Source organism: Sphingobacterium lactis (genome assembly GCF_051951495.1).
Lineage (GTDB): Bacteria > Bacteroidota > Bacteroidia > Sphingobacteriales > Sphingobacteriaceae > Sphingobacterium > Sphingobacterium lactis_A.
In genome coordinates this window covers 230,686-346,028 of the sequence record NZ_JBNHAS010000001.1, presented here as the reverse complement: position 1 = coordinate 346,028, position 115,343 = coordinate 230,686, and the positions used below count along the sequence as shown (strand labels likewise).

General features: G+C 36.5%; 113 protein-coding genes, 1 tRNA gene, 1 other RNA gene and 1 pseudogene (1 of these 116 running past the window's edge). 42 read left to right on the top strand and 74 right to left on the bottom strand.

The window, feature by feature from the left end; translation table 11 throughout:
- On the bottom strand, nt 1–176 hold the 5' end (the start) of the coding sequence (locus ACP6L2_RS01470) for a phosphatidylglycerol lysyltransferase domain-containing protein (protein WP_440507539.1). The gene continues 2,428 nt to the left of window position 1, outside the view; only the first 176 of its 2,604 coding nucleotides appear in the window; it begins with the start codon at nt 174–176; its stop codon lies off the left edge, out of view.
- A gap of 317 nt (nt 177–493) precedes the next feature.
- Between ACP6L2_RS01470 and ACP6L2_RS01465 the strand changes: the two genes are divergently transcribed.
- Complete coding sequence (locus ACP6L2_RS01465) at nt 494–1,873, top strand: DUF3472 domain-containing protein (protein WP_440507538.1); 1,380 nt, start codon at nt 494–496, stop codon at nt 1,871–1,873.
- A 165-nt stretch (nt 1,874–2,038) separates the two neighbouring features.
- Nucleotides 2,039–2,425: a (deoxy)nucleoside triphosphate pyrophosphohydrolase gene (locus tag ACP6L2_RS01460; protein ID WP_440507537.1), complete on the top strand. Its 387-nt coding sequence runs from the start codon at nt 2,039–2,041 to the stop codon at nt 2,423–2,425.
- A 44-nt stretch (nt 2,426–2,469) separates the two neighbouring features.
- Here the strand turns inward: ACP6L2_RS01460 and ACP6L2_RS01455 are convergent, their stop codons facing one another.
- The 3 genes from ACP6L2_RS01455 to ACP6L2_RS01445 are packed head-to-tail and all read right to left on the bottom strand — an operon-like array spanning nt 2,470 to nt 6,032.
- Nucleotides 2,470–3,714 (bottom strand): Glu/Leu/Phe/Val dehydrogenase dimerization domain-containing protein, encoded by a 1,245-nt coding sequence (locus tag ACP6L2_RS01455; RefSeq protein ID WP_440507536.1) that lies wholly within the window; start codon nt 3,712–3,714, stop codon nt 2,470–2,472.
- Between the two features lie 12 nt (nt 3,715–3,726).
- Complete coding sequence (gene hppD, locus ACP6L2_RS01450) at nt 3,727–4,854, bottom strand: 4-hydroxyphenylpyruvate dioxygenase (protein WP_344674345.1); 1,128 nt, start codon at nt 4,852–4,854, stop codon at nt 3,727–3,729.
- Between the two features lie 17 nt (nt 4,855–4,871).
- On the bottom strand, nt 4,872–6,032 hold the full coding sequence (locus tag ACP6L2_RS01445) for a homogentisate 1,2-dioxygenase (protein ID WP_440507535.1): 1,161 nt from the start codon (nt 6,030–6,032) through the stop codon (nt 4,872–4,874).
- Between the two features lie 326 nt (nt 6,033–6,358).
- Between ACP6L2_RS01445 and ACP6L2_RS01440 the strand changes: the two genes are divergently transcribed.
- Together ACP6L2_RS01440 and ACP6L2_RS01435 are read left to right on the top strand one after the other, a co-directional pair.
- On the top strand, nt 6,359–7,330 hold the full coding sequence (locus tag ACP6L2_RS01440) for a fumarylacetoacetate hydrolase family protein (RefSeq protein ID WP_440507534.1): 972 nt from the start codon (nt 6,359–6,361) through the stop codon (nt 7,328–7,330).
- 40 nt (nt 7,331–7,370) lie between these two features.
- Complete coding sequence (locus ACP6L2_RS01435; protein WP_440507533.1) at nt 7,371–8,267, top strand: flavin reductase family protein; 897 nt, start codon at nt 7,371–7,373, stop codon at nt 8,265–8,267.
- Here ACP6L2_RS01435 and ACP6L2_RS01430 read toward each other — a convergent pair.
- Entirely contained in the window at nt 8,259–10,022 is a 1,764-nt protein-coding gene (locus tag ACP6L2_RS01430) for an aromatic amino acid hydroxylase (RefSeq protein WP_440507532.1), read from the bottom strand. The genes ACP6L2_RS01435 and ACP6L2_RS01430 overlap by 9 nt on opposite strands.
- Nucleotides 10,023–10,470: 448 nt before the next feature.
- Between ACP6L2_RS01430 and ACP6L2_RS01425 the strand changes: the two genes are divergently transcribed.
- The 5 genes from ACP6L2_RS01425 (at nt 10,471) to ACP6L2_RS01405 (ending at nt 14,061) form a co-directional block, all read left to right on the top strand.
- Nucleotides 10,471–12,174: an AMP-dependent synthetase/ligase gene (locus tag ACP6L2_RS01425; protein WP_440507531.1), complete on the top strand. Its 1,704-nt coding sequence runs from the start codon at nt 10,471–10,473 to the stop codon at nt 12,172–12,174.
- 161 nt (nt 12,175–12,335) lie between these two features.
- Nucleotides 12,336–12,671, top strand: coding sequence for a GNAT family N-acetyltransferase (locus ACP6L2_RS01420; RefSeq protein WP_440507530.1), 336 nt, complete (start codon nt 12,336–12,338; stop codon nt 12,669–12,671).
- A 91-nt stretch (nt 12,672–12,762) separates the two neighbouring features.
- The gene (locus tag ACP6L2_RS01415; RefSeq protein ID WP_344674352.1) at nt 12,763–13,197 is read left to right on the top strand and encodes an RrF2 family transcriptional regulator; all 435 of its coding nucleotides are present in this window, start codon (nt 12,763–12,765) and stop codon (nt 13,195–13,197) included.
- A 60-nt stretch (nt 13,198–13,257) separates the two neighbouring features.
- The gene (locus ACP6L2_RS01410; RefSeq protein ID WP_440507529.1) at nt 13,258–13,653 is read left to right on the top strand and encodes a group III truncated hemoglobin; all 396 of its coding nucleotides are present in this window, start codon (nt 13,258–13,260) and stop codon (nt 13,651–13,653) included.
- Nucleotides 13,654–13,701: 48 nt separating this feature from the next.
- On the top strand, nt 13,702–14,061 hold the full coding sequence (locus ACP6L2_RS01405) for a DUF488 domain-containing protein (protein WP_440507528.1): 360 nt from the start codon (nt 13,702–13,704) through the stop codon (nt 14,059–14,061).
- Between the two features lie 18 nt (nt 14,062–14,079).
- Here ACP6L2_RS01405 and ACP6L2_RS01400 read toward each other — a convergent pair whose 3' ends face one another.
- The 4 genes from ACP6L2_RS01400 to ACP6L2_RS01385 form a co-directional block, all read right to left on the bottom strand.
- On the bottom strand, nt 14,080–14,586 hold the full coding sequence (locus tag ACP6L2_RS01400; protein ID WP_440507527.1) for a thioredoxin family protein: 507 nt from the start codon (nt 14,584–14,586) through the stop codon (nt 14,080–14,082).
- 699 nt (nt 14,587–15,285) lie between these two features.
- A complete protein-coding gene (locus tag ACP6L2_RS01395; protein WP_440507526.1) occupies nt 15,286–16,752 on the bottom strand; it encodes an efflux transporter outer membrane subunit in 1,467 nt (488 codons plus the stop codon).
- Between the two features lie 8 nt (nt 16,753–16,760).
- Nucleotides 16,761–19,916 (bottom strand): efflux RND transporter permease subunit, encoded by a 3,156-nt coding sequence (locus tag ACP6L2_RS01390; RefSeq protein ID WP_440507525.1) that lies wholly within the window; start codon nt 19,914–19,916, stop codon nt 16,761–16,763.
- Between the two features lie 85 nt (nt 19,917–20,001).
- Nucleotides 20,002–21,168 carry an efflux RND transporter periplasmic adaptor subunit gene (locus ACP6L2_RS01385; RefSeq protein WP_440507524.1) on the bottom strand — a complete coding sequence of 389 codons (1,167 nt, stop codon included), beginning with the start codon at nt 21,166–21,168 and terminating at the stop codon, nt 20,002–20,004.
- Nucleotides 21,169–21,499: 331 nt separating this feature from the next.
- Here ACP6L2_RS01385 and ACP6L2_RS01380 point away from each other — a divergent pair, with 331 nt between their 5' ends.
- Nucleotides 21,500–21,628, top strand: coding sequence for a hypothetical protein (locus tag ACP6L2_RS01380; RefSeq protein WP_440507523.1), 129 nt, complete (start codon nt 21,500–21,502; stop codon nt 21,626–21,628).
- 10 nt (nt 21,629–21,638) lie between these two features.
- On the opposite strand, the gene ACP6L2_RS01375 is transcribed toward ACP6L2_RS01380, so the two are convergent.
- On the bottom strand, nt 21,639–23,429 hold the full coding sequence (locus tag ACP6L2_RS01375; protein ID WP_440507522.1) for a chloride channel protein: 1,791 nt from the start codon (nt 23,427–23,429) through the stop codon (nt 21,639–21,641).
- Between the two features lie 375 nt (nt 23,430–23,804).
- On the opposite strand from ACP6L2_RS01375, the gene ACP6L2_RS01370 reads away from it, so the two are divergent.
- Nucleotides 23,805–25,964 carry a S46 family peptidase gene (locus ACP6L2_RS01370; RefSeq protein ID WP_440507521.1) on the top strand — a complete coding sequence of 720 codons (2,160 nt, stop codon included), beginning with the start codon at nt 23,805–23,807 and terminating at the stop codon, nt 25,962–25,964.
- Nucleotides 25,965–26,894: 930 nt separating this feature from the next.
- On the opposite strand, the gene ACP6L2_RS01365 is transcribed toward ACP6L2_RS01370, so the two are convergent.
- From ACP6L2_RS01365 to pckA, 3 genes are all read right to left on the bottom strand, one after another.
- Nucleotides 26,895–27,749 (bottom strand): DUF6265 family protein, encoded by an 855-nt coding sequence (locus ACP6L2_RS01365; RefSeq protein WP_440507520.1) that lies wholly within the window; start codon nt 27,747–27,749, stop codon nt 26,895–26,897.
- A gap of 67 nt (nt 27,750–27,816) precedes the next feature.
- Nucleotides 27,817–28,842: a class 1 fructose-bisphosphatase gene (gene fbp / locus ACP6L2_RS01360; RefSeq protein WP_440507519.1), complete on the bottom strand. Its 1,026-nt coding sequence runs from the start codon at nt 28,840–28,842 to the stop codon at nt 27,817–27,819.
- Between the two features lie 16 nt (nt 28,843–28,858).
- Nucleotides 28,859–30,424, bottom strand: coding sequence for a phosphoenolpyruvate carboxykinase (ATP) (gene pckA / locus ACP6L2_RS01355; protein WP_440507518.1), 1,566 nt, complete (start codon nt 30,422–30,424; stop codon nt 28,859–28,861).
- A 581-nt stretch (nt 30,425–31,005) separates the two neighbouring features.
- Between pckA and ACP6L2_RS01350 the strand changes: the two genes are divergently transcribed.
- The 3 genes from ACP6L2_RS01350 to hisD all read left to right on the top strand — a co-directional run bounded on the left by ACP6L2_RS01350 (nt 31,006) and on the right by hisD (nt 36,568).
- Complete coding sequence (locus tag ACP6L2_RS01350) at nt 31,006–33,570, top strand: DUF5686 family protein (protein ID WP_440507517.1); 2,565 nt, start codon at nt 31,006–31,008, stop codon at nt 33,568–33,570.
- Between the two features lie 849 nt (nt 33,571–34,419).
- The gene (hisG, locus tag ACP6L2_RS01345; RefSeq protein WP_344674366.1) at nt 34,420–35,271 is read left to right on the top strand and encodes an ATP phosphoribosyltransferase; all 852 of its coding nucleotides are present in this window, start codon (nt 34,420–34,422) and stop codon (nt 35,269–35,271) included.
- A 1-nt stretch (nt 35,272) separates the two neighbouring features.
- Nucleotides 35,273–36,568 carry a histidinol dehydrogenase gene (gene hisD / locus ACP6L2_RS01340; RefSeq protein ID WP_440507516.1) on the top strand — a complete coding sequence of 432 codons (1,296 nt, stop codon included), beginning with the start codon at nt 35,273–35,275 and terminating at the stop codon, nt 36,566–36,568.
- Nucleotides 36,569–36,618: 50 nt separating this feature from the next.
- Here the strand turns inward: hisD and ACP6L2_RS01335 are convergent, their stop codons facing one another.
- Nucleotides 36,619–37,542 carry a hypothetical protein gene (locus tag ACP6L2_RS01335; RefSeq protein WP_440507515.1) on the bottom strand — a complete coding sequence of 308 codons (924 nt, stop codon included), beginning with the start codon at nt 37,540–37,542 and terminating at the stop codon, nt 36,619–36,621.
- 211 nt (nt 37,543–37,753) lie between these two features.
- On the opposite strand from ACP6L2_RS01335, the gene ssrA reads away from it, so the two are divergent.
- From ssrA to ACP6L2_RS01315, 4 genes are all read left to right on the top strand, one after another.
- Nucleotides 37,754–38,121, top strand: a transfer-messenger RNA (tmRNA) gene (gene ssrA / locus ACP6L2_RS01330).
- Between the two features lie 55 nt (nt 38,122–38,176).
- On the top strand, nt 38,177–39,352 hold the full coding sequence (locus ACP6L2_RS01325; protein ID WP_440507514.1) for a tyrosine-type recombinase/integrase: 1,176 nt from the start codon (nt 38,177–38,179) through the stop codon (nt 39,350–39,352).
- Between the two features lie 502 nt (nt 39,353–39,854).
- A complete protein-coding gene (locus ACP6L2_RS01320) occupies nt 39,855–40,553 on the top strand; it encodes a hypothetical protein (RefSeq protein ID WP_440507513.1) in 699 nt (232 codons plus the stop codon).
- Nucleotides 40,554–40,566: 13 nt separating this feature from the next.
- Nucleotides 40,567–41,283, top strand: a complete 717-nt coding sequence (locus ACP6L2_RS01315; RefSeq protein ID WP_440507512.1) for a hypothetical protein — start codon at nt 40,567–40,569, stop codon at nt 41,281–41,283.
- A gap of 264 nt (nt 41,284–41,547) precedes the next feature.
- Here ACP6L2_RS01315 and ACP6L2_RS01310 read toward each other — a convergent pair whose 3' ends face one another.
- Entirely contained in the window at nt 41,548–42,090 is a 543-nt protein-coding gene (locus ACP6L2_RS01310) for a YciE/YciF ferroxidase family protein (RefSeq protein ID WP_440507511.1), read from the bottom strand.
- A gap of 139 nt (nt 42,091–42,229) precedes the next feature.
- On the opposite strand from ACP6L2_RS01310, the gene ACP6L2_RS01305 reads away from it, so the two are divergent.
- Nucleotides 42,230–42,424 (top strand): CsbD family protein, encoded by a 195-nt coding sequence (locus tag ACP6L2_RS01305; protein ID WP_440507510.1) that lies wholly within the window; start codon nt 42,230–42,232, stop codon nt 42,422–42,424.
- An 873-nt stretch (nt 42,425–43,297) separates the two neighbouring features.
- Here the strand turns inward: ACP6L2_RS01305 and ACP6L2_RS01300 are convergent.
- The 16 genes from ACP6L2_RS01300 to ACP6L2_RS01225 all read right to left on the bottom strand — a co-directional run bounded on the left by ACP6L2_RS01300 (nt 43,298) and on the right by ACP6L2_RS01225 (nt 59,760).
- Nucleotides 43,298–44,056, bottom strand: a complete 759-nt coding sequence (locus ACP6L2_RS01300) for a hypothetical protein (protein ID WP_440507509.1) — start codon at nt 44,054–44,056, stop codon at nt 43,298–43,300.
- Entirely contained in the window at nt 44,053–44,358 is a 306-nt protein-coding gene (locus ACP6L2_RS01295) for a hypothetical protein (protein WP_440507508.1), read from the bottom strand. The genes ACP6L2_RS01300 and ACP6L2_RS01295 overlap by 4 nt, the downstream gene beginning before the upstream one ends.
- 1 nt (nt 44,359) lies before the next feature.
- Nucleotides 44,360–45,001 carry a hypothetical protein gene (locus ACP6L2_RS01290; RefSeq protein WP_440507507.1) on the bottom strand — a complete coding sequence of 214 codons (642 nt, stop codon included), beginning with the start codon at nt 44,999–45,001 and terminating at the stop codon, nt 44,360–44,362.
- A 43-nt stretch (nt 45,002–45,044) separates the two neighbouring features.
- Nucleotides 45,045–47,372, bottom strand: a complete 2,328-nt coding sequence (locus tag ACP6L2_RS01285; RefSeq protein ID WP_440507506.1) for an SGNH/GDSL hydrolase family protein — start codon at nt 47,370–47,372, stop codon at nt 45,045–45,047.
- A 14-nt stretch (nt 47,373–47,386) separates the two neighbouring features.
- Nucleotides 47,387–49,900, bottom strand: a complete 2,514-nt coding sequence (locus ACP6L2_RS01280; protein ID WP_440507505.1) for a hypothetical protein — start codon at nt 49,898–49,900, stop codon at nt 47,387–47,389.
- Entirely contained in the window at nt 49,900–50,409 is a 510-nt protein-coding gene (locus tag ACP6L2_RS01275; protein WP_440507504.1) for a hypothetical protein, read from the bottom strand. The genes ACP6L2_RS01280 and ACP6L2_RS01275 overlap by 1 nt, the downstream gene beginning before the upstream one ends.
- Nucleotides 50,410–54,552: a tape measure protein gene (locus tag ACP6L2_RS01270; protein WP_440507503.1), complete on the bottom strand. Its 4,143-nt coding sequence runs from the start codon at nt 54,550–54,552 to the stop codon at nt 50,410–50,412. It lies immediately after the preceding gene.
- 219 nt (nt 54,553–54,771) lie between these two features.
- Nucleotides 54,772–55,257: a hypothetical protein gene (locus tag ACP6L2_RS01265; RefSeq protein ID WP_440507502.1), complete on the bottom strand. Its 486-nt coding sequence runs from the start codon at nt 55,255–55,257 to the stop codon at nt 54,772–54,774.
- Nucleotides 55,258–55,315: 58 nt separating this feature from the next.
- Entirely contained in the window at nt 55,316–55,840 is a 525-nt protein-coding gene (locus tag ACP6L2_RS01260) for a hypothetical protein (protein WP_440507501.1), read from the bottom strand.
- A 7-nt stretch (nt 55,841–55,847) separates the two neighbouring features.
- Entirely contained in the window at nt 55,848–56,288 is a 441-nt protein-coding gene (locus ACP6L2_RS01255) for a hypothetical protein (RefSeq protein ID WP_440507500.1), read from the bottom strand.
- Nucleotides 56,285–56,746 carry a hypothetical protein gene (locus tag ACP6L2_RS01250; protein ID WP_440507499.1) on the bottom strand — a complete coding sequence of 154 codons (462 nt, stop codon included), beginning with the start codon at nt 56,744–56,746 and terminating at the stop codon, nt 56,285–56,287. Before ACP6L2_RS01250 ends, ACP6L2_RS01255 begins: the two co-directional genes overlap by 4 nt.
- Nucleotides 56,737–57,066: a hypothetical protein gene (locus ACP6L2_RS01245; protein ID WP_440507498.1), complete on the bottom strand. Its 330-nt coding sequence runs from the start codon at nt 57,064–57,066 to the stop codon at nt 56,737–56,739. Before ACP6L2_RS01245 ends, ACP6L2_RS01250 begins: the two co-directional genes overlap by 10 nt.
- Nucleotides 57,063–57,386 (bottom strand): DUF6706 family protein, encoded by a 324-nt coding sequence (locus tag ACP6L2_RS01240; RefSeq protein ID WP_440507497.1) that lies wholly within the window; start codon nt 57,384–57,386, stop codon nt 57,063–57,065. Before ACP6L2_RS01240 ends, ACP6L2_RS01245 begins: the two co-directional genes overlap by 4 nt.
- Nucleotides 57,387–57,388: 2 nt before the next feature.
- On the bottom strand, nt 57,389–58,465 hold the full coding sequence (locus ACP6L2_RS01235) for a hypothetical protein (RefSeq protein ID WP_440507496.1): 1,077 nt from the start codon (nt 58,463–58,465) through the stop codon (nt 57,389–57,391).
- Between the two features lie 18 nt (nt 58,466–58,483).
- Entirely contained in the window at nt 58,484–59,092 is a 609-nt protein-coding gene (locus tag ACP6L2_RS01230; protein WP_440507495.1) for a hypothetical protein, read from the bottom strand.
- A 2-nt stretch (nt 59,093–59,094) separates the two neighbouring features.
- A complete protein-coding gene (locus tag ACP6L2_RS01225) occupies nt 59,095–59,760 on the bottom strand; it encodes a hypothetical protein (RefSeq protein WP_440507494.1) in 666 nt (221 codons plus the stop codon).
- A gap of 203 nt (nt 59,761–59,963) precedes the next feature.
- Here ACP6L2_RS01225 and ACP6L2_RS01220 point away from each other — a divergent pair, with 203 nt between their 5' ends.
- Nucleotides 59,964–60,164, top strand: coding sequence for a hypothetical protein (locus ACP6L2_RS01220; protein WP_440507493.1), 201 nt, complete (start codon nt 59,964–59,966; stop codon nt 60,162–60,164).
- A gap of 413 nt (nt 60,165–60,577) precedes the next feature.
- Nucleotides 60,578–61,330: a hypothetical protein gene (locus ACP6L2_RS01215; protein WP_440507492.1), complete on the top strand. Its 753-nt coding sequence runs from the start codon at nt 60,578–60,580 to the stop codon at nt 61,328–61,330.
- On the opposite strand, the gene ACP6L2_RS01210 is transcribed toward ACP6L2_RS01215, so the two are convergent.
- Nucleotides 61,325–62,365, bottom strand: coding sequence for a hypothetical protein (locus ACP6L2_RS01210; protein WP_440507491.1), 1,041 nt, complete (start codon nt 62,363–62,365; stop codon nt 61,325–61,327). The genes ACP6L2_RS01215 and ACP6L2_RS01210 overlap by 6 nt on opposite strands.
- A 412-nt stretch (nt 62,366–62,777) precedes the next feature.
- Here ACP6L2_RS01210 and ACP6L2_RS01205 point away from each other — a divergent pair, with 412 nt between their 5' ends.
- Complete coding sequence (locus ACP6L2_RS01205) at nt 62,778–63,221, top strand: hypothetical protein (RefSeq protein WP_440507490.1); 444 nt, start codon at nt 62,778–62,780, stop codon at nt 63,219–63,221.
- Nucleotides 63,222–63,991: 770 nt separating this feature from the next.
- On the opposite strand, the gene ACP6L2_RS01200 is transcribed toward ACP6L2_RS01205, so the two are convergent.
- On the bottom strand, nt 63,992–64,246 hold the full coding sequence (locus ACP6L2_RS01200; protein WP_440507489.1) for a hypothetical protein: 255 nt from the start codon (nt 64,244–64,246) through the stop codon (nt 63,992–63,994).
- Nucleotides 64,247–64,682: 436 nt separating this feature from the next.
- Between ACP6L2_RS01200 and ACP6L2_RS01195 the strand changes: the two genes are divergently transcribed.
- Both ACP6L2_RS01195 and ACP6L2_RS01190 read left to right on the top strand, forming a co-directional pair.
- Nucleotides 64,683–65,531 (top strand): DUF4747 family protein, encoded by an 849-nt coding sequence (locus ACP6L2_RS01195; RefSeq protein WP_440507488.1) that lies wholly within the window; start codon nt 64,683–64,685, stop codon nt 65,529–65,531.
- 6 nt (nt 65,532–65,537) lie between these two features.
- Nucleotides 65,538–66,149 (top strand): hypothetical protein, encoded by a 612-nt coding sequence (locus ACP6L2_RS01190; protein WP_440507487.1) that lies wholly within the window; start codon nt 65,538–65,540, stop codon nt 66,147–66,149.
- Between the two features lie 50 nt (nt 66,150–66,199).
- Here the strand turns inward: ACP6L2_RS01190 and ACP6L2_RS01185 are convergent, their stop codons facing one another.
- The 7 genes and pseudogenes from ACP6L2_RS01185 to ACP6L2_RS01155 form a co-directional block, all read right to left on the bottom strand.
- The gene (locus tag ACP6L2_RS01185; protein WP_440507486.1) at nt 66,200–66,442 is read right to left on the bottom strand and encodes a hypothetical protein; all 243 of its coding nucleotides are present in this window, start codon (nt 66,440–66,442) and stop codon (nt 66,200–66,202) included.
- Between the two features lie 569 nt (nt 66,443–67,011).
- A tRNA-Trp gene (locus ACP6L2_RS01180) sits at nt 67,012–67,083 on the bottom strand.
- A 50-nt stretch (nt 67,084–67,133) separates the two neighbouring features.
- Nucleotides 67,134–67,409, bottom strand: a complete 276-nt coding sequence (locus tag ACP6L2_RS01175; protein WP_440507485.1) for a hypothetical protein — start codon at nt 67,407–67,409, stop codon at nt 67,134–67,136.
- A gap of 56 nt (nt 67,410–67,465) precedes the next feature.
- Nucleotides 67,466–67,549 (bottom strand): annotated as a pseudogene (locus ACP6L2_RS01170).
- Nucleotides 67,550–67,814: 265 nt separating this feature from the next.
- Entirely contained in the window at nt 67,815–69,161 is a 1,347-nt protein-coding gene (locus ACP6L2_RS01165) for a phage portal protein (protein ID WP_440507484.1), read from the bottom strand.
- A gap of 7 nt (nt 69,162–69,168) precedes the next feature.
- Nucleotides 69,169–70,794, bottom strand: a complete 1,626-nt coding sequence (locus ACP6L2_RS01160) for a hypothetical protein (protein WP_440507483.1) — start codon at nt 70,792–70,794, stop codon at nt 69,169–69,171.
- Nucleotides 70,787–71,170, bottom strand: coding sequence for a hypothetical protein (locus tag ACP6L2_RS01155; protein ID WP_440507482.1), 384 nt, complete (start codon nt 71,168–71,170; stop codon nt 70,787–70,789). The genes ACP6L2_RS01160 and ACP6L2_RS01155 overlap by 8 nt, the downstream gene beginning before the upstream one ends.
- Before the next feature lie 161 nt (nt 71,171–71,331).
- Between ACP6L2_RS01155 and ACP6L2_RS01150 the strand changes: the two genes are divergently transcribed.
- The gene (locus ACP6L2_RS01150) at nt 71,332–71,559 is read left to right on the top strand and encodes a hypothetical protein (protein ID WP_440507481.1); all 228 of its coding nucleotides are present in this window, start codon (nt 71,332–71,334) and stop codon (nt 71,557–71,559) included.
- A gap of 147 nt (nt 71,560–71,706) precedes the next feature.
- Here the strand turns inward: ACP6L2_RS01150 and ACP6L2_RS01145 are convergent, their stop codons facing one another.
- Entirely contained in the window at nt 71,707–72,195 is a 489-nt protein-coding gene (locus ACP6L2_RS01145) for a hypothetical protein (protein WP_440507480.1), read from the bottom strand.
- A gap of 110 nt (nt 72,196–72,305) precedes the next feature.
- Between ACP6L2_RS01145 and ACP6L2_RS01140 the strand changes: the two genes are divergently transcribed.
- Nucleotides 72,306–73,073 (top strand): hypothetical protein, encoded by a 768-nt coding sequence (locus ACP6L2_RS01140; RefSeq protein ID WP_440507479.1) that lies wholly within the window; start codon nt 72,306–72,308, stop codon nt 73,071–73,073.
- Here ACP6L2_RS01140 and ACP6L2_RS01135 read toward each other — a convergent pair.
- The 22 genes from ACP6L2_RS01135 to ACP6L2_RS01030 all read right to left on the bottom strand — a co-directional run bounded on the left by ACP6L2_RS01135 (nt 73,003) and on the right by ACP6L2_RS01030 (nt 90,251).
- Entirely contained in the window at nt 73,003–73,539 is a 537-nt protein-coding gene (locus ACP6L2_RS01135) for a hypothetical protein (RefSeq protein WP_440507478.1), read from the bottom strand. The genes ACP6L2_RS01140 and ACP6L2_RS01135 overlap by 71 nt on opposite strands.
- Nucleotides 73,539–74,057, bottom strand: coding sequence for a hypothetical protein (locus ACP6L2_RS01130; RefSeq protein ID WP_440507477.1), 519 nt, complete (start codon nt 74,055–74,057; stop codon nt 73,539–73,541). Before ACP6L2_RS01130 ends, ACP6L2_RS01135 begins: the two co-directional genes overlap by 1 nt.
- Nucleotides 74,058–74,083: 26 nt before the next feature.
- Nucleotides 74,084–74,902: a hypothetical protein gene (locus tag ACP6L2_RS01125; RefSeq protein ID WP_440507476.1), complete on the bottom strand. Its 819-nt coding sequence runs from the start codon at nt 74,900–74,902 to the stop codon at nt 74,084–74,086.
- Entirely contained in the window at nt 74,832–75,647 is an 816-nt protein-coding gene (locus ACP6L2_RS01120) for a DUF7833 domain-containing protein (RefSeq protein ID WP_440507475.1), read from the bottom strand. The genes ACP6L2_RS01125 and ACP6L2_RS01120 overlap by 71 nt, the downstream gene beginning before the upstream one ends.
- Nucleotides 75,644–75,853: a hypothetical protein gene (locus ACP6L2_RS01115; RefSeq protein WP_440507474.1), complete on the bottom strand. Its 210-nt coding sequence runs from the start codon at nt 75,851–75,853 to the stop codon at nt 75,644–75,646. The genes ACP6L2_RS01120 and ACP6L2_RS01115 overlap by 4 nt, the downstream gene beginning before the upstream one ends.
- Nucleotides 75,854–75,889: 36 nt before the next feature.
- Nucleotides 75,890–78,487 (bottom strand): DNA methyltransferase, encoded by a 2,598-nt coding sequence (locus ACP6L2_RS01110; RefSeq protein WP_440507473.1) that lies wholly within the window; start codon nt 78,485–78,487, stop codon nt 75,890–75,892.
- Nucleotides 78,484–79,005, bottom strand: a complete 522-nt coding sequence (locus ACP6L2_RS01105) for a DUF1643 domain-containing protein (RefSeq protein ID WP_440507472.1) — start codon at nt 79,003–79,005, stop codon at nt 78,484–78,486. Before ACP6L2_RS01105 ends, ACP6L2_RS01110 begins: the two co-directional genes overlap by 4 nt.
- A gap of 10 nt (nt 79,006–79,015) precedes the next feature.
- Nucleotides 79,016–79,444, bottom strand: a complete 429-nt coding sequence (locus tag ACP6L2_RS01100; RefSeq protein ID WP_440507471.1) for a hypothetical protein — start codon at nt 79,442–79,444, stop codon at nt 79,016–79,018.
- Between the two features lie 110 nt (nt 79,445–79,554).
- Complete coding sequence (locus tag ACP6L2_RS01095) at nt 79,555–80,418, bottom strand: hypothetical protein (protein ID WP_440507470.1); 864 nt, start codon at nt 80,416–80,418, stop codon at nt 79,555–79,557.
- 58 nt (nt 80,419–80,476) lie between these two features.
- Nucleotides 80,477–81,058, bottom strand: a complete 582-nt coding sequence (locus ACP6L2_RS01090) for a hypothetical protein (protein ID WP_440507469.1) — start codon at nt 81,056–81,058, stop codon at nt 80,477–80,479.
- Nucleotides 81,059–81,088: 30 nt separating this feature from the next.
- Entirely contained in the window at nt 81,089–83,824 is a 2,736-nt protein-coding gene (locus ACP6L2_RS01085; protein WP_440507468.1) for an SNF2-related protein, read from the bottom strand.
- Nucleotides 83,815–84,033, bottom strand: a complete 219-nt coding sequence (locus ACP6L2_RS01080; protein ID WP_440507467.1) for a hypothetical protein — start codon at nt 84,031–84,033, stop codon at nt 83,815–83,817. Before ACP6L2_RS01080 ends, ACP6L2_RS01085 begins: the two co-directional genes overlap by 10 nt.
- 5 nt (nt 84,034–84,038) lie before the next feature.
- Complete coding sequence (locus ACP6L2_RS01075; RefSeq protein WP_440507466.1) at nt 84,039–84,371, bottom strand: KTSC domain-containing protein; 333 nt, start codon at nt 84,369–84,371, stop codon at nt 84,039–84,041.
- A gap of 646 nt (nt 84,372–85,017) precedes the next feature.
- The gene (locus ACP6L2_RS01070; protein WP_440507465.1) at nt 85,018–85,626 is read right to left on the bottom strand and encodes a hypothetical protein; all 609 of its coding nucleotides are present in this window, start codon (nt 85,624–85,626) and stop codon (nt 85,018–85,020) included.
- 209 nt (nt 85,627–85,835) lie between these two features.
- The gene (locus tag ACP6L2_RS01065) at nt 85,836–86,495 is read right to left on the bottom strand and encodes a hypothetical protein (protein ID WP_440507464.1); all 660 of its coding nucleotides are present in this window, start codon (nt 86,493–86,495) and stop codon (nt 85,836–85,838) included.
- A gap of 3 nt (nt 86,496–86,498) precedes the next feature.
- On the bottom strand, nt 86,499–86,711 hold the full coding sequence (locus ACP6L2_RS01060) for a hypothetical protein (RefSeq protein WP_440507463.1): 213 nt from the start codon (nt 86,709–86,711) through the stop codon (nt 86,499–86,501).
- A 34-nt stretch (nt 86,712–86,745) separates the two neighbouring features.
- Nucleotides 86,746–86,976, bottom strand: coding sequence for a hypothetical protein (locus ACP6L2_RS01055; RefSeq protein ID WP_440507462.1), 231 nt, complete (start codon nt 86,974–86,976; stop codon nt 86,746–86,748).
- Nucleotides 86,977–87,023: 47 nt separating this feature from the next.
- Nucleotides 87,024–88,235: a hypothetical protein gene (locus tag ACP6L2_RS01050; RefSeq protein WP_440507461.1), complete on the bottom strand. Its 1,212-nt coding sequence runs from the start codon at nt 88,233–88,235 to the stop codon at nt 87,024–87,026.
- Nucleotides 88,235–88,519: a hypothetical protein gene (locus tag ACP6L2_RS01045; RefSeq protein ID WP_440507460.1), complete on the bottom strand. Its 285-nt coding sequence runs from the start codon at nt 88,517–88,519 to the stop codon at nt 88,235–88,237. The genes ACP6L2_RS01050 and ACP6L2_RS01045 overlap by 1 nt, the downstream gene beginning before the upstream one ends.
- A gap of 61 nt (nt 88,520–88,580) precedes the next feature.
- Nucleotides 88,581–89,555, bottom strand: a complete 975-nt coding sequence (locus ACP6L2_RS01040) for a recombinase RecT (RefSeq protein ID WP_440507459.1) — start codon at nt 89,553–89,555, stop codon at nt 88,581–88,583.
- An 11-nt stretch (nt 89,556–89,566) separates the two neighbouring features.
- Complete coding sequence (locus ACP6L2_RS01035; RefSeq protein WP_440507458.1) at nt 89,567–89,728, bottom strand: hypothetical protein; 162 nt, start codon at nt 89,726–89,728, stop codon at nt 89,567–89,569.
- 208 nt (nt 89,729–89,936) lie between these two features.
- Nucleotides 89,937–90,251, bottom strand: a complete 315-nt coding sequence (locus tag ACP6L2_RS01030; RefSeq protein ID WP_440507457.1) for a hypothetical protein — start codon at nt 90,249–90,251, stop codon at nt 89,937–89,939.
- A 376-nt stretch (nt 90,252–90,627) separates the two neighbouring features.
- On the opposite strand from ACP6L2_RS01030, the gene ACP6L2_RS01025 reads away from it, so the two are divergent.
- From ACP6L2_RS01025 to ACP6L2_RS01015, 3 genes are read left to right on the top strand one after another with little or no spacing between them, the layout of a single operon-like run.
- A complete protein-coding gene (locus tag ACP6L2_RS01025; RefSeq protein ID WP_440507456.1) occupies nt 90,628–91,401 on the top strand; it encodes an XRE family transcriptional regulator in 774 nt (257 codons plus the stop codon).
- Nucleotides 91,402–91,404: 3 nt separating this feature from the next.
- On the top strand, nt 91,405–91,569 hold the full coding sequence (locus ACP6L2_RS01020) for a hypothetical protein (RefSeq protein ID WP_440507455.1): 165 nt from the start codon (nt 91,405–91,407) through the stop codon (nt 91,567–91,569).
- Complete coding sequence (locus ACP6L2_RS01015) at nt 91,550–91,912, top strand: helix-turn-helix domain-containing protein (RefSeq protein WP_440507454.1); 363 nt, start codon at nt 91,550–91,552, stop codon at nt 91,910–91,912. The genes ACP6L2_RS01020 and ACP6L2_RS01015 overlap by 20 nt, the downstream gene beginning before the upstream one ends.
- A gap of 504 nt (nt 91,913–92,416) precedes the next feature.
- Here ACP6L2_RS01015 and ACP6L2_RS01010 read toward each other — a convergent pair.
- Nucleotides 92,417–93,019, bottom strand: coding sequence for a tyrosine-type recombinase/integrase (locus ACP6L2_RS01010; protein ID WP_440507453.1), 603 nt, complete (start codon nt 93,017–93,019; stop codon nt 92,417–92,419).
- A 567-nt stretch (nt 93,020–93,586) separates the two neighbouring features.
- Between ACP6L2_RS01010 and ACP6L2_RS01005 the strand changes: the two genes are divergently transcribed.
- From ACP6L2_RS01005 to ACP6L2_RS00980, 6 genes are all read left to right on the top strand, one after another.
- Complete coding sequence (locus ACP6L2_RS01005; RefSeq protein ID WP_440507452.1) at nt 93,587–95,800, top strand: phosphoribosyltransferase-like protein; 2,214 nt, start codon at nt 93,587–93,589, stop codon at nt 95,798–95,800.
- A gap of 2 nt (nt 95,801–95,802) precedes the next feature.
- On the top strand, nt 95,803–96,639 hold the full coding sequence (locus ACP6L2_RS01000; RefSeq protein WP_440507451.1) for an NADAR family protein: 837 nt from the start codon (nt 95,803–95,805) through the stop codon (nt 96,637–96,639).
- Between the two features lie 167 nt (nt 96,640–96,806).
- Nucleotides 96,807–97,019: a hypothetical protein gene (locus ACP6L2_RS00995; protein ID WP_440507450.1), complete on the top strand. Its 213-nt coding sequence runs from the start codon at nt 96,807–96,809 to the stop codon at nt 97,017–97,019.
- A complete protein-coding gene (locus tag ACP6L2_RS00990) occupies nt 97,019–97,852 on the top strand; it encodes a toll/interleukin-1 receptor domain-containing protein (protein WP_440507449.1) in 834 nt (277 codons plus the stop codon). The genes ACP6L2_RS00995 and ACP6L2_RS00990 overlap by 1 nt, the downstream gene beginning before the upstream one ends.
- On the top strand, nt 97,842–98,036 hold the full coding sequence (locus ACP6L2_RS00985; protein WP_440507448.1) for a hypothetical protein: 195 nt from the start codon (nt 97,842–97,844) through the stop codon (nt 98,034–98,036). Before ACP6L2_RS00990 ends, ACP6L2_RS00985 begins: the two co-directional genes overlap by 11 nt.
- Before the next feature lie 232 nt (nt 98,037–98,268).
- Nucleotides 98,269–98,811, top strand: coding sequence for a hypothetical protein (locus ACP6L2_RS00980; protein ID WP_440507447.1), 543 nt, complete (start codon nt 98,269–98,271; stop codon nt 98,809–98,811).
- A gap of 595 nt (nt 98,812–99,406) precedes the next feature.
- On the opposite strand, the gene ACP6L2_RS00975 is transcribed toward ACP6L2_RS00980, so the two are convergent.
- Complete coding sequence (locus ACP6L2_RS00975) at nt 99,407–101,377, bottom strand: DUF1963 domain-containing protein (RefSeq protein ID WP_440507446.1); 1,971 nt, start codon at nt 101,375–101,377, stop codon at nt 99,407–99,409.
- Nucleotides 101,378–101,993: 616 nt separating this feature from the next.
- Here ACP6L2_RS00975 and ACP6L2_RS00970 point away from each other — a divergent pair.
- Nucleotides 101,994–102,716: a hypothetical protein gene (locus tag ACP6L2_RS00970; protein ID WP_440507445.1), complete on the top strand. Its 723-nt coding sequence runs from the start codon at nt 101,994–101,996 to the stop codon at nt 102,714–102,716.
- A gap of 159 nt (nt 102,717–102,875) precedes the next feature.
- On the opposite strand, the gene ACP6L2_RS00965 is transcribed toward ACP6L2_RS00970, so the two are convergent.
- Nucleotides 102,876–103,103, bottom strand: coding sequence for a hypothetical protein (locus ACP6L2_RS00965; protein WP_440507444.1), 228 nt, complete (start codon nt 103,101–103,103; stop codon nt 102,876–102,878).
- A 203-nt stretch (nt 103,104–103,306) separates the two neighbouring features.
- On the opposite strand from ACP6L2_RS00965, the gene ACP6L2_RS00960 reads away from it, so the two are divergent.
- Genes ACP6L2_RS00960 through ACP6L2_RS00950 form a run of 3 tightly spaced genes read left to right on the top strand, consistent with a single transcriptional unit; the run spans nt 103,307 to nt 105,131 of the window.
- Nucleotides 103,307–103,879, top strand: coding sequence for a hypothetical protein (locus tag ACP6L2_RS00960; protein ID WP_440507443.1), 573 nt, complete (start codon nt 103,307–103,309; stop codon nt 103,877–103,879).
- A 24-nt stretch (nt 103,880–103,903) separates the two neighbouring features.
- Nucleotides 103,904–104,662, top strand: a complete 759-nt coding sequence (locus ACP6L2_RS00955; RefSeq protein ID WP_440507442.1) for an SDR family oxidoreductase — start codon at nt 103,904–103,906, stop codon at nt 104,660–104,662.
- Entirely contained in the window at nt 104,655–105,131 is a 477-nt protein-coding gene (locus tag ACP6L2_RS00950) for a GNAT family N-acetyltransferase (RefSeq protein WP_440507441.1), read from the top strand. The genes ACP6L2_RS00955 and ACP6L2_RS00950 overlap by 8 nt, the downstream gene beginning before the upstream one ends.
- Before the next feature lie 420 nt (nt 105,132–105,551).
- Here ACP6L2_RS00950 and ACP6L2_RS00945 read toward each other — a convergent pair whose 3' ends face one another.
- Nucleotides 105,552–106,007: a 5' nucleotidase, NT5C type gene (locus ACP6L2_RS00945; RefSeq protein ID WP_440507440.1), complete on the bottom strand. Its 456-nt coding sequence runs from the start codon at nt 106,005–106,007 to the stop codon at nt 105,552–105,554.
- A gap of 167 nt (nt 106,008–106,174) precedes the next feature.
- Here ACP6L2_RS00945 and ACP6L2_RS00940 point away from each other — a divergent pair, with 167 nt between their 5' ends.
- Complete coding sequence (locus ACP6L2_RS00940) at nt 106,175–106,708, top strand: hypothetical protein (RefSeq protein WP_440507439.1); 534 nt, start codon at nt 106,175–106,177, stop codon at nt 106,706–106,708.
- A 105-nt stretch (nt 106,709–106,813) separates the two neighbouring features.
- Here ACP6L2_RS00940 and ACP6L2_RS00935 read toward each other — a convergent pair whose 3' ends face one another.
- Nucleotides 106,814–107,110, bottom strand: a complete 297-nt coding sequence (locus ACP6L2_RS00935) for a hypothetical protein (protein ID WP_440507438.1) — start codon at nt 107,108–107,110, stop codon at nt 106,814–106,816.
- A complete protein-coding gene (locus ACP6L2_RS00930) occupies nt 107,107–107,997 on the bottom strand; it encodes a helix-turn-helix transcriptional regulator (RefSeq protein WP_440507437.1) in 891 nt (296 codons plus the stop codon). Before ACP6L2_RS00930 ends, ACP6L2_RS00935 begins: the two co-directional genes overlap by 4 nt.
- 108 nt (nt 107,998–108,105) lie before the next feature.
- Between ACP6L2_RS00930 and ACP6L2_RS00925 the strand changes: the two genes are divergently transcribed.
- Nucleotides 108,106–109,353: an 8-oxoguanine DNA glycosylase OGG fold protein gene (locus ACP6L2_RS00925; protein ID WP_440507436.1), complete on the top strand. Its 1,248-nt coding sequence runs from the start codon at nt 108,106–108,108 to the stop codon at nt 109,351–109,353.
- A gap of 415 nt (nt 109,354–109,768) precedes the next feature.
- Nucleotides 109,769–109,981 carry a hypothetical protein gene (locus tag ACP6L2_RS00920; RefSeq protein ID WP_440507435.1) on the top strand — a complete coding sequence of 71 codons (213 nt, stop codon included), beginning with the start codon at nt 109,769–109,771 and terminating at the stop codon, nt 109,979–109,981.
- Nucleotides 109,982–110,033: 52 nt separating this feature from the next.
- On the opposite strand, the gene ACP6L2_RS00915 is transcribed toward ACP6L2_RS00920, so the two are convergent.
- The 5 genes from ACP6L2_RS00915 to ACP6L2_RS00895 all read right to left on the bottom strand — a co-directional run bounded on the left by ACP6L2_RS00915 (nt 110,034) and on the right by ACP6L2_RS00895 (nt 115,208).
- Nucleotides 110,034–111,107 (bottom strand): S41 family peptidase, encoded by a 1,074-nt coding sequence (locus tag ACP6L2_RS00915; protein ID WP_440507434.1) that lies wholly within the window; start codon nt 111,105–111,107, stop codon nt 110,034–110,036.
- Between the two features lie 149 nt (nt 111,108–111,256).
- A complete protein-coding gene (locus ACP6L2_RS00910) occupies nt 111,257–112,018 on the bottom strand; it encodes an NYN domain-containing protein (RefSeq protein ID WP_440507433.1) in 762 nt (253 codons plus the stop codon).
- Nucleotides 112,019–112,094: 76 nt separating this feature from the next.
- Nucleotides 112,095–113,153, bottom strand: a complete 1,059-nt coding sequence (locus ACP6L2_RS00905; RefSeq protein WP_440507432.1) for a 3-oxoacyl-ACP synthase III family protein — start codon at nt 113,151–113,153, stop codon at nt 112,095–112,097.
- Between the two features lie 312 nt (nt 113,154–113,465).
- Nucleotides 113,466–114,044 (bottom strand): DUF1003 domain-containing protein, encoded by a 579-nt coding sequence (locus ACP6L2_RS00900; RefSeq protein WP_440507431.1) that lies wholly within the window; start codon nt 114,042–114,044, stop codon nt 113,466–113,468.
- A gap of 27 nt (nt 114,045–114,071) precedes the next feature.
- Entirely contained in the window at nt 114,072–115,208 is a 1,137-nt protein-coding gene (locus ACP6L2_RS00895; protein ID WP_440507430.1) for an AI-2E family transporter, read from the bottom strand.
- Nucleotides 115,209–115,343: the final 135 nt, after the last annotated feature.

The window sequence follows — 115,343 nt, the reverse complement described above, 5'->3', positions numbered from 1 at the left end:
CCCGCCAAAAGCCAAAATGGATTTGCACGGTTCAACATAGGGCCAATTTCCATAAGCTCTTTGCGTTGCTCCCGGAAAAAGATAAAAGCAAGTAAAATGATTAAAACAGCTAAAATTTCCTTCCAATAAGATTTTGGAGAAAACTTTCGAATGTGATGAAGAAGTTTTTTCACCATAGAAAATGCGTAAAAAATAAGGTTAGTTATTAAACAGGGTTAAATTTAAAGAATGCATATTTTTAATTAGTTAAATTAATGTTATCATTAAGATAATTGATGGAAAATCACCATCTATTAGTAGAATTCTTCCTATCTAAAAATGATTTGACTTCCAGTGTTAGGCTATTAAAAATTAAAATATTCAACAAACTGATTAATTGAATTTTACATAATGCCCTAAAAGTTGTTTCTTAAAAATTAAACAAACGATTGAGTAGCTTTCAGATTTTAAAATAAGATCAGTCTTGTTTATAATTGAGTATCAATTTTTAATTATGATGAGAAAATCCATTTTACAAATCACACAAATCCTCTGTATATTACTCGTATTGGGTATATCCAGTTGTTCAAAGACAGCTACAGGTACAGAGGTAACTCCGACTCCAAAGCCTGAACCAAAACCGCCGGCTCAGGATCAAACAGGACATCAGGGTTCACAATTCAACATTCCTTTGGCCGGGAATGCCTTTGTTACCAGTCCTAGCTCCGGCTTTACAGAAACTATTGCAGATCCAGCAGGACTAAAAAATTGGACAAGTAGTAATACCGTTATAAGCACGTATGTCAAGTTTCCTAAAGCTGGCAAAATACGTATCTCCGTGTTAGCTAAGGCAGTAGCAGAAGGTGAAAATAACAGCGTGGAGCTCCGTATCGGAGATCAAAAGAAATCGTTCAATATTAATTCAGCAACACAGAAAGAGTACATGATTGGAGATTTCAATGTAACTGCAGGTTATGTTAAAATTGACCTTCAAGGTATACGTGCAAGCAATTTATATTATGGAGAGCTGAGCGATATGGTCATTTCTGGTGAAGCTACTTTAGGAGGACTTACCTTTGCAAACAAAACTGATTTCTATTATTGGGCTAGACGTGGTCCTTCTTGCCATTTGAGTTATACTGTTCCAACATCCGAAAATGTATCCTATTATTATTCGGAAATCAATGTCCCAGTCGGTCAAGACCCTGTAGGTTCCTATTTTATGGCCAATGGCTTTGGAGAAGGCTATTTTGGTTTTCAGGTAAATTCTACTTCTGAACGTCGAATTTTGTTTTCTGTATGGAGTCCGTTCAATACGGATAATCCGAATAACATTCCGGAAGATCAAAAAATCAAATTAAATCGTAAGGGACCTGATGTTTTCACAGGAGAATTCGGAAATGAAGGATCTGGTGGTCAGAGTTACTTAAAGTATACGTGGAAAGCAGGAACAACCTATCGTTTTTTGTTGAAAGGAGAACCTGATGGTACTGGTAAAACAGATTATACCGCCTGGTTTTATAAAACAGAAACTAGTGAATGGGTATTAATTGCTAGTTTCAAGCGTCCAGCGACCTCTACTTACCTTAAAGGTTTCCACGGTTTCTTAGAGAATTTCAGTCCTAACATGGGACATTTCGGTCGTACGGCTAATTACATGAATCAATGGGTTCGGACTACTGCCGGAACTTGGATGAAAGTTAGTGAAGCAAAATTTACGGTTGATAATACCTATAACCAAAAACAACGAATAGATGCTTTTGGCGGATCCAATGCCACTGGTTTCTTTTTAAAGAATGGTGGTTTCTTTAATGATTATGTGGCTCCAAATACAAAATTCACTTTTAACAATAGTCAATCTGCACCTAGTATCGATTTGACTAAACTCCCTTAAAAGAAATCATAAAATAAGGCTTGCAACCACTGCAAGCCTTATTTATTAGAAAAATAACGAAGCTAATATCAAATAATTTAAAGATTCATCTACAAATTACTGGAAGATTAAAAACTTTCCATAAGTACTAATAAAAGCTCTTTGCTTTTCAGTATATTTACCAATATGATACATGTAGCGTGTGCTTTAATTGAAAAGGACCATCAGGTTCTAATTTGCCAACGTTCTGCCAACATGAAACTACCTTTGAAATGGGAATTCCCAGGAGGTAAACGAGAAGAGGGCGAATCGTTGGAAGAATGTCTTTTGCGTGAAGTAAAGGAAGAAATAAATCTTGACATTGAAATCATTGAACCACTAAGTAAAGTGGAATACCATTATCCGGATTTTTCATTGACGCTCTATCCCTATTTATGTAAAGAAATTGGAGGCAAGTTAAAAGCATTGGAACATGATCAAGTTATTTGGGTTGATCAAACCGAACTTTTCCGGTATGATTGGGCGAATGCCGATCTGCCGGTTATTGAAGAATATATAAGAACAAGGAGGTAATTGCTTACCTCCTTGTTTTTTTCACTGGTTTTAAGACCTTATATTTAAATCAATTCCCTTAGGGCAATCTCATAAGCTCGAGAAGACAAATTCGTCTTTGTATCCCCTGCATGAACTTTTATTTGATTAATAGCCTGACCAATCACATCGGAAACATCCGTAAAGATAGACTCATCACTAATTTCAACATTAGGTTGCATTAGAAAAGCAAAGACCCTCGCCATTCCACAATTAGCAATAAAATCTGGAATTACTGCCACATGATTATCCGCATATTCCATCACAGGGCCATAAAAGATTTCACGATCAGCAAAAGGTACATTTGCTCCTGAGGCAATCACTTCTAAGCCATGCTCCACCATCTCAGAGATTTGTTCTTTGGATACTAATCTAGAGGCTGCAGCAGGAATGAAAATTTCTGCTCCACATGACCATACTTGCTGATTGATATCCTCAAAAGGAATAAGATAATCTGCTTTTAATGCATTTCCCTCACGTTCCAAGAACAACTTGGTAATCTCTTCTTCTGTAAATCCTTCTTGATTCAACAATCCACCCACGCGGTCAATTATTCCAACAACTTTAACCCCAAGCTTACTGAGATAAAAGGCCGCTGATGCAGCTACATTACCCCATCCTTGGATGATAGCGCGCTTACCACCGATATTGCCATCAAATAATTGATAGTAATGTTTTACAGATTCAGAAACTCCATAACCCGTAATCATATCGGCAATCTTGTATTTTCTTTTCAGATCAGGGCTGAAATGAGGATCTTCCAATACTTTGGATACACCATAACGTAGTTGACCGATCTGGTGAATACGTCCATGCTCACGAACATCGAAGTGACCATTTAAGACTCCTTCTTGTGGATGCCAAAGACCGTATTGTTCAGTGATTGGAATCACATCATGGATTTCATCAATATTTAAATCTCCACCTGTACCATAATAGTTTTTCAACAATGGTGTAACCACTTTAAACCATCTTTCTAGAACCCCTTGTTTTCTAGGGTCGGAAGGGTCAAAGTTAATTCCAGATTTAGCACCGCCAATGGCAGGACCTGAAACCGTAAATTTTACTTCCATGGTCTTAGCCAAGGACATTACTTCATTTCGATCGAGTCCTTTACGCATACGCGTACCACCACCTGCAGCACCTCCTCTTAAAGAATTGATGACTACCCAACCTTCAGCGTCGGTTTCGGTATCTTTCCATTCAAATACAATCTCAGGTTGTTTATCCTCAAAGGTCTTCAATAAGGCCTTCATATTACTTTGGTTCATGCTTCTTGATACTTATAAATTACCTCTACGTTCTTGTTCTCTTTCAATGGCTTCAAAGAGTGCTTTAAAATTACCAGCACCAAAACTCTGTGCTCCTTTCCGCTGAATAATCTCAAAGAATAGCGTAGGACGATCTTGAACAGGCTTGGTAAAAATCTGCAATAAATAACCTTCCTCATCTCTGTCTACCAAAATACCAAGCTCTTGGATGGTTTTGATCTCTTCATCGATTTCACCTACTCTTTCTGGCAACATATCGTAATACGCCTCAGGAGGGGCTCCTAGAAATTCTACACCACGAGCTTTTAATGCACGTACAGTTTTAACAATATCCTTGGTACATAAAGCGGCATGCTGTACACCCTCTCCTTCATAGAATTCCAAGTATTCTTCAATTTGCGATTTCTTCTTTCCTTCAGCAGGCTCGTTGATAGGGAATTTCACATAACCATTACCATTACTCATCACCTTACTCATTAAAGCCGAGTATTCGGTATTGATTTGCTTATCATCAAAGGATAGGATATTCACAAACCCCATCACGTTTTGATACCATTCCACTGTTTCATTCATACGGTCCCAACCAACATTACCCACACAATGGTCAACATATAATAAACCTGTTTCCTCAGGATTATAGTCACTTTCCCATTTCGAATATCCTGGCATAAAGGTTCCATTGTAGTTCTTGCGTTCTACAAAAAGGTGTACTGTTTCGCCGTAGGTGTAAATTCCTGCTGTACGAAGTTCACCAAAATCATCATTCATGATTTTTAATTCCTGATAGGATTTTGCTCCACGCTTGATGGTCTCTTGATAGGATTTCTCGGCATCATCTACCCATAATGCTAATATCTTTACACCATCGCCATGTTTCTTCACATGTTCTGCAATCGGGTGGTCAGATTTTAAAGCACTGGTAAGGACGATTCTAATTTTATCTTGTTTCAGCACATAACTAGCGCGATCACGGACACCAGTCTCCGGACCTGCATAGGCTTCAGATTGAAACCCAAATGCTGTTTTATAATAATGTGCTGCTTGTTTAGCATTTCCTACATAAAACTCGATGTAGTCTGTGCCATTGATCGGAAGAAAATCTTGCGCTTTAGCAATCTTTTCTGCAAATGTCTGTGTCATATTTAATTTTAATTGGGTTACGCGTTAATCCATGAAATATAATAATCTGGGTCTTCCAGTTCTAAAGCTTGCTCTGTAAGCATCAAAGGTCTAAAAGGATCGATCATGACAGCTAATTCTTCTGTCTTTGTCTGTCCAATACTTTTTTCTACTGTACCTGGATGCGGGCCATGTGGAATACCTCCTGGATGTAAAGTTATTTGACCTCGTTCTACCGACTTACGGCTCATAAAATCGCCATCTACATAGTACAAGACCTCATCGGAATCCACATTACTGTGGTTATATGGCGCAGGGATTGAATCTGGATGGTAATCATATAAACGAGGGCAGAAACTACATAGCACAAAAGAATTGGTTTCAAATGTTTGGTGTACTGGAGGTGGTTGATGTAATTTACCTGTGATAGGCATAAAATCATGAATGGAAAATGCCCAAGGATAATGATATCCGTCCCAACCAATAAAATCAAATGGGTGGGTGGCATATAAGTAAGGATAGATTAATCCTTGTTTTTTGATCTTAATTTCATACTCACCTTTCTCATCATAAGTCTTCAAATTAGAAGGTCTTTTGATATCTCGCTCACAGAAAGGTGCATGCTCCATTAATTGACCAAACTCATTTCGATAGCGTTTTGGCGTTTTAATAGGCTCGAATGACTCTACGATAAACAATCGGTTATCGGAGCTATCAAATTCCAATTGATAAATTACCCCACGTGGGATTACTAAATAATCACCATACTTAAATGGGATTTCGCCATAACCGGTTAACAGTTTACCCGATCCTTCATGGATAAAGATCACTTCATCTGCTTGGCTGTTTTTATAAAAGTAATCCTTCATGGACTCCATAGGAGCCGCTAATGAAATGTGTAGATCCTGGTTTACAAGCACAGGAACTCGGCTTTCCAAGTAATCAGCTTTAGGTTTTACTTGAAAACCTTTCAAGCTGGTATGTTTGAGATGTTTCTCACGAGCGATTTTTGGGGAAACATCATAAGGATCGCGGATAGCTTTAACTAATGTAGGCGGGTAGCAATGGTATACCAAAGAATACACGCTGGAGAAGCCGTGTGTAGAGACCAGCTCCTCTGCATAAAGCTCACCATCCGGTTTCCGGAATACGGTGTGTCTTTTTTCAGGGATTTCTCCCAAATGATGATAGATTGGCATAATTCGAAAATTTATAGTAAATGGATAGCAGACTAACCAACAGGATTAATCTATGAATACAAGAAACTAAAGGAGGAATTAGTATTGTGCGAAGACAACTTCGGCCAATAATGCCTTTACAAAAGGCATCAAACCCATGGATAGGTTTCTATGTTTATTTCCAAAGTTGTTCATAATTGGGTATCAACTAAATCAAATATAAGTTTTATAATCTTATATTTACAGCGATGTTGAAAATATATCTGATCAGATGAAATATATTTTCCGAATTATAGACTTACACAGGTAGTAGAAGCGTAAATTTATTTGTCGCTGCAAAAACTTTTATGAGAATTGTAACCTATTTAGAGCACGATATCGAAAGGATTGGTCTTTTCCTAGATGGATTAGTCTATCCTTGCCACTTGATATCCAAAGAATTACCCAAAGATTTATTAAGCATATTGCAACAAGGAGATGCCGGTCTAGCACAACTCCAAAGTCTTAACCAAAAGATAATATCAGACAGCAATCTCCAGAATTTAGGTATTCCAATTGATCAACTTCAAGTCCATGCCCCATTACCTAATCCCCCATCTTTTAGGGATGCTTATGCTTTCAGGCAACATGTTGAAACCTCAAGAGCTAATCGTGGTTTAGAGATGATTCCTGAGTTCGATCAGTTTCCAGTATTCTATTTTTCAAACCATCAAGCTATTCAAGGAGGTGGTGAAGTAAAATGTATGCCAAGGCATTTTGAACACTTGGACTTCGAATTAGAAGTCGCCATCATCATCCATAAAAAGGGCCGAAATATCAAAGCAGCCGAGGCTGATAGCTATATTGCAGGGTTGATGATATTAAATGATATCAGCGCCAGAACCTTGCAAATGGAAGAAATGAAACTGAATCTAGGTCCTGCAAAAGGAAAAGATTTTGCAAGTGCCTTTGGTCCGTATTTAGTGACTATGGACGAATTAGCATCTTACAAAACATCGCCTAAGGAAGGACATATTGGCGCGGTATACGACTTAAAAATGAGCTGCACTGTCAATGGTATCCAAGTATCTTCTGGATCATTGGCAGACATGCATTGGACTTTTGCTGAAATCATAGAACGAGTATCCTATGGTGTGACGCTATACCCTGGCGACATCATTGGTTCAGGAACAGTGGGCACAGGTTGTTTTCTAGAACTTAACGGAACAGGAAAACGAAAAGATCCAAACTACCAAGAACAGTGGTTGCAAAAAGGTGACGTAGTAGAAATGGAAGTTACCGGATTAGGTAAACTTTCCAATACTTTTATCGAGGAATAGAAATCCAATTGAATCATAAATCCATATAAAACAAACAAAGATGACGTTTAACGAAATGAAGACCTTTGATCAGCAAAATCATTCTGCTGTCTTTGATAACCTCATTAAATATGCTGTAGCACCAAGGCCAATCTGTTTAGCCAGTACAATTGATCAAGATGGCAAGCCAAACTTAAGTCCATTTAGTTACTTTAATTTCATGTCCCAATCTCCTGCTATCTGTGTCTTTTCACCTCTGACACGTATGCGTGATGGATCGGACAAACATACTTTGCATAACATTAAAGCAACTGGTGAAGTGGTTATCAACATTGTCAACTACGATATGGTGCAGCAACAATCTTTGGCAAGTACAGAATATGCTGAAGGTGTTGATGAATTTGAGAAGAGTGGCTTAACACCATTGGCATCCACACTAATCAAGCCTGCACGTGTTGCTGAATCGCCAGTTCAATTAGAATGTAAGGTGAAAGAAGTTATTGATCTTGGACCTGGTGGTGGTTCAGGAAACTTGGTCATTGCCGAAGTATTGTGCATGCATATTCAATCGAATTTACTTAATGAAGAAAATGAGATGGATCAAGCGGCATTGGATCTTGTTGCTCGATTAGGTGGTAATTGGTATTGTCGAGTTACTGCTGACAACTTATTTGAAGTCCCTAAGCCTCTTCGTAAATTAGGAATTGGAGTAGATCAATTGCCAGAGCATATTCGACTATCAAGCATTCTAACAGGAAATCATTTGGGTCTATTAGCCAATGTAGAAGCTATTCCAGAGAAAACAGAGGAGTTAGCAGATGATCAGCATATCAATGGTTTGCTGGAAATGTGGAAAGACGATCAAACTCAACTTCGCAATGAGTTACAACGCTATGCTGCAACATCTTTGGATGAAGGTGAATTAGATCGTGCTTGGCAGATATTATTATTAGCTTAATTCTAAATTGATGGGTTGTGTTTTCGCTAAATGCATCCCATCGTTTATCAGCTTTTCTAGTTCTGGATGCGTCTCTATTTTCTTATTCAGCACATCTTCCACAAAACTACTTAGCTCAGTAAAGTCGTAATGAATACTCAATTCATAGATTTCTATCATAGCTAACCAATCGCTGGCATAACAGTTTTTCAATTTTTCATACAGATCGTAAAGGGTTTCCTTAGCTGGTTTATCTTCACGAATGCTACGTAGACTGGAATATATCTCTTGCAGAACGGATGTCTCCGAACTTATGGAAGCTTTTTCTGTTTTTAAGTCTGTAATTTTGACCTCAGGTTCAAAAGCAAATTTATCAGCAGCACCCGCATAAACTGATACGATCTCCTCGCCTATTGCCATATCATAATTACCCCACTCTGGTTGGAATAACACTTGATTACTTGGTTCATGAATTACCGTACAATCTTCAAAAGTGATGATGAGCAGTTTATTATCTTTAAACAAAAAGTTCTTTACCTGTCCACGAACCAAGATTCCTGATTTAAAATATAAGCTAGCAGGCTGATTAAGGCTAATTCCCAATTGTTCTAACTCTTCCAGATTACAATCTTCCAAAGCATTCTTTTGTCCTAATAAACGACCTACAGGTGAACTGAATCCATCCTTATGGTAGCTTTTTCCATGGCCTTCTAATTGTTTTCCTTGATAAGCTAAAGCTGTAGGACCTTGTGTTTTAACGCCGATTAATTCCTCTTCGGATACAAAAGGAACAAAAGTTCCTGATACTTCTAAACCAGAACTGTACACAGCAGTGCAAACATTAGCACTATCAATGGCACGGTCTACTCCAAGCTTACCTCCTTTTTTGAATGCCATACCACTAGCAAATTCATCCAACACCCGATAAGCTTCATGGAAGTCTTTAGCAACAAAGAGTTGCGGTTGTGGTTTGGTAATATCATATGCATAATTGATGGCATCCATGCTATATGGAAGTTTCTTCACATCATCTTTTAAACAGGTAGCACTTTCACCGATGGAGGATAATAGTCCTGCACCATATATTTTATAATTATCGACAGTTCCAATAAGTCCATATTCCACAGTCCACCAATGTAAACGACTTAACAGAGACATTTCAGATGGCTCACCTACGGAAGCTACTACATCGTCAAGATGTTGACTAGCGGCTTTGATTTCATCTTCTGTAGCCTCTTCGCTTTCTTTTAAGATTGATAAATTGCGGATGGCCTCATAAACTTCAAAATCCTTTGCTGAGCTCATAGCCTTAGAGCCTATTTCACCAAAATATTGCAGGTAATCAGCATACTCCGGTTCTCCAATGATTGGGGCATGCCCTGAAGATTCATGAATAATATCAGGAGCAGGTGTATAGGTAATATGATCTATTTGGCGGATATCAGCCGCAATCACCAATACACAATTGGCTTGGAATTCCATAAATGCAGCAGGAGGAATAAACCCATCAACCGTTACAGCTCCCCAGCCAATCTTTTTCAAGCTATCGTTCATCAATTGAAGATCCGGAATACGTTCAATGGAAAGACCAGCAATCTTTAATCCTGGGATATATGGATAGTAGGCTACATCTTTCAAATAGGCGTAATTCTGACGCATAACATAGCGCCATATCGCTTGATCAATGGCTGAGTATCGCGCATAGTTCTGTTCAACGACATATCGATTAAGGTGTCTTGGAAGTCGCTCTAAAACTGGATTATTATAGGTATTCATTCCTGTGTAGTTTAAACAAACTTAAAAATTTTAACCTCCCCAAGCAAATAATAATTATAAAATCAAAATGTTGCAATTAGTTATATTTTTAGCTAATAACCAACCAAATTCATTATTCACAGAGGTCTTTCAATTCACTAAACTCTAATCACAATAGGGACAAAAAAATATTATTAGCCCATTGTGAGGTGATAATTGCTATATCATGCCAATTATTTTCTAATCAACATATAAAATTGGGTAAAATAAGATAAAAGACAAAGAAATGAATACAATATCTAACAATTTCCTACTTTTGCAAAACTTCTTACATTAAGCAATTGTTTAGCTAATTAAGAAAACTTCCTCTATTTAAAGGAAGAAGTATGTTATGAATATTATGGAGGAAAATCTGCGTTTATTTGATTTGGCTTTTCGACAGTCAAATTTATATCCAAACCTTTCTATTATGTCGCATAAAGTTGCAGGCGAATGGAAAAATGTATCTACTGAAACTTTTTTAGAACAAGTCAATAGCTTATCTAGAGGATTGGTGGAATTAGGTGTCAAACCTAATGAGAAAGTTGGCCTAATAGCTGATTCTAGTTTAGAATGGCATATTATTGACTTTGCAATTCAGCAGATTGGTGCTGTAGTGGTTGCTATCTACCCAAACATTACAGATACTGACTATCAATTTATTTTTAATGATGCTGAGATTAAACTGTGTATCGTTAGTAATAAGAACCTATTTCAACGTTTAGAAGCCATTCGCGAATCTATTTATAGTCTGAAATATATCTTCTGTATTGAAGAACATGCGCAAGTACGTAATTGGAAAGAGGTTTTTGATGTTGGACAAAATGTGCCATTAACACAAATTGAAGAATTAAGACAAGCCGTTAAACCGACAGATTTAGCAACTTTAATATATACTTCCGGTACCACTGGGAAGCCAAAGGGTGTGATGTTAACTCATCATAACATCATTTCCAATGTAGAGGCTGCACGCGAGATTACCCCTTGTCAAGCTTATGATCGATCATTAACCTTTCTCCCTCCTTGCCACGCTTATGAGCGTATGGTGATTTACACCTACATGTATATCGGTATTACAATACATTTTGCAGAATCCTTAGATAAGATCGGGCAGAATATTAATGAGGTGAAACCACATATCATGACCGCAGTACCACGTATCTTGGAAAAGGTATATGAGAAAATCATGAAGGCTGGTTTAGACCTTACAGGTTTCAAAAGACAGGTATTTGATTGGGCAGTATCCATTGCCGAACAATATGATCCCAATCCAGAGAATAGGTCCTTTCTGTATAATATCAAATTAAAACTTGCTAAGAAACTCGTACTAGACAAATGGTATGAAGCTTTAGGTGGTCAATTAAAAACAGTAGCTTCTGGGAGTGCTTCCCTTCAAGCGAAATTAGCCAGAGTATTCTTGGCTGCAGGCATTCCATTGTATGAAGGATATGGAATGACAGAAGCCTCTCCTTTGATTTCTGTCAATCATTACATTAAGGGTATTCGTATTGGAACTGTAGGACCAGCAGTTAAATATGTGGAAATTAAACTTGCCGATGATGGTGAAATCTTGGTAAAAGGACCTAATGTGATGCAAGGGTACTATAAGAATCCTGAAGAGACAAATAAAACCATTATTAATGGTTGGTTGCATACTGGTGATATTGGTGTATGGGAAGATGAAATCTTCTTAAAGATCATTGATCGAAAAAAGGAAATGTTTAAAATTTCCGGAGGTAAGTATGTCATCCCGCAACCTATCGAAAAGAAATTATTAGAATCCAATTTTATTGAACAAGCAATGGTCATTGGTGATGGTCAAAAGTTTGCCTCAGCTTATATTGTGCCTAATTATGCGCACCTACAAGATTGGAGTAAATCGGAAGCACCCGAATTAAAAGATCTGCCAAAGATTGAATTCTTAAAACAACAAAAAGTAGTTCGTAAAATCAATAAAGAAGTTCAAGTGGCTAATCAGCATTTTGGAAATTGGGAGCAAATCAAGAAACCCATCATATTATCCAATGAGTTTACCATTGAAGATGGCGAGTTGACTCCTACCCTGAAGATGAAAAGGAAAGTCATTCTTGAAAAATATAAAAAAGAATTTGAAGAACTTTACCATAACGAGTAAAGGTCTTTAACCAAACAATACGAAAAGCTGTATCCCCTATTCATAGAGATACAGCTTTTTTCATTTCTTGACTTAGGTCAATTTATTTGCACGGAAGAATAACTAATTTTGGGTATTATAATTAATTAAAAACAAGCATAATTATTGATTGTTATAAAAATATGAAAGCTCAATTTATCGAAATCCCACTAACGAAGAACGAAGACAAACAACGATTTGAACTTGCTTACGAAGGTCATATAGCCTTTATCGATTATAAGGAAACATCCAGTACCATTGCTTTGATTCACACAGAAGCTCCGGCTGCTTTATCAGGCACTGGTGCAGCAGCTGCACTTGTTGAAAAAACCTTGAACTTCATCAAAGAAGCAGGTAAAACAGTATCACCTTATTGTCCATATGTATATGCCTTCATTCTAAAGAATCCAGAATGGAAAACTTTGGTTTCCCCTCGTTTTCCAAAATATGATGAACTCATGAACGATGCGAAAGCATAATTAGAAATTTCATTTTATTGCCACATTGCCGACAACTTACTCTTAAATAAGATTATGTTTTTGTACCTTTGAGCTATTCAAAGGAGTGATTATGTTTTCGAAAGCATGTGAGTATGGATTAAAGGCGATGATTTACATTGCAAGCAAGTCTTTAGACGGGCAGCGTGTAAAGATCGGTGATGTGGCAGATCATACAGGTACCCCTGAGGCTTTTACCGCAAAGGTATTAAGCACCCTCTCTCGGCATCAACTCCTACAATCAATAAAAGGTCCTTATGGTGGTTTTGAATTGGATTCGCATCAATTGAAAACCGTACGAATTGCAGATATAGTCTCTGCTATTGATGGCAATCAATTATTTGAAGGCTGTGCCTTAGGTTTAGAAACCTGTAATGCTGAAAAGCCATGCCCCATGCACCATAATTTCGTACAAATACGTAATGACCTAAAACATATGATGGAATCTACTACAATTCATGATTTAGCTACCGGATTAGTCGCTGGTGAAAGTATCCTTATTCGGTAGCTTTTTATTTGAATATATTTAAGACAAAATTATCTTAATAAGCTTTACAGTACCATAACAATGAAAGAATTAACAGATATAAAGACCATAGAAGATATTCAATTGTTGGTGAATACCTTTTATGATCGAATCAGAAAAAACGAATTATTAGGTCCAATATTCGATGGCATCATACAAAACAAATGGCCAGAACATTTGGAGAAGATGTATAGGTTCTGGCAAACCGTCTTATTGGAGGAACACACCTATTTTGGAAGTCCTTTCCCTCCGCATGCTAAGATGCCAGTAAACAAAACACATTTTGAACAGTGGGTGGGATTATTTAGTATGACTGTCGATGAGTTATTTGTAGGTGAAACAGCTAACCGGGCAAAATGGCAAGGCGAGCGAATGGCCACCATGTTTCAATATAAGATCGCTTATTATCAGGACCAAAATGGACAGCCTCTAGCTTAAGGAAAGAAACTTTTTCAAAGCTTGCTGGTTATATAGCAAAAATGGAAAATGAAAAATTCAATTCAAATAAAACGCATTTATGATGAATTAGCCGAAACAGATGGCTATCGAATCCTTGTAGATCGTTTATGGCCTAGGGGAGTGAAAAAGGAAGATGCTTATCTGGATGAGTGGGATAAAGATGTCGCACCATCCACGGAAATACGCAAAGAATTCAATCATCAAGAGGATCGATTTGCTCAATTCACGAAAGAATACAAGAAGGAACTTGCTGGTAAAAAAGAAGCGCTACAACATATTCTTGATATCAATCAAAAATATCCTGTAACGCTGTTGTATGCTGCTCGTAGTAGAACCATTAACCATGCGATCGTTTTACAAGAAGTATTACTAAAGCAAAAGAAATAGTCGGGCTACTGTTTATTCCTACTTTTTGGGCAACCAAGCGTTAAAAAATTCTAATACCTTAGCTTCGTCATACCCTTTTCCAAGTTCTAAATTACCACTTTCCCGAACAGTTAAAACTTCGCCTTTATTGTTTAAAACAATAAAAAACGGATAGCCAAATTCTTTCCCCTTATTCGGTGCATACTTATTGAAAACCGCAACATTTTCATTCTCCGGAGAATAGTTCAAATGGTAATAAAGGTAGTTTTTATCGATTACCGTCGAAACGTTCTGGTTGCTATGAATAAAATCGTTGAAGCGTAAGCACCATACACACCAATTACCTCCAGCTTGGATGACGATGTTTTTCTTTTCTTTTTTAGCTTTTGCTATTAACTGATCAATATCCTTTTGTGCATCAGCTTCAGGATGATATGGTTTTGCTTGTTCCGTTTTTGTTGATGTTGATTTTGTTTGTGCAGACAGGTTATTAGTCAAAAGTGATATTGAAAACAAAATCGTCAAGCCTAGTATTATTTTTTTCATTTTAATGTAGATTATGCAATTCTCAAAGACCAATTTAAGGATTGTTGTTTAATTTTAGTGCAATTTTTAAAAAGACAACATTCCATTTCATGTTTTATTCAAACTTGTTACTCTTTCATAGCTATTTTCGTTGGGTGGTTGTAATTGCTTTAATTGGGCAATTTTGTTGGATTCTGAATCATTGCCTAAAAGGGAAAACATTTGAGAATAAAGATCTGCAATACCTGCTTCTGTTTTGTATGGCATTCAATATACAATTTTTTGTTGGCTGGCTTCTTTATTTCCAAAGTCCCTTGGTAAAACACTTTTACCAGGCGATTCCCAAAAGCATAAAAATTAGGGAAGTTCGATTTTTTGGATTGGAACACATGACGATGATGAGTATAGCGATCATTTGGATGAACGTTTGTTCCTTTTTAGTCAGAAAACATATAGGAACTCCAAAGGGATTCCGTTTTTTATTTAAGCGACATATTTGGATATTACTATTTATTCTAGGATCCATACCTTGGTCCTTCTCCCCTTTTACTGCTAGGCCAAATTGGCGATAATTTTCTCAAGACCTACTATAGATACACATAAAAAGTAAATGGATGAACTAGGTAATTTTTACCTAGCCATCCATTAATTTTATCCAAAACAGCGCTTTGCTACTATTGGATGAGGGAAGTGTATCACGAGGATACCATGAAGAAAATCTTATCTCCAGCCTCCACCTAATGATCTATACAGATCAACATAGGCTTCCAGTTGTTGTTGTCTTAACTCTACCAATGCCAAGTCTGAATCTAATGCATTGCTTTGAGCAGTAATAACCTCTAAATAGGTAGCATATCCACCTTTAAAAAGTAGATTCGCATTCTTGACTGCCTTATCGGAATTCTCCACACGCAAGCGTGCATATTCCAATTGTTCTTTTTGCTTTTCAAGGGTAATAACCGCATCGGAAACCTCACTAACTGCTGAAACAATAGACTGTTGCCAAGCTATTTCAGCCTTATCACGTTCTATTTTTGCAACCTCCCATTTTGTCTTTAAGGATTTACGTTTAAATATAGGAGCAGTAATACTTCCTCCAATACCACCTAATAGTGCACCGGGAATAGAAAACCAATTCTTAGGCAACATCGCATTGACTCCAAGCTCACCTCCTAAAGATAAAGCTGGATAGCGCATGGCTTGTTGAATATTAGCATCCGCGTTCGCAGCAATTAAGGTTAATTCAGCTCCTCGAACATCTGGTCTATTTCGTAATAATTCAATAGGACTACCTAAGGAAATCTCCTGGTCCTCAGGGAAAAGGTGTTCAAAATTACCTTCACGCTCAATTGCATTAGGCATTTGACCAGTCAATACGCGTAAAGCATTCTCCTGAATGACAATTTCCTTTTCTAATTCTGGAACCAGTGAGGCAGCAAGCAAACGTTGTGATTCTGTCTGCTGGATACCCAATGCAGTGATCTCTCCTGCCTCATATTGCAATTGCAACATTCCTTTGGTACTATCATTTAAAGTTACATTTCGCTTGGCTACTTCTATTTTAGCATCCAGCATAAGCAAGTTGAAATAACCTTTTGCAACATTGGCAATCAAATTCGTTTGAATGGCATTTCTTGTTTCCTGCGTATTTAAAAACTCAGATGTTAATTGATCTTTAGCATTGCTTATTTTCCCCCAGATATCGATCTCCCAGCTAAACGCTATCTCTGATCCATACTGCGATTGATAAGTAAACATATTTTCCGGAGCCTTTGTACCATGACGTTCATACCATTTGGAAGAAGCACTTGAACCAAATTCTTTTGAGCGCCATTGTTTATTGGCACTGCCAATGGTCGCATCTACCTCTGGAAAATAATTGTATTTATTTTGCCTCAATTGTTTACTTGCAATCTCAATATTCATCAAGGCCGTTTTCATATCGTAATTGTTAGCCAAGGCAGAATCGATCAATTTCTTTAAAATTTCATCTTGAAAAAATTCCTTCCAAGAAATTCTGCTGATACTGGTGGTATCTGCAAAATAGGATAAAGTGTCTCCCCGAAACTGATCAGGGAGGTTATGCTCTGGCTGGGTATATTTCTGCCCAACCTTACAGCTTTGTACACTCAAGATTAGAGTGAATACAAAGCCTATTAGGATATATCTATTACTAAACTTCTTCATGTATCTACTTATTCTTCCTCTGTTTTCAATTTATTTCTCACCTTTTCATCCAGGGTCTTAAAGACCACAAATAAGACTGGAATTACAAGCACTCCAAATACTACCCCGAATAACATCCCTCCAGCAGCAGAGAAACTGATGGAATGGTTACCAATAGCCGACGGACCTACTGTCCACATCAATGGAATCAACCCTGCTACAAAGGCCAAACTGGTCATGATAATTGGGCGTAGTCGTAGTTTAGCTCCATTAATGGCAGCATCCACTATACTCAATCCTTTGGCTCGCTCTTGAACCGCAAACTCTACAATCAAAATGGCATTCTTGGCTAAAAGTCCAATCAACATGATTAATCCCACCTGCACATAAATGTTATTCTGCAGGCCAACCAATCCAATTGTTCCATAGACTCCTAGTAGACCTACTGGGATAGATAATAAAACCGCCCACGGCAAGATATAGCTCTCATATTGTGCCGCTAATAGGAAGTACACAAAGAGAATACTTAAGGCAAAAATCAATACAGTTTGTGAACCTGATTGGCTCTCCTCAAAACTCATCCCTGTCCACTCATAACCAAAGTTTCCTGGTAGTTTCTCTTCCGCTAGTTTTTCAATGGCCGCCATCGCATCACCTGTACTGTATCCATCAGCAGGCTCTGCATTTACCGTAATCGCATTGTATAAGTTATATCGAGTGATGGTCTCAGGACCTACAATCTTCTCTAAAGTCAACAAGGTATTGATAGGTACCATCTCCCCTTTCGCATTACGAACGAAGATGGAGTTAAAAGATTCAGGATCTTTACGGAAATCAAAGTCAGATTGTACATAGACGCGGTACTGTCTTCCAAATCGACTAAAATCGGATGCTTGAACACGCGCAAAATACAAACGAATGGTAGACATCAGACTGTTGATACTTACACCTAAAGCCTTTGCTTTCACCACATCGATATTCACCTCATATTGTGGGAAGTTGGATTTGAAACTGGTATAGGCATTTCCAATTTCTGGCATTTTATTCAACTCATTGATAAAACTATCGGCTACCACATTGAAATCACGGATATCTCCACCTAATCGATCCTGTAAAACCATTTCAATCCCAGCAAAATCACCAAAACCTTGTACAGTTGGCCTTGGGAATACTGTAAATTTAGCTTCATGAATTTGTGCCAAATCCTGACGGATGGTATCCATGAACGCCTTAATATCTTTGATTTTCTTACGTTTCGCATGTGGCTTTAGATTGATATAACCAGCTGCAAATGCCGGACTTGAACTCGCATCTAAAGCATTATAACCTGATACTGTCGTCATTCCTTTAATATCTTCATGCTTTTTCAAGATGCTATCTGCGGAACGTAATACTTCGGTAGTACGCGCTAAAGATGCTCCAGGAGGCATGGCAAGGTTATACGTAATAAAACCATCATCCTCTGTTGGAATAAAAGACTTCGGCGTACGCATCATCATAAACACACCTAATGCTGTAATTACAGCCAAGCCTGCCCACATTACCTTTTTATTCCTGATCAACATGGATACACCTTCAATGTATTTATTCGTCATACGATCGAATGATGTATTGAATGCAGTAAAGAAACGATCCTTATAGGTATTGAACTTGTTTTTCTTTTCACCAATATGCTTTTCATCATCCGGTGCTTTCAACAACAGGGCACACAATGCCGGACTTAAAGTCAATGCATTTAAAGCTGAAATCAAAATTGCTGTGGCCAAAGTATAAGCAAACTGCCTATAGAATATACCTGCGGGCCCTTCCATAAAACCTACCGGTAAGAATACAGCTGCCATAACCATGGTAATCGAAAGAATTGCTCCAGTGATCTCGGACATGGTAGACAAAGTTGCTGCCCTTGCCTTTTGCCCGGTATGATGCATCTTACTGTGTATGGCCTCGACGACGACAATCGCATCATCCACCACAATACCGATTGCCAGCACCAAAGCAAACATGGTTAATACATTCAGGGAGAACCCAAATAACTGCAAGAAAAAGAAAGTACCAATCAACGATACTGGAATTGCAATCGCTGGTATTAAAGTCGATCTAAAATCCTGTAAGAAGATAAATACAATGATAAACACCAAGATGAAAGCCTCAAACAAAGTATGCTTCACTTGATCGATTGATTCATCAATTTGCTCTCTAACGGAATAAGTAACATCATATTTGATACCTTCAGGGAACATTTTAGACTGTTCTTTCAGTACCTTACGAACCGCAACATCAATATCGTGGGCATTGGATCCACTGGTTTGTGTCAAGTTCAATGTCAAACCAGGATTACCATCTACTTTATTATCTGAGTTCAAGTTTGTGGCACCAAACTCTACTCGAGCTACATCTTTTAGATAAAGCACCGAACCATCATCATTCGTTTTGATGACTACATTTTGAAACTCCTCAGGTTGGGTCAAACGACCTTTATGCTTTATGACTGTTTCAAATGCTTCTTCAGAAGTCTCACCAAATTTACCAGGTGCGATCTCAAAGTTTTGGTCTTTAATCGCTTCTGTTACATCCTTAGGCACCAAATTATACAGTGCTAGTTTTTCAGGATTCAGCCAAACACGCATCGCATAATCACGCGCACCTAATCGAGATACCTGAGCTACCCCATCTACACGCAGTAAAGGACGCATCAAGTTAATCTGCGCAAATGCTTGCAGGAAAGTCTCATCATATACCGTATCCCGATGGTCGGAATACAAGTTAATCGTCATAATGACACCACTCTGCCGAGGCATGGTGGTAATACCTGCCTCATTTACTTCTGCAGGAATGGAACTGATGGCTTTGGATATACGGGTCTGCACATTGACAGATGCCACATCGGGATTTGTACCGGTTTTAAAATATACTGTAACAGAACCTGATCCGGAGTTAGAAGCAGTTGACTTAATGTAAGTCATGTTTTCAACCCCGTTAATAGCCTCTTCTATTGGGAGTAATACAGATTTAGCTACTGTCTCGGCTGTTGCTCCAGGATAACTTAAGGAAACCACTACACTTGGTGGTGCAATCTCTGGAAATCGGGTTACAGGTAGTAATTTCAAGCCTACCAATCCTAAGATGACTAAGATGATGGATACCACCGTTGCCAAGACTGGACGACTTACAAACGTTTTTAACATAATATGGAGTTAGGGTTGATATGGGAATTCCAGCCCCCAAGCTTTTGGAGGAAATGGAATTCCTTATCGTTTAATGTTTAAGATATTAGTTCTGTTGAGCGATCGGTTGAATGATCGAACCGTCAGTAAGTTTATCGAAGCCACTTAGGAGAACTCGATCACCTACTTGTAAGCCTTCAGAGACAATGTAGTTGGCTTTACTCTTACCTTCAATTTTGATGTTTCGGCGTTGAGCCTTATTATTTTTATCCAATACATAGACAAAGGTCTTGTCTTGTAGTTCAGAGGTTGCAATCTGAGGGATTTGCAACACATCCTCTTTTACTTCTGAAATCTTCAAAGTACCGGTACTACCTGAACGTAGGAAGTTGTTTTGATTTGGGAAAGTTGCCCTCAAGGAAATTGCACCTGTAGTACGATCTACTTGACCATTTACCGCATCAACTGTACCCTTAATAGGATATTCTTCTCCATCAGCCAATACTAAGGTCACCTTAGGAAAGGTTAGGCGTTTTTCTTTATTGTATTTACGGCCTTCCATACTATCCTTTTTAGCTTGCGCTTTGGAGAAATATAGAAAGTCAGACTCATTCATAGCGAAATAAACATATACTTCCTGAATATCCGATAGATTAGTCAAAGGTTCCTTATCACCTTTACCAACCAAGTTCCCAATTCTTTTGGGAATACGTCCAATAAAGCCACTAACCGGAGCTTTAACCACAGTAAAGTCCTTACTTAACTGTGCTGAACGCACTTCTGCATTGGCTTGATCTAAACCAGCGCGTGCTACTTGATATTCTGATTCTGCTGCTGCTAATCGAACTTCTGAAATTACTTCGTTCTCTACCAATGGTTTCAAACGATCTACTTCTAATTGTGCGTTTTTCAGTTTAGCTTTTGCTACACGAGCACTAGCAACTGTATTATTTACATCTTCTTGGTAAAAAGAAGGATCGATCTTAAAGAGCTTTTGACCCTTCTTGACAAAAGAACCTTCATCCACATAAATCTCTTGCAATAATCCTTCAACTTGAGGTCTCACCTCTACATTGACTTTACCCTCAATTGTTCCTAAATAATCCTTTACAGTAACTGCATTAGCTTTCTCTACCGTATATACTGGCAATGCCAAGGCTTTATTAGGATGTTCTTTTTCTTTTGATTTACTTTCTGAACAACTACTAAAAACGATAGTTGTCGCAGCAAATAATATCGATGCTTTTAAAATGTTTAATTTAATTTTCTTCACAGTACGTTAATTTGTTGTTTTTTCTTCTTCGTAATATTTTTATTACACTTCCCTCTTATTAACGTACTTTTTAACAATTATTGTACCGTTTAACACTTGTTAACAGATTATTTTAAAGTTAAATTTTGTTAAAGTAATTGCACATGCAACCATAATCCACTCATTTACAGTTTTTAGAGCTGTTTTTAGGGATAAATAAAGAAAACAATCTATTTTTTGGATAAAATCTCATTTTATTGCTTAAAATCCCAAAAACACGTAATTCTTTCCAATACTCATACCAACCTTAATAATTAATTAACATTACTTTAATCGAAAACCCAATAGTGAAATGAGAACAAAACATAATACTTGGGGTATCGAAGGTTCTTCTCTTCCACCAAAAGACAATGGCGCCTTGTTATTTTTGATTAAAGCGCCATTAGTGTCTTATATCCATACATTATTCCAAATGGAATAATTAATCTTTTCTATTCCAAATACTGACCTTGACGAATCAATAGACTTCTATATTTATTAAATACAGATGATTTAGATATAAATCCTAAATACTGATTCTCGGAGTTAACTACGGGAAGTATCCATACATCATCCTTATTCATTTTCGTCATCACTATTTCCATCTTCTCATCTTCTAAGATGATATCTGCAGGCTTTTGAGCTAATACAGCAAAGGACTTATCTTTTCCTTCTGCTTCGTCCAGCAAGATGGAGAATAACCTTTCACTGTATATGATGCCCAATAACTTCCCTTTTTCATCCACTATCGGGAAAATATTCCGTTTGGAATGTATAATATCTGATTTCCGTTCTACAGGTGTTTCATCCGGTCTGAGCACCACAAAATTTGTTTCTAAAACATACCGCAGTTTCATCATACTCAACACAGAACGATCCTTATCCTCATAAGACAACAAATCCCCTGACTCTGCTAATACCTTTGTATAGATGGAATGTTTCATCACCGCTCGGTTAATCAAATAAGAAATAGATGCCACTAACATTAAAGGAACCATGAGTGTATAGCCCCCGGTTACCTCTGCAATTAGGAAAATCCCAGTCAACGGAGCATGCATAATTCCAGCTAAGGCACCTGCCATCCCTGCCATGACAAAGTTCGGTACATTCAATTGTATTAATCCAGTTTGATTAACCCCAAAGGCGAAAGCAAAGCCCAATAAGCCGCCCATGATTAAGCTTGGACCAAATACACCACCATTACCCCCACCATTAATGGTAAATAAGGCAGCAAATGATTTAGCGAATAAAGTCAAAACGGTATAACACAAGACTACCCAAGCAATATCTTTATATTCCGAAAAGAGCGAATTCTTAACGATGGAATCAAATCGTCCATCCAGTATCTGTTGAATACTTAAATATCCTTCTCCATAAAGCGCAGGGAAGATAAAAATCATAACCCCCAAACTGATACCAGATATCCAAACCTTATTGTAAGGATTCTTAATCTTAGAAAACCAGGTCTTTACGCTTTGGCTTATTTTAGAGAAATAGACTGTATACAAACCTATCAATAAACCGAGCAACAGATAAAATAAGATGGATCCTACCTCCCATTCCGTTGCTGCGGTGTGGAATAAAGGTTCTGCATATAATATTCTTGAAACTACTGCTGCTAAAGCTGATGATATTAATAAAGGAATAAAGGCAGGAATAGAGAACTCTGGCAAGAGAATCTCAATGGCGAAGATCATTCCAGCCACTGGTGAGTTAAATGCTCCAGAAATCCCCGCAGCGGCTCCACAAGCCAACAGCATAGTCACTTCCTTATAGCTTAATCCAAAGAAACGACCAATGTTTGACCCAATAGCTGAACCACTGTAAGCAATCGGCGCCTCTAAACCTGAGGAACCACCAAATCCAACGGTAATAGCACTGGTGACAATTTGCGAGTAAATATTATGGATTTCAATTCGAGAGGATTTTCTAGATATGGAGTAAATGATGGGGGTAATTCCGTGTTCTAATTTCTTGCCTTTTATAAATTTTCGAATGTAAATTACCGTGAGCAAGATACCGATGAGTGGAAAGACCAGGTACAAACCATACTTATAATGCCATTCGATATCATCTTGCAAGGTTGATGCAAGAAAATGCGTCAAACCCTTTAATAAAGCCGCAGCTAAACCGCCAACAATACCTACCAGAAACGCCAAGACGATTAAAAAATTCCGATTTGAAATCTTTTGCATCCGCCATTGGTTGATGTATCCTAGTTTTTTCAACAACTTCTCTCGCATGTATATTCCCTTTGAAAACCCTTATTTATGATTGGCATTAAAGCCAATCGGCAAGTCAGTAACGTGATAAAAAAATAATATAGCAGGCTAATATCTCCTTGAGCCAAAAATTTCATGCAAATATAGGAACTCTGCCTTGTAATGAACAATCAAATACACATTATTCATTAACCGAAAAAATCCCACTATTTATAGGAATATAACCATAATTTACGACAAGAACAAAGATTTTACTTTTCCATAAAATGGCCATTTAATGCGTATAAAAAAACAATCTATTGGCATATTTAACTTGTACGGCATGCTTAAGGCATCACAATACCCTAATACAATAAAATCTTTTGTATTTTTGGATTGAATTAAAAATCTAATACTATGTTGAATATTCTAAAAGTCGGTGTACTATCGACCATTTTAGCAGCTGGTATCTTTAATTACTCTGCCATTCCTGATGAAGGAATGTTCCCATTGAGTGAATTAAGTCGAGCTGGATTGAAAAAAGCGGGCCTAAAAATCAGCGAAAAGGACATTTATAACCCTGGAAAGGTAGGATTAGTTGATGCACTTGTACAAGTAAGCGGCTGTTCTGGCTCATTTGTTTCTCCAAATGGCTTGATCATCACCAACCACCACTGTGCCTTCAGTGCTGTTCAATTAGCTTCTACTCCTCAGCACAACTACTTGGAAAATGGTTTTGTAGCCAACTCCATGGAGCAAGAGATCGAAGCGAAAGGATTAACTATCCGCATCACCGATTCTTATGAGGATGTTTCTAATCAAGTATTAGACGCTGTAGCTACTATCACTGATCCTATCGAGCGTATTGATATGATCAATAAAAAACGTGCTGAATTAGCTAAGCAAGCTGAAGAACAAGATCCTACGATTAAAGCCGAAGTATCTGAAATGTTCATCGGAAAGAGTTATGTACTTTTTCGCTATAAAACTATTGAGGATGTACGTTTAGTATATATTCCGCGTCAAGATATCGGCGAATTTGGTGGTGAAACAGATAACTGGGTATGGCCTCGTCATACTGGCGACTTCTCTTTCTTAAGAGCTTATGTTTCTCCAGAAGGTAAATCGGCTAAATACGCAAAGGAAAATGTACCATACAAGCCTAAGAAACACTTAAAAATAAACCCTAAAGGTGTAAATGAAAACGATTTTGTATTTATCCTAGGTTATCCTGGTCGTACTTTCCGTCACAGACCTTCGCAATACCTTGAGTATCAACAAAAATTCTTATTACCTTATACTTCTACGCTATATGATTTCCAAAATCAGCAAATGCACAATGCTGGTAAAGATGATAAAGCAACGGAATTAGCATTGGCTACTCGTATTAAGCGTAATGCTAACGTAATGAAAAACTACCGAGGTAAACTAAAAGGTTTACATAACATTGGTTTAGTTGAATCGAAAAAGAAAGAGGATGCGGAATTAGCAAACTTCATTAATAACAACCCAGAGCTTAAAAAGCAATATGGTACTTTAATGCAAGACATTGATAAGCATTATCAAATCGTCTTCCAAGATGCAGAAAAGGAGTTATGGTACAATAACATCTATTCTGGAATCCGCACTTTACAAGCTGCTCGATTAGCAAATGGTTTTAAAGATGCCTTAATGAAGGAAAATAATGCCAGCAAACGCAAGGAGTTATTCAATAATAATGTTGCTAATTTCCAGAAACAGTTAGCAGCAATCCATGAAGGCTTCAACCTACAAGTGGATGAAAACATTGCCAATCAAATGTTCGCTCAAGCGGTTCAATTGAAAGATGGAAACAAATTACCTTTTGTTGAAAAGCATAACTTAAAAACTGCCGATCAAGCAGGTAAGTTTATCACGAACGCCATCAAATCATCAACATTGAACAACCAAGAGAAATTCAATGCCACTGTTTTGAAAAGTGCGGAAGCATTCTTTGCCTACGATGATGACTTGATGAAGTTCCAAAGAGACCTTCAAGCAGAGATCACTCCATTTGCTGCCGAACTAAAACGTAGAGATGGTACTTTAAATAAATTAATGGCAGACTATGTAGCAGTGAAAGAGAAATTCCAATCTAAGAATTTCATTCCTGATGCCAATTCTACCTTACGCCTAACCTTTGGTAATATCAAAGGATATAGCCCAGTAGATGCAACCTACATGGAACCTTTTACAACGGTACGTGGATTAATAGAAAAAGGAAACTCAGGAGATCCTGAATTCCAATATCCAGCTGCAATTAAGGAAAACTGGTTAAGTAAGAATTTCGGAAATTACTTCCAAAAGAACTTAAACGATGTTCCTGTAAACATTCTATACAATATGGATACTACTGGAGGTAACTCTGGATCTCCAATCATGAATGCCTACGGAGAGCTTATCGGAGTGAACTTTGACCGTGCATACGATGCAACGATCAATGACTTCGCCTGGAATGAAGCCTACAGCCGTTCCATCGGTGTTGACATCCGTTACGTCTTGTGGATTGCCGACAAGATCGACAATGCCCAGTACGTCATAAAAGAACTTGGTGTTTAAAATAAGAAGGCTGCCTCAGGGCAGCCTTTTTAGATATGAGACCGCTTCGCTATTAGATTTGAGATATGAGATAGAAAAGGGAATGATTAAGGATCACCAGACTATATTTTATTGCGGGAGATGCATGCATCGCCCCTACAAACAATCGTGAAAATATTATTTTTCAATTCCCATTACCGTAGGGTCGAAGCATGCTTCGACCGATTATAAAAATCTATATTATCCTTATAAAATAAGATATATACAGATGATTATAAACGGGCAGACATTCCGCTCGTTTTCATCGGGGATAAACCCCTTCTTCAAACTCACTCAGTACTGCCCCTACCTAACGTATTATCTAGACAGCTTGTTATTAACCGATTAATTGCAGCCCTGCGTAGGGGCAATACTGAGAGAAGCGGAATGTTTGCCCGTTTAAAAAATATGCATACAGAATAGTGCTGGATGATAAGCTTGATAAGGAATGGATTTGCGGTCGATGCCTGCATCGACCCTACAAACATTCGTGAAAATATTATTTTTCAATTCCCATTACCGTAGGGTCGAAGCATGCTTCGACCGATTATAAAAATCAATAGAAACTAACTTTAAGAATTAAGATAAAAACAGAATAATATTAACGGGCAGACATTCCGCTCGTTTTCATCGGGGATACCCCCCTTCTGCAAACTCACTCAGTGCTGCCCCTACCTAACGTACTATCTAGATAATTTCCTAATCTTTATGTAGTACCTCATGCGTAGGGGCAATACTGAGCGAAGCGGAATGTTTGCCCGCCCAAGTTTTATATATTTAGAATAGTGGTGGATGATAAGATTAAAAGAATTGGATTTCCGGGCGATGTATGCATCGCCTACAGCTTTCCTCACCCCTTTCTATCTCAAATCTCACATCTCACATCTAACAGCGCAGCGGTCTCATCTCTCCTCACGGCTTCTCCTTCGATATCTTCTCTGAATAAGGCAAGTACATTGGCAAAGCTGCAGAGCCGTACCATGGATAAATCTTAAAGCTCAATAAACCTGCTTTTACAGCTGGATCGGTATTGACCAATGCCTGTGCTTCTTCAAGGGTTTTCAGGTTTTGTAGGATAAATATCCCGCGGAATTGATCGTCATTCTTACCGAATGGCCCGGCAATAATCAATTTATTTTCTTTGACCATTTTATCCATATTCTCCATATGTCCACGGAAACCTGCATTGATAATCTCCTTGTCGGTGGTTTTATTAGATCCAGTTTGGAGTACAACCAGGAAATAGGACTTCATACCATAGGCATCGGCACCTAGGCTGTCAGCCAATTTAGCGTCATAGCCTGTTGTGGAAGAAGTAGTTTTATTTTCGGGATTCACGCGAACCATGCGCATGGTAAATTGTCTTTCACCGCCAAATACCAAAACCTGAAGAGTGTCCTGAGAAATTTTTTGGTAACTTATACCTTTGGGGAAGCTGTGCTGCGCATTAATAAAAGTATAGGTGTTGCCACTTACCGTGCCTGGGAATGAGATGGTTTTGCCTTGGTTCTGATCAAGAACCGTAGCTTTATAAACGAGGATCTCGCCTTCTTGTTGCAAATCCAGGTATTCAGTAACCTGCATCCGACCATTTGGCTGCAATTTATAACTAAAGCCCTTTAGGTTGCCGTCGAGGTTTTTATTCCATTGTTCATAAACCGACTTACCTTCCTGTTTCCAAAGACCCTCTAAAAAATGAGGCACTTGAGCAGATGCTAATTGGCTTATTCCGAAGAATAAGAAGAGTGAAAAAAGAAAAACTTTCATAATCCTAAATAATTAGATTACAAACCTAAAAATTTAAGATCATGAAAGTTATATTATTAAATAAAAATTATGCGAATGAAGGCTCTGCTGTGGAGTATTCGTGAATAAACCATTCGACCATCTTCACCATTTTATCACTACCGATAATTAATGGTGTGCGTTGGTGCAATTCTTGCGGGCGTATATCCAAGATTGGCATTAAGCCAGTCGTGGCACGACCGCCTGCTTGCTCAGCAATAAAAGCTAATGGATTACATTCGTACATCAAACGAAGCTTACCATCCGGATATGCCAAGGTATCAGGATATAAGAATATCCCTCCTTGAATCATATTGCGATGAAAGTCAGCTACTAATGAACCGATATAGCGAGAAGAATACGGTCTACTAGTTTCTTTATCCTGCTCCTTACAGTATTGAAGGTATTGTTTAATAGCTGTAGAGAACTGATTGTAATTACTTTCATTCACCGAATAGGTTCTTCCGCTTGAAGGAATGCGCAAGTTAGGATGCGACAGGCAGAATTCGCCGATGGATGGATCTAATGTAAAGCCATTCGTTCCTTTCCCAGTGGTATACACCAACATGGTGGAAGAACCATAGATCACATAACCCGCCGCTACCTGTTGCCGTCCTAATTGTTCAAAATCTTCTAAAGTCAATGGACCTTCCGTCGTTACTCGCTTATAGATGGAAAATATCGTTCCTATAGATACATTGGCATCAATATTTGATGAACCATCCAAAGGATCAAAATAAACCATGTATTTACCAACAGGATATATCGATTGTTTGGTTAAATCCAAACCATCTTCATGCTCCTCTGAAGCTAAATAACAGCATTCACCTACTTTTTCCAAGGCATCAATAAAATGGTGGTCAGCGAAGACATCCAATTTTTGTTGTTCTTCACCTTGCACATTTTGTTTTCCCTGCTTGCCTAATATATCAGCAAGACCTGCCTTGTTCACTTCGCGGTGAACGATTTTCGCCGCTAATGATATCGCCTGCAAAAGATGTGTAAATTCACCCTTTGCATTCGGAAATTGAGCTTGTTGTTTACTGATGAACTGCTCTAATGTCTGTATTCCCATGCTCTGTTTTTTAAGACTATTTTACAGCCTCTACAACGTTGTATTGCGCATAGTTCTCATCGAACATGCCCTTCAACTTGTTCGCCATTTCATCGTATCCTTCTTGGTTTTCCCACATCTTTTTCGGATTCAAAAGATTGCTAGGAACACCAGCACACTCGCGTGGCATTTGCAATCCGAATACCGGATGTGATTCATAACCAGCATCACCTAAGTGATTTTCCATAGCGGAACGAATCAATTGACGTGTATAAGATAACTGAATACGTCTTCCAACGCCATAAGGTCCAGCAACCCAACCGGTGTTTACTAACCATACCTGAACGTCAGGATGCGAACTAAGTTTCTGTTTCAGCATTTCAGCATAGTGCATCGGGTGTAATGGCATAAATGCAGCACCGAAACATGCTGAAAATGTAGCTGTAGGTGTCATAACGCCAATCTCGGTTCCTGCAACCTTTGCCGTATAGCCATTGATGAAATAAAACATCGCTTGCTCAGGGGTAAGTTTTGAAATCGGAGGCAATACACCAAATGCATCAGCACTTAAAAAGAAAATATGTTTTGGCGATGCACCAAATCCCGTAGGATTTACATTGTCTAAAAATTCAATAGGATAAGAAGCACGCATATTTTCAGTTAGGCTACGATCGTTATAATCTGCCTCGCGTGTTCCTGGTTTAAACAATACATTCTCCAATAAAGATCCAAAACGAATCGCTTTGAAAATTTGTGGTTCATGCTGATAAGTCAAACCAATAGTTTTGGCGTAACATCCACCTTCGAAGTTAAATACTTCGGTTTCTGTCCAGCCATGCTCGTCGTCACCAATTAGCTTACGACCTTCATCTGATGATAATGTCGTTTTTCCTGTTCCTGAAAGTCCGAAGAATAAGGCCGTGTCTTTATCTTTACCCACGTTTGCAGCACAGTGCATGGTCAATACATTGTGTTTTAGCGGTAGGTAGAAGTTCATGGCACTGAAAATACTCTTCTTAATCTCGCCAGTATAAGAAGTTCCGATAATTAAAATCATTTGGCGGTTTAAATCCAAGATCACCACATTCTTGGTAGGTAATCCTAAGGCTTCATGATCTTCAACTTGCAATTTCGAAGCAACTAATACGGTCCAGTCCACTTTTTGCATCTCTTCGACGTCAATATTGATAAACATATTGTTCACGAAGATGTCTTGACAAGGGCTCTCAGACACGGTTACTACGTTTTGCGCATAGGATACATGGTTACATGCCTGTACGCCACGTACGTACAATGGGAGATCGGAAAGGTATAAGGAAACGCGCTGCAACAGAAGATCGAATAACTCAGGGCTTACAGGTTTATTAACCTTACCCCAATTAACCGTATCCGTTGTCAGACTGTCCTTAACCAAAAAACGAGACTCTGGTGCGCGTCCCGTAAATTTTCCCGTGTTGAAACTCAATGCTCCTGTATCACTAAGCATTGCTTCCTGTTTTCGAACGGCATGTTCCACCAATTCCGGTACCGGCAATTGGAAGAATACGGGGCCTACTGGTCGAATTCCCAGGGCCTCCAGTTGTGTACTGATTAAGTTTGTCATATATAGGCTTTATTTTGCTGACAAAGCTAGGGATATTTTTAGCTATAAAAAAAGCAAATTTAGCATATTGTACAATTTACACTCTTGTAATTATTTGATTTTCAGTTTTTTAAATTGAATTTCGTAAAATAAATAAATTTAGCACGGTTTGAGGAAAATTATTATCAAAATTCAAACCTGCGTTTAAATGCAATAGGGAGACTTTTAATAGCTTATGACCCCATAAACTGCTTTTTCTAGACTTTTCGTATTGCCTGTTTTTAGCTACAAAATTTAATTTTTTGATAGTGCTAAAATAAATTGACAATATATATCTATAAAATGACAATATATGTTTATATACGTCAATCCTCTTATAGAAAGAATAAGCCAAGTTAAAATGACACAATAGCCATAAAACACAACTTTAAAGCCCATTAAAGCCTATATTTCATCTTTTAATTGTCATAAAAAAACAAGCTCTCGCCTTTAATATCAATAAATTGTCATTATGTAACTTTAGTTCTTTACAATGTGGATTTTAAACATGTTATTTGCATTACTTTTTGAACAATAAACGACAATAGTCAAAAAGTAATGAAATGAAAACATATATACTATACTTTAACTTATTGCTCGGAATGTTGCTTAGCTTTCAAGAAACATGGTCACAAGAAATGACCACTGTAACTGGAAAGGTACTGAATGCAGAAAACTACGAGCCTATTGCCTACGCTTCGATTACAGTAATGGGAGCGGATAGAAATTTAGTGACTAGCAGTAACCAATCGGGAGAATTCTCGATAAAGGTACCTGGCAGTTACAAATCCATTATGGTCTCTTATGTTGGTTTCGAATCGGAAGAATACCCCATCAAAGCCGGTGAAGCTCAAAACATACGGGTCATGCTCTTTCCAGCAAATAGCATTGAAGAGATTGTAATTAAGGCTCCAAAGCGTTTGAAATATTCCAACAAGAACAATCCAGCGGTTGAATTAATTCGCCAAGTGGTTGCTCACCGTGATCAAAATCGCCTTACAGGTCAGAAATTAGCTGAATTTGACCAATATGAGAAAATCAGCTTAGGACTGAGTAACCTGGATGGAAAATTCAAGAACAAGAAAGTATTCAAGAACTACCAGTTTTTATTCCAAGCTGATGATTCTGTAGAAAACAGCTATGTGCTGCCTGCTTATATGGAGGAAAAATTTTCCAAGGTCTACTATCGTAAAGACCCGAACGCGAAGAAACAATATGTTTTAGCCGAACGTAAAGCAGAATTTGACCCAAAATTTGTAGATAATGATGGATTAAGCAAGTATTTCAATAGGTTATATGATGAGGTGGAAATCTATGATAACAACATCACGATCTTGACCAATCAATTCTTAAGTCCTATCGCCAATGCGGCTCCAACGTTTTATCGTTTTTACATTACCGATACCATCAAAACGGTATCACCTATGTTGGTGGAATTAAGCTTTTTCCCAAGGAATAAAACTGATCTACTTTTTAAAGGCAAGCTTTATGTGACTCTAGATGGTAATTATGCCGTTCAAAAAGCACAGATGACCATCAATAAGGATGCGAACATCAACTTTGTAAGAGATCTTAATATTGAGTTGGGATTTGAAAAAAATGCTGAGAATAAATTCTATTTAAATAAATCGAGCTTAGGAATTGATTTTGCCTTAACAGACAAGGGAAAAGGAATCCGAGGTAAACGCGTTGTTTTAATCAACAACTACCAAAACGGCTTAGAAAGACCGGATAGTATATATCAGGTTCCAGATAAATACATCGTTAAGCAAGTTGAAGAAGAGCCTTTAAAAGAAGAAAGCTATTGGGCGACTTTACGACCTGAACCTTTGCAAAGGTCCGAACGCATGATATATGAAAACATTGATAGCCTTCAGCATATGCCTTCCTTCCGTACTTTAATGGATATTGGTGCATTGGTATTCTCGGGTTATAAACAAGCTGGTCCGGTTGAAATTGGCCCTGTAAACACCTTTTATTCTTACAATCCTGTGGAAGGATTCCGTCTACGTGTCGGAGGTAGAACGACGGAATTGTTAAGTAAACGATTCTACATGGAGGGATATGGAGCTTATGGTTTTGAAGACAAAAAATGGAAATACTTCTTAAGTGGAACATACTCTTTAAACAATAAGTCGATCTATAAATTCCCGCAACATTATGTTCGTGTATCGGCATCTTATGACACCAAAATCCCAGGACAGAATTTAGAGTTTATCCAAGAGGATAACGTATTGCTATCTTTCAAACGTGGAGAAAACCAGAGCTACTTGTACAATCATGTATACCGTGTGGATTACAAGGCGGAATTCAGCAGTAACTTCTCGGTAACCGCAGGTTTAGGTATGTGGAATCAAAACCCTGCAGGGGTACTCTCCTATCGTTTGCCACAAATGGATGGTGGATTCAAGCAGATCAACGAACTAAAGAACACCGAGTTCAATGTCGGCTTACGTTATGCTCCTCATGAAGAATATTACCAAGGGAAATTGTATAGAACGCCAATTTTCAATGCTTACCCAATCTTTAATTTCAACTATACTGCTGGATTAAAGAATTTATTTGGCGGTGAGAATGCCTACCATACCTTTACCGCAGGTGCATTTAAGCGCTTTTACTTATCACAATTGGGCTATGCAGACATCAACGTGGAAGGTTCTTATACCCTTGGGGATAATTTACCTTTCCCAGTGTTGAACATTCACCGCGCCAACCAAACGTACGCATATCAGCTGCAATCATACAACTTGATGAATTTTATGGAATTCATATCGGATAAACATGCCAGTTGGAATGTACAGTACTATATGAATGGTTTTATTTTCAATAAAATCCCATTGATCAAGAAATTGAAGATCCGTGAGGTTTTTAGTTTCAAGGGAGTTTATGGTGGATTACGCGACAGCAACAACCCAAGTTTGAACAACAACATTTACAGTTGGCAAACAAATGGTTTAGGCGAACAATCGTCCTTTACTTTCAGCAATAAGCCTTATATGGAAGTATCTGCTGGTGTTGCGAATATCTTTAAGATCCTTCGTGTAGATGTTGTAAAACGTCTAAATTATCTGGATCACCCTGACGCACCGCAATGGGGTGTAAGGGCAAGAATAAAATTCGACTTTTAAGTTCTATTGGTTTATATGTTTGAGGAGATGGTCTACGGATCATCTCCTTTTTTATGTTAAGGACGAAACAGAAGGAATCCAATTCATAGGATTCAATCATTATAATATAAGAACAGCCATTAATTGATCTTGATAGCTAGTCAAGTAATAAGCCAGTATTCTGACTACATAACTTAGCTATTCCCTCGTATTAAGCTCTAGTTTGCTTCGAGACTCTAACGGATTTTTCTCGGATCTGAATCGGATCTTGTTCGGATCTTGTTCGCTTCCAACCGAACGAGATCCGAACAAGATCCGAAGGAGTTCCGAAGGAGATCCGAAGGGTTCTCGAAGCAAACCCCTGTTAGAGACGATTAGACCACAGACAATAGATAAAAGAAGCTATATTGAAAGTAAAACAAATTACCTGTAAGCGATTACTTATGTCCAAGCATAAATCAGCTAAAGAACAACCGAAAACAATTTGATTACCAGCTTATTACAATATTTATTATTGCAATTGCGTAAAAAAAGATAAGTTTTTATCCATTGTATCCTTATTTACAAGCAAAAACAGGGATAAGATGATTTATCCTATGTACATTCATCTCAATTATGGAATTCCCAAATTCACGAGAGTTTTCTTGAATAAAAAACAATATTTAATAAAAAACGAATAATTTCTTGGAATAGAACATCCAATGTTTTACATTTGTGACATTATTAATATGTTGATCACTCGCACATACCATCACATTTTTCATCATCGCCATTGCGGCGATATGAATTAGTATGGCTTCTACGCGAAGCGAGAACTCCCCCCGGATCATTATTGGTATTAATAATTTACTTACATCAAAAACCGTCATTTTGAAAAATCTTAAAATTGCTATCCAGAAATCGGGTAGACTAAACGAAAAATCTGTTCTTCTATTAAAAAACTGTGGGCTAGACTTTGAAAACTATAAAAGTTCCCTTATAACTACTGTTGCTAACTTTAACTTGGAAATTCTATTCCTTCGGGATGATGATATCCCAGGATATGTGGAGCAAGGGATTGCAGATTTGGGTATCGTTGGTGAAAACGTAATTGATGAGACACAAGCGAAAGTTCAATATTTACAGCGATTAGGCTTCGGTAGATGCACATTGAAATTGGCTATTCCCAAAGACTCCGCAATCGACAGACTTGAAGACCTTAATGGCAAATCCATCGCTACCTCCTACCCTAATATCCTACAAAACTTCTTAGACGAGTATAAAATCCAAGCGGACATTCAAGAGATTTCCGGGTCGGTAGAAATTGCACCGGGATTAGGTTTGAGCGATGCCATTTGCGATATTGTTTCCACTGGAGGAACTTTAAAGAACAATGGATTAAAACCATTTGTGGATGTTAGAAGCTCGGAAGCTATTTTAATTGGTCGTGAAGGTTTAGCAGAAAACCCCATTATCTGTGAGCTTTTACAGCGTATTCAATCGGTACTACGTGCCAAAGAAACAAAGTATGTAGTATTAAACGTGGAGAAGAAAAATTTGAGTCAAATCACTGATTTACTGCCAGGTGTGAAGAGCCCAACTGTTGTTCCATTGGCTGAAGAAGGATGGGTGGCTGTGCATACTGTAATTTCGGAAGATGATTTTTGGGATAAAATCAATAAATTGAAGGCGGCGGGCGCACAAGGTATTGTGGTAATGCCTGTCGAGAAAATCATTATGTAATATGCTCAAGACATACAATTATAAAGAATTATCGACCGATCAACTTCAGCAATTGCTGGATCGAAATACCGATCCAAACCATGCAATTCAGGATACGGTATCTCAAATCATACAAGAGGTGCGCACGCACGGTGACCAAGCTTTAAAGGCCTATGCCAAGCAGTTTGACAAGGTAGATTTGGAGAAATTGTATTTGGATGCTGATGATATTGAAGAATTGGCAATGGGAATTTCCAGGGATCAAATGCGTGCTTTGGAAATTGCTTTTCAGAATATTTATAAGTTCCACCAAACGCAATTGAAACGCGAGCGCGTGGTGGAGACCATGCCTGGCGTAAAATGTTGGCGCGAGGTTCGACCAATCGAAAAAGTCGGTTTATATATACCTGGTGGATCAGCCGTTTTGCCTAGTACCTTACTTATGCTCGGTATCCCTGCGAAGATTGCTGGATGTAAGGAAATCGTAGTTTGTTCTCCTCCTCAAAACAATGGAAAAATCAATGGCTTTGTAGCTTACTGCCTCCGACTATTGAAGATTGAAAGAATATATTTGGTTGGTGGCGCTCAGGCTGTAGCTGCCATGGCATTTGGAACAGAAAGTATACCTAAGGTCAATAAGATTTTTGGCCCAGGAAACCAGTTTGTCACCAAGGCTAAGAGCATCGTTCAAGGTATTTCAGATGTCAGTATTGATATGCCTGCCGGTCCTTCTGAGGTATTAGTAATCGCTGATGATTCTGCTAATCCGGCTTATGTTGCAGCTGATTTATTGGCTCAGGCAGAGCATGGAAGTGATAGTCAAGCTATTTTGGTGTGTACTGATGAAGCCATAGCGAAAGCTGTTGAAAAGGAAGTTGAAAGTCAATTGCAAGTATTGCCAAGACGTGAATTGGCAGAAAAAGCAATGGATAACTCCTATATTATTTTGGCGGATAGCCTAGAGGAAGCCATGCAATTTTCGAATGCATATGCACCCGAACACTTGATCCTGGAAACCAATGAATGGAAACCACTGATCAATAAAGTATTAAATGCGGGATCGGTATTTTTGGGACATTTAACACCAGAAAGCGCTGGGGATTATGCCTCTGGAACCAACCACACCCTGCCAACTTCGGGGTATGCACGCTCCTATTCTGGAGTTTCGGTAGATTCCTTCGTGAAGAAAATTACCTTTCAACAAATTGATGAGCAAGGTTTGCAACAAATCGGTTCAACAGTAGAAATACTTGCTGAGCTGGAAGGACTGCAAGCACATAAAAACGCTGTTTCAATTCGGTTGAAAGATCAAAAATAACAAATCAAAAAAGGGAGAACATACTTACATGATCTCCCTTATTTATTGTATTATTTTTTCTTTTTGCCTTTTTTAGATTTGCTATCGTTGGAATCTCCAACAATTTTATGGTAAATTTCAGTAAAAGCCTTTTTCAATTTTTTCATTGTTTTGCCTTCATTTTTATCTTTTTTAGGCTCCTTTTTGTCTTTTGCTTTTACGTCTACTTTCTTAGCTTTTTTCTTCTTCACGTCTTTTTTCACCTTCACTTCAGCTGATTTATCTTTCTTCACTTTTTTCTTGTCCTTATCTTCTTTTTTAGCTTTTCCTTTAGAATCGCTTGATTTAGGAACGGTCTCCTTATAAGATGCTTCCTTTTCGATTTTCTTCGCTTCTACTGGACTTGGTTTTTCTGCGATCGGTGCCACAGTAGCTTTAGTCGTTTTCAATTTGCTACCTGTAGATTTTGCTTTTGCGGTTTTTGTTGCAGCAGCTGCTGGTTTGTTCGCAGCAGTAGCAGTTTTTGGAGTTGAAGCTGAGTCTTTAGTTGCATTCGCTGTAGTAGCGGTAGTTTTGGTTTCCAATTTAGCTGGATTTGCTGCTTTAGCAGGGCTGGCAGTTTTAGCACTTGTAGCAGGTTTTGCTGCTGCAGCTGGTTTACTTGCGGTTGCTGGTTTAGCAGCAGGAGTAGCTTTGGCTGCTGGCTTTGCCGCAGGTGCTGTTTTAGCCGCGCTAGCCGCAGGTTTTGCTGGAGCCTTAGCAGTTGTCGCCGGAGCTTTTTGAGCCGCAGCAGGGGCCGCTTTTGCAGCTGTAGTTGAAGTTGCAGGCTTAGCAGCTGCTGTAGTTCTCGTACTTGTCGTTTTTGATGCTACAGGTTTCTTCGTTACCGGAGCTTTTGCAGGAGTTTTTGCAGCGCTTGCTGGAGTTGCCGCTTTATCTTTTTGTTCTTCCACAGCAGTTTCAGTGGAATTGCTTTTAATTGTTGGTTCTGCCATTTCTTTTATTTATTAGTGTAGAAATCCGTTAATTTTTGACGCCTGAGTCCAATTATTTTCTCGAGACGTAAGCTAATATGCTCAATTAAGTTAAATTCATTGAGCATAAAACCTTGAATATAATCATTTTGTTTTCAAAAAACGTTATTTTAAACCAATAAATGCAATTTTAGTCGAAGAATATGATTACTTTTGTAATCCTACATAACTTGGGGTCGACCGGAATTGACAGGATAGCGATGGTTATGTAAGCATGCAGTGCATTGTTAGTCTAGCACTTTAATCTGAACTTTCAACTTTACAACTGGCGAAGAAAACTACGCCTTAGCTGCTTAAGTTAGACTTAACATAGCTATTTGTCCCGTTAGATCCTGTTCTTTGGTCTAACACCAGGGGCATCGAACAATAGAACTGGTCAGGGCGACTCTGCTAAACCCTGACGAGAAACAGCAGATACGGAGAACGGTATAGGTAAGCGACTCACCTTCCCTCTCCCGACAACTAAAGAGAAGCTAAGCATGTAGAAAGCGTAAATCATACTATGTTTGGACGAGGGTTCGAATCCCTCCGGCTCCACTTAGAAACCCCTGATAATCAGCTTGTTGGAAACAGTCCAGACATTTTCCGGACACTTATGCCTTCTTACAAGCTGATTAAATCTTATGATGCAGGTGGTGATATAACCAAAGAATGGTTCGTACATTACCACTTTTTAATTCCAAAAGAACTTCAAAAACCTAACGGTAAAAAATACGAAAGGTTTAAGGTTTACAACACGATCAATTCAATCCATAACAAAAAGGAACGGCTTCAGCAATTAAGGTTCGTCAAGGATTCCATAAAAGAATTGTTGGAAGCCGGCTTTAATCCTTTTCAGGAATTCAGTTATGCAGACAATTCCCAACACGAGAAATATAACATCTGCAATTGCATCGATGAATATTTGATTTTCGCAAAGGCTTCGCTGAAGAAAAACACCTATAAACCCTATGAGGATCGCTTGAATCTTTTCAAGAGGTATTTGACAGAACAGGCTATTGACTATAAACGGATCGATCAAGTTACCAAGGATAATATTTTCGAATTTGTAACAACATTTAAGACGAACCGAAAATGGTCCAATAAAACCTACAACCATTATTTGCAGGCCATCCATACGATGCTGCAGTTCTTTCTGGACAATAAGGATGGATACGTAAAAGAAAATGTATGCTCCAAGATCAAAAGATTGGGTGTTCAGAAAAAAGGAAACCTTCCTTTTAACAATGTTTTGTTTAAGAAAACCTTGGATTATTTGAAGGAGAATAATCCTAACCTGTATCAGTTCAGTAGGTTTATCTATTATTCCTGCATGCGACCTGATGCCGAGCTTAGATTGTTGCGTGTTGGGGATATCGACCTACATAGACGCTTGATACAAGTTCCAAGTGAGAACTCAAAACGAAATAAAACGCAATATATACCGATCGATGATGAATTTCTAAATATTTTATTGAGAATGAACCTTGATCGCTTTAGTAAATATGATTATGTATTTTCAATCGTAGGAACACCAGGTGAAAAGCCAGTTTATGAAAGTTATTTCCGGAAACAGTTCATTCCTGTTAAAAAAGCTTTGGACATCAATAACGGTGAAACACTTTATTCCTTTAAACATACTCGATGCATACATTTGGTGGAAGATGGTGAAAAGCTCCATAATATCATCAAATTGACTAGGCATAAGACCTTGGCCGAATTAATGGATTATCTAAAGGACATGGGTGTAATTCTTGGAGATGAAGTTAGGTTGAAGAGCAGGAGTATTTAATTTTTTGATTGAAAGGTATATTTTATGATTTAAGTATAATAAGATGATTTGCAATGAAAGACATAGTCTAAAATAAGCGATTGTGAATTCTTTAAAGCAGACTATGGTTCAAGTACCACTTATTACTATTTAAATATAAATTATACATCAAGATTTCAGTTTTAAATAATTTGTAAATGAGATTATTAAAATTACAGATGAATTAATAAAGAAAAATAAAAATATTTCTCTTTATTAATTGAAAAATTCATATTTCTTAATTTAGGAAATAATAATTAACAATCAGATAATAAAAAATTTAACATTTTTTAACAAGAGAGTTTTATAATTGTTAAAAATTACATTTAAACTATTTACAATTATGAAAAGGAAAACTATTTACAGTGTTATCGTTACATTCTTGGCAATCTGTTCGTTAAATTCATGCGAAAAAACACCTGATTAAAAGAGTGAAAAAACAAGATCACAACATGAAAGTATAACAAAAGTTAATACAGCAAAAGTGGTTTATAATGAAAAATCAACAACAAAGCTTCAGGAATATTTGTTAAACGAAAAAGTAGAATCAAATAGAAATAAATTAAGAAAAGCCATCAAAAGAAATTTAGAAATTGAGACGAATTTAAAAAATGAATCAAAATCAAAAGATACGAAAAAGGCCTCAATTAAAAAATATAATTCCGACGGTGATGATGAATATTCTGCAGATGATTTGAAAGCATTTTATATTGGGTATTCTTCTTCTGAAGAGTTAGATGGTAGAGGAGAAGTTACTTCTAAATGGGAAATAGTTAGCAATCGCTTCGATCTCTGGCATGTATACGGTACTGCAAAAATATCAAAAAGTTCTCAAATAATAACTGATTACACTTATACCAATTACGGTTATAGGAAATTAGGGTGTTATTATCCTATCACTGGAATTTCAAATGTCTCTTCCTACCTTTCAGGTATTACTTCTATTGCTGGAATTACTGTTGAATGGGAAGAAACATCATCCTCTTGTGAATTTGATGAAAAAAACGGTTGGGCGGCTGTAGACGGAATAATAACTGTGGGCAATGATCTCATATATACAAATAGACAGCCAATTGAAAGTGTTGCCAATTTTCATGCAGCATATTTAAAACCAAGTATTATAGGTAAAGACAATTATGGTCAACCAATTTATGGTGAAGATCCATGTGAAGAACATAATTAAATATTTAATAAGAATGAAAACTAGAATTTTCAAAATGAAACAGCTGTTTTTTTATGGTTTCCTTATTATAACAAATTTTTGTCACGCTAAAGAACAGGATTCATTGGAAAATTGGACCTATATATCTAGTTCTAAATTATTATCAGATATTTCCATTGACACGATCTATCAATATGGGCAATATATGATTAGGTTCCCTAATAAAACTAGTTTTATTAATAATGTTATTTTAAATAAAGAAGGAAATTCCAATAAAGATTCATTTATTAAAAAATTATGGAGAATTGAAGTAATAAATTTGTCTAAAGACAGTATTTATTTGTTTAATGATGATATAAATAATCCAAAACTTTTAAACAAATCATTGTTGAATGTTTCAAAACTGGTCGGTTTTAATATTTTCCAATTCAAAGAAATTCCACTAAAAATTAAAGAATCTATTGATAAATTGGATTATATAAAACAAAAAGTTTATAACAATGAAAAATGTATCGAAGTACAATTTCATGCCATAGATGGAACTATTTATAATATAATAATTGACCCGTCGTTAAATACACCATTTAATACTGATATTTATTTCGATAACAATAACAAGGTATCTGGTGCAATAGTGATGTTAAATTATATTACAAAAGATAAAGGAAAAATGAAAACGGATTTTTTTTACAAGAACTATATTGATAAAAAAAACATTCCTTTTTTTAATAAACTCTTAAACCAACTTTAATTCTTCAACAAAATTTCATAAAAGGTATTTCTTTAAAGATGCGGAGTTAGGTGCTTCGCATTTTTTTATTAGCATCGTTTTAAGGACAATCACCTTGTAGATTAAAAAATATAAAATTCCCCAACTTTTCATTAGATTATCCAATACTTGGACTTTTCTATACTCGTTTTATCATAACATCTGGATTCCCGCAGATGGCGATAATATGGATAAGCCTACTTTTTAGGGTAGGCTTCGGTAACTATAAAATAAACTAATCAGAATTTATTCAGCTTTGGAATTTAAATTGGTATCTGCAATTGATGTCAATTTTTCGTCGCAGGCCTTTTCTTCTTTTAATGTGGCCAATAATAATTTTAAGGCATCTTTATGTTCTAGGACCTTTGCAAATGCTGCAAGCGTTCCATAAGTTGCTATTTCATAATGTTCAACTTTTTGCGCCGCAGCGATTATTCCCGCATCACGGACAGCTCCAGGTTCTGTTTCTTCCATTATGCTTTTACCTTCTTCGAGTAGACCGGCCATTGCGTCGCATTTTTCAGCCTTTGCCTTTACGCCTATTGACTTAAATACATCTTCCAATCTGCTAACATGTTCTTTGGTTTCCTCCAGATGTGAGGAAATTGATGATTTGAGTTTTTGAGAAGTGGCATTTTTTTCCATTTTTGGTAACGCTTTTACCAATTCCTTTTCGGCCCAGTAAATATCTTTTAAACCGTCTTCGAATAGATCATTTAAATCTTTGGCAGCATCACTCTTTGCCTTGATCTTGGTCTCATTAGATGGAGATTTTGTTGTAGTTGCCATATTGTATGTTTTTTAAGTTTGTTTGTATGGTTAACACACATTATCCTTATTTGTTCTATTCGATTTAATAAAAAATATCTCCGGATTTAAAACAACTTCCTACCTTATACGTTATTTAATTACACTAAAACTATATAATATGGATTCATTAGATTTAAAAGGGCGTTGGAACGTTTTAAAAGGAAAAATCAAGCAACAATACGCAGATTGGACAGATGATGACCTGCTTTATGTTGAAGGCAAAGAAGATGAGCTGTATGGACGCCTTCAAAAGAAATCAGGCAAGACACGCGAAGAAGTTCAGTCCTGGTTAAGAGAGCTTGATAAAGATTAATCTAGTGTGATTTTAGCTACAAAAGCCCTACATTCGGTAGGGCTTTTGGTCTTTATTAGCACTTTTAAGCCACAAAAACTTTGTCAGTATCTTAAAATTTTATATATTTAAAATCATTCAAAAAAATCTAAAAAGATAGTTAGTGTATAAGTCATCGGCTCTCCCAAAGTCGATGGCTTTTTTATTTTATTATTTTTATTTTGAAAAAACTCATATATTAGTCTCGGTTAATTACCAATAGGTAATATGATTGAAGGCGATTACCTCCCAAGTTTCGCCTTCATATATTTTAGAATTAAAGAATTAAAACCAAAAAAAATATTGTTCAACAAAAACTAAACCCTCTTTCCGCTGTTATATGAGTACATTCTATATTTTTAGGGTGTTCGCAGCTAAAAGAAGAAACGCGCCTAGACAGTTGGGTGCGTTTCTGTTTAATGAAAATTATTAATAAATTTGCTTACCTTTATATTAATTAAACTTAGTTCTGTAATTTGTTAATTGGGTATCCGTCCCGTGTATTGCGGGGCGGTTATTAGATTTTTAATAGAAAATAATTGTTTTTAATATTGTCCTTCACACTGACAAACAATAAGAACGCTTAAATAAACAAACTAGCTGTAAATTATGCCCTACAATTAATTGTAGGGCATTTTTTTTGATTTAAACTTCGAATACTTTTTATATAAAAAAACCCTACACCGGGGAGATGTAGGGATCTTAATTAACCAATTGTTAACCTATGATGTTCAAAACAAATATACATTTTTAAAATAATAGTATTTTCATTAATTGTTAAAAAGAAATTCTTGTGTTCCAATATCCAGGATGAGTAGCTAGTTAACGGTCAGCCTAAAATTGGGAAGTGAAATATTAAAACTCCAATATCCTATACTTAACACTAATTACAGGCTTCCACTTACTGTCTGTGAAGTCATAATAATAACCTGCCCCGAACCTTGAACGCCCAACCGTAAGACCTCCATCAATTCCAAGATTGAGCCTATCCGTATAGAACCCGCTTGCGTTCACATCGACTTTTACATTGTCTGGCTTTGGCTCGATCTTAACCCTTTTAACGCCGTTTACAGTGGCCCTTGGGTCTGCTACCCAAAAGTCAATATAATGCTTCTTACGTCCTAAAAACCAATCCTTACGGCAATATTCAGCATAGTTAATCTCTGCGTTGTACGAGAAGTTGAAAACACCCTTTCCGAAGGTATCCTTTGGTGCGGTGAAGTCAATAGAAGTGTATCTGTCCTTATAGGAAAATCCCGTATCGTTCCTAACAGCTTCCAAATCCTTAGCGTGTACGGTAGCTGTGTATTGTCGCCATTCCTTGAACTGTTTTCGCTCTATGGATAGAACATTGAGTACACTATCAAGTTTTATTCTTGAGCTATCGCTTAACTGAGAGAGCGATTGAACAATGTTCTCCTTGTCCGAAATAACGGCATGCTCGAATCCGTCCTTGTCTATGTTCCTATTAACGTTGTTTACGGTCGCCTGTACGGCTTCCTTTACCTCTTTTGGAATCTCCACCCTTACCTCTCTTTCTCGTGGAAACCAAACGATCCTAATAACCAAAATGGCTATGATGGCTATAAGAAAATAAGTGCCTAAATTCTTCATTGCTTAACCTCCATTTTTAGGGAATCGATTACCTGTTCCCTGTTCTTGACCTGAGCATCCTTGAACATTATGGCGTTGGTGTACTGGTCTAATTGCTTCTCCAGCTTATCCACCCTTTCCCTTAAGTAGGCAATCTGATTCTTACAGTCATCGCTACGATTATCCTCAGTCGTAAACAATCTGTTCACAGCCGTTGTGAGGAGTGAAGTAACGACAAACACAAGTATCGCCAAAGGATACTTGCTTATTGTCTTGGCTTTTTTCTCGTCCAATCCTACGTGCATTTCTTGTTGCTCGCTCATCCTATCTCACCATATTAGCGTAATACGCTGTCTTGTTAATTCTATCATCCAGGCCATTTGTTCCACCGTTCACCCGCTTGCTTACCGATAATATGCTGCTGTTGGAATAATCCTTTGCCAATGACCATATTCCACGTGCATCGAACTCTTTTAATGCTGTTGAGAAATAAAACTCCGCTGTTTCGATAAGGTCCGGATTGTCGTAAAGCCTCTGACCACCGTAATTCTTGTAATCGGATCCTCCGGTACATTGCAAAGCTCCACCTCCACGGTATTTGAAGCCATCTCCTACTTTTATATTGCCTAATTCCTTAGCTTTCTTAGGGTTTCCCAATCCGTAGACACGTTCGGCCAAGTCCCATGGATTACCCGCCAATCTTCCAGCTTCAGCTACCATTACCTTTGCCGAATGCTTGCCAACTCCGAAAATCTGCATAATCCTTGGAGCTGTATAATTCATGTTCTCACGCCCGATTGTAAACCCTCCACTTTCATGGTGGATCTGTGCAAAGAAATGCACCGTCTGTACCATCGACTTTCCGAAATACCTAGCGAATTTGGTCAAGGTTTCACGCCCGATATTTCCATCAGGATCAGCCCCAACCAATCCCTGTAAATCCTTTATTCTTTCTGTTCTTGTCATCTTTATTCTTTTTTACCCCCTACCGAGATAGGGGGATGGTTTGTTACCCAAAATATTTTACAATCCCGATATACAAGTCACTCATTTGCTTATACCCAGCAGTCGATGGATGTACATCATCAATCTGTGTTTTAACAAGGTTTGTATTGTAGTTATCGATCGGTAAATCACTTGTTTGGAAATTATTTTCCGTATCCAAGAAAAGATTACTTGGAACGAGGTATATCTTTTCGGATACTCTTGACTCAAATTCTCTTAATAACTCAGACCACCATGTTTTTAGTCCCATTTTTTCATAGGCGGATTTATTCTGAATGCCTCCGGAACTAAGTAGAATAGCGGTTGCGTCCTGTTCAGCAGCTGGAGGAATGGTCATGGATATTCCGATACGGATATCGGCATTAACAGTCTTAACCGAATCAATAATGTAGTTTAATTGCTCAATCATTTCCTTGACCAAATTCCTTGCCTGTGTAATATTTCTACTATCTGCAATTGGATAAAGATCATTAATACCTAACTGGAACATGAACCAATCATTTGCTCCCATAGTTTGTCCGGTTGCCCCTAGATAATATGTAAAATCAAATCTGCTGCTACCGGGGTTTAGGAATGGATTACTGATGCCCGCTGCAGTAGGCTCCTGAAAATACTCTTTAATTTTAGCCCCACTTCGACCTTCATGCTTTGTTCCAGAAGGAGTCTGTCTAACACCCAACATTTCAACCTTCATCCCATTAGCATCGAAATATTCCTTAAAATGATCTACAATTACAGCATGATATATAGTGCTGTCTCCCAAGAAAAGAACCTTTCTCGTAATCCCGTCACCACTTGTAATATTGGCGGTTCTAATCAATATCCGTTTATTGACCAATTGGTTTCCATATTGATAGCCTCGAAGGAACAATTCATCTATGTCTCCACTATTTAACATTAACTTGAATTTCTTCGACATGAACCTTCCTGAATTGCAATGAGCATCAAAGATCTTGATGTCTTCAAAACCATAATCAGAAATGAAAGCATTTTTAAAATACAGAAAATAAGGCAGTGAAGGTAGAACATATACTGTACCTACAGCAGGGACTAACAATTCATTTTCTTTTTTTATACCTGTTGGCAATTCTATCTGAATGTTGTCTTTATTCTCCAACAAAACTGCATCCCTATATGGTTCAAATGATGTAACAACATTACCCGATTCAAGTTGCAGCCAATAGTCCGTGTTGAGGAATGATAATCGAACATAGTTCTCTCCATCTCTTATCACCGTGTTTGATGATGGGTTTTCTACTCCTGAAATAAATGATGCCTCGTTTGCTTCACTATATTTGGCAATATGCCTAATTAGAGGGCTTATTGTGTAGTCAACCAAATCCCCCACGTATATGAAGTCGGAAGCTTTATAGTTTTTATTAAAATCAAGAACACCCGTAATAGCATTCACAAAATGTTCGGGGGTGAATGTTTGTGGATTGATTCGATTCTTCCCTGTTGATTTAACCAACTTTGCCGTACCTCCTAGTATTTCATCTTTCAGTTCGTTGGTTATTGCCTGAGCCTTTACATCTGGCTCCAAGACTTTCTCGTATGGTACGAACCCTGTATATTCTGATGCCAATCCAAGATACATCTCGCTGAATGAACTAGATCCGCTCAACCTAATGTATTTTGCGCCTGCTGGGGATGTCTTTTCGGTAGGAGTGTTGATCTCCTGAAAAATCCCCGAAATGAACGATTCGACATTAGGCGCAGAGTAGTATGCCAAACGAACAACCTTATCGAGCATATACGCAGTACTTGGTTTTATCTCAATAAATTTTTCAGTTGCTTTATATGAAGAATTAGGTGAAAGTTCGCCAGTTTCGTCATTTACATAAAATTCATCCTTTAATGCTGTATAATCAACATAGTTTTTACCATGTGATTTTAAAGCTGTCTTATTGTAGACTTCTTCACCCGGTACTGCATTCTTATTTCCAATCGCTACAACTCCATTAACGGGTGTAGGCGGTGCGATAGGCAATTCCCCCATGTCCTTTAGGGACGGCACACCGCCAATCCATTCGATAATCCACTCCGAACCAGTTGTAGCTACCATGTTAGGCTCGCTGCCAAACTTGTATTCACCCGGACTTGCCTTTGACCATCTGTATTCAAGTGTTCCCGGAGCTACCAATAAAGTAGGCTCTACCGTTGTACCGCCTTGAAGGGACTCTAACTGCGCGCCCTCGATTGCAAGTATTGCCTTAACCTGATCCTTGGTAATCTTCTTTCCTTTTTGGGTACCGTTATCGACGATTATGTGGCTAAAATTATCAACCACATCGAACGCATCTTTCCAATCTATCTCTTTCTTTTGTGCCATTTCTTTAATTGTTACTATTCAGGAACATAAATTTTTACTATAATCATATTGCCTACCTGCTTGCCGTTCCAATACCTACCAACAAACACATCGAAATACCCAGAACCATCGGTCATTAACTGATCGTAATTCGGGGAAATTCCCGTTATCACATAAAATCCATTTGGGATAAAAGGCGATGCTTTAGTTGCGCCAACATGGTAGCCTTCGTATATTGAGTTTGCCGTGGTATTCTCGTTCGTTCCGGCATCGTAAAGGTCATACACCGTTTCACCACCGATATGGGCTGTTGTTGGCGAATCACGAACCGCGTTAATCTGCAAGGTGCTTTTTGCAAGAGGCTCATCAAGCACATCGCTTTCCGATGCGATTTCCTGCACCAAGAACATACCTTCGTTTCTCCAAGATTCTGGGGTGTTGGTGACATAGATGATTCCCTTTTCGGATGCATTCCAAACCTCGGTGCCATCTTCAGCATACCATGCCAATTTGTGCTTACCGTTAATAAGACCGAAAATTGCAGCGGTTTTTTGCTGTTCCAAATCGTAATAGAACCTCTGAGCGTTCTCACCATTTTTACCGATGCTCATATATGGAAGCATGAGCATTCTTGCTATAAGGATATTCGTTTCGATGGTACCACCCGAAATTGCGGTGAACATATTCGTAGGACGTATTGACCGACGATTCTCGATCACGCTCGTAAGCACCCCAAAATTGAAATACCAATACGCTGGATCTTCATCGGTTAACCGTTTGACCAATGACACGTCCCAAGTAGCCGCCGCAGTAATCCTATCGGCTTTAACTGAAATATAATAGGGCTTCATTGGCTCGAGTGAAGAAACGAGCAATGGTGCAATAGTCCATACATTGCCAATCGTCGGTATTTCGTAAGAATAGTGAACCAGACTACCACCGCTAAAGCTTGCCTTATTCGGATCGCTATCAAGATTCTCGGTTATGGTAACCCCGTCAAGGTCAAAACATTGGCTCTTTGTCCCGAATATCCCTGCCATAGCTTCGATCATCGGTTGCTGGAACTGACCATCGGGATCGAATACCATATCCCTAAACTCGTTCAATGCCGTAACACCAAGTCTGTTTAGCTCAATGGACTGATTACGGTACGTTGTCACTACCTCTTTGGTTTCCTTGATATTCTTTTCGACCAAAGCGATACGGGAATAGGTAATGTCGTGACCTACCTCGCAGGTGAATTTCTTTCCCTGTTCCAATAGCTCAGGGAAATTACCGGGATACGAGATGAACGTTACCCGTAGATCCTCGTCGATTCCGATCTCCGTATCCTTTACCCGTATCAGGTCACTTTCATTTGGGTAAACGGCTTTTCTCTTGGCATCCAATAGGTCGATATCTAAATCATAGACAGGTCGTGCGTTCTTATTGCTGTTTACATACTCTTGGGTTTTATTTCCCAATTCAAGCAATGCAGCATCCACATACGATTGTGGCATACGGATTCCCGAAATGAAGTATTTATCGCCAATCTCGGCACGGTAAAGTCCGAAGGGAATCAAACCTCCATTACTGTCCTTATTCGCTTCGTAGCGTATGGTCTTGCTATTGTGCTTATAGCCCAGAACCTTGAACTCCTGACCGTTCAAAGCACCTGTAAGAAAAACTATTTTCGGCTCAACCCCTTGTATAAATTGACCTTGAAGATCAAAGTCTATTGAGGTATCGGAAATGAACCAAGTCCCTTCGTTGATCTGCCCGATTCCCGAAACATTTCCATCGCCTTTAGGAAAAATGGTTTCATCCTTGAATACACCCTCACGAAGTCCAATAGCGGCGATACTCGCTAAATCCTGAACCTTACTCGTAAGCATTAGATTGCTGTGGCTATAATCAAGTGGTAGATTCTGATTTCCACCAATGCCGTATGCGCTGTTGACAATATTCAGGTTATCCACCGATTTACGGGAAAGACCGTACAATCCGTTGTCCTTTCCGTACGATAATTGAATGGTCGTTGCTTGACCGACTGTCTTTTTGATGGTAAAAGCCTTGCCCTTCAATTGCCACTCACAACCCGCACCCTCTGCTATCATATTGATGGCATCCCAAAAGTTAGTGCAATCGAAATCTATCGAGAATACGTCGACAACATCAAGCTCTCCAACGCTCCAACCACCGTCCACATCCTTGCTATTAAGCGATTCCAAGAACATGAACATGAAATCATCCAAGGTTGCCGTATAGTTGAAAATAACTTTACCCTCATCATCCAGTATCCATCTCGATAACCTATGTCGCAATCCCTGAAAGACTATCTGCCCTCTGTAATCGAACGAGCTTACCTTATCGAGGTCGATCGGCTTATTGACTTCCATCACCTCGCCCTTATAGGTCAAACGGTCACCGACTTTGATGTCCAATGGTGAAGATGAACGTACGTTAAAGACAAGATTATGCTCTCCCTGCAAACGTTTTGAAAATACAGCGTTCGCAAGGTCAAGCTCGACCACTTCTAAAAGTCCCCTATATACTTTGATCTTTCCCATTAGAAAAACACCTTCATATCAGTTATCATTATGTATTCGTTATTCTCGGTCAATAGATAGTCACCGCCCGTTGTCAGGTAATATTTGCCATCGGTAGGTTTGAAATTATTCTCCAGCTTCAGAATGAATTCGATGTACAGTTTACCATTCGACCAAACCGGATTGACGTGATGGAAAAACGTGCTATCCAAGTACCTTAGATGAAATCCCCTTCCAAGCGTATTACTGAATAAGGTAAAACCCGTTGGTTTCATCAGGATAGCCAATAGTTCATCCCTCTTATTCAGGTAATCACCGATATCGTTTGCGATCAGGTAACAGGAAATATTGTATTCCAATGCTTCGAAAACCATCGGTACGGTTTCGTCATAATCCTTTCCGTGCTGGTCAGGCCAATTATTGAAAAACGGTTCCTTTGGTTTGGGTAGTTTTCCAAGCTCATCATAGATACTTCCTCTTTTGAAGTATATGCCAGTTAATACCGTATCCTTATCGTCTATGCTGAACATCTATACCCCCCTTTGACCTAAACTTTTATCGATATTATATAGATGGCTTACTGCAACGTCCAATCTTTCGACCGTTCTTGCGGTATTCACCTGTATCTGATTCAAAGCAACGAGCTTACTGTTTGCAATAGCAAGTAACGATGCTTCAATCTTTCCGTTTTCCTTAGTGGCCAATAGATGTTGCTTGGTCACATCGTAGGTACTCCGGAACAATCCTACCAACTCACTTCCGTCCTGACGTGTAATCCTTTCGATGCTCGATTCCGCTTTTATGTTTGATGTATCATCGTTAAGGCTTACCCCCAAATCCTTTTGAAGGTTATCGAGTTTCTCCTTGCCACGTTTTTCGATCTCGTCCCAAATACCTTTTAAATAATTGCTTTCTTCGGCCGTTAAGCCGTCCTTTGCAAGTTCATCGTACTTATCATAGAATTTTTGCATCTCAAGCTCCAAGAACTCACGTTTGAACTGGTTCTTGACAAAATCCCTCATGATGTTCTGAAAGCCTTTTGAAAAGGCGTTTCCTGCATCTTCACCGCTATTGAAGAAGATTTCGCTCGAAAGATCAAGAATACCTTTAAAACTGATCCCCAAAAGCTCTTCTTTCAATTGATTGGTAGCATCCTTCCAAACCTTATAGCTGTCGATTATACTTTGAACCTGTGTTTTTGTAGGCTCATCAAGGCTTCCATCCTCAAGCATTTTATAGAGCTGGGTCAGATGTTCCTGCGTGATATCCTCGACCTCTGTAAATCCAAGGTCAATCCTTTTGATCGCCCCTTTTGAGATAAGGCCATCCAGCAACTTATCAAGGCCTAAAGCGTTTTTCTTTCCTGCATTTCGATTCTTGATAAGCGGATCTAAAAGCGGATCACCTATAAGACCATATTTCGGGGAATTATTGAAATCGGAAACATTCTTTTTAACTGTATCCTCAGAATCCTTTATAGCCTTATCGTATGCTTTGATACGATCCGTACCATAGATATCCTTAACTATCTGAAGCTGATACTCCAAAGCCTTTGTAATGGCTTCGATCTGTTTCAATTGATAGTCCTGGGCATATCTTTCCGCTTTTTCGCGTGCCTGTCTTTTCTTTTCCGCCTGACCCTCGAAAATGGAGATAATGCTTCCGACCACACCAACGATTGCACCAACAATAGGTAAATTTCCTCCCAGACCTTCAAAAGCCCTGCCTATGCTTCCTCCAATGCTGGATAAAGTCTTTGCCATATTGCCAAAAGTGGAAAGCATCCCCCCGATTGTTCTAAATGAATTCGCCAGGCTTTTATCAAAATTTAAGGCTTGATTCACTAGTTGGTCAAAACCCCCGATCAAGCTTTCAACCGTTTGGAAATTACGGTCCATTGAACCTCTGATTCCATCATCGAAAAACTTGAAAAACATTGCCTTTAAAGCAGTTTTTTCCTCTGCTGTAGCACGTTGCATTCCATCGATCAACTCATTGACTACTTTACGCCCATTTATAAAGGCACTTGTCAACATGCCTTGACTGGAATCATCGATCGCTTTAATCGCTTCCTTGAATTTGGGATCATTTTCGATTAAAACAGCTAGATCTTCTTTCATTGCTTTTTGAAGAACAGCTTTCCGTTCCTCGGTAGCATTGTCACCTAAAGCCAATAGAGCATCATCATATTTTTTACGAATTCTAAGTTCGGCTTCTCCGAAGGTCTCTAACATTTTCAAAGCCTCAAGATAAGATCGAAGCGTTTCATCATTCACTCCTTTAAGATGCTCCTTTTGCATCTCACTAAGACTTTTCAAATAGGCTTCTTCAACAGGAGAAATAGTTTTATTTACTTTTTTCGCTTCGAGACTATCGATTTCCTTTTGAATATCCTGATAGACATTTTTATATTTTCCTAGAAGACGATCAGCGGTTTCTTCATCGGTGCTTCTCTTGACATCCTGATACTTATTATAGCTTTCAAGGTCTTCCTGATATAATTTTAATTGCTTTTCGTTCTTTTGTTTTGCTTTGATATAGTCCAATTCCTGGTTCTCGATGTCGTCAATTTTTGATGCATCCACAGTTTTTTTATTCCTGGGATCGGCATTGAATTTCCGAACCTCGTCCCTTAAAGAAGAATACTTTTCCTTTGTGCTATTTATTTCCTGCTGGTCACGATCGAGTTGATTGTTCAACATTTGATTCTTAGCCTGATCAATATTATTTAAAATGGAATTATATCGTTCAGATGATTGAAAAATATTGTTTTCTTGTTTGGTTCCTGAATCTTTATTAATAGAATATGCTTCCTCAATTTTGGCGATTTGTTTAAGCTTTTCCTTATACTTATTTATTTGGGGATCAGTTGGAGAAAGACTTTCCATCTTTTCGGTAACGGCTTTCTTTAAGCTATCCAAATCTGTTTTATTGGAAACGGTTTTAATTAGGCTATTAAAATTATTGATAGGGTCCTTTAATCTTTTTGTAAATAAATCCGATGGGGTTTCCTTGTCAGCCACTTTCTCGACTCCGGTAATGAAGCCTTTGAATTCTTGACCGAATTCCTTTTCTAAGGCCTTCATCTGGTCTTTAAGGCTTTGCTTTTCTTGGTCAGCAATGTATTGATCACCCTGAGCACCTTCTTTGCCAAATCCCCAAAAGTTTTTGGCAGCACCAGCACCATTTACCCCAAAAGCATTCTGCAACGCCCTGCCTGTTCTGGTCCATATCCCTACACCTTCAATCCCTTTTCTATTTATTACATCAAGCTGTTCGGCAAGGGCATTGTATTGATCAAAGGCCTTTCTTGCAGAAGCAGCACGCCCAATCGTTTGAATGTATTGTTCTAATGTGGCATTGGCCTTTCCTACGGCAATTTCCTCTTGAGAGAAAGATGCAAGAATGCCTTTGGTTTGGGCTTGAAGTTTATCATAAGCCGCTTTTTTCTGTTCGGCTGATGCAGTATTATCCTTTAATACAGAAACAAGTTGCTGAATACTCCTTTTTTCATTATCTGCCTTTTTAGCACCTACATCATGAGCTTCCGCAAGCTTTTCCTGTGATGCTGTCGTAGCATCCGTAACTTGTATTAAACTATAGATCGCTGCAGTAAGTGCCAGAATTGCACCTGTCATGATAATAGCAGGTGAAGCGATCATTACAGCGTTTAAAGCCTTCATTGCAGCGGTCTTGGCTACAATGGCAGCATAGTGAAGCATCTCAACAGCGGTCATTCCAACGACCCTAGCGGCATTGAGTTGATGAAGTGCAGCAGTAGCAATCAAGGCAGCTCTATATGCCCCATAGGTAACGATAAGACCGGAAAGTACATTAAGAATCGTTTCGTAGTTTTCGATTAAGGATGCAGCGGTTTGAATGGTGCTGGAAATAACGCCTTCCGTATCCTTACCTATTTTGTTGAGCATCAAATCGAAGCCATCCCCTAACCTTTCAAGTTCACCTTGAATGGTCTTGGATTGCGCTTCCATCAATCCACCGAACATAGAACCTGTAGCGGTCATATTCTGAAAGGCTTTTTGAACCTCGGCAAAACCTACCTTTCCTGATTCCACAAAACTGTTTACCTGACTTTCACTTACATGAAGAACCTTAGCAAGCTCCTTATAGATTGGAATACCTCTACCTGCAAATTGACGAATATCCATCATATAGGCACGGCCTTGAGTTCGTAACGTTCCATAAAGATATACAAGGTCACCTATCGGCTGGGACACTCCAGAGGCTACATCACCAAGCATTCTGAGTTCATCTTTTACAGATGAAGCCGATGAACCATAAGCAAGTAATTGCTTGGCCGCATTGGCCGTGTCCTTCATCCCAAAGGGTGTTGTTGAAGCAAATTGCACAAGATCCTGCGTAAGCTTATCGGCTTTCTCCTTACTACCGAGCATGGTAGTGAAGGCGATCTCCAATTGTTGGAATTCTGATCTCACCCGTACAAGTTGCTGTATGAATTGTTGTGCTGAACTGATCGTAAAGAAAGCGGTTGCAGCCTTGGCAATACCGGCAAACAGGCCTTCCATTTCACGGCCTTTCTTACCGACCTGGTCCACCATACCGCCAACTCTCCGTTCGATTCGGTTGATGCCTGCCATCAATTCCGAATCACGGATAAACGCTTCCCATTCCAATCTATTTACTTCAGACATCTTAAAGGATCTTTTTTAGAAAATCTTCTTCCTCATCTTGCGATGAAACCTCACTGTTTTCCTTTTTTTGCGGGTTAGGAATAACCGATAATTCAGTTATAAAACTGTAATAGGAAAGCTCCCATAGGACATATTCCCTAGATACCCTGAAATATTTCCTATAATTGTTTATTTGTGCTTGCAGGCTATTATCCCCTGCATATCTTTCAGGCTCGTCATTTATTGGGTTTCCTTCATCGTCAAGCTCTGGATTCCGGTCAATAAGACGATAGAGTTCAAAAAATTTTTATAATCGATCTGAGAAACACTCTTTGTCAGAACATCGAAAAGAAATTCATCATCAACCCATTTCAACGCATTTAAAAGTATTTCTTCAGGTTCGTTTTCATCATTCTGAAGGGCAACCGCAGCACAATAGACTAAATCCGAAGTATGGTCTCTTGAAAGCTCCAAAACTCGGTTTATGATACTTGAATCGTTATAGATCTGCTTTGGTAACTTTGCGGTTCTAATGGCCATTCGCTCACGGTTACCGACCTTTATTTTTCTTAATCTATAGGTCAGAAATCGTTGTCGCTTCAATCCAATGCGTACCAAAAGCTTTTGAAAAATTCCTTTCACGTGAAAAGGCAAAGGAACTTTGATTTCTATCGCAGCATCAAGGTAGGCTTCAACATCCTGTTTTGTAGATTCGTTATCGTGCATTTCAATTGGTTTAAAAAACGGCTAGCCAATTTTGACAAACTAGCCGTTCTGTCAAGTTTTAAGCCGAAGGGGCGTCTGTTTTCTTGATTGTAGGCGTACCTGCCTTTGTAGGTTTCAAAGGAGTACCTTTGAAAATTACACGTCCAAATGCTTCTTTTTTGAAGTCGAATTGTGGATAGATATTCAGTTTCATACGAGCGATATCCAATTTCGCACCATTCTGCGTTTCGGTTGCTACCGAAACTTCAACAGCACTAGGGATATCCATATCAATAGAATCCGGTGCGCCAGCTGTTCCAGTTGTCAATGTTCCACCACCTAGTTCACTCAATGCTTTTGCAGAGACATTGTAAGATTCACCTTGGAAAAGCCATTTCGCAGGTGTAGCATCCAGTTGATCGTAAGGAACATCAGTTTCTTCGATCTCCACGTCCGTGGTTGTACCTTCATTAAGAACCAAGGATGCTGAACCTTTCACGGTCGCTCCCAAGATCTCGGTTAAGGTAGTCCCCATACCACCATCGGCACCAACCGGGCCAATCAGTACGTTCTTTAAACCCAATATATTTTTTGGTCTAGACATTTCTTTGTTATTTAATTGTGTAAAAACTAATTCTAAAACTTATGTAATGCTGATTATTACCATTATCCTCGAAAACATCATCGGATGAGACTTCAAAGCATGTATCTTGATTTAACCAAACCTCACCGTCCACCCCTTCAAATGCCTTTTGAATCAGTTGAGATAAATATTTTATTCTCGTTGAATCCCTCACATTTTTACCGTTACCAATGTTCGGAACTTCTAAAGGATTAAGGTTGTTGACATAGATATTCAAAAGCAAAACCCCACGCTGAACAGGTGAGCGATTTAAACCTCCAATGGCATCGAAAACGATATCTTCTTGATTGGAATCCTGTGGCCTATCTCCCTTGCAGAGCTTACCATTGGGTTTCTTTGCATCAGAAAGAATAACAGAATTCTTTACGAATAGATAAAGTATATCAATTGCCTCGGTTGTGGTGATCATATCTTACTTTTTAATCTTTGAATTGCCTGTTTTAAGGTTTCCTCGACAATAATGGAAGAGCCTGTAATCACGTCCTTTCCCCTACTTTCCACAGCTGCAGCATACGACATTCCAGCAACGACAATTAAAGCGTATCCGGATTCGAATTTATCCGAAAGTGTGGCAATGAAGGCCTTTGCTTCCTGCATCCCGTTTCCACCTCCCGAACCGCTATTGCTCTTTTCATAATTCTCAAGCTTGATCGATCCATGATCAACAATGGCAAAACCTATCGAACTTCTAAGATTACCGGTCACATCGTTGAAACCACCTTCAGCTGCCGTTTTTTCACGAGCAAGTTTTACGAACTCAAACCCGGTCAATTCCAAACGATTCAAAATTGCCGATCTGATAATCTCACGCTTTTGCTCGATATACTTGGAGATATCGGCCTTAGTGAATTTCGCCTTTAGACCCATAGCCTTTTGGTAGTTTGATAGTCCCAAGACATAATAGCAGGTCCAAGCGCTTTCATTTTTCCCTTTTCAAAGATTTTTATCTCAACTCCCGGTTTTAACGATTCAGGGATATTATTGAGGAAAATCGAAAAGCTATAAACGAAATCCTGACCTTGGTTATTTGGGATGGTCCTACCTGAACTGTTAGGATCTGCCCTACAAATAAGCTCCACATCTCTTTTAACGGAATCACCAGGAATCCAATTATCAAACTCATCATAATGACCTTCAGAAGAAACAACCTCTTGATATTTTAAGATATGTGCCCTTTTTCTGATCATGCTCCCCAATCGAATTTCTTGATAACAGGAATTTTAAGAACGTCCTTTACGATATCCTCCATCCCGTGTTTTCGAGCTAAAAAAAGAAGCCTATCCTTAATGCCTTCCCGGCAATTGCTCCAAGATGCTGCACCCTCACTCTGTGAACTGACCGAAAGCAAACTTTGAAGAAGTGGCACAGCCGCTTTTTCCAGTTCACCAAGGTCACCATTGAACACATCATCGTAAATAATGCCAGCGGAAAGCAAATAAACTTCTGCGGCCTCATCTTCGACAGTACCTACTTGAACAACTTGTAGAAAGGCTTCTTTTTTAGTCATGGTTATTCAAATGAACCCACTTTATTGGTGTTGACTGTGATCATTTCATCAGCCACATCCAAAGCAGGGAACGCATTAAATTCATACGCTGTAAACTCACGTGCTGGATCGGGTTCAGACCATTTTTTAACTAAATTACCCATGTAATTAGAATAAATTAAACCGTCAATTTTAACCTCATCCTCTACACTACCCGCATCAAAAACAGTAAATAACTGCCCTTCAGGTGTCCAAGTGATATTGTCCACATTCCATGGGTTTGAATAAACAACCTTTCCATCCTGCTCATTACCGATCGATGCGTTGAAAGCCCTGATGGTAGGAAAGTTATTGGCAGCCATGTAAGCATTCAATTTGGACAGATCAAAATCAATTCCGTCAACTTGACCCTTTGTCAAAAGACCGAACTTTGCGAGAACTTTTTTAGATTCAAGCAATTGAAAGATCTTAGCTGGGTGCATCCGAATGATACCTCCAGTAATCCCTTTTTCAGCCAATGGCAGAATAATGGTTTGTTTTAAATCCTTCAGAGGATCACTGCCTTCGGTATCTGACCACACTACACTTACACCATACTTATTGGGGATATTGAAGTCCACATTAAACTGTGTAACCGCCCCAACATTATTTGTATCAGTAAAACTTACTCTACCAGCATCGGACAATAGTTTAGCTTCCATCCAATCGACGCGTTTGTGACCAGCTATTGAACAGAAAGATACATCGTCGTACACCAAATCCAAAAGTTCAGAAGTTGCTCTACCTTGCTTTCTTAAATTGATGTATTTACGAAAATCAGTTTCTTTCATAACACGTTTACCACGGATTGAAGGAATTTTACCGCCTTTTTCTCTCAATGCATCACGTGAGTGCAATGGTGCAGAAACATCAAATGCAGTTACATTACCTGCAACCCCTGATTTTCTTTCACCGATAAGGATATCCCAACGAAGATTATCCGTGGTTTCCTTTCTACTCAACGATGGCCAAAAAATAGGTGCAAACCTTGCTTTTGTCTCATCGATATAAGTCTTCAGCTTTTTCTCGCTGGATAGCTCTTTTATAATTGTTTGTGCCATTTTCTAATTTTCCCTTTCTTAGTGCTGTTGTGAAAAAATGATCAAACCCTTAAGAGCGTCCTTTACAGCTTGTGGAACTGCTTGGGGTAAACGTCTTTCATAAAGAGTACCGCGTCTACCAACCGATACAAATTCGTTTTGATCGACATCTGCATCCTCACGCAACCACCCGTTTACATTGACCTTCAAAGTCCCGGCAGTTGCACCGGTAGCCGAAGATTCAAACAGAACAGAACCAGCTGGAAGGGAAACACCTAATGTGGTTCCGATCGTAATGGTATCATAGTCTATATTTGATTTATCGATTGCAGTGACTGCATAAGCCGTTCCACCAACTTCAAAGGATACAATTGTTCCAACCAAAGCTAGGTTCGGTTGCTCGTTAACTGTTTTCTTGATCTTGATATTTACGGCATTGTTAGCTGCCGTCTCGGCAACAACAAAAGTTTTGAGAACTGAAAACAACCTAGTTGCTTCATCAAAGTTCCCTAATACACCTCGCTGAATAACATCACCTTGGATAAGACCATCGGTTTTAAGTGTTCCACCGCCTGGAAAATCTTCAAAGTAAGAAACTTCAATAGGTACTTGAGGTGTATCTCTACGTTCAGTAATTTTTAATCCCATTTTTAAACTTCTTGGATATTGTAACCAGCTTCCTTAGTAAATCCTTTATTAGCACCATAATCTTTAATGGCTTGGATCCCTTGTTCTTCGGTAGCTGAATTGCCTAAATGGAGTTTACCCTCGGAAACCTGCTTATTAATGCCTGCTTGGATTGTATTGTTCCACCTAGTTTCAAGTTTTGCGACTGTGTTTTCCTCATTGTATTCTTCATTAAAAAGAACATCCTCAGCCCAACTCTCATCAATACCTTTGGCTTTTAATTGGGCTTTTAGGCTTGATAATCGATTGTTGTTCTGCATTGAGCTTGCCATTTCTTGAATTGGCTTCAAAGCAGCGGCAACTGCACTTGCAACAATTGAATTGATATCATCAGGTTTCACATCTTTCTTATCTGCTGGAGGTTGATCATCTTTGCTTGGTTCAGGCTTCTTGTTCTCTGTATCCCACTTCTTCTTTGCCTCACCGACACGTGTATCCCCATCCTTCTGAACGAAATCTGCATAATCCTTAATGCTTAATACTGAGTTAGCTTCGAAATCGGAAATAGCTCCCTCGATCTGGCTTTCTTCCGTTACCTTCCCTGCCAATTTCTGGGCAATTAAGGTTAGGACCGCCTTTGACACCCCTGGATTTTTGGAAATCAGTTGTGCTAAAATCTTTTCCCACATAATTATGTCTTTTTAGAATTCTTAAGTAATTCAAAATTACTTAGGCTTATAGGTCAAAATACTAATATAGGGGGCATAAAGCGGTTACTTATTCAATAAGTAACTACAATCAATCAAATAACAAATATTAGCACTTTATTTTATATTTTACTTGTCTAAATAAATATTAGCACTTATATTTGCACAACACAAACAAAGAAAAAATGGAAAAGCAAAATTTAGAACAACAGTTAATCGAGGTTAAAAGAGAAATTAATTATGCTCAATACTCAAGTCAGAGCGAGCTTTCATCTTTATTAATAAAAAGGGAGCATATAATTGAAAAATTAAAAACATTCGAAAAGAAGGTTGAATATGATGTTGATATGGCTCTATTTTCTATGTTAGATTATACACACTCTTAATTATACTCAACAACTTGACAAACTTGCTGAAATGTCAATTATAATTTTTGAAATCATGGAAACAAAGAAATTTATATTAATCGATCATCTAGGAGATGATTTTGAAAAACAAAATTTGATTGAAAGAAAAAGAAGGATCGATGCGCAAATCAAGGATTACATTGATCTTTATACTTCACAGGTTCTCACCTCTAATCAGGAAGAAATAGTAATTGAAACGATCTATCACTTAATGACTTTTCAAAGTCATTTTTCACATCTAATAAATTTTATTCGGTCGATAAATTTGAATTAAACTTGAAGGGAAACCTAAAAAGCTAATCATTCATTAAAAAATGGTTATAGATAAAATTCAAAATGGATTTACGTGATGACTTTTTTTAATATATTAGCAGCATCCAATCATTTAACCTATGAGAGTATTTTTAAGCTGGTCAGGAGAAAGAAGTAAGCAAGTCGCTGAATTGTTAAACACGTGGTTAAAATGCACAATTCAATCATTACAACCATGGATTTCAACTAGGGGTATCGGTAGAGGTGAACTTTGGTTCCCTGCAATAAATAGAGAATTAGCAGAAACTAGTGTTGGTATTGTATGCTTAACTAGAGAGAATCTAAATGCTCCTTGGATTCTTTTTGAAGCTGGATCATTAGCAAAAGGACTTGATTCAAATAGAGTTATTACTTTTTTAATTGATCTTGAGCCTGGTGATATTAATGATCCGCTTGCACAATTTAATCATACCTTACCCATTAAGGATTCAATGTTTCAACTATTGAATACTGTGAATGCACTTTCAGCAAATCCACTAGATAGCAAAATTGTCGAATTAGTTTTTGATAAATATTGGGATGAATTTGAAAATAACTTTAATGAAATATTAAATCAAACTACACCTGGACCTAAACCTAAAAAACCTACAAGTGAAGAGGTTTTGGATCAAATTTTATCTGCTTTACAAAATTTGGAGAGAATTAATCGAAGTAGTGACACTAAAAGTGAATTTTCTCAAAATAGTAGTAATGAACCAGGGAAAGATTATGGATATATAAATTCGATCCTCAGAATGGAAAACGATTGGTTAAAAAAAGAAATCAACCAATTAAAAATTAATAGTATGATGGGTCTAAATATAAAAAACGCACCAACAGATAATGATTTATAACTTTATCCCGTTTTCCTTTATCCAATAAGGCTTATTTGCGTACTTCTTAATTCTGTCTTTATTGTTCTTAACGTATTCTTCCATTTGAGGGCTGTCCTTTATTTGACTTTTTAGATCATAAGATTTCCCGTTCAACAAAGCATTCTCGAATTTGTCATATTCTGCAGCTGAAGGAAGTACCGGAACAGTAAAGCAAATACATTGCGGATGCCAGCCTACAAACTTGAAATCCTTTGGATACTTTCCCTTTAAATGATCGCAGATGTCAAATGTTGGGTGTCTGTCAGATAATCTCACCTCGTAGCCTAGAATAACCTTTGATCGAGCATATCGATCATTATCGGCCGAACGATAGGCTATGTTCGTTTCGGTACGTGCCATTCTTAGAGCGTTCTTATAGGATGATCTGTAAACACCTTGACCTGGATTATATGCCTTTGCGGCTTTTGAAAGAATCAATTTCCCTGAAAAATCACGCACACGCCTAAACAGCTTATCAGGTTCAACAAGATATTGCTTTTGATCTCGAGCCATTTGTGCTGCAGATCTTCCTTCTTGAATACCCATTGCCAAATTATTCTCGATCTCGAATCTAAACTGATTATGGTAATTCCAAACCCGTTGCGAAAGATCAAGACCCTTCGCTCCGCTCTTTCTAACAAGAAACGCCTCCAATGCTTCTGCATTCCTGGAGAATAAAGCATCCTGAATCAAAGGACTGATTGCCTTTCCAATGGTGTACTGACCAAGGATATCATCAAGTTTAGTTTCTGAGAGGTTCCAAGCTTCATGGACACCATTGACCATAATGGTTAAAAACTCCTCATGCCATTCAGCAAGGACGTTATCGACCAAACGCTTGAGATGGGAAATCCTTTCAATATCGAACCGACTCTTTGTTTTCACATTAGGTAAAGAAGCATAGATCTTATTTATTGCTGTTTGATAAGCTTTGTTGATCTTAGCTTGATTGTTTTTGATATTTTTAAGATGTCTACGCTCAAACTGCCGATTTATTTTATCGGTATTTTGCATAAAGAATGTACTATAAATCAAAAATAAGAATTATTCTTCAATTGAAATATCCTAAATCAGAATCAGGTCCTTAGAAAAACCAAATCCGAGTTGGAATACTTTTTAGGTTAAATAAGTATCTTTTAATCACAAAATCTTATTAACATGATATCAATAATTACAATTTTACTTTTGACATTAAGTTGCCTGAATTTATTGGGGCAAAGAAAAGAAGAACATTGCAGACCATTGAGGGCACGTTTATATTAAAGTTAATGGAGTTCATCTGGATTCCTTAATAATTGAAGATGATGACATTTTATTAATAATGGATTGAGTCGTATTTGCTAAATACATGCCTTAATTTATTAATTACGGTTAACCGTAAAATTGAAATATAAATTTGAGTAGTTTTACTTAAAAACTAATTATTATGAAACCATACTTTCTAATTATTATAATAATCGCTCTGTTATCATCTTGTAGAGTTCATACAACAGAAAGTTATTACACTGTTACTATTACTGAGGATGCGAATGTTTACATTAAAAATAATTTAAATTCTACTCAAATTGAATCTGTTAAATCTGGTGAGCCTATTTACATGATTTTAGATAAATCTAGTAAAGGATTTAGAAAAGTTAAATATAAAGGGAAGGTTGGATATATTTATCGACCATCTTTTAAATCTTATACTAGACTTGATTATAAACAAACACTTTCTACTGCTAGCTCCCAAGATTCCTTGAAAAGAGATTCTGAAGTTAAATATAAGCCAGCATCATCCTCTAGTGGTACTGTTCATGTCAAAGGATATTATAGAAAAAATGGAACATATGTAAGACCTCATACTCGAAGTTCACCTAGAAAGAAATAAAAATAATATTTATTACCCACCAAATATGAATCAAATCATAACCACAACCTTAGGTATATCGGAAACCCTCATTTCTTCCCAAGAGAATAATTACCTCGAAACAATAGTTAGGATTGTACAGAATGATCTAAGGCTACAAAATGAATTGGAGTTCATTGAATTTATTAATTTCGAACTTCTGGAATCTAATGATGGAGTTTTAAACTTTATTTTTCGATTCGAAGCAGTTTAATTAACTAAATAACCAAAGGTGCCAGACAATTATATCCAAAAATTTTCTTTTTTCAGAATGGAGGCATTTTGATGCTTTAAAGTTTTCGGAACATACCAAACAATATTAAACCATCATCTATAATATCATAAATGAAGAAGATTTATTGCCTAGAATCATTAAAAGGCTATCCTAATTTTTTCGGTGAAGAAATAAGAATAAAAGAAATTTTACTTAATAAGAATCACGCTGTGAAACTAAAAAGTTATAATAATGAATGGCACGGAAATGATTAATTAAATAAAATTTTAAGGAATTACAGTATAAATGCTATATTAGTTTCATCGATTTTTTATATGAAAATTGATTGTACAATCAATTAAAAAAAGCATTGTTAAATAGCTCCATAATCAGACGTTAATAATTTAAAGCCCCTATGTATCGCCAGGTACAAAAGGGCTTTTTTTTTTGACCACTCTATTAGGTTTCTACCCTACGAAAGCTTTAAGAGATGATTATTCTGGTATTAGAAAAGCATAGAGTTCTGATAGTTCTTTCTCTATTTAATCATAGAATCTCTCTGTATTTGTAATTGATTGATATTATTTTTAATAATTTCTTTGCAATTCTCCAAATCATCAAAATCTTGGGGATTTAATTCTAAAAAGTCCATCATAGAATGTTGCGCTTCTATTTCGGCCTCAAAAAGAAACAATTCGAATTGTTTATTTGTTAGTAAGAGTTTGGCCAAAGCAATTGTAGCACCATGATTTCTATTAAATAATGTTATTAAATTCGTAAAATTCCTTTCCATAATTTATTCTATTTAAGTTTGGTGACCAAATATAACAATTAAACTTATTCCGTTGATTAAAACTACAAAAATGCCTTAATAATATATAAATTATTTAATCGAGTAAAGTTTTGTAAAAAAATATCATTTTTATTGAGATATTCATCGCAAATTAGAAATTGGAATATGATTCTTTAAGTATTTAGTCTATTGGTAAAAGTAAGGCTACTTGGATACTGCTGATGTTGACCCTTTGGTTTTTGTGGTTACGTTTAAGGTGGAGTAGGTTCGTATTATAATGGATAAGATTTAATAATTTCTATATAATTAAACTTTATTTGTCCATTCATAATTTAGGTTTATAATTGTTAGTTGAAAACCTTACATCTTTTAATAGTAAGTTTTTTTTATAGAGCTAAAATATTATGTTTGTTACTAAATCAAATTATTATTAACCATGGAGATCAAATTAAATTTTTACATTTTCAATATTAAGATACAATCTAAGAAAACTGGAGACGAAAGAACTAAAGAATATTTAAATATTATTAAAAAACTATCTGTTTCTAAAAAACCTTACCCAATTACTAAAAATGAAGCAGTAATGATGTATGGTTTATTAGGATATTCAGAAAAGGAAATTCCTGAGTATGTCTATGGAAGAATTGCTAGAGGTACTTATATTGAAGGCGATGAGGTTAATGTTTTAGATGGAGATAAGGTAGTTAAAAAACCGAACCAAAAAGGTTTAATGATGCCAATTCAGGCAGATTTCATTTTTATACCTAAAATCCACAGATTAGGGCTAGAAAAGGTTGTCGGTGGTCCATCCCCATTTAATGTTTATGATTTTTTGTATGATCGATTAACCGAATTATTGGACGAAGAGGATATCCTATCAGTTGTATTAGAGAAAGATGAAAAAATAATTGAAGAAATTTATAATGCGAAAGCACTATTTGGTTTAAAATACAAAATCTCCTATACAAATGATGATCTAACACCTACTTTCGGCAAAGAACTAGATCATCAGTTGAAGGCAGGAAATGTAGGCTCCTTAATAGTGTCTGCAAAAGCTGACAATAAAGATGAAGGTTTAAATCTAGACGAATCAGTTATTCTAAAAGGTGGCTTAGAACTTGCGGAAAGAAATGGAGAAATCCAATCTGCACAAATTAAGCGACCAGATAGTAATCAGATTGTTTCAATTTCAAATGCAAGTAAGCCTAAAGTTGTAGATGAGAAATATGATGAAGAGGGAAATAAGTGGCAACAATGGTACAATATAATAAAACGAATAATTTGATGAACAATGATTAGTGGAGAAAAAATTAAACGATTACATGGGACTAGCTGGAAGGATTTTTTTAAAATATATCCTATTTATGAAAATTTAAAAAAAAGCAAACTTTTTAAGCTATCATTATTTTTGTGTTTTATTTTTTCTTGTTTTTCGTTTTATTCTGAAAGTTCATTTGTTCTTTTGGTTAAAGTAAATGAACTAAATCTGTCTATTATACCAAATGTTTTGGGATTCGCATTAGGAGGATATGCAATGCTAATTGGTGGATTCTCTGATAGTATATTATCCAAACTAGTTAAAATAGACGCTGAAGAATATAATACATTTCAAAAAACAAGTGCAACTTTTGGAGTAGCACTATTATCAATGTGTGTAAGTTTAATATTAAATTATTTAATTAAATGGTTCATAAACACTGAGATTTCAAATCACTTTTCACTTACAAATCATTTTGCTTTATTAATTAATGTATCAGTAATTTTTATTATCAATATAATTTCAATTTATTCAATATTTTTGACTATAAATATTGTAAAAAATATTTTCGCATTTTCTCAATTTATTAGTGGTATGAAAACAATTGAGAAAGTTATAAAAGAAAATAAAAAAAATAGTAAATAAATATAAACAAATGACTTTTCAAACCGCTTCCTCACCAGGTTGGGGCTTTTTTAAACTACTTTCCCTTTAATTTTATACTGATATTCTTCTAGTACCAAATCTCCATCCTGTTTTTTAAGATTGTATAAAATATCGTCAATGTGGTCTGATACTCTAATAGATGAACCGTCAGTAAAAACTATTCTGGTGTAAATATTACCATTTCGATCATTGTCTATGTGTTCAATAGATAAAATTGATGTAGGAAAATAAACCTTGTTCTTGTTTCCTTGTAGTCTTATTATCTTTTCCATAGTTAAATATACCTAATTTTAATTAACATCCACCTTCGGCATCTCAAACCGATCATAATTATCTTGGGGTTTCTTGCGAGGTTGTGGATTGTCTTTCTCGCAACTACCGCAAAGAGCCATCATAGCGATTAGTAGTGTGTAAAGTCGTAGTTTCATTAAAGTAGCAATTTAATTTTTTATTTAACTTGGAGAAATTGATTACGAATAAATATTAACTTGTTTTGGTCAATACTGATATAATACACATTGAAAACGAAAAGCAGATTCTGCACCCATACATAAATTAAAAATTGATAAGGCTTGCTAAAACTAACAGAATGATAGGTAAAAGTCAACCTTATGTGCTCATCCCCTCGATCTGTAATCCCTAGTAAACCATCTAATATCTCGTCTAATAAAATGTACGCATTTCTGAGCTTGCAAGTTGTGTTTTCATGTGTGTACTTGGTTTATAAGAGGGAACAAAGTATCTCCCAATTATAACATATCCTGCTTTTGATTGTATTTCTTGAAAAGCCCCAATCCTAGACTGGGGCGTGTGGTTCTCTAGGCCACGGTTTTTCTACTTGTACAGGTCGTAAGATTCGAACTCACATCTAACGGGTTTGGAATCCGTCGCTTTACCTTTAAGTTAGACCTATAAATAAAGTGGTCACATTCGACCACTTTACTAAATTCTTATCCGTTGCACCTATAACATTCTAATCTTAGGTGGATCGTTGGCAGTTGGCTTGATATCGGATTTATAACCAATAATCAAATCATCTTCAGATATAACGGTAACCATTTTGCCATACTTTGGAGAAACATCTGGACAGATACCATCACAGATTAAGTCAAAATGCGGGACCTTCTCAAAGTCATTTTTTAGCTCAATGGATGCCTTATTATCAAAAGAAGCATACACACTACCAACCATCATAACAGAAAACAAGCCGATCAAAGCAATTGCAATAAATCTTTTCATTTTGTAAGTGGTTAAGTAAATAAAAGAACATCTTGCTGTCTATCCAGGCTGTCTTGTGGAGAAGGGTGGGTTCGAACCACCGACCTGAAATCTGTTTCACTCTAGCTAGAAAACCGCTCTATCCACTGAGCTACTTCCCCAAAATAATGCTGGCTATCTCACGACCACCAGCATCAAACCAATATTAACCCTAAATTATATGTACAATCCTATGAAAAGTCTTTAAATAGTGTGCACAATTAAATGATCATGCACACTCGCTTCTGACAATAATCACCAGTCATATAGATGACCTCGAAAAATGAATTTAATGCTGTATTTATAACCTTAAAACAAATATAAGCACTTATATTAATTTTTCAACATTTTTTGCAACAAATTTGACAAAAATGTTATTTTGTCAAGTTATTCATCAAAATTCGATACAGTTTCAGCCTGAATCTGTGACCAGTTCTCCTCACCATCTTTCGCTAATGGATGCAATTTAGCCGCAGTTTCCTGAGAGAGAATTGGTTTGCCCCCTACAGATGCTGCAAGCATATCGATATAATCGGCTTCATTTTCAGGAAGTGGACTAACGAATTCAAACTTTACCTGTAGATTGCCCATTTGTGTGGCAAGTGCTGTATCATTTGGATTAATCTTAACAAGTAAATTCTTGATAACTTCCATCATTCGATCAAACAGCTCAACGATCAGGGTCTGGTTACGGATAGCCTTCAATGCTGCAGGAAAGAAACGGATTTCCAGCTCCTTTCCGGAGGTTGTGTTCTTCATGGATTCCATGCTCATGTCTGGAGTATCGGTAATGTAGTTGATCAGCTCCTTCAGATCTTCTCGTTCTTCTTTAATGAGATCAACGGACATTTGAGGATAAAGGTATTCGGCATCTGCACCTGGTTCCATTTGAACCACCTTAACTTTTTTGGCTATTTCGGGCAGGTTTTTCACTTCTCCAAGGAGTTTTAATATTGGAGAACCCATTGCATCATTGTTCATTGCCTTACTACTGGTCAATTCCTCACGCCTCTCGATCAAAGGATCGACATCCTTACTGTCCCAATCTTCCTGCGTGAACAAAGCCATGCTGATCTTCTTTGCAAGATTATCCTTCTTCGTTTGAAGCCAATTTCCATCGGCTTTTACATGGTTGTAATAGAATTCCTTGGTTTCCACATCAAAATGTTCGATTTCCTTATTCTTGTTTCCCTTGACCTTATATTCCCTTGCCCAAGCGACCAAAGTTCCGAATTCATCAAACCAATAATAGACACTTTCGTTATTGCTCTTGGCCACGACCTTACAGCGGATGGTATTTGGAATTGTAATATCGTTAGGATCTGCATCACTATCACGATATGGTCTGAACATAATCACCGCTTCAGTCTCCGAATAGAACTTGGTCAATAGATCGATCAATTTTGAGTTCATTCGCATTTCCTTCCAGACATCGGTTACTGCCTTGAATGCCAATTCAGTACCTTCGCTTTCCTCTACCAATTTTACAGGCTTTCCGACAAGAAAGGCAACGGTATTCTGCACTATCTTTTGCTGGATAGGGAGTGCGAGCTTCCAAATCTTGACTTGCTCCTCACCTACTAACTTTGAATCAGGCCCACTATTTATCTTATGTTCCTTAACGTTGTAATGCTTCAAGGCTTCGGTTATCCTTTCGTCATTGCTGGTCATAAGACCCTTGAGTTTATCGACATCGCCACTTTCTAGCAGCTGATGGAAATCCATTTCTTCCATAATTATCTTAATAAAATCCTAAACTGTTTTTGGTAACTGGTTTTGTATTCTGAACATGGTTTTTCTTGACCTTAACAGGCCAAAACGTATAGGTTAGGGAATCCCATTTGTCAGGCGATCGCTTCAACCTTGCAACAATGCCATCCTTACCTTCCTTTGGTTCGATTATGATATCACCGTTCGATCTAAAGCTATACTTTATTTCGGTCGCTTCCTCTGCAAATTCATCATCCGGGGGTAACATGGCGTTCGTGTGGTTATCAGGATTAAGCCAATCCCTAACCGCCCAATGTAGATAGGCCCGCATGTTGGCAAATGTATATTCACCTGTTAGATCGGTTAAGGGATTTCCCTTCTCATCCTTTGCAGCATTCGAGTTTTTTGCGCTTATAGCCTGTTCATAACCAAATTTTGTTATTGCTTCCTTGCCTGCAAAGTTCAATTCCAACACTCGACTGTAAACACCTGCACCCTCACCAATGGTATCGATCATCGCAACCGGATAAAGTGAAGATTTCAACAGATTGACTACGATGCCCGCAATTTTCATGTGATCGGCAACACCAGCACTATTGAAGTTCATGAACTCCTTAACGATGTTTTCATGTCTTGGACAGATAACCGAGTCATCACGCCCCATCCCAGCCACATCGACACCTATTCGCACATCTGAACTATAGATTCTTTCAGATGAAGGCGTTTTATGAAATTCCTTCCATCTTTCGTTTGCCAATTGAATCCAGGAAAGAGGAATAAGCGTATCGGTTGATACCTTGGGGAATTTGCCCAATACTTTCATGCGAAAAAGATCGTTAGGACGGTAGAAATTATCTTCGAACTCAAAGTCATCCTCACTTTCCCTAAAATCAGATTTTGGGATTAACGTACACCAAGCAGAAACCTTATCCTTAACCCATATATAATCCACTTGACCAGGGATGATGTCTTTTTTCAATACAACGTTCGGAGCATTCAGACTACTCAATTGGAATTTTGACCATCTTTTGGATTTATGGCTTCTTGCGGCATATCCGATATTGGTATTCGGATTGAATACGATCAATATCCTTGAATTTCCCTGAAGGTTACCTTCGATTGCTGAAAACGTTCCTTCAGGAATACCGGATGCTTCAGTAACAACGAACATCGTATTTACAGCATGGAAACCCGTCCATGCTTCGTGGTTATGGTCATCGGCCTTAAAGCCTGTCAGGAACCATTCATCAAAATCGGTACGGATATCATTGCCCGTCAATCTCCCAGGTAGATCAACACCATTTGATCTTGCTTTGTTGAACAATCTGGAAATCTCAGGTATCATAATATTCACGACCTGCCTACCTGTGGGAGCGGTCATTGCTATTTTGGTGTTCTTAACCAGTTCCCCTCTCTTATTCCATTTTGGGGTTAGGTACATAAAACACATACAAGCAACAGCGGAAATAAAATCCTTGCCACGAGCGGTCCCACTTGCTACGGTCGTCATCCTATTTACTTGAACCGATCTTAAAATCTCTTTTTGTTCTTCATCCAAGTAACATCCAAGGGCTTCAGTAGCAAACTTAACCCAACCATCAGGATCATTGACCCATTCCGTTATCTTCTTTTTCGCAGATTGTTCGTAATTATTCATCTTCGACTTGCGAGACCTCCTTTAAGAAATCATAAAAACCTTTATTCAAACTTTCGCCCTTGGTAGTAACATCAATCTTTGAATTTATCGATTGATACTTTTCTCTATAATTGTTGCTCAAATAATATTCAATGGCCTTTTCATCATTACGATCGATATTCTGTAGTAATTTACTTTCTACATATTCATGGGTAACCATTCTAATTTCCTCTACCATATCATGAAAAGCTTCATCATAAGTGGGATTTGGTAAACCTTTTATTGATTTTGAGTACCAATCATAGAAGGTACGTCTCGATATTCCAGCATTCTCGCATGCAACAGAAACAAGTCCTTTTGAAAGTTTCAAGCAATAGAGGATCCATTTTTTTTTCATAGTGAACCCCTTCAGATCTTGATCGACCTTTGCCAATGCATAAAGTTCTTTTTTTGTAAGCTTTTTTACGTCATCATTCATGATAAATCTAAATCAATAATCAATGTATCTGAACAAATATTTGTGCTTTTATTTGTATTTTCTTTCTTACATTTGTCACTATGAACAAAAGGATATCCAAAATATTTGTAATCATCGAAAACGGAAAGGCTTTGTATGCAGATACGAACCTTAAGGAAATTCACAATGATTTTGTTCAACATGCCCCAGACATCTCCTATACCATGCTTTACAATTCCTTTAGGGATTTTGAAATCTTTGAAAGATCTTCTAAAAACGGTAGGAAATTCATCTTTCAAGTAATCCACAACAAGGATTATCAACCCTAATATCCTTTTTCTTTCAGAAAGGAATCCACAACATATCTTAGTTCTAAGCTTGAAGCTTCATCAAGATCACCCTCGACCGTGATAACGGTTTTCGGATATGTGTGATGAATGGCCAAATAAATCTTTTCTTGTTTTCCAAGGTTGCTTTCATACTTCCTGGGCTTCGTTGTCGTTTGCCTTTTTGCTGCCATAATTCTCAATAATTTTTGTGTGCAATTGATCTACCTGCAATTTAAAATCCTTGTAAAGTTGATAATGATGGATTGCTGTCCTGATATCGTTGGAGAATGTCTTTTTAGAGATCGGAATAAGCTTCTTGATCGTTCTGCTGATTGAAATATTCACCACTCCGTTTAAGAGCTTGGTCAACAATTCCGGCTGATACAGCTTTAAGATCAATGCCAGCAATATCCTTCTCTTGTTTGAATTCTGACGTAGACCGTTTTCGTTCAGTAGACATTCAACTCTGATATTTTCAACATTACAAAACTCCTGGACCACGATTGAAATAAGTTCATGGTCATGCAGCACGATATCTGGAAGTTTTTCTTTGATCTTGTCGTTGACTTTTTGGGCAAGGTCTGGAAATTCCTGATAAAGCACCTTTACAACTACTTGTGCAGGATAATTAGTCATTTAAAGCAAATATACTAACAATTTGACAAAGTTGTCATTTTGTCAATATTTTAATAAATTTTATTTGCTTGAGGTGATTTAATACTTTTGTTTTCAAACCAAATATTAACATGCAAGAAATCGCTCAAAATGTAGGGTCTTCTATTGATTCCCTAAATGCCAAAATATTGTTGATGCAAAATGAGCTTTCAAGTTTAAAAGTTCAGAATAAGGGAATTTCAGATTCTTTGAAGACTTTGAATGAAACTTTGATAGCTGCGGAATTAAAAACAGGATTTTTTACAGATCAACTTTCATTTTATACATCATGGTTTACAATAGTTTTAGCGGCAATTAGTTTTTTTTCTTGGAAACTATATCTTGAGCCAATCAAGAAAAAACTAAATGATTTAGAAGAATTTAAACTTCCAAACTCTATATTAGAAATTGAGAACAAATTCAATTCTGAAATCTCGACTATTAACAATAATATTGCAAGATTAGCCGAGACAAGTGCAAACCAATACGGGATAAGCTTATATGCAAAAGTTCAATTACATGAGGACAAACATGAGTTTATTAAAATTTTTGAAACAAAAGTAAATATAATTTACCACGAATTGTTTGTTTTAAAAACTCCTGAAGATGGAAATTATTACACCAATCTTTTAAACGATGCGTTAAAAAATCTAACCAAAGGATCATATGACTTCTTTTTGATTCAACGAAATTATGAAAAATTAAAGGTAAAATTGATAAATATATCAAAATCGCTAGATTATAAATCGAGCAAAATTGCATATAAAGTTTTAGAAGAATTAGAAAAAGTTAATAATTTATATCAGGAATTAACAGAAGTGTCTCCAAACTCATCATCTCCGAAGGCTGACGACGAATAAGTCGCCAGCCTAAAGATTGCAGCAGATTATTCTTTTCCATATCACGTTTTATCCCGGTACCTGAGCTGTGGCCTGAATTCCCTTTCAACCAAATTCCCCCCTCCTGTTCTATCGCAATCTTTAATACCTTTCCGTTCTGATCGACAGGAATTGCATAATCGATTCGATAAAGTCGCTCAGTAGAAAAATAGAATTCAGGCCATACTTCTAAACCTAATTCTTGCTTGACCAACAAGATGAAAGGATCTGTTTGTTTCGCTTTATTTTTCAAATTTCTACCATCGTCAATCCAGCCCGTTTTCAAGCCCTTAGAGCGACTTTGTTTGTTTTTAGCACCAGATGTCGTCAAAGTACTAGATTGTTCCTCTGTGAGCTTATTTTGTGGCAATATCAAGCCGTTTACTTCTACCCAGCCATTGGCTTTGAGATTTTTAACAAATGCTGTTCCCCAATTCGTTTTTGCCATCAGTATTTTAGATTCGTAAAATGGATTAATTTGCCTCGGAAATCTTGATTGAAATATTTGAAGAAATCCTCAACAGACTCAAAGCCATCGTTCTGTGCAAGGGTTTCAATTTCATTTTGATTTAGAAATCGTCCATTTATTTGAACAAATACCCTGTTTAAACTATCAGCATCCCTTATGTTGCTGATAAAGATTTTTTGCACACTCACACACTTTACGACCGGTGCAAATTGAAATCTGTATTTTCCCCTGGAGTTGACCACAAAATGGATATCCATTCCCGATTTCCATCGATCGTTTTCATCTTTTCGGATGGTATGGATTTTTGGATGCAATCTTGGTTTCCAGTCCCAGTTGTCCCCGAACTTAGAACGGTATTCTTCTAGGCTATCGACATAATCGATTCGCTTAATCAATCCATGTTTCCAAAGGCCTAAATTTATCTTTTCAATGAAGTATGTTTTATCGTCATGCATGGCCATTTCCTTAGGCCAAAACTGCATAAATCCTAGTGTCATGCGTGTTAGTGTAAAGTTTATTAGTCTTATTTTCTAAAGTCAGGAGTGTTGTAATCGAACTCTACGAAGTTGCACATCTCACGTAATCTCGACCGAATTCTACTGCCGTAGGTCTTTTCGATATCATCTGCCGTCATGTTTGCCGTGAAGTGTGTCTGATGGTGTAGTCTTGCATCATATCGTGAATAGATGATTTCTGGAATTACATCACGTTCGTTTCCGAAATGCTTTTGGGTCTGTTCCACTCCGATATCGTCGAAACAATATCCAATTTTATCGAAACCGAAGTTCTGTTGAGGATAAACCGTGCATGGCGATGAATATTTCTTTATCACATAATCCCCTCCATCCTTCTTGTCCGTGTATTCGGATGCAACCCTTCTAGATGAAACAAAGGCAAAAGGATTCTGCGAGTTGATCGAAAAAGCCTTCATGATGGTAGTCTTTCCACAACCCACGGGACCGACTAACATGATTCCTTTCTTCAGGTTCAAATCGGATTGTGCTGCGCTAGCATCTGCTGCGAAATAACGTGCAAGGCTTTCGATAATTTTCTGATTGTACTGATTGATCTTGAAATCAGGATCCAGCTCAAGCACACGTTTCTCAAAATATTTCAGGGTCTTTTCAAAATCGAATCTTGGATATTCGACCGGAGTGTTGACCTTATCCCAATATTTCCTTTCTTCGTTTTCAAAATGAATCTTTTTTCTAGCTTCACGTAGAGCGGTTTCGGTAATCTTTTTTGTTTGCTCCGGAGTGAGTTCGATGTGATCATAATTTTCCATAACCGTTTGATGGCCTTGAAGCTTCATGTCTTCGAGTTGATGTTTGATTGTTTTCATATTTTTTTTGGTTTGTGATTTTTGAGTTGATCCAATTCATGCAATGTTTTCGATATGCCTGAAGGGTGGTGTGTGATTCCTTGGTGGTTTCGATGCTGTCGAAAAATTTATTTATCCAGGAAATGGTTTGTTCGTTCGAGATGACTTGATTGTTTCCGATTCTCGTAATGAATTCCAGATCGCAAAGCAGGTCGGATCTCGGAGATTGAAAATCGAGAGGCGAATATTGGTCCCATGGATTTTTTGGGTTTTCATTTTCTTGGTTTTTATTTTCTACCGATGAAATCGGAACGGAATATATATTCTCTTTTATTTCTCTTTCTCTTTCTCTTTCTCTTTCTCTTTCTAAAGGTGGGTTATTTTGGGTTTCCAAGTTGGGTTTTTTGGGTTTTTCTGACAAGGTATTTTCGCCTGTTTTTGTGGTATTTTTGGGAGGTCTCCCTCCTTTCTTCCCATTTTCACGATTTGCAGTCGTTCTTCTCAACCTTTTGTTCACAGATGGATGGGTAAATTTGCCTTCGATCAGAACAAATCTTTCGGTTACAGTTTGCCAATCTTCATCAGTTATCTGGGTTCTCATTCGGTTTTCAAGGTGGGTTTTTTGGGTTTTCATGAACCCTCCATTTGAATACATAACAAACAGACTTTCAAGATATAAGTACCTTTGAACTAAACTAAGTTCAAAAAATGAATCCGAAGTCCACCAATCTTTCGGATAAAATGTAAATCCAAGTTTATCGCTCATAATTTTTCTTGTAATTCGTGATCAAACATTGCTGGCTCAAAGCCTTCTAAATGCTCCTCGATCTTTTGGAGCAATTCAATCCTTCTTTCTTCCAATTCCTCAGAAAAGAGACCCATCCTTGAAAGCGCAAAACATACTAATGACAATGATTCCAATTGTTGATATAGATGTTTGCTAATGGTGCAGAAGTATTGATATTGCTCCATAAAGTTCAAAGTTAATCAAACTTGACAAACTTGTCGTTATGTCAAGTTTTCGGATAAATCAAAAAGTGTGGGAATGCTTTGCTTAAGCTCCTCGGCTTTCAGATAATTTGCCCCATCACTCCAATAGATCGGATTAAGTTCTATTCCTACCCCTTTTCTACCTTCTTGTATCGCTACCAATGGAACGGTACCAAGGCCAGCGAAATAGTCAAGTACTTTATCACCTGGATTGCTCATCTGAAGAATGACACGCTTAACGATATCGATCTGAAAAGGACAAACGTGCATTTCCCTTCCTAAGCTCCATTGAGAACCGTTCAATGTTCGCATTCTGGTAATATCCGTCCATACATCTTCAGACCAGCTCTGGGGCTGTAAGAGCATGAATCCACTAGGCAATTTCCCTTTTGCCTCAAGGCCTTCGGCAATAGTCACAATCTGCTCAAAATCCCAAACCTCGGTTAAGGAATAGGTTTTGAACAATTTGAAAATGGCATCTGCTTCAAGTTTTGCAACCTCTTCAGAATCGAGCAACCTATCACCGGAAGATCTCGTATAACCTGCAGCATCCAATTGCCATCTTGCACGTGAATATCCTTTTCCGCTCCATTGATGTGTAGACTTATTGAATTCTCGCTTTTCCTTGAATACCGGAATATCTGCATAGGCATTACTGGTATCTGTTGGAGTTTTTCTAAATAAAAGCAGATATTCGGGCATTCCAACCCCCATTTTGGAACCGTCCTTACATTGTTCGGTCCATCCTAAACGATAGGTTTGATTATTCTCACGCACTACGTCTGTAACAATGGTTTTCATTCCGATAAAAGCAAAGCCATGTTTCGTATAGTGATTGATTACATCACAATGGAAAGGATACTGTGTCTGAAAACCAAGTCCGTTAATTCCTCCTGGAACAATCCTGTCCTTGACATGGACCGCACAGATTCTACCTGGCATGAGTACCCTTAAAGCTTCAGGATTTGAGAAATCCATCTGCCTAAAAAACTCTTCATTGCTTTCCGTATGACCATAGTCCGCATAGTTAGGGGAATATTCATATTGTGTGGCAAAGGGAATGGATGTCAAAATCAGACCAATGCTATTGCTTTCCATACGTGGAAGCTCCAGAACATTGTCATTGTTTACAAAACTGTAATTTTTCCCCTTTACTTCTAAGCGGTCGACTCCCATCTTTCTTGTTAGCAGCTGTGCCATTGCAGCCTGCGAGAGTCCATATTTTTTTACTATTTCAATCATTTTGTCTACCATTTTATCATGTTGTAACCATTTCCTTTCAAGCTGTTTCCTGATCTGTCTTTCTGCTTCGGTATAGATAAGATCAATCTTCACGGTTCCGGTCTGTCCGAACCTTAGAAGCCTATGGATCGATTGAATGAAATCATTGAACTTAAACCCTATTCCGGAATAGATCGCCCAGCTGCAGTACTTCTGAAGGTTGGTACCAGAACCGAGCATTGAGGGTTTTCCTGCCAATAATTGTAATTCACCATTAGAAAACTGCTGAACGATATCCTCACGCAATTCTAGCTTTTGGGTTCCGAATACAGATTTTGAAGTTGGAAAGGCTTTTTCAATAGCTTTACGCTCATCTTCCAGGTCATGCCAAAGGATGCAATGTTCTTCAGGTGATCGTTGGTGCAATTCATGCATTTTGTTCACTCGATATTGAAGGCTATTTCGCTTTTCCCTGGAAGACCCTTCTAAACCGATGGCCGATTCTGCAAAAGCTTTGTATTGTCCGTTTTTTTCAGTACCAGCAGCTGTATGGTCAGTCGCTATCTCATGCCAATTGACAATTAGTGGTGGAAGTATGTAACCTTGATCATCTTCAGGATTTCCTGTCAGATCAGATGGTTTAGAGACGAACAAAGCCCAAGATGCTACCCAAAGCCAAAATTCTTCTTGCTTATGCTCATAGATCGTTAATTTATCTGCCTTTGTGCTATCTCGCTTGAAGAATCTCGTTTTAGCCTGAGAAACATCCATGATACCAAGAAAGTCTGCGTATGCCAATAATTCAATATAGTCGTTCGGTGAAGGGGTGGCCGTTGCAACAAATCTATATTTTACAACATCGGTTCCCCGACGGTTACCGTTGACACCCTCGTCACCGGTGAACAGTCTCATAAATTCACGAAAGGTTTTGGAACCACCCAACCCACGAAGCACGCTTGCTTCATCTAAGGAAACAGCACCGAACAATCTAGGATCTAACTTACCATCTCGAACGGTTTCATAATTGGTAATATAGATTCCAGTTTCTTCACATTCTTCTATTCTGCGAATGAATTTAGGACCTGATTCCCATCCAAGAATATTGATGGCATCTTTCATGAATTCTGCTCGAACTCCGAGAGGTGCAATGATCAAACCCCGGCCACCAACCTTGGTCAGCATAATTCGAATAGTCTCAAGTTGAGTAACTGTTTTATGGAGACCAAAAGAAGCAAAGCACGCACGCCTGCCCCCTTCTACGAGCCATTTTACCATCAATTTGTTATGTTGCTTCAAAGCTGGATTAATCTCTTCTAAATCGCAGGAAAAACCGTCTGGTTGAGCAAGTCTAATCTTGGATTTAAGAAAGTTTTCGTATTCGATTAGGTTATTCACATTTCACCTGCCTTTCTGGCTACATAGGGAATTGGCAATAAGTCCTTTTTCAGATATAAAGGATGTTTTGGAATATTGTCTTTTGACAAATCCAAATAATGAAGTTTCATTCCAAAAGTAGAAAACATATAATTGAACTTTTTACTTAGACTTTTAAGAATATTTCCATTACCCCATGCACAGATTACCTTTTCTGACATATCAACGCATTCTTTAATATGTTGATTGTTTTCTTCTCCTATTGGGTCATCAACTTTCAATAATGCTTTTGGATCGGTTGACCTAAAGGCAAATAGATTGCAAACGATTATTCCACCATACCCCCATGATTTGGCAAACCCAATACATCTTCGAATTGTAGGATCATCAATATTTTCATCAGCGGTAGAAGGGTTTAACATAAGAAAAGTGACAAAAGGCTTCGTTCTATCCCAAACTCTCCATAGTCGGTAACGATACTTTCCACAAGCAGAAATTTCAGCACCTTTTTCAATGTTATTATTTTCCAGACTATTCATAATATTCTCTTTACCTTTCTAAATCCATCAATAACATTATCTCGCTCAGATCTACGCCTGGATACCGCTTGGTAATGAACTCAATCAATAGCTTCCAGCGATCGGTTTTATTCCCGTTGACCTTTGCGAGTATCTTACGGTTTAATTCCTTGATCTCTGAAATCTCAAGGATTCTCTGCTCAATCCGACAGCGAAAGAAATAACAGAAATTCATCTGCTTTTTATACTTGGTTAATCCAGTATCATCGAACTTCGCTCGGTTATTGTCAAAGTCCAATCGAACCTCTGATAACCATCTTTTAAGAGTGAATAGCTCTATTTCTTCGTCAACTTGACTAATGGTAAATCGGCCATAATAGTCTTCTGGTCTCGATTTCGGGAAACTCATTCTTGTTTCCTTCTCCTCTTTAGGAGTTTCTTTTTTGAAAAAATTTAACATGATATTTATTTATTAATTGTATATTTGAACTACAGAGATCGTCGGTAATGGGGGTCACTGTGCCACAAAAGCACTTTCTTTAAGATGGTGCTTTTGTCTTTTTTATATGTTTAGTTTGTACAGAATCCAGCTTGGCAACCTGAACCAATTCCAAAAACAAAATCAAGCTGAATGCCCATTTTTGAAATATCTAACAAGCTGTTGTTATCCTTAAATGTCCTTTTCATTAGTTCTTCTTGAATAGCTGCCCAATACATGATTGGTCCATGTTCATCAAAGTTTTTTCTAAGTTGCTGCTCTTGTTTCCAAAAGCAATTAAGACAATTACTATCCTTTGGAAATTCAATCGATTTATCTTTCCAATATTCTTGTATATGATAATGGATAATCTTGTCATCAACCAAAGGAAATTCACCTATACGCCAAGCAATTTCTTTCCATCTATGGATCCACGAATTAGATTTTGGTCTGTACTCACAATGAGTAGCGTATTTCCAAGTTTCGGTAAACTTTTCAGCCCTTTCCAATTCGTCCCAACGATAGCCAATTCTCATTTGAACGGGCAATTCATGATAGCAGAATAGGAAATCAAAGATTGCCTGCATCTTCATTATTGTAGTACAGAAACGTTTACTCATGTTTGGGATGGCCTTTTTATAGGCCAACATTTTTTCCCATCCCATACCACGGACCCAAACAATTTCCCTACCTATCATTTGCTCAAGGTCGAACATTGTCCAGAGTATTTGAGGATCTTCAGAAGTAGCTACGAATTCCGGCCAATTGGAACAATATTTTTGGAGTTTGTCATTAACTCGTTGGATCATTTTTGTATCCTTATATAGATTTCTATAATGAGCATTTGCATTATGGTCATCAATACAGCATAGGGCAAACACATCGATATCTGCAGGATAATTAGCAGCGATATAACTTGATGTTTTACCGCCTGAAAGACTGTTTACTGTTTTCATTAATACTTATCATAAAAATATAATCTTTTTTAGTGATAATTCAACTTTATCATAATTATTAATTATATTGTTCAATTTCCTCTCTTTCTGGTTCGATATCCAAAACCTTTACGTTTCCTTTTTCCTCGATCACAATAGGCTGAATATTCAACGATTCAAGGACCTGCATTCTTTCTAATACCATATTGATGGCATCATGATTGGACTTCCTAGCCTTTTTTACGACAGACTGAAGGAATTCGACTTGATTAGGCAATGAAGCATAATTGGTTTCCGTACCACTCAATCTGATAGCCTCCTGATAGATTTTGTTTTCAGGTTTTTCGGCAAGCATGGAAATACATTGAAATATTCCGAACGATATATTTTCAAAGTTTTCCTGAGATCTATCGGACACAAAGCGAATCTTCAATTTTTGGTTCAATCCTTCACATAAGGATATGATCTTTTCAATATCCTTCTTAAAATCCAAAATAGACGGTGTTTGTTGACGATAATCAATTTCCTTAAGTTCATTTGAAATTGGCTTCAAGTTTTCATAGGCAGCATAATGTAATGCTCCTGCAGCTGCAATAACTATTCTGAGTGCATCGATCATTTTCTTTTGCAGGCTGATAATTCTTTCAGTTTTTGAATCCATAAAATTTGACTTACTTGTTAATTTGTCAAGTTATTTACTAAAGAGTGTGGCAAAACTATCCACGATGCTCACCTCTGTTTGATCGTCATTGCCCGTTACGGTATTGGCAATCTCACGTTTCTTCTGAATTAGATCATAGTTCCATTCATCGATGGTATCACGTCCAAGAAAGTAGGTACACATCACGTTCGAGTGCTGTCCCATTCGATAGAGTCTGTCCTCTGCCTGGTCCATGATCGCAGCATGCCATCCAAATTCAATGAAACACACATTGGTCGCCACATCCTGAAGACCGTTAACCCCTACTCCACCGGCTTTTAGGTTCAGTACGATAACATCTACATTGTCATTCGTTCTAAATGAATCGACCGACGCCTGTTTCTGTAAGGCATTTTCTGCACCAGTCAGTCTAACAGAGCGTGGAAAAGCCTTTTGTACGGCTGCGACAATCTCAATAAGATTTGCAAATACGACGACCTTTTGACCACTATCGATCAGTTCCTGAACAAAGTCAAAGGCATCCTTTAATTTTCCACGTGCTGAAATATTCTTCAATATACCAATTCTTACCATAACTTCCCCTTTCATGGATTGTTGAATCTTTTCATCAGAAGCCTGTTTATATTGCTTCATGTAGCTTTCTAGGTTGGCCATTGCGTGATCATATTCCTTACGTGATTCTTTATTGAGATCACATAGGATTACCTGCCTTGATTTATCAGGAAGATATTTCTTGACTTCAGGATCAGTTTTGTTCCTGCGGAAAAAGCAGGTCTTGTTCAGATTGAAGTTCAATTCCTTCAGATTGGAAGCTCCATTTGGACCGCTACAATAATGATCAACGAAATGTTTATATCCACCGAGTTCAACGAGCCTGTTCATAATACCCAACTGCGCTATCAGATCATTGGGCTTATTGATCAAAGGCGTACCGGTAAGAAGGAAAATCGTTTCCTTTCCTGTCGATATTCCTTCCGATATCTTGCTGGCCATGGTAGAAACTGCCTTTAATTTATGGCTTTCATCGAAAATAATCGACTTATAGAAATCAATCGACTTCTTGCGAAAATGATAGTGCTTTAAAGTCGGCTTTCTCTTTTTACCTTTTTTATCTACTCCCGGATCATCGACATGCTCCACAAAGAACTTCTTAAGGCTTTCATAATTGACGATGAAATAATGCGCTAAACCTGTTCTAAAAAATTCTTGAAAGGTCTGCCTTGTGGCATTGGATAAAACGATCGCCTTTCTATTTACCGTTTCTTCAATTTCACGCTTCCAGTTTTCCTTTACGGCCGATGGACAGACAATAAGGCAAGGATATGCGGCTTTTCCCTGCATGTGAAGAGCTTCAATAGATGCTATGGCTTGAAAGGTATTATGGGTAACGATGTAATCCTTAACAACATAAAGACTATCAGGCGCACTAACAGAAATACAGGTTGCATGATCTTTTTTCAAAAATTCTACTGATACAATTTGTCTAATTAATTTAGAACTTACCTTCCATTTTTTACGATTACTTTCTCGTTTAAATGGATTAAAAGATGTCCTTATTCCAATATTATAGTTATCCTCCTCGATTGACAACTTACCTTCTCTAATCCTTTCTCTTCCTTTAACAACATAAATAGTTGCAATACCTCCTAAGGATTGAACAAGCTCTTTTACATTTTCAGCTAATTTTTTACTGCTTGTACTATACCTTACCCTTGCCCCTCTGACGGTACCATCACAATCCAGCAATCCGGCTAACAATTCCTTTCTTTGGTGAATAGATCCTTTTAAATAAATTTCCGGAATAAATTTAAAGTAGGAAACCTTATCAAGTTCGAAGAATTTAATCCTATCTCTCCAGTAATTCCTACTATTTCCCGGAGAAATTAAAGAATATCTTGTAGAGGTTCCGTAGTCCGCGTTTTTATTTAATTGAATGTAATCAGGCAACAACTCCTCCACTAATTCTGGAACTTCCAAATCACCTGGTACAAACGTTAATCCTGATGCAGTTAATGATCCATCGGCAATTAGCACCCCCATAATGTATGGAGGAATAGTTACATTTCTTTCAGGATAGAATATAGGATCAACCAAAGGTATTTCCCATTTTGGACAACCATTCGCATAATACAAATCTTTTGCAAGTGTTTCAGTATCCAAAACCCGCCATTTTCCTTTTCTTCGTCGATCATTTAAGGTCCTGACTGCCCAAAGATGTTCTAAACCAACATCACTAAAAGTTCCATCACTAAAAGTCATTCTGTAAATATCCCTTTCACCCTGTGGAAAAACTCCAGTCACAAAATGAAGAAAACCATCCCTACCAAAAACAAGGTCTCCAAATTCAAGCGTTTCGATGGGCTTCCAGCCATATTCAGATAGCACAGGAGTTCCATTAACATTTTGTTTCCCTAAGCCCATATCGTCCCCGAAAAACGTTCTTTGTTTATCGATGGCATAAGCTATTCCAGTCCTTTGATATGGTCTAGGCTGCCTTTTCAAGGGAATCTCGATCGTAAGTTCCGGAAGAGGTGGATTAGTAAAATTTTCAATCACGGGCTTTTCAATCTTATACCCAAACTGAAGGTTATATCTTTTACAGAACCTTTCAACCTCATCACGATGTTGTAAGGGAACGGTCCAAGACTTATCATTATGGTCAAACCGCCTATCTGGCAATTCTTTTACAGCAGCTACAACCTTCGGATTATAACGGAATTCTATCTTAAAGTAATTTCCAACTGGGTAAACGCTTCCTATTGACATAATTTAACCTCCAATTCAAAAGATCTCAATTGAGCGCAAACACTTCCAATCTGGAGCTTTAGCCCATTATCTTCGATAATTTTTCTAGCATGTTCCCGACTTTTATCTAAATCTTTCACACGAACTTCTACTTTTCCTTTTGATGGTCTAAATGATCCATATCCGAATAGTTTCTTAAACTTTTCGACTTCATTATCAAACCTTGACATTCTTGCTATTCTGTCAACTTTACTGGTGTAAGAATTGGTTTCTCCAACTTAACGGAAGGATATTTCCCTGAAATTTCGGCACGAACAAACTTCCCAATGCTTTCTGCGATCGAAGCCCTTTTAATGGTTTCGGTAGGAATATCACGGTAAAGATAGGTACCGCCATTTTTGAACTGCACGAAGAAATCCTGATCAGGCTTTGGCTCATGGGTATTTTCGTCAAATTCGGGTTTATGACCGCAGAAATCTACATTGCTCGATGGCAGCTTAAATACTGCATAATCTTCAAAGCGTTCATCTACCTGGTAGGTGACGCCATAAAAAGTAAGTGTTTTCATTATTATTTAAATTTTATTATTTTGGCAAACATCAACTCATTAGTTATATGCTTAATGACATTCCAAAAAATGTAATCTATATCGTGATTGCCATAATAGTAGTCTTATTGATCTTAGTCTTATCCTATTTTCAATTTCAATCTGGAATTGAAGGGATCGGAGAAATTTCAGAAGATATTCGCAACCGATAATAAAAATCGTTTGCAGAGAATACCGGATTCGAACCGGAGATAACGTCATCTTTGGCTATAGAATAGCATCACACATAATATTCAAATCGTAAACAATTTGATCTATTTGAGCAGGTAAATCCTAGTGCAATTTTACTGTCTTATCATTAAATGATCGATCGCATCAATTTAACAGAATCCAATTCCTTTTATTCTCCCCTTTTAACTTAAGCCATTAATTTCAACCCTGATAATCAGCTTGTAAGAACGAGTCCAGATCGTTAAAAAATCTGTTATTTAGTAATTATGTTTTTGCAGTTCTTCAATGAGAACGCCTTATCCAATGCTTCCTTGAACGTGGAAAGCCGGTATAGCCTTTTCGTAAAAAAATCGAAGAAAAAAGGCTTTTCGATCGTATAGAAATCAATCTTTGACTTCTTACTGATCTTGCGAACGATATAGGTAGCCATAACACATTATTCAAAAGCTTCACCTTCTGTATCTTCTTCTTCAGGCTCTTGGTCGAAGATGTTCAATTGTGCATCAGGGGCCATCTTACCTTCGATATAGCGCAAAGCTTCTTCGTTGCAATGATTGATGATTCCACGAAGCTCAAAGCTATATTCGTAGGTATCTTCATTGTCAGTCCCTTCGAATTTGGTGAAAGGAGAATTCAGGTTTAATGGCATTCCACCAAATCCCCTACGAGATCCTGATAGAGTTACTCCTTCATGGATATCCTCACCACCTATCGAATAACTTACTACCTTGTATCTGTCCAAAGCTTCCTCGTTGTCGTCAAGTTCATGAAAAGTGGTCTTTTGAGCTTCTACCTGATCACATAGAATAGCCAAATGCGCACGAAGAAATCGAAGTGCATTCTTCATGTCTTCATGAACAATATTCTTTCCGATTCTTGTGTTTTCAGAAGTAATGGTTTTTATCTTTTCTTCACCATCTATCGTTTCATAGATATTGACATATTCTTCAAAGGTGATATCCAAAGTTTCGGATTTGGTAAGCTTTACCTTCTTTACTTTCCTGGTTACAGAAACCTTTGCATCTGTCTTTATTGATCCTAGCATACTTTTCTTAATTGTTTTAAATATTCGTGTTGACTGAATGACACCTCAAGCGTTGTCATTTTTAACTTTTTAGCAACCCAGAAAATGCTTCTTTCCGGATATTTCTGCAATGTTTTTAGTGCTAATTCCATTTTATTTTTGGTTAAAATCCTTAGATTCTTTGTAGGCAATCAAAAACAGAATGACTGCCACAACTATTATTTTCCAGATCATGCTGCAAATCCATCTACATAGAGCCAGTATTTAAATGCAAGATCTTGATATTGCTCTTTGCCATAATTATAGAGCTTATCACCTCTTGAGATCGGTATCTTGAAAACCTGTTGGTTTACTTTGCTGATTCCGATGAGCATATCCTTTTGTGTTCCCTCGATATCCATATACCAAGCCCTTGACCTAAAGTAATCGAAGAAATCACAGGCTTGTTCGAACTCTTTTTGTGTCTTGGCCATGGTCGATTTGATATCACCGCCCATATTCCATTTGCGGACAAGAAGATCCCATTTGCAACGAACACCAGCTGATAACTGAAACTCAAATTCATTGTGAACGATCGGGAAATCATGTGAGATCGATACGCTCTGAAAATCTGCATTTTCAGTGATCATCTTGCAGAAATCATCTTTATAGAATGACTTCTTCATTTCCTTGGCAAGATCAAAATCAGCTTGCATATAGTTGTATGACTGCCCCTCACAAGTAAGCGCATAATAATCTACTTTATGCGGTTCGGTAATCATATAATCAAGCAGTGAACCAAATGCATAAGCTTTATTCTTGTCCCCAAATACAGGCTTTGGATAGAGCAATTCCTTCAAACTGGATAAGTCTGAATTGCTGACTTCGGAACGTAGGTAATAGGGATCCATTTTTTACAAATCTTCAGAGGTATGCCAATGGGTACCATTACCATTTAAGTCACTATCGAAATCATATCCACGTTCTTGATTATTATCATTGTTATGGAATGATACTGTAAATGGCTTTTCAGTATTGCCCTTATTTTCATTAAAACGTCCGCCTTGCTTTTGTGCGAAATCTCTTGCTTTGGCTTCGTTGCCAAAATGTACTTTATTCTTTGACATGATATTAAAATTTATTATTTGATTATTACTTTCATTAGCTTCTTAAAAAGCCGAACATTTCTTTTAAATCGGTATCTGGTGTACCCTGAAGATCAATCTTTCCTTTTGTGGATATATTGATCACGCTGCCGGTACTCAGGCGTAATTGATGTGCCCCTGGAAGTTCTTTCTCGATGGTCACAAAGTAATTTCTTGTCTGAAGCTTTGCTTTGATTACTAGCAAAGTTGTTTTTACATACATTTCTTCAATAGTGGTTTGCTTCATATCGGTTTTAGTAATAGGTAGATTATTAAGGGGAGATTGCTCTCCCCCTATTTTGTAAGAACCGCTTTCACATCTTCAACATATTCAACACTTTCATGCTCAATGAAGATCCCTTTGGAATTGGCCAGCTTCTCAACATCTTTCTTCATTTGATTGAGTGTCTTTTTGCCGACTGTCTCCAAGTCAAGGGCGTTGCCGTAATGCTCAAAGTAGTTGGCGAAAACCATTAACCAGCCTTGATGATTCAGTACATTGATGACATAAGAAACCTTAGTTTTTCCTGCGTTTTGGTTCAGAACTGATATTTCTGCTTGAGCATCAAAAAGCGTTGTCGCACTATTCATGCTCTTTTCCTGTTCAAGCTTTGCTTGTGCATCTTTTTCGGCTTGTTCCTGTTGATCTTTAAGCAGTTTTGCTTCTGCCTTTTTACGCTTTTCAGCTTGTTGTCTCAAGGCTTCAGCTTCTTCAGCACTTGCTTTGGCCATACACTCAAGCTCCTTTTTCTTGCTTGGTAATTTGTCCAATGCATCTTGCTTATCAACTTCCATGTTCTCACGGAAATTAGCGGATAACTCATCATATAGGTTGATTCGTGCAGCATTAATAATGCGATCAACTTCGCTACTATCAATGTATTTGGGAAATAGGACACATTCTAATTTATTGAATGCATCACGTGGGTACTCAAGCTTTACGCTTACTATTTTGACCTTGTTATCTTCAAAGGTTTCAAGGGACATTTCATTTAATAATTTTGAAATATGGTTCTTGAAACTGAAAAGCTTCTTGGTGTAGGCATCACGGATTTGACGTTCAGCTTCAGATTTTAGATCAAGCCTTTCCTGTTCCTGGTTTTTCTTCTTAAGGATTTCTTGCTCTTTTTTGCGTTGTTCTTCTTGTTTTTCCTTTGCCCATGAATTACGGTGGTTCTGCAGCTTTGAATAATAGCTATCCGCCTTTTGTGGGTTTAGAGGATTTTCCAAGCTAGTGAATTCAGATGCGATCTGCGATAGGATCTGCGTGATTGGCGTACGTCTATCATTATTGACCTGTAAGGCTTTCTTAGCATTTCCTTGCCACTTATTAATCTCTGCATCCATTTCATCGCTCATGCCTTCCGCTTCGATGGTATCTAAAAGGGATTTGGCCTTTGCTTCTGCTTGATTGAACAAATTTCTGTTCTTCAAAAGAACAGGTTCAGCTTTCATCAAGGTCGAGGTAACTTCCTCGAACTTGATCATTTCCATTGTTTCTGCCATTATACACGCCCTCCTATCAATGCAGATAACATTGCTAAAGGATTAGAAGATAAGGAAGAAAGATGCTCTACTAAAGAGCCTAAAGAAAAAGCCAAAAAAGCCAATTCATTTACGTTTTTTGCTTCCTTTGAAATATTTTCTAAAACACTAACTTTTGAATTATTCTTGGCAAACTCATTTGAAATAAGTTCTGCCAATTCTTGACTTCTTTCTTCAGATATTCCTAGAATAGTAGTCATACTCTTTGATTCAGGGTTTACTTGGGTTACTACTAAATTTTCCATTTTTTAATTATATAAGATTTAAATTTTATTTGACAAACTTGACTAAACGACAATATTTTGATTAAAAAATTGGTTCATCGTCATCATCTTCCATCGTTACGGTCTCGATCATTTCAGCATCTTGAGAATCTTCAATCGCTTGATCGAATTCATCGAAAGCAGGTTCATCTTGAACTTCTTCATGGGAAATATCTTCAGTTGCACCAGCAGCGTATGATTCAGGATCTAAACCGTAATCAATTTCTTGATGATTGAATTCTTGCTCAAGTGTGCTAAATTTTCCAGTTGGAACTTTCGGATAGGTAGCAAAAGCATGCTTAATAGTTTTGGCAGCAAGAAAGCCTGTATCGATCTGACCGTTGTTAGAGGTATAGAGGGCATTCGGTTTATTGTAATTCTGTCTAGCGGAATAACCTTTCAATCTTTCGATATCATCTTGATCGAGGTAAGGCATTTCAAATGTTCCATCAGGACGCTCAATCCGCACAAAACACGCAACAATCTTTGCATCTTTAGGACGGGAGGTATTGCGCTCATAATCTTTAACAACTTGCTTTCCACGATCATTTAACCCAATTACGAACTTATCACATTCATAAACAATTACAGGATTATCTGCATACTTGATTTGACCGGCACGCATACGAAGTTTAAGCTCTCCATAGGGTGACACTTGCAAAGAAGCACGTTTTTCGTAGATGTCCTGACCTTGAGCATTTTTCTGTCCAGTCTTGTGGCTTCTTGGAATGATATAGCAATCGGGTTTACTCCCCTGTTCTAAAGTCAGTCCATTGACATTGATATCAAGGAATACTCCATACAAGGATATCGGAGAACATTCACGCAAAGCAGGGCTTTCAGCGATCTGCTTTTTGAAGTTGAACGATTCTTTATGATAAATAAGCTCTCCTTTATCGGTGCCATGAATCGCATTGTGCATGGCAATGAACTTATCTTTGACGGCTGGAATTTCGACAATTTCAGCCGGTTTCGCTGACTTTAGGACAACGACTAGATTTTCTGTTTGATTTGACATTATAAAGTATTTTATTGATTTTCTAATAGAATAAGCTTCGCTTGAACAAGAAGCCTTTCCTGTTTAATTCCTTCGAGCCATTTCATGAACTTATGTTGATCGGAAATGCTTGAAAACTTTTTTCTTAACCCGCTTTGCGCTCTTCTTTTATTGTGTTCTTCTTCTTGATGCATTGCAAATTGGTTTTAATAAGTGAAACAATGATTATCAACTTAAATGAAAACATGAGGACCAGAATGATATTAGCCAGCAACATTTTTTTGCTTGATAAATTTCTGATTGTGCTTTCTGATGAAGTCCGCTTTAAAAGCTTCCATTTTCATCCTTCGGCTTGTATTTGAAAGAACATTGGTCTCCCCCTTAATGTGAACGATTCTCATATCAATAGCCCTCACTTTGAAGAATTCTTGCTTTGGTCGCAATGTAGATCTGCTGATCATACTTGAAAGCTTGATCGTTCATTTTGATTTTCGCATACCATGGAGCATTCGGATTTAACGTTACAGTTGCCTTTGGATATTTGAGCAAAGTTTTGCTTTTCCAAGCTTCAAATGCAACCTCACTGTTAACAGTAGTACACAAGTCGCTCGGAGTAGGTAAATAATAGTTTCCGAAACTACCATGACCTAAATTCTGAACTAAGTCACCAAAGGTGAGTTTTCTTAATTCAATCTGATTTGTTAAATTTGTGTTCATAAAGAAAAAATTATTTTTAGGCTTGACAGTTCCAGTGTCGGGCCTTTTTTAATTAATATTTCTGCATTCAGTCAATTCATCAACCGGAATATTCAAGTATTCACTAATAGTCTTCAATGCACTTGCTAGCGTTAATTGATCGCTATCTTCCCGAATCCATTTTGTAATCGTAGGATAACTTTTGTTAAGATTGAATGATAACATTGTCTTAATCTTATTGTCATCTTTAAGATGGTTCAAGACACTTTCCTTTAATCTAATAGTGGTGATTGGCATATCTTTTGTTATTTTTGCTATCAATTATTAGCACAAATATAATATAACATTTGTGATATTTTATAACTTTTTATATCAAATGTTATTAACAAAACTTTAAATGGCTGAAAATCAAGAGAATAATTTTAGTGAGCGATTGAAAGAAATCAGAACTCATTTTAAATTAACGCAAGGAGCGCTTGCCGAAAAGACAGGGATTAAACAGTCACTTATTTCGGCAATAGAAAATAACAAACGCAATATCTCTCCAGGTATATTAATGGCAATGAACAAAGCCTTTAACATAAACATGGATTGGTTAAACAGCGGTAAAGGTGAAATGCTGGACGGTACGAACGCTAAGCAGCTGACCGGATTTTCAAACGTAGAGGAAGACGATACGACAAATAAATTCATCGATCTTGACGATGGCCAAAAACTCATGATTACTCCTTTGGTGGAAGAATATGCATACGCTGGATATCTTTCGGGCTATAAAGATCCTGAGTTTATTGAAGAACTACCTAAACATTCCATAATTGTGAACAAATACCATAAAGGAAATTATCAATCCTTTCGTGCTGTTGGGGACAGCATGACAACTACCGATAAAGATTTAATGAAGGACAACATATACGATGGCAACATCGTAACCGGACGAGAGGTCAGAAAGGAGCATTGGAACTATAAACTCCATACGCACAAGTTTTCCGACTATGTCGTCGTACATAAGGATGGAATATTGATCAAAAGAATTATTCTCCATGATACCGAACAGGGAATCCTTACCCTTCATTCTTTAAACGAGAACAAAGATCTCTATCCAAACATTGAGGTCAATTTAAAGGATGTTTATCAGATCTTCAATATAGTAGACGTTCACCAAAAACGATAGGTTTTGAAAAAGAAGAAAGAGCCTAACATGAAAGATCATGGAATTTCGATAATCAGCCATAAGATCGAGAAAAGAATAACCGAGGATGATCTTGTAAAGGATCTCGTCAAAAAAGTAGGAAATAAAATAGATGTAAAAATTGATAATGATGAAAAAAATAATAACTGATGAAGCAAAACGATTCAAGTCCTTCAGGCGAGCGGAGAACCTGACCCAATCGGAGTTCGGGGAACTATTGGGCAAAACAGAATCTTGGGTGAGCCGTGCAGAGAACGGAGATCGTACGATCAGCATCGATGATCTTAAGGTATTGAACAGCAAGCTTGGGATGTCCTTTGATTGGTTCATAAACGGTACCGGAAAAATGAAGGTTAACAAAAAGGATGAAAACCTTCTGACCACAACCACCGACATCAAAAACGAGATCAAATTAATTACCGCAAAGATGGACCAGCAAGACAAGGTTTTAAAGAAACTTGTTAGAGATTTTTATAATACCGAAAGGAATTAAAACCGAACAAAAAAACAGACAAAATGGGCAAAAATACAGCTAAAAAGCTTAACCCAATTTTGGATAAAAACATCATTATCAGGAATTTAAGAAACACCAAGGAGCAAGAAAAAGGGTTCGAATCCCTCCGGCTCCACAAAATAATCTGTAAATCAGCAATTTACAAATTATACACCCAAAATTACACCCGATAATTTTGGGTGTTTTTGCTTAAATACGTTTAAGATATTTGATTGATCAGTTCATTTAATAATATTCTATAATCGTCTAATTTTGAAATATCCGAAAATATAGTAAATAGTTTAAATCCTGCCAGCCCGACAAAAGCCACTGATAATCAGTGGCTTTTTCTTTTTTTCGGACACATTTCGGACAAATTATATCTGAATATTGATTATTCAATAACCTAAGCAAAGTTAAGTTAAGCTAGAAGAATAACCCTTCTTAAAGAATGATTGGAGCATAATGCTTGTTTCTATAGAGCGTGAAAAGTTCATCTTATTCTTATAAAAAATCAAGAGGGCTAGGAGTCTTTTGCTTGTCTATGTCAGTGATATGAGTGTAGATCATAGTCGTTTTTATATTTTCATGACCCAATAACTCTTTTACAATTCGGATATCGATACCTGATTGGAATAAATGTGTGGCATAAGAATGTCGCAATGTATGTACAGAGCCTTCCGACTGAACATTTGCTTTGATCAATGCTTTTTTCAGAATCAACTGTACACTTCGTTCGCTATACTTGCCACCCTTCTCACCTTCGAAGAGGTACTCCTTTGGCTTGAATGCTTGATAATAATGTCTAAAAGTCGCCAGCAATTTGTCTGGTAATGATACAATCCGATCTTTATTGCCTTTGCTTTGATGGATTCTGATAATTCCGTCCGAAGATTTTATGTCTTTGATTTTGAGATTCAACAGTTCGCTAAGACGTAGTCCACAACTATAGATTGTCATCAGAATAGCCTTGTGTTTTAGATTTTGAGTGCTGTCGAGTATATTTCTTACTTCTTCTTTTGAAAAGAATTTAGGTAATTTAGAAAAGGAGCGTTTCGGGTATAAGTAATCCAGTTGGATTTTTTCGTCCAATATCAGCTCGTCCATCTTCTTGATTGCGCCCACTAATCCTTTTTGATAGGAAACACTAATTTTCTCCTTTTGGACTTTTTCGTTTATAAACGCCTCAATATCTGACAGGGGAATTTCTCCAAGGGAGGGTTATTGGCTGACATGTTTAAGAAATATACTAGCGTAATCCTTGTACGATCTAATGGTATTGCCAGGGAATCTCTGCATCAACAATCTCTTTTCGAAGGTTTCAAGTATGATTTCGCTATTCATATCAGGGAAATAGTATTCGATAATATTTTGTTTCGCTATTAGTACGGTTTTATTTCTTAAAAACAAATATATCAACATCTTATATAAAAATAAAAGTCAAATAACGAAATACGTTTATAGGGTTGGTTAAGCGAAACTTTTTGTATATTCGTTTCGTTAAAACAGATGTTGAGAGGAAATCCCTCCGGGCTTCCCTCTCAACGGATCAGGCGCTTGCCGGAGTACAACCCTTCGGGACTGTCCTCTAACACGCGCTTGGAGCAATGCTCCAGCACGTGCGCCAAGCGCGTGATCCGTTGGCGGTAATGCTAACAAAGACAACAAACGAACGTGAGACTGGAGTTAAAAAATATAATTAAGCCCGAATTTGGACCAATAAGACAAGTTTATTACAACAAGTCTGTTGATGCATTTTTATTTGAAACAGACTATGGATTTCAATTTATTTATACTGACAATAAAATTATTATAGACAACGTAAGTCAACAATTTAAAATCATTGGAAATACTTTTTCTAAAGTACAAGTTTCATTTATAACAAAAAAGGGATTACACAAAATTGACATTGCAGACCTTGTAAAAAAACAAACTAACTCATTTGGAATATGGGGTGACATTGATTACACTTCAATTTTCATTGCTTCATTAAAATTTCCGTTTTTACAATACTATTCGGGGCGTTTAATTTCAATCGAATTCTCTGACAGATTGATATTAGTTGATAACCAACTTGGAATAATCTGTTACAACGTTTTATCAGAAGAGATTGAATTTAATTTTGACATTGAACAAAATTTGGTTTCAACACATTTTCATCCTGAAATTGACAATGAAATTTATTGGGCTAACATTGACAGATTTGAGATTTCTGAAGATGAAAAATATTTTTATGTGCTAACGGCATATGAAGGTAAATCACTTTTTGTTTTCCGAACAACCGATTATTCTCTACTTTATCACGAATTAGGTTCATATGCATTATCCTTTGGTGTCTTTTATAATGACAACTTTGTAATTCCATCAGGTTTTGATTATGATTATGATGATAAACAGCCATTCAAGGTTATCAACTTACTGAATGGCGAAAGGCAAACTATAGAATTAGACTTAGAATTAATACAGGATTTCCACTTTGGAGCAAAATTTAAAAACCTTGTTATTTCATATAATCAGCTAAGCAATTCCGAAACGTATAATTACTCAAGATGTATTCAAGCAATAAATTTAGATGACATTATTAATCTTAAAATTATAGCGAGAAAAGAAATTAATATCATACCTCAAATAGTTTTAAATGATGATTTATTGAAGGACTTAATTATTTGCGATAATCACTTAATTATTTTAGACTGGAACAATAATATCAGTTTGCATTTAATCACCTATAATGAAGAAAGCGATATGGAGCAATTAATAACAAACATATATCAAACATTAGAAGACTATCGGGCGGACGAGAAAAGACCCAATGTTCGTATAACAACGGACAGTATTAGAAATTGGATTAATCAGTTTGACAATGACTTGAGAATGCCAATTCTTACTGAACTTGACAATATTTTCAAGAAAAGGTATTGCTCAAAATCAAAAGTTAAGTATTTCTTAGACCAAGTTATTCAAGTTCTGACAAAGGACTTCGGCTTCAAAAGTGCTAATGAATTTCTGAAAAATTCTGATTTTCTAAATCTTCAACCAGAAGGCAAGAGCCAAAGGATAATGCTATCATTGTTTGACGAGTTAATTCAGGATAAATATGGACTTTCTCTTGCTGACTGTGGAACGAATTCAAAAAAATACTCAATCTATATAGACGATATACTCTGCACAGGACTGACACTTATTTCCGACATAAAAGACTGGTCAGAACAAAATTTTTCGGCAAATAAAACTAATGGTCAAGCAGTAGCAGACAATTCTACAACATTGGTATTTGCATACGTTTTTATACACGAAAAAAATTACAGAAAGAAAGTAGCGGAGATGCGACATAAGATTTCTAATGATGTATCGTCAAAGCACAAAATGTATAGACTAATTGAAATTGAAAATGGTGTTTCACAATCCTCAAAGATTGACTTAATATTTCCATTAGAAGAAGGACAAACGGACAGAGTTAAAGAATATCAAGCGGAAATTACTAACCGTGTTGACCAAAGAGCAAATGAAAAGGGTTGGAAAACAGGGCCAAATGAATTTTATCGTCCATTAGACCTACCGACAAACGAAGGCTTTTTCACTACAGCCGAAAATCGTAAAATAGTTGAGAACGCATTCCTACAAAAAGGAATACAAATTCTTGACAATGCAAACTCCCAAATACCTAATATGAGAGCTTTGGGGTATTCACTTCCTTCATTGAAGGATTTTGGATTTGGTGCATTGTGTTTTACGTGGCGGAATGTTCCTAATAATGCTCCATTAGTATTTTGGTATTCCGGTGGTGGGTTTACGCCACTATTTAAGGTAAGCCGGGGTGGTAACCCAATTGTAAATTTTAACTTTGTAGCTAATCCTACAACTCCTGATGATGATTTACCTTTTTAATTATGGAAACGAAAAAACACGAACATAAAGTCTACAACGCAAATGAGTGTTGTGTATTCAGAAAGACAAAAGAGCTTTATGGTGGTCTTTCAAATATGGCATCAGGCTTTCCATTGAAAGTTAAAGGCGTCCACATACTTACTTCTGAAGCAATATATCAGGCTTGTAGATTTCCACATCTTCCAGACATTCAAGAGAAAATAATTAAGGAGAAAAGTCCAATGTCTGCAAAAATGGTTGGCAAGCCATACAGGAATAACTCAAGAGAAGATTGGGATGATACTCGTATAAAAATAATGCGATGGTGCCTGAAAGTAAAACTTGCACAGAATTTTTTTGAGTTTGGTAAGTTATTAGAAAGCACTTTTGATAAGCCCATAGTTGAAGATAGTAGTAAAGATGATTTTTGGGGTGCAATAAGAGACAAACAAGATGAGAACATTCTTAAAGGCACAAATGCTTTAGGACGACTTCTTATGGAGCTAAGACAGTTTTACAATGAAAAAAGATACAGTTATGAAATGTTCGTAGTTGAGCCTTTAAATATTCCAAATTTCACACTCTTTGGACAAAAAATTGACACAATTGATGAACGAGAAACATTTATTTCAACAATTAAAAAATCAACAAGATATTTTGAAATTGAAAATCTGAAAAATTGGACACAAAAAGAAAAGGAATATTCCAAAATAGAAAGCGAACAGCCTAATGTAAGTGAACCAACTTTTGAAGAAGGAAAAAAAGACAAGGAGATTAATACAAGTAAGAATAAAACAACAAAATCAAAATCAACTAAAACAAAAAATAAGTATGAAGGACAAGCAACTTTGCCGTTCTGAAAAGAAGCACTACCGCCAACAAGGTATTGCCAAAAGCGGGGCTGAACGGCTTCGATTGGACATTTGAGCAAGGTTCAACATTCGTTCTTCGATTGAACTTTAGTGCTAAAAATCCCCGCCTTCGGCAATACCCAAAACGTTATAAGCCATTTTAAAAAGACACCAATATGCAAGTAATCAGATTTGATCTTACGACATTTGAAGACCTACACTCGTATGGACTTACGAACATCTTAAACGACCTGTTCAGTTTTATGCAGGCAGAAATTGCAAATGGGAATGTAATTGTTATTGAAAGAAGATATTCAAATGCTCAACCAGACACTCTTCATTCAATAAGAAACATCCAAGAACTAAATGAATTTAAAACCAAATTCTAATGGACTACAAATACGACATTGCCTTATCATTTGCAGGTGAAGACAGAGAATACGTTGACAAGGTAGCTCAAATCCTCAAAGACAAAGGTGTACGTGTTTTCTACGATAAGTTTGAAGAAGTTGACCTATGGGGCAAAGACCTAGGTATTCACTTTGACTATGTTTACAGACGGCAATCAAAATACTTTGTTCCGTTCATTTCGGTTCATTATGAGCAGAAGATTTGGACAAATTACGAAGTTAGGACAGCAATAGCCCGTGCAATTGAAAACAAAGAAGAATATATTTTGCCTGTTAGGTTCGACAAAACAGAACTTGATGGCATTCGTTCTACACTTGGTTATCTTGACATTAGCAACATGTCACCCGAAGAACTAGCAAATAAAATTTTACAGAAGTTAGGTAGCGAGGCAAATGTTCCAGTTCCAGAAAAAGAGGAACCTAAAGGGCAAGTTTATCTTTCTACATATTTACAAGTAAGCGAGTTTTATGGAATGACAGGGATAATGATTGGAGTAACAGTAACAAACACAGTTAAGGACTATAGATACTTTGGACCACCATACTTCAAAATTAGTCAGCCACTTCACGGAACGGCAGACACATTTCAACTAATGGATGCAGTTACGCCAGTAAGTTTTCCAAAACGAATGGAATACGGAGAACAATATCAAATAATGTATAATTTGAAACAAGGATTCCTTGACCAAATGAAACATTTTGTTGGACAAGATGTAACATTAACAGCATTTGTCGGGACAACGGTTGGCGAAAAGTTCAGCTCAAATCCAATGAACATTGATGACCTTTTTAAATTTAAGAATGGACAATAAGAATGAAAATAATTCTTCAATAATACCTATTGGCTCGACTGGCTTAGTTAGAGTTGGAAACTCTATTGAAGTAACAAAAAAGATATTAAGTGAATTTAAAAAAAGAGAATTAGATAAAATCCAGTTTAAAGGAATTCTGTTTAATGAAATAAATGAAATAGGCTCTCAAGCTTCATTACAATAAGTCAATTTCCAAACTAATTTTTTAAGAGCTGAGCGATTACCTTGGCTAATCACTGTATTCTAAAAGTGCGGATTATATTACTTCATTAACCCTTCATCGAAAATCTCTATCCTCACTTTGAAGAAGTGAGGATAGAAATTATTATATATCCAGAATAACAACCATTATTTCATAATAAATTGTGTAAAGGAACTATTAACTTTAGTGATTTAAGCTGTAGGTGATGCATACAATGGAAATTGCCCGTAAAAAAATGACTATGCGAGATAAAATAAAATTCATTATTACCAATTACTTTGATTGGAGATTTTTTTGGTTAGATCCCACAGAGAAACAAGAAAAAATTAAAATTCAATCCAATTTATTTATAAGCCAAAATCCTGATGGTGAAAAGAAATTTATTGAATTATTTAAATCAAATTTCCCTGAATATAAGATTTCTAAAGTTTCATATTTTATTGATGAAGATAGATGCTTGTGTTACGAAGTTATAATTGACCAAACAAAATACTTTTGTTGTATTAGTATTTTTAATTACTTTTTATTCTACGAATTCTCCAATTCATCTAAAAAACATATTAATCCTGGGGAAAATAAAATTGTTGATCAAATATATTTTAATTCAGTTTCGAAATCATTCAAGGATATAGAGTGGATTACTAATGAAGAGTTAATAGAACCGATTGAACAATTTAATTCAGAATACAATCAAGACCCTTGCGATGAATTAGATAATCCAATTTATGTAGGGGATTTATTATCTAGATTTCATTAAAAGTTAGTGTACTTCTACTTATAAAACATAAAAGAATAGAAGCCGTACATATTCGAGAAAGACGAAAAAATATTCAGTCGAATTGAAAGACTGCTACTCACGATAAGTTACAGCGATATTGAAATAGTTTCTGAACAACAAAAGAGGCTGCTATCTTAAGTGAAGCTTTGCACAATGCAACGGAATACCGATTAAACAATTTCCTGCGGATTGGTCACAAGGAAAGAAAGCAGGGTACTTGCGCAATAAGCAAATGGCTGAATACTCAACTCACCTTATAGCTATTTGGGATGGAGAAAGCAAAGGAACTAAGAACATGATAGACTTAGCTAATGAGCATGACTTTAAAGCGAAGATTATAATTATAAATTATAATTATAATTTATAATTAGTATATTTGAATAAACCAATTATAAATAGATATGAACTTAACATTTATCGGCACCAACGAAATGCTTATTATTGGTATTCTATTAATTATAACTCTTGCTATTTATTCAATTGTAAGATCATTGAATAAGAAATAGAGAATGTAATTTAAGACACAAGCCAAATTGTGATACTATTAATTGCCATCAATACATTTTCTTCTTTCCTAACTACTTTCCATAGTCACAAAAACCTTAGTAAAGTCTCTTTTTGCCAAATCACTTTTATGAATTACAAAAAACAGTTCACCGGCATCTCCCCATTGAAAATTTCCCTTAGAACCTACTAATAACAAAATAACCCAATCCTGAGGATCACCTTTGCAAGTCAAAACCGCTTGTAATTCAGGAGATTCATGTTGCGTAAATGCATAGGCATTCATTGCATGGTCAAACCCATGTAGCTCCTGCACTGGCTTTTCAAATGGATCATACAGGTCATAGGTAAAATCCTCTTGATCCTTTAAAGATTCCGCTTTCCCTTCAAAAAGATAATTATTGACATAACTGGCATAAAAAGAAGGAGCAGAAACCGTTAGAAATGCATCTGCTTTATTGGCTTGGTATTCTCCATCCATCAATTCAAAGAAATCTTCCTCCTTAAAATTAAACCTATCCCCAGAAGCCAGATTCTTATTGTCTTCTACATAGATTATCTTTCCGATATCCTGATCCTCAGAACCAAAAAACTGAAAACTCTTGAAAAAGAAAAACAAACTCCCTGTACGTGGTAAATAATCCTGGATTTCTGCAATCTCTTCACAATTAATTTGTGCAATAAATTCATAGTTAAATTCCTGGTTTCTATAATCAGAAAAAAAAGTGGGATAAGGAATGCTTTCTGGTAAATCTGGTTTCCCACCAAATCGATTGTTGCCCAGTGCAGCATAATCTTCTTCTGTGGTAAGATTAAATCCTACACTTCGCTTAACCAAGGAAATTAATGCCTCTTTGTATTCAGATAACTCATTCGTAACAATGATTTTCTCTACTGGTGAAATCAAAAGTTGATCATTTTCCGCTAAATACATCGATTCATCCCATTTGACCGTTCCTTTTCCGTCGGCCCCAGGATATGTTGTATCTAGCAGTCGTTTTTTCTCCTGCATGGTCAATTCTAAACCTTTAAAGGAATTATACGCACCAGGAAGTTCTTCCAAGGGATTTAGACTTGCCTTAATGGTCGTCAGTTTAGGCAGTTGAAGTAGCGATTCTGGAAGAGTTTTAAGAAGATTATTTTCGATATTTAAATAAACTAAGCTAGGCATCTGAATCTGATCTGGAATATGTTCGATCTTATTCTTCCCTAACAAAACATACTCCAGTCTAGGCATTTTCCAGATTTCATCAGGAAGGTTGGCTAGCTCACAATCAATAATACTCAGACGATCCAATTGAATTAAATTGGAAAAGGATTTAGGAAGAGAGTTAATGGCTGCTTGATTAACGGTTATCTGTTTTAAGTTTTTTAATTCAGCGATTCGTTCTCCAAAATCATTAAATGGCAATTTATCATTATCCCCATAGTTCCCTATTCTTTGAATAGTCAGATATTCCAAATTTACAAATGAATAAATTGCTTCGGGCAAGGTAATGAATGTTGGATTTGTGATTTCCAAAAGTCGTATGATATGAGGATATGAACCTTCGGTTTCTTCTAAGCTCTTAAATTTATAGTTATTCCAATCCAAGCTTGCTAGATTAAATTCCAATGCTGCTTTTATTGAGAATTTTGGAGAATCTTCACCATATCTGTTTTTTAATTCCCCTTCAATTAGAACCCAACCCTCTTTATATTCAATAGTTCCAAAAAAATAAAGCAAATAGTCTAGTCCATTCTTACGAAAATAGGTGTAATCCTCAGGATTTTTATCCTCCGAATAGGAACATATTCCAGTGGGAACTCCATCCTTATATATTTTAGAAGCCTCAAAATTAAATGATATTTCTCCATTATCCGAATAATCATCCAGCAAGCCTTTCTTCTTATCTGACTCAATATCCTGGCTGTGAATACTAATCTCTGTATATAAGGTTTTGCTTGACTCTCCAATTACCCAATTCGTTTTCTTTTCTTGAATAGCATACGCTTGACCATCAATTGTAAAATACGGCAGCTTAATTTGATCGTTTTCCATAGTGAGATATAATTAGGATATTGCTAACCGAATATAATCAATTTCAATTAATCTTAACCAATGTTGAAGATAGATGTTTGTGTTACGAAGTTATAATTGACCAAACAAAATACTTTTGTTGTATTAGCATTTTTAAATACTTTTTATTCTACGAATTCTCCAATTCATCAAAAAAACATATTAATCCTGGGGAAAATAAAATTGTTGATCAAATATATTTTAATTCAGTTTCGAAATCATTCAAGGATATCGAGTGGATTACTAATGAAGAGTTAATAGAACCGATTGAACAGTTTAATTTAGGATATAATCAAGACCCTAGCGATGAATTAGATAATCCAATTTATGTAGGGGAGTTATTATCTAGATTTCATTAAAAGTTAGTGTATTTTTACTTATAAATCTTTAAAATAGATGGGCTTTATTTACACTACCTATTGAGTAAATACCAATTAATAATCTCATAATAAAAATTTCATTATTTGCTAATAAAAGAACTCTATTATTGCTAATAAATCACATTAAACTATTCACAATTACGAATAAGAAAACAATTTCATTGCTATGATTACTTTCGTGATAGTATGTTCGTTTAATTCTTGCAAAAATAATCCTGATGAGAATAAAATCTAAAATTTTCAATATAAAACAGCTGTTTTTTTATGGTTTCCTTCTAATAACAAACTTTTGTCAGGCTAGAGAACAGGATTCATTGGAAAATTGGACCTATATATCAAGTACCAAATTCTTATCAGAAATTTCTATGGACACGATATATCAATATGGGCAATATATGATTAGGTTTCCTAATAAAACCAGTTTTATAAACAATGTAATTATAAAAACAGAAGGGGATTCCCATAAAGATACCATCATTAAAAAATTATGGAGAATTGAAGTTATTAACATGTCTAATGACAGTATATATTTATTTAATGATGATTTAGTTAATCCAAAACTTTTAAACACATCATTGTTGAATGTTTCAAAACTGGTTGGTTTTAATATTTTCCAATTTAGAGACATGCCAATAAAAATTAAAGAATCAATTGATAAATTGGATTTTATAAAAGAAAAAGTATATAACAATGAAAAATGTATTGAGGTACAATTTCAATCTAAAGATGGAACTATTTATAATATAATAATTGATCCATCATTAAATACACCATTTAATACTGATATTTATTTCGATAATAACAACAAGGTATCTGGTGCAATAGCTATGTTAAATTATATTACAAAAGATAAAGGTCAAATGAATACGGATTTTTTTTACAAGAACTATATTGATGAAAAAAACATTCCTTTTTTTAATAAATTATTAAACCAACTTTAATTTCAGAAACACTATCTTATACTAGGTATAAGTTATAAAAATGCGGAGTTTGAAGGACTGCGCATTTTTTATTTACACAATTTGAAGGACTTTATCCTTTTATTTTTTTAATTATATAAAAAGCTTGCTAATTATTTTGTTCTAAAAGTGTAGATTATATTACTTCAGTATCCCTTTATCGAAGATCTCGATCTCTGTTTTGATTAAGTGAGGATAGTCCTTAAGCGTATCTTTAATATAGTTTCTACCTGACTCTTTTCCCAAGAGTTCAGCCATCTTTTTTGCTTGCAACTGTACATGGTCAAGAAATTTCTTGTTAGGATCGCTATTACGAGCTTTTATAGTATTACCTACTTTTTCTTGCTTGCCTTTTGGTTTGTTTTTCATAATGTAAAGGTAGTCAATGATTATAGCATATTTCCCAACTCAATTAATAATTATGGATAGATTAATGCTTAATTCGAGTTTATACTTATCTAGTATATTTAGTTGTATTTTTAAATATAATTTTTCTCAAGAAGAAGTTATTTAAGCTTTAGCCTCTTCAACATGAACAATCAAATTTTCAATATATTTAATTTTTAAAAATAATGAACAAAATTAAAGATTTCACTATCCATCCAATAGGTATGATCTCGATCGCTTTCTTGGATAATGATATTCAAACGTTTCATGATGCCTGCTCTTTTATTCAAAATTTACCCTACAAAAGAAACTCAGACAAAGAAAATCTAACACTAATATTCACGGAGAAATGTGGGACTTGCAGTTCAAAACATGCGGTTTTAAAGCAACTTTGTATTGAACAAAACATGGAGGATATCGAACTAATGATCGGAGTCTTTAAAATGAATGCAATAAACACCCCTCCTATTCTTAAAACCTTGGAACATTACAAATTGAAATATATTCCGGAAGCTCATACATATCTCAAGTTTCAAAATGAATATTTCGATTTTACAAAGCTAGGTTCTTCTTCAGAAGGATTTTTAGATTATCTGCTTTATGAGGAAGAAATCTTACCAAATCAAATAAATGAATATAAGATTGAACTACATCAAGTTTTCTTAAAGAAATGGCTAAAAGATAAACCGGATGTAAATTTAACATTTGATGAAATCTGGAGAATAAGAGAACAATGTATCTTAGACTTATCCAATTAACATATATTAAAAGGTGAATACATTATGAAAACAGCTTTAGTTATAGGTGCAGCAAGTGGAATAGGGCTAGGGATAGCTGATGCAATGGAAAAGGTTGGTTTTAAAGTTATTCGAGCTGATATCGCATTTACTGAAGAAAATAAAAACACAAAGTATGTCGATGGCACCAATGAAGAATCCATTGAAAAATTGAGGATGTTTTTTCAAGAGAATGCAATTGTTCTCGATTGTTTGATTATTACAATTGGCGCCATTGATGAAGGCAATATATCCGACTATCAAGCTACAAATTTATATTGGATGATCGATGTCAATCTTTTAACGAACTATCGCTTAGTACAACAATTTATCCCCTATCTAAAACAGAGTAAAACGCCTAGGATTTTACTAACAGGATCTGCTGCTGGGTTAGGCTCATTTGATGACACCTATAATCTGATGCCTTACATTGTAAGTAAACATGCAGTTTATGGATTTTTCAAAGCAATAAACCATGATTTATCCAAGGAAGGAATTCAAGTTAGCCTTTTCCTTCCAAATAGAGTTAAAGGTAAGTTGAGCGAGAATTCCAAAAACATGAGAGAAAAATTTCTCCATGAAAATTGTAAAACACCTAAAGGTGTACAAACAGCAAATGATTTAGCTGATCCATACACTATTGCTTTAGATGTTGTTGAGAAATTTCTATCCGGTAAAACTTATATTTCAAACAATCCTCAAATGATTTTAGATAATTTGCTAAAGGAATTATCGAAAATAAAAAAGGACCTATTAGATGAATAAGGAAAAACTTATATTTCAAACGACTGAACTACTTACACAAGATGAGAAATTACAAATTATGGAACTTTGGAACTGTGAGTATCCAATAAATTTAATGCATACAGATTTAGCATCATTCGAAAAGTACTTGGATTCATTGGAAAGTCCTAAACATTTCCTTATCAAAATACAAGAACGAATCGTTGGTTGGGGAACTATATTTAAAAGAGATCAAGAAAAATGGTTTGCTATAATTTTATCTAGCTTCTTTCATGGACAATATATTGGTAAAAGTTTAATGGAGCAAATTAAAAGGGATGAAAACTTGCTTTATGGATGGGTTATAGATCATGAAAAAGATATTAAAATCAATGGTATGACATATAGATCACCATTGAATTTTTATGTAAAACAGGGGTTTACAGTATTATTTGATGAACGTCTTGAACTCTCAACAATATCAGCCGTTAAAATAGTTTGGGAAAGATAAAATACATTGCTTAATTAAAATTCAACATCTTTATCTTATCGCTATTCACAATTTCCAAACAAATATGCCCATAGAAATTAATAAAAGTTGTTCGTAAATAGCAGAGCAAGTTATCTAATTCAATCATAGAACTTATAAGAATTTGAACTGCTACTTAAAAATCACAAGGATTTCTAAGAAACAACCTAAGCAAACCAATTAAAATAATCTGATACAGCTGTAAATAGAAAATATGAAGCAGCTCCAAAAATACCATATGCAAACCTGCTTTTTCTTCTAAGGAGATAAAAACCTAAGGCAATTAGAGCAATCGCGATTAAAAAGTCCATAAACTAAAATTTAGATTTATTTAAATATATGAAATAAAGGGTTAGCAATTAAAATTTATAACCCTTAACCCTAGTAAAAACAGATAAAATTCTACGGTATCAAACGATCCAAAACACTTTGCCAAGTAGGATATTTCTCCGTAAAAATATGGATATGTTCCCCTTTAAATTCAGCTGCTCCATTCTTTAAACGATCGTCGATTAGGAAGTCTCCGATCAATTGATGTTTGTGATGGGTTAAAATTAGTCGCTTATACATAGAAGGCAGATTATTTTCTACCCAAATACGTTTTTGGGACCAAGAATGAATATTATGCCATGGTGCTGTAGACAAAATAAAAACATCATAATGTTTTTCTAATTCGGTGACAGCTTCAATTGCATGTGGAATTGGGGGTGCATTTAGAAATATCGTTTCAGATACATCAATGAGATCTGTTTCATCCTCATAAACAACCTCCGAACTAGCAATTTCATATTTTAGTTGACCCAATAAATCAACTATAACACCATCTAAATCTATAAAAACAGTTTTCTTTGTACTCATTTCTTGGTTAATAATTTAAGATTCGACTAATAATAATAAGAATCGGTTTGGATTAAATGAATTCCTATTGTTTTCAATAAACCAAATTTATAATAATTATATTTAATTCAATCATACCAATGGTATAGTTTTCGCTATGGTTAATTCATAAACAATCATTTACAGATATGAAAAGAAATATTTTATTAGCCGCAACTATCGGTATGTTCAGTTTAATGAGTTTAGGATGTAGTAAAGACGATGATGTTTCAGGGGAAGTAGGAACGGAATATTTAAAGGTTAAAGTTGATGGGGTAGAGAAAAACTTCTCTGTTGTTAGTGCTTATTGGGCTGATGGAGAAAATACGCTTTCCATGAATGGAACAATAATGGATGGCAATAATCCAAGTGAAGCATTGATGATTTCAGTTATTTCAGACGATACAAGAGTACCAGCTGGACAATACAGCTTGGATGATGCGACATCTTTTACTATTCTGGCTGCACATATGCATATGCAAGGAACCGGACAGGTTAATTCTGGTGCAACTAGAGATACCGAAACTAAAGATGATGCCTTTAATCTAAAAATTGACAAAATTGACAATTCACATGTACAAGGATCTTTCTCCGGCGTATTGGCACAAACTCAAGGACTTAATACCCTAGGGAAAATTACGCTAACAGATGGAAAATTCAGTTTGAAAATAAAACCTAATTAGAAAAAAGGTATGTGATCTTATAGATCATTGAGATCACATACCTAATATTTTTTTGAGATAAGTACCAAATTGAAGTGGTTAAATCATGACCATTGAAATTGATTATCAATTTTCATCATCTGGAAAAATCTCCTCGGATAAAATATTATTATCATCTTTAATTTGTTCATAAACACTTTCAATATGCTTACAAAGGTTTATTAATTTATCAATATTTTTATCTTCCATATTCTCAAAGTGGGCTAATTCGAAGTCATAGCTATCTCCTTCTTCAAATACGGACATAACATCATACATTTCTCCCTTTGAGGCAAGATTCAATACCTCAGCAAATATATATCCTCTAGCATCAACAAGTACTTCTAAAGCCTTAATTACCGTGGTTCTATAGTCATTCATCATGATTCGTTTTTTTTAAGAGATTGGGTTAATATTTCTTTTATTTTTTCTTTTAATAAATTCGGTTTTATAACCTCCACATACGGCATACAGGACAGTATTTTATTTATTAAATAGTTATCAATTAAGACGTTCATCTCAACTAGTATACCTCTTTCTCCTTCATCCTTAGACTTTTGAGAAACATGCCATGGAAGACTTAATAAGTATGGAGCAAGTACAGAATCTACTTTCAATATTACCTCTGAAGTAGATTTACCTCTTTCTGGAAGTGTAATCCCAATAGAGCTATTCCATAACTTAAAAATCTCTTCCCTATGGAATTTACTTTTTCCTTTTGAAAAATTAATTTTGAGAAAATTCATTCTATCTAATCCAAAAATTCTCAGACTACCTTTATCTAAATCTTCTGCTAATAAATACCATCTTTTATTATTTTCTTTTAAAGCTAAAGGAATAAGATTTCTGGTTTCTGATGTATTCTTTTGAAACTTTTGATATAAAATAGAAAGGGAAAATTGATTTTCTATTGCAAAAATTATTTCTTCTAAATGCACTGCTCCTAAACCATCCTGATCATCTTTAAAAACAAAAGATGGTAAATCCACCTTATTTATTTTGGATGTCAATAATACTAATGCTTCGATATTAGCTTTTGCTTCAGATTTATTATCAATCCCATATGCATTCTTTTGATTAGCGTATTTGATTTCAATACCAAATGTTTCCGCTATGGTTTTGACATCTCTTTGGAACGTCCGAACATTATATGTCGAAGAATCGTCAATTTTAGAAGCTATTCTATTTTTAATCTCCTCCCACGTTGCCCACTTATTTGTTAGTAGGGAAACTATCTGTGCATGACACATTAATTTATCTTGGAAATTCATCGAATAAAAAATTTAATAGTACAAGTGTAGTAGTTTTGTCCGACATTTTTTGTCGTTACCTAATGTACTTTTGTAATAACATTAAAAATTAAAATTTATATTAGAATTATGAATACCACACCAACATTACTCAATAAATTAGGGGAGCGAAATATTTTTAATAAAGTAATTCCAACCGTAAATACATTTACAAACTTATTTAATCGTTTAGATGAATTAGGCTGGAATTTTCATGATTTAAAACAATGGGAGAAGCCAATATATAAAGCGTTTAAAATTGAAGAAATAAAACCGCAACTGGTTCATTCGTCTGGTGAATTAAGATCCGAATTAATTAAGCAACATTTACTTCATATTCCGCATCGCAACTTAGGTGCTCATCCCGTTTGTATTTATTTAGTTGCTTATTATTTTTCTATGTACAAACCAAATGGATTCACCTTCTTTGATTTTATTTCAAAAAATGGAATTTCAAACAGACCAGGATCGGCTCAAGCAATATGGGATGTAGGAAGATCTTGCGGAGAATACCTCGGGATATTTAGAAATAAATTTGAATTTATTGATTGGGATTTCTTTTTAAAATGGCAAAATCCAATAGCTCATCCCATCGAAAAGGCAGCCATTGAACCCTTAAATATTACATCAAAAGAGAAGAAAGACAAAGTTAGATTTGATAACATTTTAGAATACTTTTTAGCAATTCAAGATGAATCAAAACCATTTACAGGACCTAATTCTTTATCATGGATAAAATTTGTTGTTGGCAAAGAATATCAAAACAAAAAACTAGATAGGAGTTTATATAGGGATGATTTACTTGATTTCTGTGAGGACACAAACAACGCAGACTTTGATTGTTTACTAGCCATTTTATCGTGGGGAGGAATGCATAGAGAGCATGGAAAAGATTTATTGAAAGAACCTTCCAGCATTTTAGATATCACATTCAAATTACGAAACAATTATTTTGCAACTCGACAAGATGCATTTGAATATATCCAAGAAAAAAGGAAACTTGGTCTATTACCAGGTTTAGGAATTGGATATTTCACGAAACTGATTTGTTTTTTAGCTCCTCAATTAAATGGTTATATTATGGATCAGTGGGTAGCAAAATCAATAAATTTAATAACAAGAAAAAACATAACCCATATTGATAAAATAGGGTGGGTAACTGATAAAAATAATAAGATCAATTATGAGAATTTTTGTAGTGAAATTGATCAAATTGCTCAAAAATTAAACATATCCGGATATAAAGCTGAGGAGAAATTATTTTCAATTGGCGGTCGTAATAAAGGGAAATGGAGGAAATTCGTTGTTGAGAGTTATGAGACGATGGACTTTAATTAAGCGTTCAAGAAATCTTAAGCTATATTTTAAGTTCTAAAACAATGCTAATTAAATGTAATTGCTACAATTTTCGCAACCAATTTCACATCCACTAATCTCCATAAACATGAAAAGATTATTTCTAGCTCCCCTTATCTGTCTTTTCGGTTTGCTCATATTAAGTTGTGGTAAAGACGACAGTATCCCTTCAGATGAAAAAGGCGAGTTCATAAAAATGAGATAAATGGTATTAAAAGAGTTCTATATTCTATTAAAGCCAATTGGTTTCCTGAGGGCACTAAATTGGAGTTTTGGAGGAATCGTTAGGGATAATGAGCTATTTGAAATAGAAATCTGAAATACAGCCACTAAACTTCCAGCTGGAGAATACAACACAGACCAAAATAGTCCGTTTAGGATATTAGCACTTTATAGTGTGACAAAAGATCGTGTCAAAATACCTTACGCAGCAACTAATAAATCAGTACCTAAGGAAGACTATTTTGAAATTAAAATTGACCAGATTACTAACGACCATGTGCAGGGAACTTTCTCCGGAACCCTAATACGATATGAAGACGGTGTAACGCTAGAAAAAATTCCAATTAGCAATGGAAAATTTAATCTGACAGTAGAACCATCTAAATAATGATTTAGTTCTTGAGATTTAATGTAAGATATTGTTTAAAGAAGCATGGATATTAGATGCTTTTGGACTCCAAAACCTCTATGGCTTTATTTAAAAATAAAGGTTTATTTTCCTTTGTATATTTTAAACGTTCAGAAAAAGATTTCATCTCCTTTGGATAACTAAAATCTATTTCAACATCCGGGCTAATCCCCTCACCTATCTTGTAAGATTTACCGTTTCGATCGTTTAAGAGAGCTGTCATTAAGTTGACAGAATATCCTTTATCTACATAAATCAATTCGTTGGAAGAGGTCAAACCATTAGTTTTAGTACCAACCAATGCTACATTTCGCTGTCCAATAAAATGTGCTGCGAATATCTCACCAGAACTACCTGTAATATTTGAAACAAGTACGATAATCGGCAATTTATTATTTCTCAGTTGCACAGCCTGCAAGCTATCCAATTTAACAACCTTAGCCTCTTTACTAGAATCTGTATATAATCCATCTTCTGGCACTTCAAATGCGTTCTTTAAAACCTTATTTCCCTGCTCATCGAACTCTCCTTCAAAATAGGAAAATGTTTTATTGGTATCAATTAAACTATGAAATGGAACAACCATCGGAATATAACTTCCACCGTCATTCTCCGTCAAATCTATAATCCAAGCCTTAGGGTTTTGTTTATCCAGTTCTATTAACTGGCTTTGTAGCGAATCAAAAGATCGTTTGTGTTCTAATAGTACTCCTGGAACATTTATATAAGCAAACTTCTCATTAATCATCCGATGCTGAAAATTTTGCGTTGGCATACCTGCTTGCTCGTAAGTAGTACTCGCAATCATATTTAATAAGGCCATTTCATCTTCCTTTTCTTCTGAAAGTGCCACACTAGAATGATGGTCTTTTAGGCTGCGAACCAAGGATTGAAATATAGTAAGTAATGAATCAGTCTCTTGGATGTTTTTCACTTTTATCTTCGTCTCTGATCTCATTTTCTGAAAATCAACTTGATGTCTCATAAAAGATCGTTTTTCTAACGTATCTATAAAACGATCTACCAATTCATCGACTTCCTTATTTTGCGCAAAACTTGAAGTAAAAAGAAAACAACTAAAAAGTACCAAGAAAATTCTGTTCATATCGGCTTAATAATATCAAGGCGCTAAAATATACTTTATTATTTAAACACTCGAGATTTTTAACAATTAAAAACCCGTTAAGATTATTGAACAAACCTATTCTTAAATATCTTTTACCATCTAAATAGTCCTAAAAAATTTTTGAAAAACTATTCCTTTATCCGAATATAAATATGCTTCACATGTTTATGTCCGCCGGATTCTCTTTCATCGATTTCGAATTTATTCATATGTTTAATCAAGTCATACAACTTAGCGAAACCATAATTACGTGGATCAAAATCAGGCTTTTTCTTTGAGATATAGCTACCTAGCAAAGCGAGAAAAGTCCATCCAGCTTCATCGGACAAATCTTCCACGCTATTCATAATAAGTTTGACTGTCTGCCTGTCTATTTTATCTAAAGCTTTGGTAACACGTTTAGAAGTTGCTTTCGAAGGCGTCCTTTCCGTATCTTTCAACACGGATTCCTTCTCTTCAGGTTTAAGAATTTCAATATAAATGAATTTATCACAAGAAACAATAAAGGGCTGAGGGGTTTTCTTTTCACCAATACCAATGACGACCATCCCGGCTTCTCGAAGTCGAGTAGCCAATCGTGTAAAGTCACTATCGCTGGAAACAATACAAAAGCCGCTGACTTTCTCTGAATACAAGATATCCATGGCATCGATGATCAATGCACTATCCGAAGAGTTTTTGCCTGTAGTATAACTGTATTGTTGTATGGGGGTGATGGCATTTTCCAAAAGCACATTCTTCCATCCAGTTAAATGTGCTTTTGTCCAATCGCCATATATTCTTTTAATTGTTGGAGTACCATTTTTGGAAATTTCCTCCAACATCTCTTTGATGTATGTACTGGGAATATTATCTGCGTCAATTAAGACAGCCAATTTAAGATCTAGCATAGGAGAGATTTATTTCTAACTATAAATCTACTAAATATAAAAGGCTTTCTCCTATTCTTTAATCTGATAATATCGATTAATCTACGCGATAAACGATCGCATTAAGACTCATACCTGCACCTACAGCTGCAAATAAAATAATATCACCTTTATTCAATTCTTGACCTTCTACTTGACCTCTTCGTACCATATCATAAAGCGTAGGTACTGTCGCCACGCTACTATTGCCAAAGTCTTTAATGTTCATCGGCATGATACCTTCAGGAGCAGTCTTATCGTAAAGTTTATAGAAACGATCCAAAATTGCCTGATCCATTTTTTCATTTGCCTGATGAATAAAAACTTTCTTTAAATCGTCTATATCAATACCTGCCTTATCCAAACAGGATTTCATGGCAGCAGGCACTTCTACTAAGGCAAACTCATAAATCTTACGACCTTTCATCTTAATAAAGCGTCTTCCTGGCGATTCCTCTTCATTATAGGACCCTTCAAAATTGATATAGTCTACCTCATCAACGGAGAAGGTGGCACTCGCTGTAGCCAAAATACCGGTATCTAGTGAGGTAAGTTCCAATATTCCTGCTCCTGCTCCATCAGCAAAGATCATGGAGTCACGATCTACAGGGTCTATAACACGAGATAGAACATCGACGCCAATAACTAAACAGCGTTTTGCTAATCCTGAACGAATAAAGGCATCAGCATGAATAACACTTTCTATCCAACCCGCACAACCAAAAATCATATCGTATGCAATACAGGAATTATTTTTAATTCCTAAAAGATGTTTTACACGAGCAGCAATACTAGGGACCATATCCGATTGATTGGTTCCTTTGGGGATATCACCGTAATTATGCGTGACGATGATATAATCAATACTTTCTTTATCAATCTCTGCATTTTGGATAGCTGCTTCAGCTGCTTCAAAGGCTAAATCGCTTGCTACCTTATTATCCTTCGCGTATCGTCGAGCAGCAATACCAGTAATCGCTTCCAGCTTATTAATCACCTTTAGTGAATCCTTCAACTTCTCCCCTGCCTCATCAAAGAACACATGTTCCGCAAAGTGTGAATTGGGAACATCCACCAAGGAATGACAAGCTCCTGTGCCAATAATTTTAGATCTCATTTTTATGCTTTTGTTTCAATGTTCTTTGTTTGAATGAATTTCTTTTAAAAATAGTTAACTAAACACCTATTTTACGCTGTTCATGAAATAATCTAAATGAAATAGGGCTAATAATAGAAAGTCATCAACAAATACCCTTGTAAGATACAATATTCGAACCAATATTTCATATTTATCGAATTACAATTTATTTTTAATTCTTAATTTTTTAAGAACCAAAATATATGGACAACTTATAAAAAAAGGTAAGAACGTACTATTAAGATCAAGATTTTAACTTAAAATATTTCCATAAAAACCTAATCGATCAGTCTATTTTTCTTCACCCCCTTCTCCTCCCAACTTCTTTTCCATCTGATCAACCTTATGGCAAAGCGAGGTAATCAATTTATATTGATCTTCCTGCGATTCATATAAACCCTTTAATTGTTCCTCTAATAGCATATCCATTTTCTGATGCAGGCTACGGATCTCCAATTCAGCTTTTAAGTTTACCATATAGTCATTTTCCGCACGCATTCTATCCTTTTCCTCTTGTCTATTCTGGCTCATCATAATAATCGGTGCTTGCAATGCTGCAATACAGGAAAGCACCAAATTCATCAAAATAAATGGAAAAGGATCAAACCGTTCCTTTGCAGGAACATTGGAATTATAAATAATCCACAGAATCAACAAAACCGTAAATACGATAATAAAAGTCCAGCTTCCCCCAAAACGAGCTACCTTATCGGATATCTTCTGACCTTCTGAAAGCACTTCTTTAGGTGGATGAACCAACCGATCAACCAGCAAAGCTTCTTCTTCCATACTCTGCCTAACGATCTCATGAAGCTTAGTCATGCTCTCATTACTCTTTTCCATGATCTCCTTAAAATGCTTCTTTTCCATGATTTTGATGTTTGAAGGTTTCTGAAATTATATATCCTCTGTTTTAGTTTTTACTTCGTGTATGCCGTCTATTAATCGCTGTTCTTCTCGGAGTTGTTGGTAAAGCGATGAATCACCATCCTCTCCCATCAAGAATCCCCAAGGTTTCAATGGATAAATCCGATCAAAGACAATTTTCGTAATCGCCAATAATGGAATGGCCAGGAACATCCCTGAAATTCCCCAAACTAATTCACCGCAGAAAATTGCCATCATGGCAACCATCGAATTAACCTGAACCTTCGAACCAACCACCTTAGGAACAACAAAATTGCTATCGATAAAATGAATAATGATGATAGCTAAAAACACGAATAACACGTGGACCATGGAAGAGGTTGCAAAGGTAATTAAGGCGATTACAAGAAGGGAGACAAAGATCCCTATATAAGGCAGTACATTGAATAGTCCCGTAAAAATGGAGAGCATTAAACTGTATTTCACTCCAATAATACTCAAGGCAATAAAGGTCATCACCGCAACAATGATCATCTGCAAAAACAAACCAATCAAATAGCGCTTTACCACGTATTGCACTTGCGCAACAATATCCAATACGATATTATGATCCTTTTCATGATTGAGCAATAACAGAAATCGAACGATATGTCCACGATAAGTTAAAATGAAAAAAGTATATAGAAATGTAAAAACCAATAATATAAAATTGGAAGACATGGAAATAATGGCTACACCCAAGATAGCAGTACCCTGTCCAACCGATTTTGAAAGCGTATCATTGATATAACCCACCTGCTCGGAATAATTGATGTGGAAAGTGGCTGAAATCCATTTCTGTAAAGAGTCCAATCCACTAACAACCTGTTTCTCGAAGGCCGGCCAATCTTCCTTTAAACTTGTCATTTGCGCTCCTAGTAGAACAATTATTCCTGAAATAAAAGTAAATAGCAATAACAAAGCGGCAAGAGAAGACAAAACCCTAGGAAAACGCAATTTCCGCTCCATCCAACTAGCAAATGGAGTCAGTAAAAATGCAAACAAACTGCCTAGCACAAAGGGTGCAATGATAGTCTGTCCTACCCTAGCAATGTAAAAGAGGGCAATCAAAATAATTAGACTACAGGCTAATTTCAAATAAAATGGTAAAGAAAGTATGCGGCGCATTTTAATGTAGATGTTAGATAATTGGATATTGTTCCAGGTTATTTTTAATTCAACAATCCCAAAATTATGTTCTGTAAAATGGAACTGTGTTTAATGGCAAATATATTAACCAGACAAATGTATTTAAAACTATGA

What these genes read in the sequence shown, in the direction of transcription:
- ACP6L2_RS01390 (WP_440507525.1), bottom strand. Translation starts at nt 19,916, where the DNA reads ATGTTAAAAACGTTTGTAAGTCGTCCAGTCTTGGCAACGGTGGTATCC.
- ACP6L2_RS01120 (WP_440507475.1), bottom strand. Translation starts at nt 75,647, where the DNA reads ATGAGCGATAAACTTGGATTTACATTTTATCCGAAAGATTGGTGGACT.
- ACP6L2_RS00900 (WP_440507431.1), bottom strand. Translation starts at nt 114,044, where the DNA reads ATGGAAAAGAAGCATTTTAAGGAGATCATGGAAAAGAGTAATGAGAGC.
- ACP6L2_RS01090 (WP_440507469.1), bottom strand. Translation starts at nt 81,058, where the DNA reads ATGGATTCAAAAACTGAAAGAATTATCAGCCTGCAAAAGAAAATGATC.
- ACP6L2_RS00910 (WP_440507433.1), bottom strand. Translation starts at nt 112,018, where the DNA reads ATGCTAGATCTTAAATTGGCTGTCTTAATTGACGCAGATAATATTCCC.
- ACP6L2_RS00965 (WP_440507444.1), bottom strand. Translation starts at nt 103,103, where the DNA reads ATGAAAAACAAACCAAAAGGCAAGCAAGAAAAAGTAGGTAATACTATA.
- ACP6L2_RS00985 (WP_440507448.1), top strand. Translation starts at nt 97,842, where the DNA reads ATGGACAATAAGAATGAAAATAATTCTTCAATAATACCTATTGGCTCG.
- ACP6L2_RS01440 (WP_440507534.1), top strand. Translation starts at nt 6,359, where the DNA reads ATGAGAATTGTAACCTATTTAGAGCACGATATCGAAAGGATTGGTCTT.
- ACP6L2_RS01415 (WP_344674352.1), top strand. Translation starts at nt 12,763, where the DNA reads ATGTTTTCGAAAGCATGTGAGTATGGATTAAAGGCGATGATTTACATT.
- ACP6L2_RS01055 (WP_440507462.1), bottom strand. Translation starts at nt 86,976, where the DNA reads ATGAAGCAAACCACTATTGAAGAAATGTATGTAAAAACAACTTTGCTA.
- ACP6L2_RS01140 (WP_440507479.1), top strand. Translation starts at nt 72,306, where the DNA reads ATGCAAGAAATCGCTCAAAATGTAGGGTCTTCTATTGATTCCCTAAAT.
- ACP6L2_RS01465 (WP_440507538.1), top strand. Translation starts at nt 494, where the DNA reads ATGATGAGAAAATCCATTTTACAAATCACACAAATCCTCTGTATATTA.
- ACP6L2_RS01040 (WP_440507459.1), bottom strand. Translation starts at nt 89,555, where the DNA reads ATGTCAAATCAAACAGAAAATCTAGTCGTTGTCCTAAAGTCAGCGAAA.
- ACP6L2_RS01165 (WP_440507484.1), bottom strand. Translation starts at nt 69,161, where the DNA reads ATGGAAGAAATGGATTTCCATCAGCTGCTAGAAAGTGGCGATGTCGAT.
- ACP6L2_RS01375 (WP_440507522.1), bottom strand. Translation starts at nt 23,429, where the DNA reads ATGCGAGAGAAGTTGTTGAAAAAACTAGGATACATCAACCAATGGCGG.
- ACP6L2_RS01265 (WP_440507502.1), bottom strand. Translation starts at nt 55,257, where the DNA reads ATGCACGATAACGAATCTACAAAACAGGATGTTGAAGCCTACCTTGAT.
- ACP6L2_RS01325 (WP_440507514.1), top strand. Translation starts at nt 38,177, where the DNA reads ATGCCTTCTTACAAGCTGATTAAATCTTATGATGCAGGTGGTGATATA.
- ACP6L2_RS00945 (WP_440507440.1), bottom strand. Translation starts at nt 106,007, where the DNA reads ATGAGTACAAAGAAAACTGTTTTTATAGATTTAGATGGTGTTATAGTT.
- ACP6L2_RS00930 (WP_440507437.1), bottom strand. Translation starts at nt 107,997, where the DNA reads ATGAATTTCCAAGATAAATTAATGTGTCATGCACAGATAGTTTCCCTA.
- ACP6L2_RS01095 (WP_440507470.1), bottom strand. Translation starts at nt 80,418, where the DNA reads ATGAAAACAGTAAACAGTCTTTCAGGCGGTAAAACATCAAGTTATATC.
- ACP6L2_RS00990 (WP_440507449.1), top strand. Translation starts at nt 97,019, where the DNA reads ATGGACTACAAATACGACATTGCCTTATCATTTGCAGGTGAAGACAGA.
- ACP6L2_RS01070 (WP_440507465.1), bottom strand. Translation starts at nt 85,626, where the DNA reads ATGCTAGGATCAATAAAGACAGATGCAAAGGTTTCTGTAACCAGGAAA.
- ACP6L2_RS01370 (WP_440507521.1), top strand. Translation starts at nt 23,805, where the DNA reads ATGTTGAATATTCTAAAAGTCGGTGTACTATCGACCATTTTAGCAGCT.
- ACP6L2_RS01065 (WP_440507464.1), bottom strand. Translation starts at nt 86,495, where the DNA reads ATGGATCCCTATTACCTACGTTCCGAAGTCAGCAATTCAGACTTATCC.
- ACP6L2_RS01160 (WP_440507483.1), bottom strand. Translation starts at nt 70,794, where the DNA reads ATGAATAATTACGAACAATCTGCGAAAAAGAAGATAACGGAATGGGTC.
- ACP6L2_RS00905 (WP_440507432.1), bottom strand. Translation starts at nt 113,153, where the DNA reads ATGAGATCTAAAATTATTGGCACAGGAGCTTGTCATTCCTTGGTGGAT.
- ACP6L2_RS00970 (WP_440507445.1), top strand. Translation starts at nt 101,994, where the DNA reads ATGAGAATAAAATCTAAAATTTTCAATATAAAACAGCTGTTTTTTTAT.
- ACP6L2_RS01445 (WP_440507535.1), bottom strand. Translation starts at nt 6,032, where the DNA reads ATGCCAATCTATCATCATTTGGGAGAAATCCCTGAAAAAAGACACACC.
- ACP6L2_RS01220 (WP_440507493.1), top strand. Translation starts at nt 59,964, where the DNA reads ATGGAAAAGCAAAATTTAGAACAACAGTTAATCGAGGTTAAAAGAGAA.
- ACP6L2_RS01310 (WP_440507511.1), bottom strand. Translation starts at nt 42,090, where the DNA reads ATGGCAACTACAACAAAATCTCCATCTAATGAGACCAAGATCAAGGCA.
- ACP6L2_RS01350 (WP_440507517.1), top strand. Translation starts at nt 31,006, where the DNA reads ATGAAAACATATATACTATACTTTAACTTATTGCTCGGAATGTTGCTT.
- ACP6L2_RS01105 (WP_440507472.1), bottom strand. Translation starts at nt 79,005, where the DNA reads ATGAATAGTCTGGAAAATAATAACATTGAAAAAGGTGCTGAAATTTCT.
- ACP6L2_RS01190 (WP_440507487.1), top strand. Translation starts at nt 65,538, where the DNA reads ATGATTAGTGGAGAAAAAATTAAACGATTACATGGGACTAGCTGGAAG.
- hisD (WP_440507516.1), top strand. Translation starts at nt 35,273, where the DNA reads ATGCTCAAGACATACAATTATAAAGAATTATCGACCGATCAACTTCAG.
- ACP6L2_RS01155 (WP_440507482.1), bottom strand. Translation starts at nt 71,170, where the DNA reads ATGAAAAAAAAATGGATCCTCTATTGCTTGAAACTTTCAAAAGGACTT.
- ACP6L2_RS01430 (WP_440507532.1), bottom strand. Translation starts at nt 10,022, where the DNA reads ATGAATACCTATAATAATCCAGTTTTAGAGCGACTTCCAAGACACCTT.
- ACP6L2_RS01185 (WP_440507486.1), bottom strand. Translation starts at nt 66,442, where the DNA reads ATGGAAAAGATAATAAGACTACAAGGAAACAAGAACAAGGTTTATTTT.
- ACP6L2_RS01125 (WP_440507476.1), bottom strand. Translation starts at nt 74,902, where the DNA reads ATGAAAACAATCAAACATCAACTCGAAGACATGAAGCTTCAAGGCCAT.
- ACP6L2_RS01275 (WP_440507504.1), bottom strand. Translation starts at nt 50,409, where the DNA reads ATGTTCAGCATAGACGATAAGGATACGGTATTAACTGGCATATACTTC.
- ACP6L2_RS01235 (WP_440507496.1), bottom strand. Translation starts at nt 58,465, where the DNA reads ATGGCACAAACAATTATAAAAGAGCTATCCAGCGAGAAAAAGCTGAAG.
- ACP6L2_RS00935 (WP_440507438.1), bottom strand. Translation starts at nt 107,110, where the DNA reads ATGATGAATGACTATAGAACCACGGTAATTAAGGCTTTAGAAGTACTT.
- hppD (WP_344674345.1), bottom strand. Translation starts at nt 4,854, where the DNA reads ATGACACAGACATTTGCAGAAAAGATTGCTAAAGCGCAAGATTTTCTT.
- ACP6L2_RS01130 (WP_440507477.1), bottom strand. Translation starts at nt 74,057, where the DNA reads ATGACACTAGGATTTATGCAGTTTTGGCCTAAGGAAATGGCCATGCAT.
- ACP6L2_RS01025 (WP_440507456.1), top strand. Translation starts at nt 90,628, where the DNA reads ATGGCTGAAAATCAAGAGAATAATTTTAGTGAGCGATTGAAAGAAATC.
- ACP6L2_RS01270 (WP_440507503.1), bottom strand. Translation starts at nt 54,552, where the DNA reads ATGTCTGAAGTAAATAGATTGGAATGGGAAGCGTTTATCCGTGATTCG.
- ACP6L2_RS01010 (WP_440507453.1), bottom strand. Translation starts at nt 93,019, where the DNA reads ATGGACGAGCTGATATTGGACGAAAAAATCCAACTGGATTACTTATAC.
- ACP6L2_RS01015 (WP_440507454.1), top strand. Translation starts at nt 91,550, where the DNA reads ATGAAAAAAATAATAACTGATGAAGCAAAACGATTCAAGTCCTTCAGG.
- ACP6L2_RS01420 (WP_440507530.1), top strand. Translation starts at nt 12,336, where the DNA reads ATGAAAGCTCAATTTATCGAAATCCCACTAACGAAGAACGAAGACAAA.
- ACP6L2_RS01305 (WP_440507510.1), top strand. Translation starts at nt 42,230, where the DNA reads ATGGATTCATTAGATTTAAAAGGGCGTTGGAACGTTTTAAAAGGAAAA.
- ACP6L2_RS01380 (WP_440507523.1), top strand. Translation starts at nt 21,500, where the DNA reads ATGAGAACAAAACATAATACTTGGGGTATCGAAGGTTCTTCTCTTCCA.
- ACP6L2_RS01030 (WP_440507457.1), bottom strand. Translation starts at nt 90,251, where the DNA reads ATGAACACAAATTTAACAAATCAGATTGAATTAAGAAAACTCACCTTT.
- ACP6L2_RS01260 (WP_440507501.1), bottom strand. Translation starts at nt 55,840, where the DNA reads ATGTCTAGACCAAAAAATATATTGGGTTTAAAGAACGTACTGATTGGC.
- ACP6L2_RS00960 (WP_440507443.1), top strand. Translation starts at nt 103,307, where the DNA reads ATGAACAAAATTAAAGATTTCACTATCCATCCAATAGGTATGATCTCG.
- ACP6L2_RS01255 (WP_440507500.1), bottom strand. Translation starts at nt 56,288, where the DNA reads ATGATCACCACAACCGAGGCAATTGATATACTTTATCTATTCGTAAAG.
- ACP6L2_RS01085 (WP_440507468.1), bottom strand. Translation starts at nt 83,824, where the DNA reads ATGTCAATAGGAAGCGTTTACCCAGTTGGAAATTACTTTAAGATAGAA.
- ACP6L2_RS01195 (WP_440507488.1), top strand. Translation starts at nt 64,683, where the DNA reads ATGGAGATCAAATTAAATTTTTACATTTTCAATATTAAGATACAATCT.
- ACP6L2_RS00895 (WP_440507430.1), bottom strand. Translation starts at nt 115,208, where the DNA reads ATGCGCCGCATACTTTCTTTACCATTTTATTTGAAATTAGCCTGTAGT.
- ACP6L2_RS00975 (WP_440507446.1), bottom strand. Translation starts at nt 101,377, where the DNA reads ATGGAAAACGATCAAATTAAGCTGCCGTATTTTACAATTGATGGTCAA.
- ACP6L2_RS01435 (WP_440507533.1), top strand. Translation starts at nt 7,371, where the DNA reads ATGACGTTTAACGAAATGAAGACCTTTGATCAGCAAAATCATTCTGCT.
- ACP6L2_RS00995 (WP_440507450.1), top strand. Translation starts at nt 96,807, where the DNA reads ATGCAAGTAATCAGATTTGATCTTACGACATTTGAAGACCTACACTCG.
- ACP6L2_RS01250 (WP_440507499.1), bottom strand. Translation starts at nt 56,746, where the DNA reads ATGGGTCTAAAGGCGAAATTCACTAAGGCCGATATCTCCAAGTATATC.
- ACP6L2_RS01050 (WP_440507461.1), bottom strand. Translation starts at nt 88,235, where the DNA reads ATGGCAGAAACAATGGAAATGATCAAGTTCGAGGAAGTTACCTCGACC.
- ACP6L2_RS01225 (WP_440507494.1), bottom strand. Translation starts at nt 59,760, where the DNA reads ATGTGGGAAAAGATTTTAGCACAACTGATTTCCAAAAATCCAGGGGTG.
- ACP6L2_RS01395 (WP_440507526.1), bottom strand. Translation starts at nt 16,752, where the DNA reads ATGAAGAAGTTTAGTAATAGATATATCCTAATAGGCTTTGTATTCACT.
- ACP6L2_RS01200 (WP_440507489.1), bottom strand. Translation starts at nt 64,246, where the DNA reads ATGGAAAGGAATTTTACGAATTTAATAACATTATTTAATAGAAATCAT.
- ACP6L2_RS01400 (WP_440507527.1), bottom strand. Translation starts at nt 14,586, where the DNA reads ATGAAAAAAATAATACTAGGCTTGACGATTTTGTTTTCAATATCACTT.
- ACP6L2_RS01060 (WP_440507463.1), bottom strand. Translation starts at nt 86,711, where the DNA reads ATGTCAAAGAATAAAGTACATTTTGGCAACGAAGCCAAAGCAAGAGAT.
- ACP6L2_RS01100 (WP_440507471.1), bottom strand. Translation starts at nt 79,444, where the DNA reads ATGTTAAATTTTTTCAAAAAAGAAACTCCTAAAGAGGAGAAGGAAACA.
- ACP6L2_RS00915 (WP_440507434.1), bottom strand. Translation starts at nt 111,107, where the DNA reads ATGAACAGAATTTTCTTGGTACTTTTTAGTTGTTTTCTTTTTACTTCA.
- pckA (WP_440507518.1), bottom strand. Translation starts at nt 30,424, where the DNA reads ATGACAAACTTAATCAGTACACAACTGGAGGCCCTGGGAATTCGACCA.
- ACP6L2_RS01410 (WP_440507529.1), top strand. Translation starts at nt 13,258, where the DNA reads ATGAAAGAATTAACAGATATAAAGACCATAGAAGATATTCAATTGTTG.
- ACP6L2_RS01175 (WP_440507485.1), bottom strand. Translation starts at nt 67,409, where the DNA reads ATGAAAAGATTTATTGCAATTGCTTTGATCGGCTTGTTTTCTGTTATG.
- ACP6L2_RS01315 (WP_440507512.1), top strand. Translation starts at nt 40,567, where the DNA reads ATGAAAACTAGAATTTTCAAAATGAAACAGCTGTTTTTTTATGGTTTC.
- ACP6L2_RS01365 (WP_440507520.1), bottom strand. Translation starts at nt 27,749, where the DNA reads ATGAAAGTTTTTCTTTTTTCACTCTTCTTATTCTTCGGAATAAGCCAA.
- fbp (WP_440507519.1), bottom strand. Translation starts at nt 28,842, where the DNA reads ATGGGAATACAGACATTAGAGCAGTTCATCAGTAAACAACAAGCTCAA.
- ACP6L2_RS00950 (WP_440507441.1), top strand. Translation starts at nt 104,655, where the DNA reads ATGAATAAGGAAAAACTTATATTTCAAACGACTGAACTACTTACACAA.
- ACP6L2_RS01145 (WP_440507480.1), bottom strand. Translation starts at nt 72,195, where the DNA reads ATGACTAATTATCCTGCACAAGTAGTTGTAAAGGTGCTTTATCAGGAA.
- ACP6L2_RS01135 (WP_440507478.1), bottom strand. Translation starts at nt 73,539, where the DNA reads ATGGCAAAAACGAATTGGGGAACAGCATTTGTTAAAAATCTCAAAGCC.
- ACP6L2_RS01290 (WP_440507507.1), bottom strand. Translation starts at nt 45,001, where the DNA reads ATGACAAGAACAGAAAGAATAAAGGATTTACAGGGATTGGTTGGGGCT.
- ACP6L2_RS01335 (WP_440507515.1), bottom strand. Translation starts at nt 37,542, where the DNA reads ATGGCAGAACCAACAATTAAAAGCAATTCCACTGAAACTGCTGTGGAA.
- ACP6L2_RS01295 (WP_440507508.1), bottom strand. Translation starts at nt 44,358, where the DNA reads ATGAGCGAGCAACAAGAAATGCACGTAGGATTGGACGAGAAAAAAGCC.
- ACP6L2_RS01285 (WP_440507506.1), bottom strand. Translation starts at nt 47,372, where the DNA reads ATGGCACAAAAGAAAGAGATAGATTGGAAAGATGCGTTCGATGTGGTT.
- ACP6L2_RS01205 (WP_440507490.1), top strand. Translation starts at nt 62,778, where the DNA reads ATGAAACCATACTTTCTAATTATTATAATAATCGCTCTGTTATCATCT.
- ACP6L2_RS01215 (WP_440507492.1), top strand. Translation starts at nt 60,578, where the DNA reads ATGAGAGTATTTTTAAGCTGGTCAGGAGAAAGAAGTAAGCAAGTCGCT.
- ACP6L2_RS01080 (WP_440507467.1), bottom strand. Translation starts at nt 84,033, where the DNA reads ATGTCAAGGTTTGATAATGAAGTCGAAAAGTTTAAGAAACTATTCGGA.
- ACP6L2_RS01425 (WP_440507531.1), top strand. Translation starts at nt 10,471, where the DNA reads ATGTCGCATAAAGTTGCAGGCGAATGGAAAAATGTATCTACTGAAACT.
- ACP6L2_RS01460 (WP_440507537.1), top strand. Translation starts at nt 2,039, where the DNA reads ATGATACATGTAGCGTGTGCTTTAATTGAAAAGGACCATCAGGTTCTA.
- ACP6L2_RS01230 (WP_440507495.1), bottom strand. Translation starts at nt 59,092, where the DNA reads ATGGGATTAAAAATTACTGAACGTAGAGATACACCTCAAGTACCTATT.
- ACP6L2_RS01405 (WP_440507528.1), top strand. Translation starts at nt 13,702, where the DNA reads ATGAAAAATTCAATTCAAATAAAACGCATTTATGATGAATTAGCCGAA.
- ACP6L2_RS01245 (WP_440507498.1), bottom strand. Translation starts at nt 57,066, where the DNA reads ATGATCAGAAAAAGGGCACATATCTTAAAATATCAAGAGGTTGTTTCT.
- ACP6L2_RS01150 (WP_440507481.1), top strand. Translation starts at nt 71,332, where the DNA reads ATGAACAAAAGGATATCCAAAATATTTGTAATCATCGAAAACGGAAAG.
- ACP6L2_RS01115 (WP_440507474.1), bottom strand. Translation starts at nt 75,853, where the DNA reads ATGGAGCAATATCAATACTTCTGCACCATTAGCAAACATCTATATCAA.
- ACP6L2_RS01035 (WP_440507458.1), bottom strand. Translation starts at nt 89,728, where the DNA reads ATGCATCAAGAAGAAGAACACAATAAAAGAAGAGCGCAAAGCGGGTTA.
- ACP6L2_RS01075 (WP_440507466.1), bottom strand. Translation starts at nt 84,371, where the DNA reads ATGAAAACACTTACTTTTTATGGCGTCACCTACCAGGTAGATGAACGC.
- ACP6L2_RS00955 (WP_440507442.1), top strand. Translation starts at nt 103,904, where the DNA reads ATGAAAACAGCTTTAGTTATAGGTGCAGCAAGTGGAATAGGGCTAGGG.
- ACP6L2_RS01280 (WP_440507505.1), bottom strand. Translation starts at nt 49,900, where the DNA reads ATGGGAAAGATCAAAGTATATAGGGGACTTTTAGAAGTGGTCGAGCTT.
- ACP6L2_RS01300 (WP_440507509.1), bottom strand. Translation starts at nt 44,056, where the DNA reads ATGAAGAATTTAGGCACTTATTTTCTTATAGCCATCATAGCCATTTTG.
- ACP6L2_RS01455 (WP_440507536.1), bottom strand. Translation starts at nt 3,714, where the DNA reads ATGAACCAAAGTAATATGAAGGCCTTATTGAAGACCTTTGAGGATAAA.
- ACP6L2_RS01000 (WP_440507451.1), top strand. Translation starts at nt 95,803, where the DNA reads ATGGAAACGAAAAAACACGAACATAAAGTCTACAACGCAAATGAGTGT.
- ACP6L2_RS00925 (WP_440507436.1), top strand. Translation starts at nt 108,106, where the DNA reads ATGAATACCACACCAACATTACTCAATAAATTAGGGGAGCGAAATATT.
- ACP6L2_RS01045 (WP_440507460.1), bottom strand. Translation starts at nt 88,519, where the DNA reads ATGGAAAATTTAGTAGTAACCCAAGTAAACCCTGAATCAAAGAGTATG.
- ACP6L2_RS01210 (WP_440507491.1), bottom strand. Translation starts at nt 62,365, where the DNA reads ATGCAAAATACCGATAAAATAAATCGGCAGTTTGAGCGTAGACATCTT.
- ACP6L2_RS00940 (WP_440507439.1), top strand. Translation starts at nt 106,175, where the DNA reads ATGAAAAGAAATATTTTATTAGCCGCAACTATCGGTATGTTCAGTTTA.
- ACP6L2_RS01240 (WP_440507497.1), bottom strand. Translation starts at nt 57,386, where the DNA reads ATGACTAAAAAAGAAGCCTTTCTACAAGTTGTTCAAGTAGGTACTGTC.
- ACP6L2_RS00980 (WP_440507447.1), top strand. Translation starts at nt 98,269, where the DNA reads ATGGAAATTGCCCGTAAAAAAATGACTATGCGAGATAAAATAAAATTC.